We start from the raw sequence: 113,839 nt of genomic DNA, 5'->3' as shown, positions 1-113,839 counted from the left end.
CGAAGGAGCCATCGAGCTCGTTGAGGCAACGGCAGCTGTATTCCTAGACAGCGAAGGCGAAGGCACCTGCAACTGACAGATCCGCCTCGATCGCTCGCATATCGACGCCAGCGAGAGCGCTTCGATGTGCGAGGGACAGGACCGCGCTGCGGTTTCGGCCTGTGCTAAAATGGTCGAAACCGCGAAACGAGGAGCCCTCATGACCGAAGCAGAACGTCCGAATCCAGACGACGGCCGGCGGCCGGCTGCAGACGGCACCCCCGATCATCGAACCGAATCTTTTACAAGCGCAGGCGGCGCTGCAACTCCACCGCCGCCTCCCGTACCGTTTGCGCCGCCTCCGCTTCCGGGCGGAGATCCCGGAACGGCAGGGAGCGCGACTCCCGCTCCTGGGCAGCAGCAGGGCGCCTCCCACCAGCCAGCCGGAATGAGCGCTGCGCCGTCAGCGGGATCGTACCCTCCACCACCTGCCGGGTCCTTCCCGCCGCCTCCTGCCGGCCCGTACGCTCCGCCGTACGGGCAGCAGCCCTATCAGGCCTCCGAATGTGCGCAGCCTCCCTATCCTCCGCACATTCCGAACACCCCGCAGCCGTACCCTGCAGCCCAGCCGCCCCGTAAGAAAGCCTGGCCCTGGGTACTCGGCGGTTGCTTGCTCGCGTTCCTGCTCGGCATTGGCGGATGTGTCGGATGCGTTTCATGCGCCGTCCTCATGTCCGACAACGACACCGCACGCAGCGAGCGCAGCGCCGACGACTACGACCATCGTTACGGTTACGGATACGACGACGGTTACGACGACAGCTCTAGCGGCTCATCGTTCTACACGCTCGAATCCATCAAGGATATCGTCGGCGCGGGCGCGGGGACCGTCGAGGACAACGCCTGCACAGAAGGCGTGTACACGATTGGCACAGACATCGAGCCGGGGCTGTACTTCCTGGAGGGAAGCCAATCGGCCGAAAGCGAGTACTACGTATTCGACGAAGAGGGCTCCGACTCCTACAGTATCGACGACGCCGTCGTGTACTTCGGCAACTACCTCACCGAACTTGACCGTGGCGACGTCATAGCCTTTTTGCCCGGCGACGATTCGCTGCATATGTACCCCGTTGCGAAAGCCGCATTCTCTCCCGAAGCGCCCTACCGAAGCGGCCTGTATCGGGTGGGTACGGACATTCCCGCCGGCACGTACACGATCACCGTCCAAGAGGACGCCGCAGCGCACACCAGCAACGACAGTGGAGCGTTCGTCATGAAGGATCTCGACTTCGATGACGACTCCATCACCGATACGAAGTACGTTATCGCAGGCGGCTCGCAAACCGTGACCGTACAAGACGGCGACTATCTGGAGCTGTTCGCAGCCGTGGCAACACCCGCGGAGCCTGCGACTGCCTAGGCTTTTTCGCCACATCTTCCGACGCCTCGCCCGCCTGCGCGGATACCCCCTCGGCGGCTCACGCCGATCGGATGCAGCCTTGAGCTGTGCGATCGCAGCCGCGCATGTGATCCGTCGCCGAAGCAGCCGCCGTCCCCTTCCCGTCTCACAGAAAGGACACCCTATGCTTTCAGACCATCCCTCTCGCGAAGAGATCGAGGCCGTCTTCCGCAACGACCGATTCGCAACCGACGCAGCGGGCTGCCGTGTCGAAGAAGGATCGAAAGGACACGCCGTCTGCTCGATGAAGCTCGCCGACGTGCACCGCAACGCCATGCACAACGTGATGGGCGGCGCTATTTTCACGCTCGCCGATTTCGCACTGGCCATCGCCTGCAACCTCGGCGAGGAGCCCACCGTGTCGGTCGAGTCGAGCATCTCGTTTTTGTCGGCTACGAAGGGAACGGAGCTCATCGCCACGGCGACCTGCGACAAATCGGGACGCAACCTCGGGTTTTACACAATCCTCGTCGAAGATGACCTCGGCAAGCAGATAGCCCGCATGACCGCCACCTGCTATCGGTAGCCGCGCCGCAGAAGGCCCCGCTTCGGCTCAACCCCTTTCGGGCGCGAGCGCTCTTCGTATCGCAAGGTGCGTCCCGGGCAAAGCAGGTTCGGCTCGCAGCTTACGCATACCCGTAGGGTTTGCGCAGATATACGAGAAAGAACGTCGTCAGCACGAGCGCGCACGCCTCCGCCACGATAATGGCACTCCACACCCCATCGATGCCCCACACAATAGGCAGCAACATGACCGTAGACGTCTCGAACACGAGCGTGCGCATGAAGCTGATAAGCGCCGACACCTTGCCGTTATTGAGCGCCGTGAAGAACGCGGAGCCGTAGATGTTGAACCCGCATACCAGAAACGACACAGCATAGATGCGGAACCCGTGCAGCGTCATGGCGGCGAGCTCCGGGTCGTAGCCTACGAACACCCCTACGAGCGGCGCGGCCAAAAGCTGCGAGGCTGCGAACATCGCCAATCCCGTTCCGCCCACGAGCGTGAAGCTTTTGCGGAAAAGTCCCTTGAGCTCGCCTGTGTTCCGCGCACCGTAGTGGTAGCTCACGATGGGCCCTGTGCCCATGGCGAATCCGAAGAACACCGCCGTGAAGATGAAGTTCACGTACATGATCACGCCGTAGGCCGCCACGCCGTCCGCGCCGGCCAGGCTCATGAGCTGGAGGTTATACAGCGTGCTCACCACTGACGCCGCCACTTCGGTCATGAGCTCCGACGAGCCGTTCACGCACGTCTTGCCCAATGCCCGGAAGTCGACCTCCGGGCGAGCGAAGCGAAGACGGCTTGTCTTGCTACACGCGAAGAATGCCGTTGAAACCGCCGCGGCCAGAATCTGCCCCGTCGCCGTGGCCAGCGCCGCACCCGCGATGCCCCAGCCGAAAACGCCAATGAACAGGTAGTCCAGCACAATGTTCGTCACACCGGCTGCCACGACCACCGCAAGTCCCGCCTTCGGCTTTTCGGCCGCTATGAAAAAGCTCTGGAACACGTTCTGAACGATGAAAAACGGCAACGCGCCCAACAGCAGGAAGCCGTACATGAGGCCCTGATCCATAAGCGAGCCCTGCGCGCCAAGAGCGCCGAGCAGTGGCCCGAGCGCGAACGCACCGACGGCGCACAGCGCCACGCCCGTGACGACCGCTGCCACAGCGATGAAGCTGAACAGGCGGTTCGCACGCATGGCATCGCCCTCGCCCATCGTCTTGGCAACGAGGGCCGCGCCGCCGGTACCGAACATGAAGCCCACCGAGCCCAGCGCCATGGCCAGCGGGAACACGAGGTTCACAGCCGCGAGCGCCTCCTTGCCCGCGAAGTTGGACACGAACAGGCCGTCCACCACGCTGTAGATGGACGTGAATATCATCATGGCGATGGACGGCAGCGCGAAGCGCACGAGCCGCCCGTAGGTGAAGTGATCCGATAGCTTGATAGCCATGGCGCTCACCCCTTCTCCGGATAGGGCAGAGCTTCCACCTGAGCACGTAAAAGCTCCAGGTAGGCGCGAGAAAGTCGCAGTAGTGCCTCGCACTCTTCAGGCGACATGGCGGCGAAAGCGGCTTCCTCAGCCTCCACCACCGGGCGGATGCATGCCGCCACCAGTTCGCGGCCCGACCGCGTCAGATGAAGATGCGTTCCGCGGCCACGTTCGACCCGAAGCTCTACGATTCCCGCGCGCTCCAACTTGTGCACCGAGGTGTTCACCGTCTGCTTCGTCATGCCAGAAGCCGCACACACATCCTTCTGGAGACAGCCGTCGCCTAGATCGTCAAGGGCATACAGGATGTCGAAGGCGCTGTCGGACAGACCCATCCTTGCAGCCACGTGGTGGTACAGCTCGTCCCCGAGTCTGAACAGGTTGTTGAATTCGCGATTGGCGCGCGTCGTCCGTGCGTCCATGGCGTCGCTACCTCCGTCGCTTCGTTCCGTAAGTCCGATATCGTACCCGCGGTATTTAAGTCCGAAATCGGATTCGGGTCAACACAGTTCACAGAACGCCCATGGCAAGCGACGGCGAATATCGTCCTATGCCTCCTCCGCGCGCACGAAGAACGCGCGTGCGTTTCCGAAGAACGCCTTGTCGGCCGCCGCTCTGCCGAAGCGGCTCGCGATGAGCGCGTGCAGGGCTCCTGCTCGGTCGCAGGGATCGAGCCAACTGGGAACATCGCAGCCGTCGTAGTCGCTGCCGAGCGCGAGCGTATCCTCGCCTGCAACCTCCAGCACATGGTCCACGTGGCGCAGCACGTCGTCAGGCGTAGGATCGGCGTGCACGTCGGACAGGAATTCCCTGCAGAAGTTAAGACCGACGATCCCGCCTGCGTCGGCGAGCTCTCGCAGCTGCCAGTCGGTGAGGTTGCGCGGATGGCCGCATACAGCGCGCGCATTGGAATGCGACGCGGCAAAGGGACGCGTCGCGACCGCGCACACGTCCTTGAAGCCGGCATCGTTCACGTGCGACACGTCCACCGCGATGCCGCGCAGCTCCAGCTCGCGCATGCAAACTCGCCCGAAACCGGTAAGCCCGTCAGTCGTGTCGTTGCCGCTGCCCAGAGCGTTGCGCCCGTTCCATGTAAGCGTGACCATGCGCACGCCGGTTTCCGCAAGCACGTCGAGGCGCGCCTCGGCGTCCGCATCGTCCTCGAGAAACGACGCGCCTTCCACCGTGAGCATGCCCGCCGTCTTGCCCTCCGCGAACGCCGCCTCCATCCCTTCGACCGTGCGTACCTGCAAAAGGCGCTCGGCGCACCGATCCAGCTCGTCGGACCAAAAGCCTCGCACGCGCTCAAAGAAGGACCAAGCAGCATCGCCGCGCAGTTTGTCAGGCACAAACACCGCGAAGCATTGGCACCAATCGAACGGCGCTGTCCTCGCAAGCGAGATGTGGGCGTCATTGTCCGCGAGCGTGCGCATGCGCGCGGCCGGAACGTGCGCGTCGTGAGCGGCGAACCCGCCGGGAGCAGAGGCGTCGCCATGGAGCGCCAACCGATCGAGCGTGTCGGAGTGCAAGTCGAACACGCGCAGGCGCCCTTGCGCGGAACCCGCATCCGCGCAGTCGCCCAACGCCTCCCCCAGTCGCACCGCGTCTTCGACAGCGCAGTCATTGAAGGTCAAAAACGCTCCCATACACGTATCTCCTTTCGAAGCACATCGAGCGCGCGAGGTGTCGGCGATGCCGAGCGTCCTCGCCATGCGGCTGATCGCGCAGGTCACCTGACTCAGGCGCAGCGCGACGCCGAGCACCGCGCCAGAACCGTTGCCGAACCTGCCTTAGCGGCCTCGCTCATCCCGCCAATTCTTTCAGAAACTCTGACACAGGCCCGAGCAGGTTATCGCCCTCGTCCAGTTTGAAGTAGCGCAGCGGCAGCTGCAGCTTGCGCTTGTCCGCCAGGTAGCGGCCGCCCGCGCGGCGCAATCCCGTCATCCGGTCGCGCGAGACGTCGATGGGTTCCACCACCAAACGGCCCCCCGTCACCGACACGGTCTTGATATGATGCTCGTTCGCGAAAGCCTTGATACGGGCGCGCTCAAGCAGGTTCTTCGCAGCCTGCGGCATGTCGGGGCGCTTATCGGCTAAGTCGGCGGCCACGTCCTCCACCGCCTGCCCGGTGGCGGCCGAGGCGATCTTGCGGTACCAGAGCACCCGCTCGTCGGCGTCGGGCACGTAGTCCTCGGGCAGGTAGGTGTGCCCCGGCACGTTCACCGTGATGTCGGAGAGCGCGGGGGGCAGCTGGTCCATGGCCTTGAGGTCGCCCTCGCGCGTGGCATTCACGGCCTGGGCGAGCATCTGCGCGAACAGGTCAAAGCCCACGGCCGACATGTTGCCCGATTGCTCAGCACCCATGAGGCTGCCGGCTCCGCGTATCTCCAGGTCGCGCATGGCGATGCGCATGCCGCTGCCCAGGTCGGTGTGCTCGTCGAGCGCGGTGAGGCGCGCCTGGGCCTCCTCGGTCAGGCTCACGTGCTCGGGGAACATGAAGTAGGCGTAGGCCTGCGTCGACGAGCGGCCCACGCGGCCTTTCAGCTGGTACATCTGCGCCAGGCCGTAGCGCTGCGAGTCCTCGATGATGAGCGTGTTCGTGTGCGGATTGTCGATGCCGCTCTCGATGATGGTGGTGGCCACGAGCACGTCCAGCTCACCGGCGCTGAAGTCCTCCATCACGCGCTCCAGCTCCTCCTTCGACATCTGCCCGTGCGCCACGCCCACGCGCGCCTCGCCGGCGGCGGCCGCCACACGGCCCACGGCCTCCTCCATGGTGCGCACACGGTTGGACACGTAGTACACCTGCCCGCCGCGCGCCAGCTCGCGCCGGATGGCGGCGCTCACCAAGTCGGGGTCCCACTCGCCCACGTGCACCTCGACGGGGCGGCGCTCGTCGGGAGGTGTGAGGATGAGGCTCATGTCGCGCACGCCCGACAGGCTCATCTGCATGGTGCGCGGTATGGGCGTGGCCGAGAGCGTCAGAACGTCGATCGACTCGCGCAGGTTCTTCAGCTGCTCCTTGTGGCCCACGCCGAAGCGCTGCTCCTCGTCGATGATCACGAGCCCCAGGTCGTGCGGGTTCACGTCGCGCGAGAGAAGCCGGTGCGTGCCCACGAGAATGTCCACGTCGCCCTCTTGGAACCCGCGCAGCGCCTCGGCCTGCTGAGCGGGCGTGCGGAAGCGCGAGAGCACCTCCACGCGCACGCGATAAGGCTCGCAGCGCTCCTTGAAGTTCGTGAAGTGCTGCTGCGCGAGGATGGTGGTGGGACAGAGCACCATGACCTGCTTGGAGTCCTGCGTGGCCTTGAACGCGGCACGGATGGCCACCTCGGTCTTGCCGAAGCCCACATCGCCGCAGATCAAGCGATCCATGGGCTTGGCGGACTGCATGTCGGCCTTCACGTCGGCGATGGCGGACAGCTGGTCGGGCGTCTCCTGATAGGGGAACGCCTCCTCCATCTCGCGCTGGGCCGGCGTGTCGGGGCCGAAGCGGTAGCCCTGCACCGTCGCGCGGCGCGTATACACGTCCACCAGGTCGAACGCCAGCTTCTTCGTGGCGGCGCGCGCCTTCTTCATGGCACGCGACCAGTCGGCCGTGTTCAGCCGCGTGAGACGGGGGCTCGCGCCCTCCGGCCCCACGTAGCGCGTGACGCGGTCGAGCTGCTCCACCGGCACGTAGAGCTTGTCGCCCTCGGCGTACTCCAGCAGCAGGTAGTCGCGCGCCGTGCCGTCCACGTCGCGACGCACGAGCTCCTTGAAGTGCGCTACGCCATGCGCTGCATGCACCACGTAGTCGCCCGGTTTGTAGGGAAAGGTGATCTCCGTGATGTCGATACGGCGGGTCGGACGCGAGGGCGAGGCCGCCCCCTGCGTGTCCGACACGCTCACGAGCGCCAGCTTCGCCTTCGGGATGATCATGCCGAGCGGGATGTCCACGTCCACGACGTTCACCACCCCGCGGCGCAGGCGGCGCTTAGCAGCACCCGAGAGCTCGTCGACTTCGCCCTGCACGTCCAGCGTCTCCTGGATGGGCAGGCCCTGGTCCACGAAGGCCAGCTTCATGTCCTGGCGGGCGCGGAAGTTCGGAGCGCTGAACACCACCGTGTAGCCGCCGTCCACGAGCGTCCGCAAGCGGCCGTACAGCTTGTCGGGGTGTCCCGCCACCTCCACGCGCTTGACCGGCAGCTCGTCGTCGATCTGCCCGCCCACGCGCATGATGGACACGTACGTGGCCCGCTGGCCGTCGCCGAAGCTCACATTCGATGGCTCGACATACAGACCCGCCGCACCGATGCCCGAGCCCTTCGCTCGTCCGACGATGTCGTCATAGGCGTGCACCATATCGTCGAAGAGCGAGCGCGGCTCGATGAGCGCGGTAAGCGCTCCAGGACGCACGTAGTCCCCGAGCGTAGAGGTAGCATTGTACAGATACGGAAGGAGCGCGTCCGATCCCTCAAAGCGCAAGCCGCCTTCGAGCTTCTCCAGCATGTCACGTAAAGCCGGGTTTGTCTGAGCAGGTCGCTCGAGCTTGTCGCGAGCGCGGACAAGAGCGCTCTTGGTAGCCGCAAACTCAACGATCGGATACACGTCAACATGCGAAAGCGAAGAGATGGTCTGTCCGGTGGTGGGCACGATGCGGCGGATCTCGTCCAGCTCGTCGCCGAAGAAGTCGAGCCTCACCGGGTACACCAGGTTGCCGGGGAACACGTCCAGGGTGCCGCCGCGCACGGCGAACGTGCCGGGACCGTCCAGCTCTCCGGTGTTCTGGTAACCGCGCTCCTCCAGGGCCCGCGCCACGTCCCCGAACTCGGCTATGCCCGCCGCCTTCGAGCCCTCCATGTCCGCCAGCTCGCGGCCGGCCTCGAACGAAAGCGGCAGATGGACGTCCGACCCCACCGGCGGCAGCGCGCGCACGAGAGAGCGGGCGCTGGCCACCACCACGGCCTCGCGGCCGGACGCCAGGGCGTGCACGACCTCCATGCGCCGCGCTGCCTGGGCCGGATCGCTCGGCTTGCTGCCCCACGGGTAGTCGGCGCGCTCAGGGAAGCGCATGACGCGCTCGTCGCCCAGATACGCCGCCACCTGGCGCGCGAACGCGACGGCTGCGTCCTCACCCGCCACCACGACGAGCGTCGTCTGCGGCCGGTGTGCGAACCGCGCCGCCACGAGGAACGGGCGCGCCGACGAGGCCACGCCCAGCGTACCGTCCTCCCCCGCGTCCAGTCTACCCCAGAACGCGTCGAGGCAGCCCGATTTCTCCAGGGTGAACGTCAGTGAGTCGATGAGCATGGCGTGTCCTCTTCCATATGCGAGCAGCACGAAAAGCCGCGTGAAAGCGGCTTCGTGCGTATGGTTGCGCGGCGGGCCGCCCGCGGACGGCCGGGGAGCAGTATACCGCGCCGCGGACGGCCGCCGCAGGGCCGAAACCGCCTCGTGAAGGAGAAACCACAGGCGGCAAACCGATGTATCGAAAGAACGGGGGATCCGGCGCACGTTCCGGAGGTCCCTTCCGAATTCAAGGGCCCCCGTCACCGTTTCGACCGCTGTGAAGCGCTTCGGCGGCAAGAAAGGACTCGACGCAGTTCGCGACCTGCGCAAACGCACAGAGGACAACAGATCCGCCGTCGAACTGGGGGCTCCGAGCGCGCGAAAAGGCTTCACAGCGGTCGAAACGGTGACTTTCGGAACGCTTTTTCGGCGTTGCATCGAGACTGTGGAGGATTCGACGCCTCGGGCCCCGGGCCTCGCGCTGCGTTCAGGATGACATAGGCCCCGCCGCTACCGCACGCCGGACGCCGCCACGACCTTGTCCCACGGCTGGAAGTCCGGGTTGTCCCGCCGGCCACGGCTTCCGCGCGGCCGTCCCAGGAACACGACGCGGTCGGCGTCGCAACGCTCGATCGCCGCGTCGACCCGCGGCAGGATCAGCTCGTGCTTCAAATGCGTGTCGCCCACCACCAACGTCGCGCCCATGGACCTGCCTTTCCTCGCGACAACGTGCCGTCGCCTCCCAGTATAGCGGCAACGTGTCCGCGAAGTTCGCTATACTGGCCAGTGCCACCACCGCAATGACCGAAGGAGATCCTATGCCGCGTGAGACCATGGCCGCCAAGCGGGAGCGCGCGCTCGAGGTGGCGCGCCGCATGAACGAGCACTATCCGGCCGCCGAGTGCGCGCTCGTATACGGCGGAGACCCGTTCCGCCTGACCATCGCCGTGCTGCTGTCCGCGCAGACCACGGACAAGGGCGTAAACAAGGTCACTCCCAAGCTCTGGGAGCGCTACCCCACGCCGGCCGACCTCGCCTCCGCCGACGTGCGCGACGTGGAGGACATCATCCGCACCATAGGGTTCTACCATACGAAGGCGGCGAACGTCATCAAGGCCGCCCGCATGGTGGTGGCCGACTACGGCGGCGAGATCCCGCACGACATCGACGAGCTGCAGAAGCTGCCGGGCGTGGGCCGCAAGACGGCGAACGTGGTGCTGAACGAGGCGTTCGGCATCGTGGAGGGCATCGCGGTTGACACGCACGTGTTCCGCATCGCGCACCGGCTGAAGTTCGCCGGGCCCTCGGCCGATACGCCGGCCAAAACCGAGACAGCGCTGCTCAAGCTCTACCCGCGCGCGTGGTGGGGGCCCATCAACCACCAGTGGGTGCTGTTCGGCCGCGAGACGTGTATCGCGCGCAACCCGAAGTGCGGGACATGCTTCGTCTGCGACCTCTGCCCCAGCTGCGGCAAGGTGTAGGGTCCCCCGACTCCCCTTCGGCGAAAGGATCTTGCTTTGGACACCCTCACCATCGTCGGCGCGCGCGAGGGCAACCTGCGCGACGTCACGCTCGCCATCCCCAAGAACAAGATCACCGTGTTCGCGGGCGTGTCGGGGTCGGGCACGTCCACGCTGCTCGTGGACGTGCTGGCAACCGAGTGCCAGCGCCTACACTTGGAGGCCCTCTCGGGTCCCGATGGAGGCAATGCCGGCGGGCGCCTCATGTTCGCGGGAACCCCTGCCGCCCTTGCCGCCCACGGCGAGGGCGCCACGGCCGCCTGCCTGCGCCGGACGCTCGGGAGGTAGCGGAAGGTCGGCAGGGCTCGGCGCGCGGGAAAGCCCTTGACTTCGAGTGCGCTCCAAGGGGTATCGTAGGCGGAACGACACATCGCGAACCCAGGAGGCACCCATGAGCGTCACCACGACCCTCGAGCGCGAAATCTTCCCGCGCGGCGAGAAGAACTCCTTCGGCCAATACTTCGTCGGACAGAGCTACCTGCACATGCTCTCCACCGAGCAGGTGTCCATCGGCAACGTCACGTTCGAACCCGGCTGCCGCAACAACTGGCACGTCCACCATGCCGACGAGGGCGGCGGGCAGATACTGCTAGTCACGGGCGGGCGTGGCTGGTACCAGGAATGGGGGCGCTCGGCCCGCGCGCTCAAGGCAGGCGACGTGGTGAACATCCCCGCCAACGTGAAGCACTGGCACGGCGCCGCCGCCGACAGCTGGTTCGCGCACCTGGCTGTGGAGGTGCCTGCCGTGAACGGCTCGAACGAGTGGTGCGAACCGGTGGGCGATGAGGAGTACGCGGCGCTGTAGCGCGCGGAAGAACACGCCCGCGCAGGTGCGTTCGGCGGTATTATTGAAGCACGGAGAAACAAGCAAGGGGGAACTATGCGCTATCGGGAACTGGGCAGCACCGGCCTCGAGGTAAGCGAGATCGGCTTCGGCGCCGAGTGGATGGAGAAGAAGTCGACCGCCGAGGTGAAGGCCGTCGCGGACGCGTGCGTCGCCGCCGGCATCAACATCCTGGACTGCTGGATGGCCGAACCTGAGGTGCGCAGCAACTTGGGCGCGGCCATCGCGAACAACCGCAACCGTTGGATCATCCAGGGGCACATCGGCTCAACGTGGCAGAACGGCCAGTACACGCGCACGCGCGATTTGGCCTTCGCACGTCCCGCGTTCGAGGACCTGCTGGCACGCCTGAGCACCGATCACGTGGAGCTGGGCATGATCCACTACGTGGACGACCTGGAGGAATACGAGGGCATCATGGCAGGCGGTTTCATCGGGTACGTGCGCGCACTCAAAGCCACGGGCACGATCGGCCACATCGGGCTCTCCACCCACAACCCCCAGGTGGCGTTGCAGGCCGCGCTCTCCGGCGAGGTCGAGGCCATTATGTTCAGCGTGAACCCCGCCTTCGACCTGCTGCCCGCAACGGCCAGCCTGGACGACGCGTTCACGTTCGACTACTCCGACGAGCTGGCCGGCATGGACCCGGCGCGCGCCCGGCTCTACGCCGTCTGCGAGCGCGAGGGCGTGGGCCTCACCGTCATGAAAGGCTACGCAGGCGGGCGGCTGCTCGACGCCGACGCGTCACCGTTCGGTGTGGCGATGACGCCCGTGCAGTGCATCCACTACGCGCTCACCCGCCCCGCCGTGGCCAGCATCATGGCCGGCTTCGACACGCCCGCCCACGTGGCGGACGCGGTTGCCTACGAAAGCGCGACCGACGCCGAGCGCGACTACGCCAGCGTGCTGGCCGGCGCGCCGAGCCACGCCTACTATGGCCAGTGCACGTACTGCGGGCACTGCGCGCCGTGCCCCTCGGGCATCGACATCGCCCTGGTGAACAAGTTCTACGACCTGGCCGCGATGCAGGACGAGGTGCCCGCCGGCGTGCGCGCCCACTACGGGGCCCTGAACGCTGCGGCCGACGACTGCATCGCCTGCCGAGCCTGCGAGCCGCGCTGCCCCTTCGGCGTGCCCATAGCCGAGCGCATGGAGCAGGCCGCCGCCCTGTTCGCGTAGGAGCCGAGCCCCGAGCCGACTGGGGGCTCGGGGCTCGGTATGGCCGGCGCGCCCGCAACCGCGGTAACGCGAAAAACGGCTCCGCAGTCACACTTTTGGGCGCTGTGAAGCCTTTCGGGCGCCGTCGAAGCGCAGCAGGCGCTTCGACGTCACGAACCAGACGGCGTAATCCCAGGTCGCCTATTATCCTACGATGCGCGTCCGCCCCAAAACCCTTCACAGCGACCGTTTTTGTGCGTTCCGGGCCGTTTCCGGCGCAAAAACCCTCCCGCGCCGCCTCGCGCCTCGCCTCTCGCGTCCGCCGCGCCGCCTGCCGGCGCTACTCCCCCGACGCCCTTGGCCGCAAAGCGCTCGGCGGCCTCGTCGATGCAGGCGAGCGCGTTCAGAGCGCGCGGGTAGCCCACGTAGGGGATGCACTGCGACACGGCGCCCACCAAAAGCTCCTTGCCGTTGCCCAGCCTCAGGTTGCCCAGGGCGTGGCCCGTCAGCTGCGTCTCGCAGCCGCCCTGCGTGGCCAGCAGGCACAGCGTGACCAGCTCGCGCTCGGCCAGGGTCAGGCCGCCGCGCGTGTACCATAATTGCTACTTTTTCTAGTATTTATGAACGCCGCAAGGCCGACCCCTCCCCCGCGGCAGGCGGCAGACGCTTTTGACATTACTTTGACATCAAAGTATAATCTCCGAGCATCCGACGCATCGAAAGGAGGTCGGCTTGCGCGGAACCGTCAACCAACTGGCCCGGACGCTCGCCCTGGCGAACCGCTTCATTACCGAGCAGCTCGAGCAGCACGGCCTCGCGGGGATCGCGCCCTCGCACGGCGACATCTTTGTGCAGCTGTTCGCGCACGGCGAGCTGCCCATGAGCGAGCTGGCCCAGCGCATCGGCCGTGACCCGTCCACCGTTACCGCCCTCGTGAGAAAGCTCGCAGTCGGCGGCTACGTGTCCACAGCGAAGCTGCCCGAGGACAAGCGCGTGACGCTCGTGGCGCTCACCGAGCGCGGGCGACGGCTGCAGTCCGTGTTCGAGTCCATCTCGAACACGCTCGCCGACGTGCAGTGCCGCGGCCTGGGCGACGTAGAGCTGGAGGCGCTCGACCGCACGCTTCGCACGATGCAGGAAAACTTCGAAACCGCTCTGGAGGGAGAACACGCATGAACACCACCGCCCCCACCCGCCCTCGCCGCCTGCGCGCGGCCCTCGCCGCCTGCGCGCTCGTCGCGGCGACGCTCCTCGCCCTGACCGCCTGCTCGTCGAACGGCGGCGCAGAAAGCTCGAACGACGCCGCGCCCGCGGGCGACAACGACGACAAGACGCTGACCGTGGCCATGGAACTGGCCTATCCCCCGTTCGAGACGAAGGACGACGCAGGCAATCCCAGCGGCGTGTCCGTGGACTTCATGAAGGACTTCGGCGCGGCGTACGGCTACGACGTAGTCATCGAGAACACCGCGTTCGACGGCCTCATCCCCATGGTGCAGACCGGCAAGGCCGACTGCCTCATGTCGTCCATCACCATCACGGACGCCCGCAAGGAGTCCGTGGACTTCTCCGACCCCTACGCCATGGCGCAGCTGGCTATCCTGGCGAACGCCCAATCGGGCATCGGCAGCATCGACGATTTGAACCAGGCCGGCAGGAAGGTGGCCGTGAAGACCGGCTCCACCGGCGATGTGTTCGCCACGAAGAACCTTACCAATGCAGAAATTGTGCGCCTGGCTGACGAAAGCGCGTGCGTGACCGAGGTCGTGCAAGGCAAGGCCGACGGCTTTTTGTACGACCAGCTGACCATCTACCGCAATAATCAGAAGAATCCCGACACCACCGAGGCCGTGTTCATCCCGTTCCAAGATCCCGAATACTGGGGTATCGCCGTCGAAAAGGGTAACGACGAGCTTTTGAGTCAGTTGAACGAGTTCATCGCCCAGTCCAAGGTCGACGGTGAGTTCGACCGCCTGACCGAGAAGCACCTGGCCGCCGAGAAGGCCGCCTTCGACGAGCTGGGCTTCACGTGGTTCTTCGACTTCTAAGCCGTAGAGCCAGTCCGTTCACGACCGGGGCAAAGCGGCCCGCGGCGGCGCAATGCCGCGGACCTCGGCGCCTCCCTGCGATCCGACCGTTTGAGAAAGGCGCCCGTTGAAAGCACCCTCACCGCTCGCCCGCCCGTTCACGGCGGCGCCCCGCCAGGAAACGCCGCCGCTCAAGGCCGCGGCGAACTACCTTTTGGTCTGCGTCGCCGTGATCGCCGTGTTCTGGGTCTCGCTCGGCATGGCCGGCATCACGCTGAACTTCGACTTCGTGGAGCAGTACCGCGACCGCATCGGCAGCGGCTTCCTGCTCACGGTGGAGCTCTCGGCGGCCAGCCTCGTGGCCAGCATGGCCATCGGCGTGCCCGTGGCCCTGGGGCAGAGCGCGCGCGTGCTGCCCGTGCGCTACCTGTGCGACCTGTACGTGAAGCTCGTGCGCGGCACGCCGCTGCTCGTGCAGATCTACCTGTTCTACTACATCATCGGCACGGCGTGGGGCATCGACAACAAGGTGGTGGCGGGCGTCGTTATCCTGTCCGTGTTCGCCGGCGCCTACATCGCCGAGATCGTGCGCGGCAGTCTGCTGTCCATCGACGAAGGCCAGCTGGAGGCCGCCCGCGCCGTAGGCTTCACGCGCGCGCAGACCGTGCGCCACGTGGTGCTGCCTCAGCTGGTGGCGCGCACGCTGCCGGCACTCACCGGGCAGTTCGCCACCATCGTGAAGGACTCGTCGCTCCTGTCGGTTATCGCGGTCATCGAACTCACGCAGACCATCCGCGAGATCACGGCCACCAACTACAACTTCTTCGGCGGCTTCCTGCTGCTGGGCGGGCTGTACCTGTGCCTGACGCTGCCAATCATGTTCGTGAGCAAGCGCTTCGAGAAGAGGTTTAGCTATGCGCATGAGGCTTGAGCACCTGGAGAAGGGGTTCGACGGCGTGCCCGTGCTGCGCGGCATCGACTTCGATGACGACGTAACCACGCTCGCCGTCATCGGGCCGTCGGGTGGCGGGAAGTCCACGCTCCTGCGCATCGTGGGCGGGCTCATCGCGCCCACGGACGGCACAGTGGAGGTGGACGGCGAACGCGTGGACTACGACGAGCGCACGCTTCCGTCCTACCGCTCTCAGCTGGGCTTCGTGTTCCAGGCGAGCGGGCTGTTCCACCACTTGAGCGCGCTGGAGAACGTGGCGCTACCGCTTTCCGTGGTTCATGGCGTGCCCGAGGACCAGGCCCGCGAGCGCGCCGCCGACCTGCTCGCGCGCTTCGGGCTGGCGGCCGAGGAGGCCAAGCGCCCCACCCAGCTCTCGGGCGGACAGCAGCAGCGCGTTGCCATCGCACGCGCCGTGGCGGCGTCTCCCAAGATGCTGCTGCTCGACGAGCCCACGAGCGCCCTCGACCCCGAGTACACGAATGATGTGCTTGACCTCATCCGCGACCTCAAGGAGACCGGCACCCGCTTCATCGTGGTCACGCACGAGATGGGCTTCGCCCGCCGCGCCTGCGACAAGGTGGCGTTCCTGCACGGCGGGCGCCTGCTGGAATACGGCGAGAGCGCCCGTCTGTTCGACCATCCGGCCACGCCGGAGCTGCAGCGGTTCTTGGGCAAGCTGCTGGAATGGAGCATCCGATGATAGGCGTGCTGTACGAGTCGGACGAGTGGTCCGACCACAAGCTGGCGGCCGAGCTGGAGGCGTACGGGGCGCCCGCGCTTCTGCTGGACATGGAGGACGCGGCGAGCGTGCAGGCGGCGCTCGCCTGCGAGATGCTGGTCAGCCGCGTGTTCGCGAGCGCCCGGTTCCGCGGGCACACGGCCTCGCTCGAGCGCATGGCGCTCCTCGCGCGCACGGCCGAGGAGCGCGGCATCCCGCTGGTGAACCCGGCGCGCGCCCACTTCTTCGAGGTCGACAAGCGCCTTGCGACCGAGACGCTGGCCGCGGCCGGCCTCGTCACACCCGCCGTCTACGCCTGCGCGCTTCCAAAGGACATCGACCCCGCATCGCTCTCCTACCCCTGCGTGCTCAAGCCGAACTGCGGCGGCCGCACCACCTGCACCGCCATCGCGCGCAGCGCTGAAGAGGCCCAGTCGTTCCTGGCCGGGGCCCCCGTCATCGCGTTCATCGCCGAGGAGTACGTGGAGCCGGCGCGCGGCTTCCTCACGCGCATCGAGGTGGTGGACGGCGCGTGCGCGCTCGTGGTGAAGCGCTCCATGGCGGACAACGGCCTGTCGGCCTACCGCTTCGGCTCCACCTACGCCGCCTACCCCGACGTTCCCCGCGAAGTCACCGACGCCGCGGAGCGGGCCGCCGCCGTGCTGTCCATCGAGCTGGGCAGCTTCGACGTCATCGAGTGCGGCCGCGGCCCCTGCATCATCGACGCGAACTCCGTGTCGAACGTCTCCGAGGACTGCACCGAGCTTTTGGGGATGGACCTCATGCGCGCCCACGCCGAGGCCATCGCCCGCCGCTGGCACGCCCTGCCCACGAACTGACCTGCGAGAAAGGACCCGGCCCATGCTCACCATGAAGGAAGTCTTCGACCGTTTCGACGAGATCGGCTGCTGCAGCTTCGCCACGCCCGACGGGCACGGCGGCGTGGAGGCGCGCATCGCCCACTTCTTCGCCTACGACGACGAGGGGCTCTACCTGCGCACCATGGACGTGAAGCCGTTCTACCGCCAGCTTAAACAGAGCGGGCGGCTGGCCGTGAACGGAGAGCGCACGGAGGCCAAGGTCGTGTTCGACGAGAACAACCTGCCTCTGTTCAAGCCCGGCTACCAGATGCGCGTGGCCGGCGAGGTGCGCGAACTATCGATGGCCGAAGTCGAGGCCAAAGCCCCGCACGACCGCAACTTCAACGTGGCCGTGTACGACATCGCCAAGTACCCCGAGACGCGCGTGTTCGTGCTGCACCGCTTCCACGGCGAGCTGTACGACTACGACTACGCCATGGTCAACCGCGACCATAAGCTCCACCGCGAGCGCTTCGCGTTCGGCGGCGACGCGTACGAGGAGCCGGGCCTGCGGATCACGGACGACTGCATCGCCTGCGGCACCTGCCTCGCGGGCTGCTCGTTCAAGGCCATCGTGCCCGGCGAGCCCTATGCCATCCTGGGCGAGCGCTGCGACGAGTGCGGCAACTGCTACCACGCCTGCCCCGCCGGCGCGGTTGTGAGCAAGGGAGAGTAGGGGGAAGGACGGGCGGCGGCCTCGTGCGCACGCACTCGGACGGGCGGCAGAATAATCCTTGCACGGCGCCCGCAAACCAGTCGCCCCTTCCCGCCGCCACCGTTCGCCGATCGCACGCGGGCGCCATCGGCGTCAAACTTGGTACAATAGCCATGCTGATCTGCGCCGTCCTTCTGACGCGATGGAATCGCACAACCGTTTCCCCACCCAATCAGACCAGGAGGTCGCCATGGTTTCCCCCGGAGACATCGTCGTCTACCGCCATCACGTCTGCAAGGTGGCCGCCGTGCGCGAGGCGTACTTCGAGGGCCGGGACTACTTCGAGCTGCACGCGCTGTTCGAGAACTCCCTCAAGCTCTTCGTGGCCGTCCGCGAGGCCGAGCCGCCCACGCTGCGCCCCGCCATGTCGCGCAAGGAGGCACTCGCGCTCATCGACTCCATCGCCGACGCGCAGACCATCGACGAGGACGCCCTGAAGCCGGGTGCGAGCACGCCCACACTGCTGGAGCGGCGCCTGAAGGAGGAATACGACAAGCGCCTCAAGACGTTCTCGCCGCAGGACCTCGTGCCTATCATGAAGTCCGTCCACGAGCGCACCGTGCGCCGCTCCGGCGCCGGCCGCCAGATCACCGCCACGGACAAGAAGTACTTCGACCTAGCTGAGAACCTGCTGTGCGACGAGCTGTCCGTATCACTGGGCATCGAGCGCGATGACGTGCGCGACTTCCTCGTCGATCGCGTGAAGAAGGCCGAGGCTCGCCGTCGCTGACGCATCGCCAGGAACGAGGCCTGTTATACTGGCGGCATCGCGGCCGCAGGGGCCGCGCGCCCACCCAAAGGAGCCCGCATGATCGAGCTGCCCGAAGCCCACGTTCTCGCCCGGCAGATGTCCGACGCCTTCGCCGGCCGCACCATCGTCGCGGCCGAGGCGAACCACTCGCCCCACCGGTTCGCCTTCTATACGGGCGACCCCGCCACCTACGGGGCGCGCCTCATCGACCGCACCGTGAAGGGCGCGAAGGCCACCGGACCCTACGTAGAACTCGCGCTGGACGACGGCATAACGCTGCTTCTGCGCGAGGGCGTGAACGCACGCTACCTGACATCCGGCGACCCCGTTCCCGCGAAACATCAGTTGCTGCTCACCTTCGACGACGGCACACATCTCGCCTGCACCGCCTCCATGTACGGCATCTTCTCCCTCGTCGACACCGGTGTGGACGACGATGGGTACTACGTGGCGGCCCGCGACGCCGTGCCCGTGCTGTCGGACGCCTACGACGAGGCGCGCTTTCGCGAACTGGTCGCCAGCGTGCCGCCGTCTACCAGCGTGAAGGCGTTGCTCGCCACCGAGCAGCGCATCCCCGGCGTGGGCAACGGGGTGCTGCAGGACATCCTGCTGAACGCGCGGCTGAACCCCAAGGCGAAGGTCTCCTCTCTCGCGGGCGACGACCTCGCGCGCCTGTTCCGGGCCCTGAAGGACACGATTGCAGCCATGGCCGCGCAGGGCGGCCGCGATGTGGAGCGCGACCTGTACGGCCGACCCGGAGGCTACTGCTGCCTCCTGTCCGCGAAAACGTGGAAGGACGGCTGTCCTGTCTGCGGCGGCGAGGTGACGAGGAAGCCCTACCTGGGAGGCAACGTCTACTACTGCCCCATCTGCCAGCCGCTGGCCTGACCCCCGCCGACCCGCTTGCCCGCGGCCGCCGGCATCTGGTCGGATGCCCGTCAGGCCGGCGCCTGGACCCTCGCACTCTACGGAGCGTTCATTGCGCGCGCCGCCGCGCACAGGTATCGTGGGACGGCACGCGAAACCGAACCAGGAGGAGAACCATGGACGTCAGACGCACCGGCGAGCTCATCCGCAGCCTGCGGGAGGAACGCGGGCTCACGCAGCTCCAGCTGGCGCAGCTCGTGGGCGTGGGCGACAAGGCCGTGTCGAAGTGGGAGCGCGGGGGCGGCTGCCCCGACGTGTCGCTTTTGCCCGCGCTCGCCGAAGAGCTGGGCGCCACCGTCGAGGCGCTTTTGGCAGGCAGCCTCTCCCCCGACGAGCTCCAAGGAGGCACTATGAGGCGCACGGCATTCCGCGTTTGCCCTTCCTGCGGAAACATCATCACCACCACGGGGGACGCCGACGTCTCCTGCTGCGGCAGGAAGCTCGGGCCGCTGCCCGTGCAAGCCGCCGACGACGCGCACGCCATGCGGGTGGAGGACGCAGAGGGCGACTGGTACCTCACGTTCGACCATCCCATGGAGAAGGCCCACAGCCTGGGCTTCGCCGCCGTCGTGGGCTACGACCGCCTGGCCGTGGAGAAGCTGTACCCCGAGCAGGGCGGCGAGGCGCGCCTGCCGCACCTGCCCGGCGGCACGCTCTACACCTGGTGCACCGAGCACGGCCTCATGCGGCATCCCGCCGCGCGCCCCCGCCGCTAGGCGCATCCGGCTCGGCAAGCGGTCGGCAACGGGCCGGCCGAGCGCCCGTCAGGCCGGCGGCTGGCTGGCCGCGGCCGCCAGCTCGCGCACCCGGGCGACCACCGGCGCGATGGCGGCGCGGTCGGTGCCGTCGAAGCCGCCGCGCATGCCCGAGAGCATCTCGGCGGCGCGTGGGTCGGTGGCCGCCTGCTTCTCCTGCATCTTGAAGAACATCTTCATGGCCAGCTTGTTCGGCAGGCTCAGCCTCTCGTAGGCGAACCCGCCGCGCAGGTAGAACCGCTCCACGCCGTCGAGCTCCGGCGAGGGAAACTCCCGCGCCATCGCCTCGTCCACCATATCGGTCCACTCCGGCGGCGTCGCGCCCACGGCGAACGCGACGAAGGGGGTGCCCGGGTGCGCTGCCCGGGTGCGCGCGAGCCACTTCTTCCCCACCAGGCCGCCCGCATGGAACCAGCCGCCGAACACGACCACGTCGCACGCGCCTGCATCTATCGCGTCAGCCCGCTCCACCGGCACGGCCTCGCAGCCCAGCTCCTCGGCGATCCATTCCGCGTACCGGCGCGTGAACCCTGTCTGCGACGCGTACACCACGATGGCGCTCATCGCGCACCTCCTTCCGCCGCAGCGCCCGCAGGCGCCCCGATCGCATGTGCAGAGAAGAACCGTCCCAGGTGGTCGCGTATGAACGGCTCCGCGTCCTCCCAGGGAACGTCCGAGAGCAGCAGCAGGAACACCGGCCCGTAGAACTCGCGCGCGAGGGCACGCGCGTCGTCGAGCGCGAACTGCCCGACGGCCATCAGGTGCTCGAACACCGCGCGCTGGATGGCCAGGGGCTGCTCCACGAACACGAAGCGGAACGCCTCCGCAGCGTGAGCGTCGGCGTACCGGCTTGCGGCCAGCAGCCGGCGCAGCCGAACCATGTCTCCGTCCGCGAAGAAATGCCGGAACCCCGCCAGCACCCGCCGCTCCGTCTCCTCAAACGCACCGGCGTACCCGGTGGGGTCCTCGACCGGCGCGGTCATGACGCCCTGCTCCTCGAACACCGCGCGCGTGCGCTCAAGCTGCGCGGCCAGCACCGCGTCGAAGATGGCCTGCTTGCTCGGGAAATGGTTGTAGAGCGACGCATCCTTGATACCCACCGCCGCCGCGATGTCGCGCACGGAAACGGCATGGTACCCCTGCTCCGCGAACAACCCGAACGCCGCCTCGACGATTCGTGCTTTCGTGTTTCCCTCACGCATTCATCCCCCTATAAACTAGCGAATGCTCGCAATTATACTAGCGATCGCTAGTTTTGCAAGAAGTATCGAAACCGGCAGTCGCGCGCCCAAGGTTGGCATGGTCCATGAATTTCTCGATCGCAAAATAACCGTACGAATGTTTTACGTGAAACATTTTGCCGAAGAGAACGTCGAACAGAATCGAGTTGAAGATAGTCCCGCACGGAATGGACTGGAAGCGCTGCGCCTGCGAACACGGACGCACGCATGGTCGCCTTCCAGTCGACTGTGCAGCCAGCACAAGGCGAGTGCCCGGCGTCGACAGAAGGCACGGCTCCCGGCGTAGCCACAGAAGCGGGCTGGAGCACCGACGCTGCAAAGACGAGGGGATGTTTCTCAGCGCCGAACCCGCGGGAGCGAAGGGGATGTCCAGCGTCGAATCCGCGAGAACGCTAGGCCTTTGTCGCGGCCTCGAGCATTTGCTGGAGTACTTCTACGTGGCTGCGGCGCTTGTGGGTGGCGGTACCCAGGAGGCAGACGCTCCGGTACTCGCCGTAGCGGTCAAAGAAGTGCGGCACGGCATCGCGCTCGCGCATATCTTCTCGATAGGCATCAGCAAAGGCATCCCAACCGATGTTGCCGTGCAGATAGCGCTCGAGCATCGTTGGCGCCGGGGCGAACAGCTTGTCGTGCACGTAGTCGGCATGCAGAAGCCGAGGCACAAAGTAGGCCAGATCGTTCTTCTTCGTGAAGCCCGCGAGCTGATTCGTGTTCTTCAAGCGGGTGTCCAGCAAAAGATCGACACCCCACGATGCGAGATCTTCGAAGAACTGCTCAGCAGAGGTCTCATACGCACTAATGGTGTTGATTTGCATAGGGGCAGGCTCCTTCTCGGCGGCCGCGCGCGACTGCGGGCCGGAGGGTTTTCCCTACAGGATACCTGCGCCGCCCTCCGAAGGTCCTTGCATCACAGCACCGTGGCGAATCCGCAGGTGATTCGTCACGCAATCGCTACGCCTTGCAAGTCCCCATCGCAGCCGCTTCCGCACGTTGGCTTCTATATCTGCGACGGTGCGGAAATACCCTATCTTCGCCATTTTTGATCACTCCCATGCTGTTTCCCAGTACAATAGAAGGCGAAGCCGAAAGCATGGGAACAGACGCGAGGTGCGCTGCATGGACACGAAGGAAGCACTGCAATCGTTCGACCTCGACCCGCGGTTGCTCTACGATGCGATCGCCTTCAGCACCGACGACTACCTGTACATCATCGACATGAAAACAGACACGGCCGTCGTGTCTGAGAACATGCTACACGACTTCAACCTGCCCGACCGCGTGTTTAAGGGACTCATCCCCCGCTGGCGCCAACACGTGATCGAACGGGACCGCCCGAGCTTCGACGCCTCCATCGAAGCCATGCTCTCGGGCGTGACCGACGAGCACGACCTCGAATACCAGGTGCGTACGCGCACCGGCGAACTCGTATGGATCGTATGCCGTGGCCTTCTCATGCGCGACGACATGGGCGAGCCCGTATTGTTCTCGGGAGCCATCACGAACCTCGAACGCAAGGGCAAGGTGGATGCCATCACCGGCCTATTCATGCACGGCAAATGCCTTCAGGTGCTCGACCGCCTCCTCGCGTGCGAACGACCCTCTGGCGGAGTGCTGCTGCTGGGCCTTGACGACTTCTCACGTGTAAACTCCCTCAACGACCACGCGTTCGGAAACGGTGTACTGCGTCGCTTCGCACAATCGCTCCAGCGGCTCTTACCTGAAGGCGCCTCGGCTTTCCGCTTCGACGGAGATGAATTTGCCGTCGTGTTCGATAACGCCGACCGCAATGCCATGCAAGATCTCTATCGCACGATCCACACCTTCGCGAACCGGCAGCAAGACATTGACGGTGTTCCGTACTTCTGCACGGTTTCAGGAGGCATCGCTCTTGTCGGAGAGGATGGCGAAAGCGCGCTCGAACTTATCAAGCACGCAGAAAACGCACTTGAAGAAAGCAAGCACCGGGGAAAGAACACAGTCTCCTTCTACTCGCCGGCTATGTCGCAGGAGAAGCTGCGGCGACTAGAACTGAGCGATCGCCTCCAAACATCAGTGCTGGACGATATGCAAGGATTCTCGTTGCATTTTCAACCGCTCGTCGATGCTCAAACATTGCATGTGGCCGGCGCTGAAGCACTATTGCGTTGGAACGCGGAAGGTTTCGGCTCTGTAAGTCCTGCGGAGTTCATCCCCGTTCTGGAGTCGTATGGGCTCATCGGCGCTGTTGGTCGATGGGTTCTGAAGCAAGCCATGAACCAGTGCGCTGCTTGGGCACGCATGTTCCCGGATTTCGTCATGAATGTAAACATATCTACGTTGCAGCTGTTCGAAGCCGACTTCGTACCCTTTGTCGAACGGACGCTGGCCAGCTCAGGCGCAGAACCTCGCTGTATCGTGCTGGAAATGACGGAAAGCTGTTTCGTCACCGACCTCGACACGCTGCGTACGACGTTCGACCGCCTGCGCTCCCTCGGCGTGCGCCTGGCCATGGACGATTTCGGCACCGGATATTCTTCGCTCGGCCTGCTTTCGCAGTCGCCGGCCGACATCGTGAAAATCGATCGATTGTTTATCAAGGATATCCACGTCGAAGCGTTCAATCGCGCCTTCATCGACGCCGTCATCGACCTATGCCATAGCGTGGGCATCAAGGTCACGGTCGAGGGCGTAGAGGAGCGACTGGAACTCGACGCCGTACGCGCGATCGGAGCGGACGGCGTGCAGGGCTTTCTCGTATCGAGACCGGTACCCGCTGACGAGTTTGAGCGGAAATTCATGCAAATCCCGTAAACGGTCAGCATGCTGGAACAAAAGCTTGACCAGACATGCCCCAAAAGCGGTCGTTGAAATGCGGCGCAGGTCACCGTGTCGGGATACGAACCGTCATCAAGCGAGCGAACGGGTTCATCCGCAATCGGAGAGCAGCCGCATCCCTATGGAGAGCTCGGACGCGTGCGCGGATTAGTCTTCGGAAACAGCGCGTCGGGAAAGCGGCGAGCCCAGGCGCGCGAGCTCGCCTGCCGTGGTCTCCACCAAAAGCGGCAGTGCGGCAGCCACCTTCGGCGTGAGGCCTATTGTGGCGACCACCGGCGAAGGATTCTCTACCTGCATGCCCAAGCACAGGCCCTGAGCCTCGTAACCTAAAAGCGCGGCCGCATCGAACAGGTCGACGAGCTTCAGATCGTGCAGCGAAGCCGTGGCACCGGTGCGCCGCGCCATGGCATCGGGCTCGAAGCGAAACACGGTTCCCGGCTCCGCATCCGTACCGTCCACCGCGTCCACCGTGATGATGACGTCGAATTCGCGTACGCGCTCGATCATGTCGAGACTCAGGCATCCCAGGTCGAACAGTTCCACGTTCTCCGGAATCTCGTAGCGCTCGACAAGCTCCTCGTAGACAGCAGTGCCCAGCCCGTCGTCCAGCATGAGCTTGTTGCCCACGCAGAACACGCCGATGCGCCGGCAGCCTTCCTTCATGTCCGTTTCTCCCATAGCAATCACGACCCCAGCGTCGGTCGGACGACGAGATTGTAATATGTGGCCCCCGCAATCATCGCAAGACCGGCAATGACGCAGACGACGGCCCATACGCGCTGACGGCGCAGGTAGACTCGTCTGTCCACGCCGCGCGCTTCCGCACGATGAGCCGCCAAGGGCTGGGCGATAATCGAAAACGCGACGGTTCCCGCAGTCAGCGTGGCGAACACCACCAGGGCGACGACGATGGCGAGCGGCGTGCGCTCGGTCCACGCTGCGTAGAACATGTTGTCAGCGAACAGCCAAATGGGATAGAACAGAATGGTGACCCAGAAGCCGTGGGCGGGACCCCAAATGGGCGGCAAAAACAGCGCGCCCACATTGATGCGCGGCAGTCCTTTGAGGAACTCGTCCTCCTGCGCTATCTGCTCGTCGGTCAATTCAGCCACGATCCGCCGTCCTCCTTGCTCGGGTTTCCGTCCTGCATTATAGCGAAGCGCCGCACGCCGGCCGCCGAGGACGTCGCGGGCGGCGGGGGTTCGCGGTGGAAGCCCGGAGGCTGCGGGAACCCGGAAGAGCTTTCGCAGGAAGTATCGCGGGGCGATCTCCGTCGAGCAGCGGAGTGTGCGCCTGTCGATCAATTCGGCTACAAAGATGCTTTTCCCGCGAAATGTGCGCGCTGCTCTGGGATGATGGGAGCGGCCGCGAAACGGCCGGATCCGAGCGAGAAGATAGGAGCGTTCATGCGCTTTCTCGGCATCGCAGGCTCTCTGCGCAAAGGAAGCTACAACCGGCAGCTGGCCGAAGCGGCGCGAGCCGTCATGGCACAGCGCCATCTGGACGTCGAATTCGAGCTGCTCGAATGGGCCGACGTGCCGTTCATGAACCAGGATATCGAACATCCCGAACCTGCTCCTGTCGCCCGCGTCCGTGCCGCCGTGCGCAGCGCAGACGGCGTGTGGCTCTTCAGTCCCGAGTACAACCACGCTGTTCCCGGGCCGTTGAAGAACCTCATCGACTGGCTCTCGCGCCCCGCAGGCGAAGGCGAGCCGCAGGTGCTGGCCGGCAAGCCCGTCGCACTCGCAGGCGCGAGCATCGGAATGAGCGGCGCCGCGCATGCCCAGGATCAGCTCGTCGGCATCCTGAGCTTCCTCGATGCGAACGTGATGAACAAGCCGCGCCTCACCATCCCCCACGTGGGAACGCAGGCCCCGGAGGGCATGCTCGCTCTGGACGCCTCACTTCCCTACCTCGAAGCGCAAGCCGACGCCTTCGTCGCCTTCGTGGAACGCGAGGGGAACTAGCAAGCGAACCTCTCGATGAGCGAACGTAGCCCGCAGGTCGTTCGATCTCCGTCAGCCGAACGATAGTCGCAGCCTTCAAGTCATACAAAAAGCCTCTTGTTGGGGCTCTCGGCTTCCGTATCTTGTTCGAAAAACAGCAAAAGACTCGGAGATGACCCGGCCATCGCGAAGGCTGGGTACGCGTCACACGATACGCATACCCAGCCTGAAGCGACGAAGCAGGGATCTCCGAACCTCGCGGCATACAACAGATTCGGCGGCCGTGCGGCCGCCGAATCTCGAAACCAGATTGGTGCTTCCTAGTGCTTGAGGTCGTCCTCGCCCACGATGACGTGCTTGTCGGGGTCGTAGACCAAACCGCCGTGCTCCTTGCGGAACAGCATGAGCTTGGTCGGGGACAGGCCCTCGATATTGGCCAGGTACAGGTGGATGAACATGAAGCAGATGAAGACGTACATCATGAAGTAGTGGATGATGCGCATCGACATAAGGCCGCCCACCAGATCCGTGCCGGCGGCGAAGAACCCGATGTTCATCGTGGGGTTCCACAGGCACAAGCCGGTGTAGAACATAACGATGATGAGCACGGGGATCAGCAGGTAGCTGATCTTCTGCGGCACGCCCAGCTTGGCGCCCAGCGGGTGATCCTTCTTCAGGAACAGGTAGTATTTGATCCACGCACCCGCCTGGTGACGGTTGTCCTTCTGCGGAAGCCACGTCTTGAAATCGGTGACCTGCGAGCGGGTGCCACCGGTCGGAGACGACTTCACGAAGAAGGCCATGAGCACGCGGACGATGCAGTTGATGAACAGCACGAAGCCGCAGAACACATGCACGCCGCGGGCGATGCCCATAAACTCGGGCCAGAACGGGAAGTGGATGCTGAAGCCCGTGATGATGAGCAGAACCATGCACACGAGGTTGATCCAGTGCGTGATGACGAAGGGCAGCGGATGCGCTTCGCGGTAGTGTGCCAAGTGCGCCATATTACTTCACCCCCCAAGGGCTCGTGACAGTCTCGAAGCTCTTGCCCGTCGCCGGTTCGGTGATGTGCACCGCGCAGGCCGTGCACGGATCGAAGCTATGAACGGTGCGCAGAGCGTTGATAGGCTTCTCGATGTCTCCCACCGGCACGCCGATGAGCGCCTGCTCCATCGGGCCGTGCTCGCCTTCGGCGTTGATCGGCGCAATGTTCCAGGTGGTCGGGATGATGATCTGGTACCCATCGATCTTGCCGTCGATGACGTTCTCGGAGTGGTAGAGCGCACCGCGCGGAGCTTCCCAGAAGCCCGTGCCAGCGCCAGTGATGGTTTCGGGAGCGCGGAAGTACTCGCTGTCGCCGCCCTTCACAGCCTCGCACAGCTCGTCGACCCACTCAACCATGAGATTGGCGATATAGAGCGACTCGATCTGGCGGACGGCGGTGCGGCCGAGCGTCGACTGCGCGGCGCTGATCTGACCGGGTGCACCCAAGGCCTCGAGCAGCCCGTCCACTTGGTCCACGACGAACGGAACGTCGCGCAGGTACGCAGCCAAGATGCGGGAGAGCCCGCCAGCCTCGTAGGGCTTGCCGTCGTAGGCGGGAGCCTTGCACCACGTGTAGCGGTCGTCCACGTTGTACTCGGTGAACTCCGGCTCGGTGGTGAAGTAGGGGGAGGTGTAGGTGTCCTCGCCCTTGTACCAGGAGTGGCCCACGTACTCGGTGATGAGGCTTTCCTGCACGTCGGAGATGTTGAGGTTCTCGTCGATCACGCCCATGGGCAGATAGCGATTCTTCATCTGCTCGACGTAGTCGGTTGTCTGCTCCTGGCCCTCGAACACGCCCCAGGCAACGTAACGGCCGCAGCCCTTGCCCCACTCAAGCGCATCCTTGTAGTACGGCGCAATAGCAAGCGTGTCGGGGATCATCGTCGCCTCGACCCAGTCGCGCACTTCCTTGACAAGGTACTTGAGGTCATCAAGCTTCTGCTCGGTGGGCACGAAGGCCGTGCCGCCCGGGATAAGGGTCATGACGTGCGGCATCTTGCCACCCAGCAGCGCTGAGATCTCGGAGGCCTTCGCCTGCATGGTGAGCGCCTCAAGGTAATGCGCCGTGCAGATGAGGTCGAGCGCGGGCGGCAGCTGATAGCCGGTGCCGTCCTCGGCGTCGAACCAGTTGCCCGAGAAGATGGACAGCTGACCGTTGGCGGCGAAGTTCGACAGACGATCCTTGAGAGCGGCAAAGTCGCTATTCATGGACGTGCCGGCAGCTTGAGCCAGATCATAGGCATCAGCCGGATCGGCCTCGAGCGCGTTGATCGGGTTCACGTAGTCGAGCGCAGCCAGGTTGTAGAACCACAGGATGTGGCTGTGCAGGAACTGCGCGCCCTCGAGCAGGTTGCGGATGATGCGCGCGTTGTTGGAAATCTGGATGCCGTAGGCCTTCTCGGCCGCGATAGTGGAGGCGTGGGCATGCGAAACCGGGCACACGCCGCAGATGCGCTGCACGATCTGCGCAGCATCCTCGGGCGTGCGGTTCTCCACGACGAGCTCCATGCCGCGGAAGCAGCCGCCGGACACCCAGGCGTCGGAAACCTTACCGTTCTGGACTTCCATCTCCACGCGCAGGTGACCTTCGATACGGGTGATCGGGTCGATAACTGAACGGGTCATGTCGGCTTACCTCCCTTCCTTCTCGTCGTCTTTTTTCATAGCAGCATCGTACTGTCCGATGGACTGGTTCGGATGCTTCTCGTCCCACTTGCGCACCTTCTCGAAGTCGGCGCCGCCGTCCATGCGGCCGGACACCTTCATGCCGAAACCGTGTACGACGAGCGCGGCAGCCAGGATGCCGGTGATGCCGAGCGCGATGGTGCCGGGCTGGACCATCCAGTCGCCGATGCGCAGGTCGCGATGGCGTTTGTAGAACGGAGTGTTGACCTCGACCCAGTTCTGGCCCGGATCGTTCGGGTTGGCTTCGCAGCAACCGATGCAGGGGGAACCCGCCTGCACGCACCAGCTGCGGCGGTTGTTCCACAGCGTCACGCCGCAGTTCGACTTCGTCTGAGGGCCGCGGCAACCCAGCGGATAGAGGCAATAGCCCTTGGCCTCTTCCTCGGAGCCGAACTGATAGACGAACTCGCCGTTCTCGAAGTGACCGCGACGCTCGCAGTTGTCGTGGATCGTCTGGTCGAAGATGCCGGCCGGCTTGTTCTCGGCGTTGAGATCCGGAAGCTTCCCGAGCATGACAACATCCACGAGCACCGACACGAGCCACTCGGGGTTCGCCGGACAGCCGGGGATATTCACAACCGGCACGTCGATGCCGACCTTCTTCAGATACGCCTGCACGCCGAGTGCGCCCGACGTGTTGGGATGAGCGCCCATCCAGCCGCCGTTGACCGCGCACGAGCCGAGCGCAACCACCGCGGTGGCGTTTGCTGCCGCCTCTTCAAGATGCGCCGTGCCTGGCATGTCCGCAACGCGCAGCGCCTGGCCGTTCCACCCCTCGAGCACCGCACCCTCGTAGATCAGGATGTAATTTCCAGCCTCGATCGTCTGCGCTTTGGCCTCCTCCATCGAGTGGCCGGCCGCGGCCGACAGCGTCTCGGAGTAGTTGAGCGAGATCAGCTCAAGTACGACCGAAGCAGGATCCGGGGACTCGACCTGCGCGAACGACTCGGTGCAGCCCGTGCAGGACGCGCCCTCAATCCAGATGACCGGGTACAGGATGCCCTTCGTTGCGCCGATCACGGAGTTCTCGAGGGCCTGCGCCACGCGCGGTGCGGCAAGCTCTCCGAGCCCGGCCGCGACGGCGATGGCGCCGCAAAGCTTCATGAAGTCGCGGCGGGATACCCCGCGCGAGGACAGCAAATCCTGAAACTCCGAAACTTTGGCCTCTGTTTCCATGTGCACACCTCCTCAGGTGCCTTCTCGTCTTGCAATACTATGGTTGTATTTTCCCCGAGACCCGAGTCGCTTGGGGGGGATGCTGCGGCGGGCGCAACGTTTCAGCCGCAAATGGCATGAAAATGTTACAGAATTGTTTCGTCGTAACAAGACCATGCCCCACATCAGCGGTTTTGTACCAAGGCTCGTTGCTGAAGGTTGGTCGAACTGACGACATCGCAACGAAACCTACAGCTGCCGGAGAACGAAGCCCCTCGAAACCATACGTTCGTCCACCCCCTCTTTTCGTTGCGCGCAGACAAAAGACGGGTATCATGGTTACACGCACGCGAAGCCCAGCAGTCCTGCGCGTTCAAGGCGCCCAGCCGCTCGGCCCCGACGCTCGCACCAAACACGACGGAAGGAAGGGTCCCATGACCGCACCCGAACCCGTATTCGCCTACCTCGGCCCCGCCGGCACGTACACCGACGAAGCTGCACGCGCTTTTGCAGCGCGTCTCGGCATAGCCGAGCCGCACTTGCTTGAATGCGCTTCGTTCGACGAGGTGTTCGACGCCGTCGATCGCGGAAAGTGCGAGTTCGGCGTCGTGGCGAAGGAGAACTCGCTCGAAGGGTCAGTTACGGCAACGCTCGACAACTTTGCGTTCAAAACCCAGGCCGCCATTCTCGGTGAAGAAGTCGTCGATATCCACCACTGCCTCGTCCTCCATCCCGATGCGAAGCTCGAGGACGTGACTGCCGTCGCCTCGCATGCCCAAGGTCTTGCGCAATGCCGGCGCTTTTTGGCCGAGCGGCTGCCGGGACGCAGCACCATCACGACGTCGTCCACAGCCGAAAGCGCCCGCCGCGCAGCCGAAGATCCGAGTATCGCCGGCATTGCGAACGCGTTTGCAGCTGAACGGTACGGAGCACGCATCGAGCAACGCGACATCGAGGATCACTTCGGCAACCAGACGCTGTTCGCCCTTATCGGTCGCCAGGGTCATCCACCCGTATTCAGAGGCGAGCGCTACAAGACGTCGCTTGCACTATTCCTACAAGTAAACCGCGCGGGCACGCTGAACATGATCCTATCGGAGTTCGCCTACGCCGGCATCGACCTGTCCATGATCCAGTCGCGCCCGACCAAGCAAGCGCTCGGCAACTACATGTTCTTCATAGAGTTCGAGAAAGATGTGAACGATCTGGCCGTCCAGACGGCGCTCAACTGTTTGAGGCTGAAGCTGCGCGAAGTAAAGGTGCTCGGCAGCTACCCGATCGCCTGACCTGCGAGGGTCAGGGCTGGGGACGAGCTCGGTCGCTCGGCAGTCCTGCTCGCACGAAACACCCACAGGGCGTTTCGCCATACTGTCATCAACCGGCCGGGGGTCGATGTCTCATTCCTTAGAAGGCGATAACGCCCAGGTGCTCCATGAGGATTTTGAGGCCGATGATGATGAGGACGATTCCGCCGACAACGGTGGCAGGCTTCTCGTAGCGCGCGCCGAAGCGATGCCCCACAACCACGCCGACAAGTGACAGGATGAACGTCGTCAGACCGATGAGCCCCACAGACACGGCGATGTCCACCCGAAGGAATGCGAACGTGATGCCCACGGCAAGCGCATCGATGCTCGTGGCAATGGCGAGCATCGTGAGCTCGCGCAGGTCGAGCTTTCCATCGGCAGCGCACGCCAGACCTTCGTCGTCGGCCTCATGGAATGCATCCCAAAGCATCTTGCCTCCTATGAGAGCCAGTAGCACAAACGCAATCCAGTGATCGACCGGCGTGATATAGCGCTCGAACTGCGTGCCAAGCGCCCAACCGACAAGCGGCATGAGTGCTTGAAAGCCACCGAAGAACAGCGCGATGACCGTCGCCTGGCGCACGTTGAGCCGCTTCATGCACAGCCCCTTGCACACTGACACGGCGAATGCATCCATAGAAAGACCGACTGCGATCAAGAACAGCTCGACGAATCCCACGATAACCCCTTCTCGCTCTCATCCGAACTTCCAGCCGGTCCGCTCCTCGGAGCCTCGGGCAAAAAAATACCGACGCATACGCGTCGGTTGCGAGAATACGCGGTGCGACGGCTGCGCCACACCGCGAGTCTTGCCATACAAGGCCGGCCAGCTTTCTTTTCCGAAAGCAGCATGTTGACCGAACCGCGCCTCAAAGGCGCCGGCTACTCCCTCGCGGGACAGGAGCATTCTACCACAGCGGAAGGATCAGGGAAGAAACATGTCGCCTTCCCGGCGGAAGAAGCCCTCCGACATGAGATCGGCCACGATGGATTCGAACTCCTGAACGGTCGCGCCGGCGCGACCTCCGGCACGTTCGAACGCATCAAGCCGTCTTGCCAGCTCGTCTGCAGTGATGCCGGGCTCTGCCAACACGATGCGCACGAGCTCGGCGCGCTTCTGGCGTCGCGAGCCTTCGAACGCCGACTGCCGCGCATAATGCGCGCTGCGCCGGGAGGGATTCGCCACCAGGGTCTTCAAGTGCGCGCCGTAATCGAGCAGCGCATAATACCACCCGCGAGCATCGACATCGGGACACGTCAGTTCCACGAGAGGCGCAAGCTCGCGATCGGAGACTTTGTCGCGCTCAGGGAACAGCTCATGTAGGAACACCGTGCGCACGTTCGTCTCGATGTACACGGAGGGGCGATTGTAGGCGAACGCGACGATGCCTGCCGCCGTCGCCGGGCCGATGCCCGGCAGCCCCTCCAACTCTTCGGCGGTCTTGGGCAGCGCTCCCCCCGAGCACGCAGAGCACGCTTCGCAGGCGCGTTTGAGCGCAAGCGCACGCCGGTTGTAGCCCAGGCCCTGCCACTGGGTGAGCACCTCGGCCGTATCAGCTGCGGCTAGAGCGTCTATCGTGGGGAACAGCGCCATCCATCGCTCCCAGTGCTTGAGCACACGCTTCACCTGGGTCTGCTGCAGCATGACCTCGGACACAAGCACGGCGTAGGGATCGTCGACATTGCGCCAGGGAAGCTCGCGGTACAACCGCGCGCCCTCGGAGACCACAAGCTCGACGAACGCATCGCGGCTCAGGCCGCCGCAGGGCCACAAGTCGGAGTTGGAGCCTACGCGCACGGCTCGCATCGCTCCTCGTCGGCGAAGGACTGCGCACTGCGAGACATACGGGACGACATGCAATCCGCGTCGCATCCCCGAACCGTCGACGATCCAGACGACAGAACGCCTTCGACGACAGGATGCGAGCCACCCTGTTCGATCAGATCCTTGAGCGTGATGGAACCGAAGTATTCGTTCAACAGTCGGTCGGCTCCCTGCCATAGCTTGTTGTAGGCGCACTCCGGCCGCTTGTCGCAGTACTCGGGATCGAGGACGCACAGCGACACGCTTACCGGTCCCTGGATAGCCTCGAGAACCTCGAGCAGCGTCACCTCGGCCGGATCGCAGTTGAGGGCGAGTCCCCCGTGCGCTCCGCGAACCGTCTTGATGAGTCCGCCCTTCACCAGATCATGCTGGATGCTGCGCGCGAAAGCGTAGGGAATGTCCTCCTCTTCAGCAATATCGGACACGGACACGTAGGCATCACCGCTTTTGTAAGCCGCCCGGAGTATGCGACAAGCGTAATCGCAGCGCCTCGTGATATCCATCGATCAGCTCTCTCCCTTCAGAAGGTCCTCGAGATGTTCGAGCTCGCGCCTGAAATCGCTGACGACCGCGTCCTCGAGCGCCCGATACTCGTCGGAGTCGAGGGGCTGGTACGCCGCGAGCTTGTCGAACAGGTTGTCGGCCGTCACCGGCAGATAGCGTCGCGCGACGAGGCTCGCCTTGTAAGCCTCCTCGATGGCCTCGCGAGCAGCCATGTACATGTCGTAACGCGGCATCTGCGACGAGTACCGCACGAGGGCGTCGCGATCGATTCCGCGCAGCGACGGATGCTCGCGCGCGATCTCCATCCAGATATCGGCGCGCTCCGAAGCGGTCGGATAATCGATATCGATGACCGACAGCGGCTCGAGCAGATCGAAGAAGAACGGGTCGATCTCCCCTGCCTCAGATGCGGTCGCAAGCACGAACACATCAGGATTCTCGACCGCCGACCGAATGAGCGAAATAGCCTCGCGTGCCCCGCGAGACAGGCTTGCCATCAGAAGCCCGCCAAAATCGTCGCCCCCATACTCGGCAAGCGGAGACACCCACAGGTCGAGATCCTCGAGCATGAGCACGCCTGCGCCCTCGAAGGCGTTGCGGGCAGCATTGAGACGCGGCTGTCGGTCAGCCTGCGCCATGACGCACAGAACGGGCATGCCCTGGAGGTTCTCCTCCATATGCATGCGGATGGCCGGAAGCCCAAGCTCACCGAGCGTAGCTGCCATGAAACGATTCGCGTCCTCGCGCGCTGGCGACCTGAACAGCAGTGCGTCGCACGCAGGCATGCGATCAAGGCCGTGACGGTCATTCAGTAAGCACACGAGCTCCTGAAAGCCGGAATCCCGCTGCATGCCCACCCCAAAATCGCGCATGATGGAAACGACCTCGTTGTAACCAACGACGTCATCATAGGAAATGTCCTCCATGGATGACACGATCGTCTGCCCCTCAGAATCCTCGGCGCCGGGTGTCCGCGACGCCGGCTCAGCCGCACCGGTGGATTCGCCTAAAGTGGCTGCCGACGCTTCCGCGCGCTCTGGCGCTCCAGCAACGGCGCCTTCGGCGGCATCGGCCTTCACTGCGTCAGTGCCCTGCTCCATCGAGGCTCCGGAGCGGGGCGCGGTGGTGATGTGCTCCACTTTCATGAGCGGACCCACGCCCATGCCCAAGAAGTCCTGAGAGATCATGTCGGTCATATCCTCAAGATCCTCGCGCGTCAGCCCGTACTCCTCGAGCTTATCGAGTGCAAGATCTTGCAACTGCTCGGCATAGCGCGACGTCTCCTCAACCGTGAGGTAGGGCTCGAGGCGCTCGAAGACGTATTCGGCTATGGAGCGTTCCTTGAGTTTGCAGGCCAGAAGCCATGCCTGTTTCAGGCCGCCGAGCGCATCCTCCGAGGGGACGGGATCGTCATCATGCCGAGCTTGCTCGAAAGCCGCCAAGTACAAGTGCATACCGAGGACCGCATCGCCCGAGGCGCATGCCTTCGCCGCCCGGCGCAGGTACTCGGCCGAAGAGCTATATTCATCGTTCTGGCTGGGCGAGTTGTTCGCATCGTTCTCAAACATAACCCAACCTCCTTCGCATCGTGTCAGCGTGATCGTATATGCAAATTGCATATACTCGAGTCGCATTTTACCGGAGAAGCACAGTTCCGCACAGGGGGCCTCCCAAATACCACAAATCGTCAAGCCGCCGAAACCGCCCATCTCCTTCCCCGTCACCGCGAACCAACAGCCCTTGCATGCAAGCTCTGAGGGACTTCGCCACGCGAGTCTCCGGAAACGTGAAGGCTGCTTGAACAACCTTCGCCCTTCGGGGGGGGACGGGCAGTCTTGAGCAGTACGGGCGAGTCGCGCGTCGAGCGAGTTTCGCCCAAGCCGAAACGCTCCGCGAACGATTCATGCAGGCACGGGAGTACGAGCGGCTGACTCCGCCCGCTCTCGCCCGGCAGGTTCTACCAGTCGAGCACTTCCCAGGACTCCTCCCGCGCCGTGCGCGCGAGGGGCCGATCCGGATTCACCGCGCGCGGATGGACCGCCGCGGCCAGTACGGCACGATCGGAATGGTGGTCGCCGTAGGCGTAGGCAAGCTCCCAGTTCCCTGCCCCGTAGCGCTCATCGCCGAAGCGCTGCACAGCCGCAAGCTTCTCTTCGCCTTCGACGGGAAGCCCTTCCACGTCGCACGTATAGGTGCCGTCGGCTGCTGCGCGCATGCGCGTGGATATCTGGTGCTCGAAGGGATGATGCTCCATGGCGCGCAGGATGATGGGCTCGAAAGTCGCGGAGATGACCACCACGATATCGCCCGCTTCGGCGTGAGTGCGCATGGCCTGGTCGGCTTCGGGACGGAACAGCATGGATATGCGCTCGTCGTAGAAGTCTGCCAGAAACTTGTCCACCTCAGCGACCGGATGGCCCTCGAAGGCCGTGAACACAAGACCGCGCACCCAGCTCTCATTCTGGGGCAGACGCAGCTTATAGGCGGCAGCCCACAGCAGGATACGGAAGATAACGCGCTTTTTGAGCATCTTGCGACGCATAAGGTGCTGCACGAGCAGCACCGGGGAATTGCCCGCAATGCTCGTGCCGTCGAAATCGAACACCGCAAGGCGCGCAGAGCCCTCGCGCGAGGACTCTGCGGGTCCTGCAAAGGGCACCTGTTCGGGAGGTTGCTGGGCGATTTGGGGCATGCAACTCGCTTCTTCCCCGGGGACATGCGTCATCCCCGGGGATAAACGCGTCAGTCCTCGATCTCGTCGATAGTTTCAGCGAACTGTGAATTATACAGCTCTGCGTAAAAACCGCCAAGTTCGAGCAGCTGCTCGTGCGTACCTTGCTCCACGATGTCGCCATCGCGGATAACCAGGATAAGGTCCGCGTTCTTGATGGTGGACAGCCTATGCGCGATCACGAACGAGGTGCGCCCAGCCATAAGGTTGTCCATGGCCTTCTGGATGCGCTCCTCGGTGCGCGTGTCCACCGAGCTCGTGGCCTCGTCGAGGATGAGCATGCGCCGGTCGGCCAAGATGGCGCGCGCGATGGTGAGCAACTGGCGCTGACCCTGGCTGATGTTACTGGCGTCCTCATTGATCTCGGTGTCGTAGCCGTGGGGCAGCGTCTGGATGAAGTGGTGGACGTAGGCCGCCTTCGCCGCCGCCTCCACCTCCTCGTCGGTGGCGTCGAGCTTGCCGTAGCGGATGTTGTCGCGGATGCTGCCATGGAACAACCAGGTATCCTGCAATACCATGCCAAATACACTGCGCAAGTCATCGCGCGCGAAGTCGCGAATGTCAACGCCCCCAAGGCGGATGGAACCTCCCTGCACATCGTAGAACCGCATGAGCAGCTTGACCATGGTGGTCTTGCCGGCGCCCGTGGGGCCGACGAGCGCGACGGTCTGGCCTTCCGACACATGGGCGGAGAAATCTCTGATGACAGGTTTCTCTGGATCGTAGCCGAAGCGCACATGCTCGAAGTCGACCTTGCACTCGACTTCGGACGTACGAGCCGTCACCTGTTCCGGATCCTCCTCGGGCGCGTCGAGGAATTCGAAGATGCGCTCGGCGGCGGCAGCCATCTGCTGCAGCACGTTCGACACCTGCGTGAGTTGGGTGATGGGCTGCGTGAAGTTCTTCACGTACTGGATGAACGCCTGGATGTCGCCCACGGTGATGACGCCCTGCACGGCGAGGAAGCTGCCCGTGACGGCTACGGCCACGTACCCCAGGTTGCCCACGAAGTTCATGATGGGCTGCATGAGGCCGCTCACGAACTGGCTCTTCCACGCCGAGTTGTACAGGCGCGCGTTCGTCTCGTTGAAGTGGTCCACCGTGCCGTCCTCGCGGTTGAACGCCTTCACGATGGCGTGGCCCGAGAACGTCTCCTCCACGATGCCGTTGATCTCGCCGAGCGTATTCTGCTGCGTGACGAAGAACTTCTGCGATCGCTTCACCACCACCATGATGAGCACGATGGAGATGGGCAGGATGACCACTGTCACCAACGTCATGAGCGGGTTGATGGTGAGCATCATGATAAGCACGCCGATGATGGTGGTTACGGACGTGATGAGCTGCGTCACGCCTTGATTCAGGCTCTGCCCGAGCGTGTCCACGTCGTTGGTGATGCGCGAGAGCGTGTCACCCACGCTCGTGCGCTCGAAATACCCCATGGGCATGCGGTCGATCTTCTCCGCAATGGCGCGGCGCAGCTGATAGCTCGTGCGCTGCGACACCGAGCTCATGATCCAACCCTGCACGAACGAGCACGCCGCGGACAGCAGGTACAGACCCAGCGTGAACAAGAGGATCTGCGCGATCGCGTCGAAATCGATGCCGCCCGAACCGTCGATCTTCGCCACGATGCCGTTGAACAGCTCGGTCGTGGCCGTGGACAGCACCTTCGGACCGACGATGTTGAAGATGGTCGAGCCGATGGCGAACACGAGCACCACCACGATGGCCACCTTGAAGCGGCCCATGAAGGCGACGAGTTTGCCGAGCGTGCCTTTGAGGTCCTTCGGCTTCTCGCCCGGCATCATATGCCCGCCGGGGCCGTGACCGCCGCCGAATCCGCGTCGCGGGGCGTTGCCCGCGGGGTTCTTCTGTGCGCTCATGCCGCATCACCTCCGTTCAGCTCCGCTTCCGACAGCTGGGACATCGCGATCTCCCGGTACTCCTCGCAGGTCTTCATGAGCTCGTCGTGCACGCCCTGGCCGACGATGCGCCCATCGTCGAGCACGATGATCTTGTCGGCGTGCAGGACCGTCGAGATGCGCTGGGCCACGATGACTACCGTCTTGCCGCCTAGGCGCGCATGCAGCTCCTGGCGCAACGCCGCGTCGGTCTTGTAGTCGAGCGCCGAGAAGCTATCGTCGAACAGGTACGCGCGCGCCTCCGTGGCCAGCGCACGGGCGATGGCCAGGCGCTGGCGCTGGCCGCCCGACACGTTCGTGCCGCCCTGCGACACAGGCGAGGCAAGCCCTTCCTCCTTCGATGCCACGAGCTCGGAGGCTTGCGCGATGTCGATGGCCTCCTCCACGCGGCTTGCGGGCATCTCCTCGTCGGCGTAGGCCACGTTCGACTCGATGGTGCCGCTAAACAAGAACGCCTTCTGCGGCACGTAGCCCAGCTGCGCGCGCAGCGCCTCCTGGCTCACGTCGCGCACGTCCACCCCGTCGATGGTGATGGAGCCGCAGGTGACGTCGTAGAATCGTTCGATGAGCTTGACCACGGTCGACTTGCCCGATCCTGTCGAGCCGATGATGGCCGTGGTCGTGCCGGGCTCGGCCGTGAAGTCGAGGTGCTCGAGCACGCACTCGGCCGAATCGCTGTACTTGAAGCTCACGTCGTTGAACGCAATGGCCGCGCCGCCGGTGCTCGCGGAAAGCTCGGCGTCGCGCGCCTTCTCGGGCGCGGGATCGCAGATGGACGCCTTCGTCTCCAGCACCTCGTTCACGCGCTGGGCGGCCACGTCGGCGCGCGGCAACATGATGGAGATCATCCCGATCATGAGGAAGCTCATGATGATGACCATAGCGTAGGTGATGAACGCAATGAGGTCGCCGGTCTGGATGGTGCCGTTGTCGATGTAGGAGCCGCCCACCCACACGATGAGCACCGACACGCCGTTCATGATGAGCATCATCAGCGGCATCATGAACGTCATGACGCGGTTCGTGAACAGCTGCGTTTTCATGAGGCGCGTGGACGCCTCGTCGAAGCGCTGCTCCTCGAAGGGCTGGCGGTCGAACGCGCGGATGACGGGCAGACCCGTGAGCATCTCACGCGACACGAGGTTCACCCGGTCGATGAGCTTCTGCATGATCTTGAACTTGGGCATGGCCACTTTCATGAGCACGATGATGAGCACGCCGATGACCGCAACGGCCAAGACAATGATCCAGCTCATGGCCAGGTTCGTGCGCGACACCATGATGATGCCGCCGATGGCCAGGATAGGAGCGTACAGCACCATACGCAAAAGCATGACAGTGACCATCTGGATGAGCTGCACATCGTTCGTGCCGCGCGTGATGAGCGAAGCAGCGGAGAACGACTGCACCTCCGCGTCGGAGAACGACACGACGCGGCGGAAGAGCTTCGCGCGCAACGTCGCACCCACCTTTGCCGCCGTACGCGAGGCGATAAAGCCCACGATCACGGCCACCGCCATGCCGAGCGCCGCGAGCCCGAGCATGACGAGGCCCACGCGCAGAAGGTACCCCATCTGCATGTCGGAGAGGTTGTACCCCAGCTGCTCGTACTCAGCGCGTGCTGCGGCGATGGCCTGCTGGTCGACAATGGAGTCGCCCATATTGCCCATCTTGGACTTCGCCTCGTCGAGCATGTCGAGTATCTGCCGCTTCTCGATGGCGCCGGTCTGGTAGGCCTGCATCACCTGGTCGAGATCGAGGTCGGGGATCTGGCTTGCGTAGTGGATGGCCACAAGCGGCATGGCCACCATACGGTCGAGCTCCTCCTGCTCCTTCTTGCCCTGGTCGTTCAGCTTGTACGTACCGCTGTCCGTCTCGGTGTAGGCGTCGCGGAACGTCTGCTCGTCATCGGCCGGCAGCATCATGGCAATCTCGTCGTGGGTCTTCGCCGTCATCTCGTCGGTGGCGGCGTGCTCCACGCCGGACTGCTGGATGCCCACGTCGACGATGTCGGACGTGTAGTTCGGCAACGCAAGATCGGTGAACGCCTGCACGATGAGCAGGCACACGATGAGGACCACCGCGACCTTGCAGTTCTTCAGATAGCGGATTATGCGCACGGGGCGTCATCTCCTTCCGCATGGCTCCTGCATGCGACCTCGGGGGCCTGCTCGTGGAACTCGACCACCTTGCGCATGATGCGGACGAGGTGCTGCATGTCCTCGACGCCCACGTACTCCATGACCGCGTCCATGTGCTCGTCGCGCAGGCGCCGACCCTCTTCGGCGACGCGCTCCCCCTCTTCGGTCAAGCTCACCGTGACGGCGCGGTAGTCTCCACTCGCACGGCGGCGCTCGATGAGACCTTTCTCTTCGAGCGTCTTGAACGTCTGGGACAGCGCGCTCGGCGTCGTGTGCGTCATCTCGGCCACCCGCCCCGGTCTGACGTCCTCGCCCTCACACCTGAGCCCGGCGACCATCATGATCGTCCGCGCTTCGGAGGGCGTCACACCTTCGGGCAGAGGCGGCGCGAAGTTCCCGCGCCGCGAACGCTGCATGAGCTCGTACAGCTCGCGCTTCATTTCGGCGAACGAATCCGTCATCGCAACCTTCCTCGCTCTCGTTCTTGTATTAAATTTAGATTCTAAACTTTATCATTCCTTCGAAGTTTTGCATCAAAATGTTTCTTTTACCACAGAACCCGCATGTGGCCTTCGCAGCACAAGGCTGATCTCTCCCCGGCGGCCTACCGCACCAGCCGTCGCATCCGGCGCGGCCTCCGAGGCGGAAAACCACCGAATTCGGAAATTTGAAAGCGGGCCGCGAGGTTACCGTCCCCTTTCTTCCCGAATAATGCCGGGTCACGATAAAAACTATGGGTCGATACGCCTCCGTACGCACCCGAAGCTGGCTCATCGTTCCGAAATCGGTGTTTTTCTACCGTTCTAGAACCCGACCAGAACGAGGAGACGTCGATACGACGGCCCGCGACGATTCCGAACCTGCAATGCGGCCCCATGAGCCGACGCGTTCCGACCGCGTCTTCACGACGCGCCGCCCTAACTTTTTGAAATTAGGGGCTTGCGCCGATCGCTGACTACCGGTAATATAATCCGCGCTGCTAAAGCATGGGGTGTTAGCTCAGTTGGTTAGAGCGCCGGCCTGTCACGTCGGAGGTCGCGAGTTCGAGTCTCGTACATCCCGCCACTTACTTGCGAAACCCGCCGATTCGGCGGGTTTTTATTTGCCCGGCCGCACGAATCACCTGCGCGAACGGCCCTAAAGATCCGTGCCCGGCCGCACGAACAGCATCGGGGAGCTGCGCGCCTTGTGCCGGATTCTCGCCATGCACCGCATTCGACCTACCGGCGTATTCCGCTGCAGACTCCCTTTTGGCGCTTCCGCGCAGCCGCCCTTGAGAGGAAATTGGGTATTGCGCTCATCGGCAAGTCCCGGTAGAATAATCGCCGCTGCTAAAGCATGGGGTGTTAGCTCAGTTGGTTAGAGCGCCGGCCTGTCACGTCGGAGGTCGCGAGTTCGAGTCTCGTACATCCCGCCACTTCGCATTCGAGAACCTGCCCACCGGCGGGTTCTTTCGTTTCCGCCGCGGCGAAGGGCTCAGCGAACCGGCCGCTGCCCTATCCGAGTGATGGTGATTACGCGCAACGGGTTGTCGGGCCCGCAGGCATCCGTGTCAATAAGAGTCGGCTCGGCATTCTCCACGAACAGCGCGAGCGGGCGGTCCTCCTCGTCGCTGTTCGCCTGCGCACAGCAAGCCGCGAGCAGCACATCGGGACGCAAGCTGCCCGTCGGCTTCGACTCGAGCGAGAAGGCGAGTGTCGCGCCGGTAAGCTCCATGTCCCCTACTAGGAACTCCGCCACGCGCAACACCTTCTCCTTCTTCTTGCGAATCACCATGACGCCCTCGGGCACCGCCAGCTGGGCCGGCGCGCAGGAGAGGAGCGCACGGTACGCACTGACAGGGAACGCAGCGGAGGCCGCCAGCGCATGTGAGTCGATGTACTCGCACGACTTCACCATGAGATCGGGCACGCTCGCAGCCTGGAGCGCCTCGAGGGCGCGCTCGGGCGATACGTAGCGCGTCATCTGAAGGTCGAACAGCTCGCGCGTGCCGCCCACCCCCACGGGCAGCGCCGCGCCGAATGCGATCTTCATGTGGGGCGAGAAGCCCTGGCTCACCGCGAACGGCAGCCTCGCGCGACGAACGGCGCGCTCGAGGGCGCGCGCGAGCTCGAGGTGCGACAGCAGCGCGAGGCGCCCCTGCTTGCAGAACGTCACGCGCAGACGGAACAGGCTCGGATCAGGCATCGGGCGCCTCCTCGCAACGGCGGGCAGGGGCGAAGGCCCCGCCGCCTGCATTCGAGCCGCTCGCCTCGCGGGGCTGGGCCAGCTCGTTGTCCGCATCGAGCGCCTGGCAGACGCCACAGGCCGAGCAGGCGCCAAACGTGCAGTCGGACGTCGTGCGGCCGGCTTCCGCGCGCGAGCGCTCGCGCGCGAGGAAGCGCTCCGAGACGCCCGTGGACACGTGGGCCCACGGCATGACCCTCGTCGTGGGGTACGATGTCTGGGCGATGGCCTCCAGGTCGATACCCACCTCATCAGCAGCTGTGTGCCAGGCTTCTTCGTTAAAGCATTCCGACCACGCATCGAAACGTGCCCCGCGCCGCCAGGCGGCCTCCACCCACGCAGCCGCTTCACGGCCCGCACGGCTCATGACCGCCTCCACGAAACTGGTGGCTGGGTCGTGCCAGTGCACGTCGACCGCCTTGTACTTCACCGAGCGGCGCAGAAGCTGCACGCGCCGAAGCGCCTCTTCCGGCGTGATCTGGCCGTCCCACTGAAACGGTGTTTGCGCCTTTGGCACGAACAGGGCGCACGAAACGCTCAGGCGCAGGCCCCCCCGCTGGTCGGGCGGCGTGGCTGCCTTCATGCGGTCGTAGGCGCGCTGAGCAAGGCTCGCAATACCTTTGATATCGTCGTCGGTTTCGGTGGGTAGCCCTATCATGAAGTACAGTTTACAACGCCGCCACCCGGCTGCGAAGGCCGCATCCAAGGCATCAAACAGGTCATCCTCTGTGACGTTCTTGTTGATGACATCGCGCAGGCGCTGCGTCCCGGCTTCAGGCGCGAACGTGAGCCCGCCCTTTTTCTGCCCGGCAACCAATTCCGCCATATCCACACCGAAGGCGTCCAAACGCTGGGACGGCACCGAGATGCGCACGCCTTTACCATCGCAGGAGCGGTTCAAGCGCGTGAGGATATCGGCAATCTGGGAATGATCGGTCGACGAGAGCGACGTCAGACTCACTTCGTCGTAACCGGTGGCCGCGAGGCCCGCCACCACCGACTCCACCACGTTGTCAGCCGAACGCTCGCGCACGGGGCGGTACATCATGCCCGCCTGGCAAAAACGGCAACCGCGTGCGCAGCCGCGCAGTATTTCGACATTTAGGCGGTCGTGCACCACTTCCGTAAACGGGACGATGCACGGCTCCCAACCGGGACTTTCCGCAAACTTTGTGAACAGGCGCTTTTCGATGACAGTCGGAAGACCCTCCTCCACAGGCTCAATCCACGATCCGCCATCCTGCGCCTCGTCCTCGCTCCGCCAGCGGTAGAACGAGGGCACGTACCAACCCGGCATCCGCGCCAACGCCCGAAGGATGTCAGCCCGCAATGCGCCTTGGGACCTCATCCGCTTGATGAGCGCAAGGCCTTCCGGCAGGGCCTCTTCGCCCTCGCCGATGCTGAAGGCGTCGAAGAAGGGGGCGTAGGGCTCGGGGTTGTATGCGCAGGGCCCGCCCGCCACCACGAACGGATCGCCCTCGTCCCGCTTGGAAGCGTGCAGCGATATACCGGCCAGATCGAGCGTTTCCAGCACATTGGTGGCGGCCAGCTCGTGCGGCAACGTGATGCCCACGACGTCGAACTGCGCAACAGGAGCACAGCTCTCGATGGAAAAGAGCGGCAGCCTTTCGGCGCGCAGCGTGTCGCACAGAGCCGGCGCGGGCAGGAACGCGCGCTCGGCGGCCATGCCGTCCTGTGCGTTCACGACGTTGACAAGTATGCGCAGCGCCTGATTCGCCTGGCCAAGCTCGTAGGTATCGGGATACACCATGCAAAAATGGAAGTCTGCATCGGGTTTGTACACGCATCCGTACTCGTGGTTCAGATAGCGCGCAGGACGCTCTGCGTCAGCGAGCAAGGGCTCAAGACGCGGCCAAAGGTCAATCATGCTTACCGTCCTTGCTCGTCGCGACGCCGATCGTCCGAAGACGCTCAGCGCGCCTTGCCGGACGAGATCCGCTTCGCAGCCACGGACCGAGCGCTTGCCGCCGCCCCTGACGCACGCTCGCGTACGCCGGCAACAGCCCTCGCGCCGGTCGCGCGAGCCGTGGAGGCCGCGCGGCCCGCAGCGGCCCGCACCACCTTGTCGCGCGCTTCGGCCACCACCTGAGCGAGCGTGGACAGCGTCGCGCCGTCCTCGTAGTACTGGATGGCCGCACGGCCCATCGCAACGGTGCCCGCATAGCCGATAGCCGCCTTCACCGCCCAACCGAGGCCGGGCACGAACGCCACGATCTGGCGCGCAACCGCACGGCAGGCGAATGCTCCGCCCACAAGCGCAGCGAGCTCCTTCACGCGCTCCAGGTTGAGCTCTTCACCGTAGGCTGCAGCTACCATGAGCAGCATCTTCGCCTGGTTAAGCGTCATGACCGGCAAATCTGCGCCAGGGATGATGACGAGCAGGCCCACGCCCGCGTTCTGCAACGCGGTCGTATTCACCGCCTCAAGCGACAGGGGCTTGCGGGCAAAGGGGAACGCGAGCGCAAACGCGAGGCGTTTCTCCCTGCACGTCTCGATAACCCAGCCGCCCATGCGCTCGTCGAGCGATGCGACAGCCTCGTCGTCGAGGACGAACGGCTCCACCGGCCGCTCCGCGGCGTCGGCGCCGCGCCTGTCTGCAGGCAGCGCCGGAACCGGGGGCTTCGGCGCTGCCACATCCCCGCTCGGAATGGGATGGCCCTGTTGCGCAGCCAACTCGAAAACGATCGAAGGCAGCGTCGTGACCACCATGACAGGCACGCCTGCGGCGCGCAACTCCTCGGCATAGGCGCCAACCTTCTCGTTCAGACCGGCCACGATCACGGACATGTCGTCACCCTCGAAGGGAGCGAACGGCCTGCCGTCCAGGTAGGTGAGCGAGACGCGGGCGTGCGGGGAGGCGCTCGCGAACGCCTGGCGCACATGGGCCTGCAAATCGTTGGGAGCGCTATCGTCTAGGTACACACTCACCGACAGCGCGGTATGGCGCGCCTCGTCGATATCGAGCGCCTCGTCGATGACCGCCTTTATGTCAACGGGTAGCTGCATGACCGCCCCTTTTCTTACCGCTTGGATACGTTATGGGTCCACACCGAGCCGATCATGCCGAGCATGACGAAGTTCAACACCATGCCCGATGACCCGTAGCTCACGAACGGCAGAGGAATGCCCGTGATGGGCATGAGCCCGCAGTCCATGCCGATGTTCTCGAGGATCTGGAACAGCCACATCCCCACGACGCACATGACCACGACCGTGCCGAACAGGTCGCCAGCCGACCTCGCGATATTGAAGCATATCAAAACGAGCGCTGCGTACAGGGCGAGCAGCACCATTACACCGAAAAACCCGAGTTCCTCAGCCAGCACGCAGAAGATGAAGTCGGTCTGCGCCTCGGGCAGAAGACCAAGAGAGTGCTGCGTGCCTTGGAACAGCCCTTTGCCGAACAGGCCGCCCGAACCGATGGCGATCTGGGCCTGCTTAAGGTTGTAGCCGTCGCCCGTGGGATCGAGCTCGGGATCGAGGAACACGAGCAGGCGCGCTCGCTGGTAGTTCTTGAGCAGCTTGTACTCCACGGTGCCGTCGGCATTGCGCGTGGCCAGAACCTCGTCGAGAGCGAACACCGCAGCCACCGCCGCAATGCCTGCGACCAGGGTGATCAACAGGAACTTCGGCCGCGCGCCGCCCACCACGAGCGCCACCGCCGCGATGAACAGGTACACGAGGCCGGTGCCCAGGTCAGGCTGGGTCATGATGCACAGAAACGGCACAAGCATGATGCCGAGCGCCTTGCAGTACTCGCGCGGATCGTCAAGCCTGCCGCCGTAGCGCGCCACGATGCTCGCGTCGAGCAGGATGACGGTGACCTTGGCGAGTTCGCCCGGCTGCACCTGAATGCCCAGCTTGATCCACGATTGCGCGCCCATGCCCGCATCGGTTCCGAGGCCGGGGATGTGGGGCGAGAGTATGAGCACGACGTTGACGATGAGAAACAGCGTCGTGAAGTCGGACAGCTTCCGGTAGTCGAAGCGCCACACGAGCATCATGAGCACCGCGCCCACCGCCACGCCCGCTGCCTGGCGCGAGAAGCTGTAGTCCTCCTGCCCGCGCACGGCGGAGTAGACGATGACCAGTCCGTAAGCCACCACACAGGTGATCACGATTATGAAGGGAAGGTTCAGCCAGGGAAACCGCCGCTCGCGCGCGGGCTGCCGAACCGCGCCGTTCGACGTTTTCACCGAGCTGATCTCGGGCAGCTGTGACATCGTCGTTCCTCCTTTCCTGGCTTCTTCACGGTTTCGATCGTTCGGTTAATCGGTGCGTCCGCCCGACCCGCCCGACGCGTGCACGTCGGATTTGCCTGTGGAACCAGCGATCTCCCCCACCTCGGTCAGGCTTCCCTCGTCATAAGCCAGCGCAGCAGCCAGGATCTCGGCTCCGAGCGGCGCAGCCACCGCCGAGCCACCGCCGCCGTGTTCGACGAGGCACGCCACAACGTACCGAGGATCATCGTAGGGAGCATAGCAGGCAAACCAAGCGGTGTCCTCGTCGTCGGTGTGTTCAGCGGTACCGGTCTTACAAGCAGCTTGGACTCCGTACCGATCGAAAAGCGCGGCGATGCCCGCGTTCTCCGTCGCAACGCCGCGCAGCGCGTCGCGCACGGTGGCCAAGTTCTCGGCGGGCACGTCGGGCACGTCGAGAACTTCCGGCTCGAAGGAGGCCGCGACATCGCCTGCGGCGTTATGAACTTCTTTGAGCAGGTGCGGCTTCATGATATTGCCCGTGGCAACAGCTCCGTACGCCACGGCAAGCTGCAGAGGCGTGGCTAGCACGTAGCCCTGGCCGATGATCATGTTCGTCATGTCGCCGCCCTGCCACCGCGCCTCCTCGGGCTGATTGCGAAACCATTCGGCTTTCCAATCGGGTGTCGGCACGCGACCCGACGATTCACCGAACAGGTCGATGCCCGTCGTCTCTCCGAACCGGTACTTTTTGAGATAGTCCTGCAGTGCGGTATCGGCGATCGACCCGCCCTGCGACTCGCCATGCTCCCAGAACTGCTTTGCGATATCGTAGAACACCACGTCGCAGGAGTTCACGATACCGCCGCGCAGATCGAGCGTGCCGTGGCCGGAGTGGTTCCAGCATCTCTGCGGGATGCCCGTGTCCCAGCCATCCCACGAGCCGGTGCAGTTCCACGTGGTCCCCCCGTTCGCAAATCCATAAGCCAACGCCGCAAGGCTTGTGAACGCCTTGAACGTGGACGCGGGCGGATATAGACCACCGATGGCACGGTTGAGCAGCGGGTTGTACGCCTCATCGCTCGAATACAGCTCCCAGGCCTCGGTGGTGATACCGCCGATGAACTTTTCAGGCGCAAAGGTGGGATAGCTCGCCATCGCCACGATGCCCCCATCGCGCACGTCCATAACCACAGCCGACGCGCTCACGCCCTTGCCGGTGCCGATAACGCCGTTCACCGGGGCGACGAGGTTTGCAAGCGCTCGGTCGCACACGTACTGCACCGGAGCCTTGATGGTAAGATAGAGATCCGACCCCTTCGTGGGCTGCGTCTCGCTCACGACCTCCACCACGTTGCCGCTTGCGTCGGCCACCACCTTGCGCTGGCCATGGTCGCCCGACAAAAGCCTATCGTAGAACTGCTCGATGCCAGTTTTTCCCACGTCGTCGCCCAGCTCGATGTCACGACCCTCGGGCACGGCCGCCAGCTCTTCTTCAGATACTGCTCCCGTATAGCCGAGCACGTGCGCCGCAAGACCGCCATAGGGGTACTCGCGCACCGTGCGCGTCTGGACGGTCACGTTTTTGAAGGCATCGGAGTGTTCGGCGATAAAAGCGACATCGCGCAGACGTACATCGCCCGCCACCACGCGCTGGCTCTGCGCGCCCGTCGAGGTATCCTGAATGCGCTGGCGCACCACGTTGTACGGCAGCCCGAGCACGGTGGATAGCCGCTGGAGCACATCGTGATCGTCGGCGACCTCGCTGTCTGCAAGCACGGTGAGCGACGAACGGTTCTTCACGAGAGCCACCCCGGCTGCGTCGTATATCAACCCGCGCGGAGCAGGCGTCGAGACGGTGGCATACTGGTTCTCCTCGGATTCGCTCACATAGGACTCAGAGGAGAGCACCTGCATGCTCCACAGCTTCGCGGTGAGCGATCCGAAGACGGCTGCGGCCAGAACTCCCATCGCAACGAACCGCGATCTGAGGTTGTCGGCGGGGTTGGCAACCGGTCTTTGGGCAGCTGCCGAGGAGCGCGGAGCGCCTCCGCCAACCCGACCGCCCGCGTCGCCCAGCGAAGAGGATACGCCAACGGAGCTGATTGGCCGAACGTTCTTCTTGACACTGAGATTCGCGGACTTGCTGCGGTTGCGCAAAAAGAGCACCGCGACCACCACGATGGCGGCCACGACAAGCGTAACGAGCGCTGCGATGAAGGCAATGAGCATCGACGAGCTCCTATCGCAGTCGAGGCGTGTGCATCTCGCGTTCCTGGGCCCCTGCGGCAAGCAGGCGCGCGAAGAGCGGGTACAGCACCAGGCCCACGACGCAATCGTAGAGCGAGCACGGCAGAGCCCGGTAGAGGAACGCATCGATCGGGTTCACCGCAAGGCCGAGCGCCATGAGAAGCGCGCCGTAGAGCATCTCGACGGCGAACGTAGCGGCCACCAGGATGGTAAGCGGCATGAACACCGTGTCGTTGTCGAGCACCGCGAACGCACGTGAAGCGGCAAACGACGCAAGCACAAACAGAAAGGCCATGCCTCCCACGGGCCCCGTTCCCAGCAGATCGCACACGAGCCCCAACACGAACGGCAACACCGGTCCCGCTTCGAGCGGCCGCACGATGGCGACGACGAGCACATAGGCCAGGAGCACATTCGGCTGGGCCGAGAAAAGAGCGATCGAGGGCGCCACGACCACCTGAAGCACCACGGCAACGACAGCGCTCACCGCGACGATGATGTTCTCGCGCGTCACGTTCACTGCCCATCGCCTCCTTGGTCGCCATCGGAAGCGCCAGCATCCGAGCCGACGCTGAACACTACGAGCACCTCTTCGAGCGCCTCCACGGCGCCGGTAGGAGAAACCACCACGCGCCGCGTGGCATCGCCCTGGCGAGCGTCCACCTTCACCACCGTGCCGATGACGAGACCCCGTTTGTAGCTTCCTCCGAGTCCCGACGTGACGACGATGTCGCCGACCTGCACCTCGGCGTCGGCGTCGAGGTTTTCAAGGTACAGCAGCCCTTCAAGCGAGCCGCGCACCACACCCTCCGCACGCGTCGACTGCAGCAATGCGGCCGCGCCGCTTTGCGGGTCGGTGAGCAGTCGTACGGTGGACGTGTGCTCGGTCGTAGCCACAATCTGTCCGACAACTCCCGAAGGCCCCATAACGGTCAAGCCGCTGTCCACCCCGTCAGCCGAGCCCTTGTCGATAGCGACAGTCTGATCCCATGCCGTCGCGGATCGACCGATAACACGCGCGCCCGTCCCCTCGATGTCGTAGGCGTCTTTCATGTCGAGCAGCCCCTGCAAGCGCTGGGCTTCCTGACGGTACTCCTCGGCCTGGGCAAGCTGTTCCACCAGCTCGGCGTTCGCATCGCGCAAACCGGAAAGCGTGTCGTCGTTGGCAGTGAGATCCTCAACGCCCTCGCCGACCGAGGCCGCTCCCGATCCGACGGCCGCGCCGGCGCGCGACAGGGGCGCAAAGGCGCCGGACACAGCACTCTGCACGCCGTGGAGCGGACCGGTCTCCCCTTCGCGAGCATAGGTCGTCAAAAGAGCAAGCGAGACGATCAGGAAGGCGACAAGAAGCACCCGGCGGACTAACGCCGAACCTCTCTGTTGGAATTGAAGAGCCATGGAACGCCGGGCCGGCCTTACTTCGACCGCATGAGCGTCTGTTTGAGAGCCGTCGGCGTCTCGAGGACCTTCAGACAGCCCATGACGACGTTCGTGAGAGCGGTCTCGCTCACCCACACCGGAATCTCCAGCTTGTCGGTGAGGTAGCGATCAAGGCCGGACAGAAGGCCGCCGCCGCCCGTGAGCAAAATACCGTTCTGGATGATGTCGGATGCGAGGTCCGGATTTGTCTTCTTGAACGTCTCTTTGATGTGCAGGACCATCTCCTCGCACGGATCCACGAGCGCAGCGCGCACATCCTCGGACTGGATAGTCACCTCGCGCGGCTGCTCGGTGATAACGTCCTGGCCCGAGATGATCATGTCGCGCTCGCGTCCATCCTCGAACGGCAGGATGGAGCCTATCTTGATCTTGATGACCTCGGCCGTGCGCTCGCCGATCTTGATGCCCAGAAGGTCACGCAGGTGCATGGCGATGGCCTCATCCATCCGATTGCCGGCAAGGCGCAGCGACGAGGAGGTGACGATGCCGCCGAGGGAGATGACGGCCACCTCCGTGGTACCTCCGCCGATGTCCACCACCATCGAGCCCGTCGGCTCGGTGACGGGCAGATCGGCGCCCATGGCCGCGGCCATAGGCTCCTCGATGAGGTAAGCTTGGCGCGCGCCGGCCTGAACGGCGGCCTCGAACACCGCGCGCTTCTCCACCGACGTGGCGCCGCATGGGATGCAGATGACGATGCGCGGCTTGGCCTGCCACGGGTATTTGCGCGGCGCAGCCTTGTTGATGAAAGCCGAGATCATGGCCTCGGTCACATCGTAATCCGCGACGACGCCGTCATGCAGCGGATGCTCCGCCGAAAACGCCTCGGGCGTATGGTTGATCATGTTCTTGGCCTCATGGCCCACGGCGAGCACCCGGTGAGTGCTCTTCTCGATGGCCACGACCGAAGGCTCGTTCACCACGATGCCCTCGCCCGGAATGGCGACCAGTGTATTTGCAGTTCCGAGGTCGATGGCCATGTCCGTGGACATCTGGCCGGTCAACCCCGAGAACGCGTCCAAAAACGACATACAGGCAAACCCCTTGGAATCTCGATTCACGTAGATTCAGATTCTATCACAGGGGGTTTTCGGCAGGGGAAAATCCACAAGCGGCACACCCCCCTTCGGCCGCATGGCTCCCGTGAACCCTACGGCTCAGTGCACGCTGCAGCTGAGGCACGGGTCGTAAGCGCGCACGAGCTTCTCGATGCTGCGCCGAACCTCGTCTTGCCCCGATCCGTCGGCAACCAGGCGCTCGGCGAGCAAGCGCATGTCGGCCTCGAGGTTGGCGACGTTCTGGGCAGTGGGCGTGATCATGGATGCATGGACGACGCGCCCCCGCTCGTCGAGCTCCAGATCGTGAAAGACCGCTCCGCGCGGGGCCTCGGTGAATCCCACTGCGCGCCCAGCCCTGGCTTCGAACGGCACCGGCTTGCTCTCCCCGTCGAACCCGTCAGGCTCGGCCAGACGCCGACACAGCTCGGCACAACGCTCAAGCGCGTCGACAAGTTCGATGGCTTGGGCGACATTGTTCATGAACGGATTCGGCTCAGGCGGACGCAACCCCGCCTTTGCAGCGGCTACCTTGGCGTTTCGGCTCAAATGGCTCCAAGAGGCATTGATGCGCGCGAGGGCGCCCACGAAGTAGGGCGCGCCCGTTTCACGCACACGCGCGCACAGCGCCGCCGAATGCGGCACCGCATACTCCTCGACGCGTTCCTGAACCTCGTCGGCGCAGAACTCGATGCCCGCTTTGAGGAAACGCGCGGTATCCGAGCCCTGCACCGGGTAGCAGCCTTCCTCGACCATGGCCAGCATGTCGCCTTCGGTGGCGATATCGGGCACAGGGAAGGAACGGAACAGGTCGACTGTCTCGACCGCGAACTCCACGGACGCCTCCAGCTTGTCGGCGAGCTCGCAGTACTCCTCTGCCGAGATCTCATGGGTAAAGCCGCCCACTACCGCGGTGATGGGATGGATGCTGCGGCCCCCCACCTTTGTGCACAGCTCGTTGCCGAGAGCCTTCAGCCCGAGCGCCTTCTGGAGAAGCTCGGGGTTCGTCTCGGCAAGCGGAAAGACGCTCTTCGTCCCGACGAAATCCGGCGTCGCAAACACGAACAGGTGCGATGCATGGTTTTGGAGATACGATCCGTATACCAAAAGCTCGCGCAACGCCTTGGTGCGATCGGTCGTGCGGATACCGAAGATCCTCTCGATCGCCTTGAGGTCGGTCACGACGTGGCTCGCCGAGCAGATGCCGCAGATGCGCGAGGCGATATAGGGAATCTCCTCGAAGCGGCGGCCTAGCACCATGCTCTCAAACAGGCGCGCCGGCTCGACGACGTTCATCTCGACGGTCTGCACGACCCCGTCCTCGATGACCACGTGCACATTGCCATGGCCCTCGATACGCGCGATATGGTCGATATGAATGGCGGTCTTGGTCATGAGCGCTTTCCTTACTGCTCGGCGGCAAGAGCGAAATCGGTTCGGTTGAACATCTCAAGCGCCTGGTCGAAATCGGCGACAGGCACACCGTAGCGCTCGCATGCCTCGCGGGCGCTGGGCAGGTTCGCGTCGGGCGACAACCCTCTGCACCCATTGCAGGGCCGGCCCAGCTTTACGCACTTCGCACCGCAGCCAGCCGTGGTCACCAGACCAAGGCACAATCGACCCTTCCCGAAAAAGCAAGCGGTCTCGTTGCGCTTGCAATCACCGCACATGGTGCGCGTGGAGACCGTCTTGTTCGACCCGTACAGTACGCGCTGCAGGACGTCGATGAAGTCGACGGTATCCACCGGGCACGAGCGCACCTCGTAGTCCACATCCACGACCGAACCCACCGAGCGGGGGGCTATCATATCTCCGCAAGCCGTCGGAACCCGATCGTATACGTGAGACGGCCGCTCAAGAAAATGGTCCGCTGCCATACCGGGAATACCGGCTGTCGTGGCGCAGGCGCCGATGGCTATAAGGACGTCCGCGCGCTCGCGCAGCGCGCGGACCGTGGCTTCGGATTCCTCGGTGGTCACAGCGCCCTCGACGATAGCGACGTCAAACTCGTCAGGCATGGGATCGCTCGATGCGAGCTGCCAGTAGCTCAGATCGATCTGGCCGAGCACGTCGAGCAGGTGCTCCTCGCCGTTCGTGATCTGCAACTGACAACCAAAGCAGCTGGCCAGCCCCACGACGACGACGCGTGGTGCCGTGAGCTTGTCGGTGAAACCCGGGGTGGCATATCCGCTCATATCACATCGACTCCTGGATGTTCTTGGCTTCCCAGTAGTTGAACACCGGCCCGTCGATACAGGCGTATTGGTGCCCGATTTGGCAATGGCCGCACTTGCCCATGCCGCACTTCATATGACGTTCGAAGCTCATGTAGATGTGATCGTAGCTGATATTCTTCTTGCGCATCTCTTCGATCACGAACCGATACATCACCGGAGGACCGCACACGGCGCCGAACGTGTTCGACGCGTCGATATCGAGGTGCTCGAAAGGCTTCGTGACCAGACCCACTTCCCCATCCCAGGTATCGTCGGGATGGTCGACGGTCAGATACAGGTCGAAGTCCTTGCGATGGCGCCACATCTCGAATTGGCTGCGGAACATCACCTCCGCGGGCGTTTTCGAACCGTAGATGATGGTGACCTTGCCGAATTCGGAGCGCTCGTCATGGATGTTGTTGATGAGCGAGCGCAACGGCGCGATGCCGAGGCCTCCGGCCACGAGTAGGATGTCATGGCCCTTCATATCCTCGAACGGGAACCCGCGCCCGAACGGCCCGCGCAAACCCACGATGTCACCGCACTGCATGCGGTGCAGCGCCTGGGTAAAGGCACCGGCACGACGCACGGTAAGCTCGATGAAGCCACGCTTCGACGGCGAGCTAGAGATGGAGATGGGCGCCTCGCCCACGCCGAACAGGGAAACCTCGACGAATTGGCCGGGTTCATGGTGGAACGCATCGCGGATGCGCTCGTCGGTCAGGCGAAACTCGAAGAGCTTCTCGGTTTCCGTGATGTCGGTTATGGATGTGATGCGCGCCGGCCACGGCCGATACGGATTCGCAGCCATCATGTCGGAACCGGACAGCGGAGCGGGCTCATCGAAGAACGGCCGCACCTGAACGGTGGACGCTGCACAGCTATTGGGCATCCTCGGCCCCCTTCCTCACGAAGAACTTGAGCACCTCGATGGGGTTGATACCGGCCTTGCACGCCTTGACGCAGCGACCGCAGCCCACGCACAGCATACGATCATGATTCGCAAGAAAGCCGTTGAGCTTGTGGTACATGCGATGCCGCACGCGCCGCGCGGCGGTCGGACGGAAGTTGTGGCCGCCCGCCACGAGGGCGAACTGCGGCGACGTGCAGGCGTCCCATATGCGCTCGCGCCTGCCGGTCTTGCCGTCGGGATCAAACGTGTCGCGGATGTCGAAGCAGAAGCAGGTGGGGCACACCGCCGAGCAGGCCGTGCACGACAGGCAGCCGCCGCCCAGTTCTTCCCAGAACGGATCATCGTGAAAGGCGTCCATGAGCATGGCGACGTCCTGGATGTCGGGAATGGCGTGATCGAATGACTGCTGACGCGTACGTGTGACATGGCGAAACGCGATGCGCTCCTCGTCGGTGGCTTCCCGCGGCTTGCAGGAAGCCTCGAGGATGTTAGCCGCTTCGACGCTGCCAATGCTCACCAGGTACTTGTCCCCGATGTCCTGGAGAAACAGATCGTAGCCGAAGCGCGCCTCGTCAGCGTCCCACAGATGGCAAAAACAGGTGCTTTGCGGCATGCAGCTCAGGCCCACCACAAGCGTGGCATCGCGCCGAGCCGTATAGTAGGGATCGGGATAGCGACCGTCGCGGAACACGAGATCGAGCCGATTGATGGCGTTGATGTCGCAGGCGTGCGCGCCGAAGATGACGCGCGGTGTGATCTGCGCAGCGAAGTCCGTCACGCCGTTCGCGCGCGCATCGAAGGCAAGCAGCGTCTCGTCGGGCGGCAAGAGGTACTTCTTAGGGGATGAGATGGTGGTCTCGTAGCTCAGTTCGATCTCGTCGGGCGACCCGATAGCATCGAACACATAGCTCCCGTCGCGTTTGACCGGCGCGACCACTTCGTAGTCCTTCATAAACGCCGACACAAGCGACGGCAGTTCCTCGGAATCGATGACGCGGTACAGCATGCTCTCGTCCGTTCTCGTCTAAGTGAGCGCCTTGGCGGATCCGATAATCGTCCTGCGAATCTATTGCGCGATCGGCATGAAGCTACTCGTGTCGACTATCGCCTCGTTCACGATGGCGCTTCGCGCCTGTCGAGCATCGCGGCGCCGCGCCAAGCGATCGGGCTCGCCCTGTATCCCTTGCATCGACGATGCAAGGGATACAGGCAATGAACGCCGGCACGAAAGCCTTCCCGTGCGTCAAATCGGTGCGTCCACCGGATGGCTGGCGCGCCTTCTTACGCGAAGAAAATACCGATTTCACGTTCGGCGGACTCGGGAGAGTCGGATCCATGGATGACATTTTCATCCATGATAAGACCGAAGTCACCGCGAATCGTGCCGGGGGCAGCTTCCGCCGGATTAGTGGCGCCCATGAGCGAGCGGCACTTTGCCACCGCGCCTTCACCGGAAACGACCATCTTCACCACAGGTCCGCTCGTGATGTACGAGATGAGGCCTTCATAAAACGGCTTGCCCTCATGCTCGGCGTAGTTGGCTTTCGCCTGCTCGTCGGTGACCATCCCAAGCTCCATACGCTCGATCCTGAGGCCCGCCCGCTCGAAGCGATTGACGATTTCGCCGATGTGGCCGTTCTTCACACCGTCAGGCTTGATCATGGTGTAGGTCTTCTGCACTGCCATGGTGATTCCCTCTTTCTCGTTTGGAAACATTGCATTGGTGAACCAAGCCGCCTCACTCAGGACGGCAAAACGGCACAAAGCCGTTTTCGTCAGTTTTGACTCGGGAAGTACAGCTCGACGTTCGATACCTTCCAACCTGCGAGGTCGCGAACGAGGGAGACCTCGTACTGGACCTCGCCGCCCTCGGGCGTGGTGGCGGTTACGTACACGGTCGAAGCGCTCATAGAACGATTCATACCGTCGATGGCGACGTCAGAATCCTGCGAGATAAGACCCGTCATAGACTCGATCTGATCAGCCGGCACCTCCGAGGAGAACACCGACGATGCCGCTTGCGGGTCGGCAAACAGCTCCTCCACGACGGTCTCCTGAGACGGATAGCCCCAACCTTGCGTGTACAGGAACACCGCGGCGCCGAAAGCGAGCAGCAGCAGCACGATGATAACGACGACGATCTTGAGTCCGACGTTGCGGCGCTTGCGGTCCTGCTTCGCGAGGCCTCGCGACCATTGCTCAAGCTCCTCGTCGCTGGCATTGAAGAACCGATCCTCGCTCTCGGAGACGCCATAGGGACTCTGCTGAGCATATGGGTCGGCATAGTAGTAAGAATCCTGGGCGCCAGCGTAGGGATCCTGATCGACGTAGACGGCCGTTCCGTCCGCGGCAACATCGAGCCCTGACATGTCTGCCGAGGCGGCAGCCGGTATAGGCTGGATGACCTGTGTAATCTCGGATGTTCCCTGAGCCACCGCCGCGATGGCGCGCTGGTAGTCGACGCTTGCCGAATCGGATAGGAAATACGTTTTGTCGGTAATCGATTCTTCGAAGGCATTGACCGCCTTCTGCATCTGGCCGCAGGCGACATAGGCTTGGCCGAGGTTCGCATAGAGCTTGTTGCGCGTATCCGGCTGCATATCGAACTGCAGAGCGCTTTCGTACGATGCCACGGCATCAGCAGGACGGTCGAGCGCCATGAAGCACACGCCCAGATTCAAAAGGGCTTTCGTAGGATCGGGATTGGCCTCGTCGAGCGCAGCCTCGCGGAACGCAACACCCGCCTCGGCGGACTTGCCGAGTTTGAGCAATGCATTGCCCATACCGGTATAGGCCTTGTAGCGCGCGTCGTACTTCGCATCAGATACCGCGATCTCGAAATGCTTGACCGCATCTTCGTAGTCGTGGAGCGACGCATAGGCCATACCAAGGTTGTAGTTCACCGCCCCGCACGCATCGTAGGCCGCGTCGGCCGTTGCCTGCGTGTAAGCATGGATGGCTTCGTTCGGGTTCTTGAGCTTGATCAGGCAGTTGCCGATTTGGTGGTAGAGCAGCCCCAGCTCGCCCGGAGCGAGAGGATGGCCGGCGTCCTGCAGGCAGCGCGTGTACGCCGCCAGAGCGCCTTCGTAGTCCTTGCGCGCGTAGCTCGCACGGGCTTGCTGGAATACCTCGTTGTTCATCTGCTTCCTTCGTTTCTTGGAAAACGGGGCGAACGCGCTAGTCGACAGCGTTCTCGATCTCGATCGTCTCGATCACATCACCCACACGCAGCTGGCCGATGACGTCCTTGCCCTCGACCGTCTGTCCGAACACCGTATAGCCCGAGTCGAGCGTATGCTGCGGACCGAGGCACAAATAGAACTGCGAGCCGGCAGAATTGGGATCCTGTGAACGTGCCATGGCGAGAGCGCCGTCGAGGTGTTTGTTGTTGGGGTTGGTGGAGTACTCCTCCTTGATGGAGTAGCCCGGACCGCCCGTGCCGAGGCCCGCGAAGGGGTTGCCAGCCTTCTTCACGACCTCATCCGAGGTCAGATCGCGGGTGTTCGGGCAGCCGCCCTGGATGACGAAGCCGGGGACGTGGCGGTGGAACTTCAGGCCGTCGTAGAAGCCCTTGCGGGCGAGCTCGACGAAGTTGCCCACGTGAATCGGGGCATCCTTGCCGGCCAACTGCACGCGGATATCGCCCTTCGAGGTCTTGATGACGGCGATCTCATCGCCCGTCGGCAGGTATTCCGGAGTGTACTGCGCCATGTCGGCTCCTTCTCGCATCTTCTCATTCAAGCTCGCCTTGCATCGGATGCTGCCCCGCGGGAACGCGTTCCGGGCACTTCGCGAGCGGTTTTCACCATATACGAAGGAAGATTCTAGCAGGTGATGGCTTTATGGAGGGAAAAACCTTATAACATTCACGGCGGCCATAGGGCGGTCCTTCGGTCGCATCGTTTTCTGCAACCCTCCTGTCAAAAACAGGTTCGCGCCGATCTGAAAACCGGCACCTCCTCCGCACTCCACCGCGCGCAGGAGCCTGGAATGTGCGATGATGGTCAGACTGCAACCGCGGCATACGCGAGCGTATGCAAAGGGACCAAGCGGCATACGGGCCACACCCATCTCCGGCCGCACGGAGAATTCGCTCGAAGCCCGCGCTGCAAACCGCAACGCAACATCGAACGAGGAGGCATGCATGAAAGTCTGCATTCTAGGAGCAGGATCGCTTGGAAGTGCCATCGGAGGAGCGCTTGCGCTCGATGGCAACGAGGTGCATCTAATCGGACGCAAGGCGCACATGGACGCCGTGAATGAGACGGGCCTGGTTCTTGTGGAGCCGAATGGCGAGCGTACAGCGCCCGTGCTCGGTCATGAGAGCGCCGCCGGCATGGGAGAAGCGGATCTTGTCATCGTGCTGTGCAAATCGTTCGACACGGAACAGACCATACGCGACAACATGAGCCTCATAGGCGACGAGACTGTTGTCATGTCGCTGCAAAACGGACTCGGCGCAGAAGACGCGCTCTGCGCCATCGTCGGATCGGAGCACGTCATCGGCGGCAAGACCTACATCGGCGGCATGCTGCTTGAACCTGGGCGCGTCCAAGCCACGCTGCCCGGCAAGGACACCTTCATCGGAGAACTCGACGGCAGCATCACCGAACGCGTCCGGCGCATCGGCGCTGCTTTCGAAAGCGCGGGGATGCATTGCATCGTCTCCGACAACATCATGGGAGTCATCTGGGACAAGCTGCTTGTCAACGTGGCGACGGGCGCGGTATGCGGCATCACGCGCCTTCCCTACGGCGCGATGTACCAGGAAGAGAACCTCGTCGCCACGGCCAAGGCCGCAGTGCAAGAGGGCATGGCCGTGGCCAATGCCGCGGGCATCACGCTCACCTACGAAGATCCGATGGACGTACTGGAACTCGCGCGGGCGGGTCTTCCTTATGACTTCAAGCCCTCCATCTTGCAGAGTCTGGAAAAGCACCGCCCCACCGAGATCGGGGTCATCAACGGAGCCGTGGTCGCACAGGGCGCGCGTTACGGCGTTCCCACTCCTGTCAACGAGACCCTTGTTGCCTGCGTAACCGGCATCGAGCGCTTCATCCGGGAATACGTGCTTGCTTAAAACGGGAAGTCGTCGCGAACATAGGGCGGCGCTTCAAACGTGCGCGCAAAGTTGATGAACGCCTGAGCGGCAGGATCGCGGAACGTCTTCTCCCGATACGTCAAAGATACCGGGTAGAATTCCCGTGCGCCCTCCACGGCGAGCGGCAGCACGGCCATGTCAGGGTTCGGCAGCAGATTCGATGTCAGCATCGTCAGGGCGACAACGGGCTCGCGCACGACCAGCGCCCCGAGAATGATCTCATCCTCGTAGTTGCGTATGAGATTCATCTCGTCGAGCGGGGCGCCGGTTCTTCTCAGGAAGGCATCGAGCGTGTCGCCGCAGGCAATCCCCGATCGATACGTGACGATGTCGCATCCCGCCAGATCGTCGTAAGACACCTTGTCGAGCGCAGCAAGCGCGTGTCCCCGTCCGACAGCCACAACGAGACGCTGGTAGAACAGCGTCTCGCATGCGACGCGAGGCCTTTCGACGGGGCCGGCTATCACAAGATCGCATCCCCCTTCGTCAAGCAGCTTATTGAGCGTTTCAGTCTCCCCTTGCGCGATGCGAAAATCGACGAATGGTCCATACTCCTCGCGATAGGCTTTCATTGCCGCAGGCAGATAATCCGATCGCACAGTGGCGATAGCACCCACGCTGACCGTCCCCGAGAACCGCCCATGGCGCCGCTTCACCTCCGCGATGCCGCCCTCGATATCCATGAGGCCGTTGTCGACCGACCGCTTGAAGAGCCGCCCGTCCTCGGTGAGCGCGACCGTGCGTCCCTCGCGGGAGAATAGCGGGCAGCCCAGTTCCTTTTCGAGGGCAGAAATGGAATGCGACAGGGCGGACTGCGAGATGCAGAGGTCCTCGGCAGCGCGCGTGTAGTGTTGGATCTCGGCAAGATGCTGAAAATAGTACAGTTGCGCAAGATTCATTGCGACCCTTTCGATGCCCTCGCGGACTTGCGATTAACAACCATCCAGTATAGGGCGTCAGGCTTCAAAGCGCCCTCCCCAACACCGCCCTTTCGCCCGGTGCTCTTCCGAGCGATGCGTTGCATGAAACCGGCGCATTCCCGTCAAAACAATGCACAGGCAAAAGCGCCCTGCGATAGCGTATGCTGGAACAGCGCCGCCTACACGCGCATTTCGCGCGTCGGGTCGCAACGAACGTACCGTAAAGCAGAGGAGGAACGACGATGGGCACGAGCATCATACCGTTGGAAGTTGGCAACACGTGCAGCTTCACCAAGACAGTCAGCGAATCAGACGTCTACCAGTTCGGCGGCATCACCGGCGACTTCAGCCAGATGCATTTCAACGAGGCGTTCATGAAGAGCACGCGCTACGGCACCCGTATCGTCCACGGCGTGCTCGCCTTCGCACTCGGCAGCACCGCCTCGACCCTTATCCAACAGAAGTACGAGTCGCCTATTCCCAGCGCATCGTACGGCTACGATCATGTGCGCTTCGTGAACCCCGTCTACTTCGGTGACACGCTCACGGCCACCTACACCGTCACGCGCGTCGACGAAGCCGAGATGAAGACGTATGCGGACGTTGTTATCACCAACCAAGACGGCACGGTCGTCTGCGTGGCTACCCATATCCTCAAGTTCCTCGTCGATTAGCAGAACCGCTTCTCGCTGCGGGTGCATCCCCGCCCGCAGCGAGAGCTCGGGACAAGGGATGCGCCCCCTGCCCCGAACAGGCGAAAACCGCCCGTCTCCCGAATGTCAGCGTGTTCGAGCAGGCGCGTTTAGACCCGTTCGAACACGCTTACGACCTCGACGTGTGTCTCGTCATCTCGGAAATTCCCGTCCGCATCAAACGAGTCGGGCGTCACCGCCGTATACCCATCCGCCTCGCCGGGAACCTCCTCCCAGAAGAAGCGCACCGGGCACTTGAACGTGACGCTCTGCACCACGCGCTCCTTGCGCGGGTTCCTACCCGCCAGGATGCGGACCTCGCTCACCGCCTCGTGCACGATGTCGAAGCGCGTCTGCTCATCCGCTTCCTCCAGAAGCTCGGGAATGCGGTCAAGCTCGTCCAGCAGCCTGCGCTCGCCAACCCTGCGCTTGTCGGCAGCGGCTATTTTAGCCCGCGTCTCCTCCAGCGCCTCCTGGAAACCGGCATCGCGGTCGTACAGGTCATCCAGCCGCCTCTGCAGGTCGCTGAACTTGCGCTCATAGCTTCGGTCGGCGGGGTCAAGCGCGTCAATCTGGTTCATGAGCATGCGCATGCGCTTGTCGTTAGCCGCCTGCTCGCGCCCGATGCGCTCGGCGTCCTCTCGCAGCTGCTCCACGTCGGTCTCGTCGTTGATGCGGCGGCGCAGCGCCTCCACGAACGCATCCGAACGCGACGCCAGCTTCACCATCTCTATGACCTCGGCATCCACGTACTCCTGCGGGTACTGGCGGCTGAAGGTGCACGACGCCCCACGCGCCTTCGACGTGTGCGGGCAGTAGTACGCGTAGGTGGTCTTTCCCCGCGTACCGTCCTTCTTGACCTTTCCCCGGTTCGGGTGCGAGGACATCTTGTGCCCGCACTCCGGGCACACGAGCAGCCCGTTCAGCATGTTCACGTGCCCGTCGTCGTGCCTCTTGGCGTTCGGCTTCCGGGTGCCCACGATTGCCTGGGCGGCCGCCCAGGTCGCCTCGTCGATGATTGCCTCGTGCCTGCCGTCGTAGACCTCGTATCCGTCGCTCTTCACCACGTGCGTCTCGCCGCGCGTGCCTTCGATGACCTCGGTGCGCCTGCGCCCGTAGGCAATCTTGCCGATGTACACGGGATTGACGACCATCCGCGCTATCGTGGTGTTCCCGAAGGTCTCCATGGTCGCGTTGCCGCGAGCGGCCTTCGTGACGCCGTGCCTGTTCAGCCACGACGCTATCGCCATGGCCCCCTTGTTCTCGTAGGCGTACATCTGGAAGATTTTGCGGACGACCTTCGCCTCGTCCTCATCGACCACAAGCTCCTTGAACTTGCCGCCCCGGTCCACGAGCCGATAACCGTACGGGGCCTGCCCGCCGTTCCAGTAGCCCTTGCGGGCCTTCTCCTCGCGTCCGCTCATGGTCTGGGTGCGGATGTTGTCGCGCTCCATCTCGGCGAACACGGCGGCGATGGAAAGCATCGCCTTGCCCATCGTCGTGGCGGAGTCGATGCCGTCCTTGACGCAGCACAGCTCCACGCCGTAGTCCTGGAGCATCTGGAGCGAGTTCCACGTGTCGGCGGCGTTGCGTCCGAAGCGCGACAGCTTGAACACGAGCACGTACGTCGGGCGCCTGCCCGGCTGCTCCTTGATGATGTCATCGAGCATCTGCCGGAACTGCGGCCTCCCGCGCACGTTCTTGCCGGAGAAGCCCGCGTCCACGTACTCCCCGAGCACGCGCATGCCGTGCATCTCGGCGTATCGGGTCAGCTCGAATCGCTGGGCGTCTATCGACTCGCCCTTCTCGACCTGGAGCTTGGTCGATACGCGGATGTAAAGAACGCAGGAGAGGGGACGGGTAGCATCTGGGTTCTTGGGATTTTTTCGTGCCATATGCCCGCCCTCCCTATTCATCAAGCTCGTCCAAGACTCTAACGTCATACACCGCCATATCCTGAAGGACCTCTGCCTCGTTGCGCGCGTCGGTGTAGTCGATGACGTCTGCCACATCGAGCTTCGCTTCCAGCAGATACCTCGCGTGTCTTTTGTCGTACTCGTACATGAAGAACTCGGCCACCTCTCGCTTGATAGTCCACGAGAGAGACCCTGCCGAATCTTCAGGGTCCTCTTCCGCTGCGCGATATACCGTAATCACGTCGGCGTCGGCATACTCGGGCGGCAGCGCCTCAGCGCCTCGTCTCGGCAAATCGGTTATCCTGGCACACACCGAGAGCAGGCCGTCGCCGTGATGCTCGTAGCAGGCCACCAGCAGCCTTCGGTATATATCGTCCGGCGCGTCCTCACATAGTCCGTCAGGTCTAAAGACAGCGGGCATCAGCTCGTATATCCCGCTCACGCGTAGGATGAACTCCTCCCAATTGCCCTCCTCGGCCAGCTTCGCCACGGTCGGGTACCAGACGAGCATCTGGCGTATTCTGCGCTTTTCCTGGTATTCAGCGTATACCGCCGGGTTCACAATCCCTGGCATGGGAGGCATGGGAATATATCGCTCCATTGCTTCGTGCAGCTCGTCCTCTGTCATATCAAGAACCGCGTTGAACAGCTTCTGGACCTCTTCGTTAGTGGTCATGTGCCGGTCGGTGTCCAGCCCATGCGCTTCCAGAAACTTGATGTCGCGCTCGCTGAAACCGAGTTCATCGAACTCCCTCATCAGCATCACCTCCTAATTAAATGCGTAATTGAACAAATAAAAAAACACTATAATAGCCCGCCGCCCGAGAGGACGACGGGCTGTTGTGACTATACGAACATCTGCTGGAGCAGACCCTTCTTCAGCTCCTGCCACTTCGCAAGCTCGTTCTTTGCCTTGATGATGACATCATTAAGGGACGAGAGACAATCATCAATCTTGCGCTGCTCATCTTTATTCGGCAATAGCAATGGCATCTCCATGATATGCTTCTTGTCACCACGAGGCATCTTTGAACCTTTTGCCGCAGACATGACGTAGCGGACAAAAGCATCCGACGCGATTAGCCAATACAAATACCCCGGCTCTACACTTGTCGGATGAAATACGAGGACATCGGTGCTACAAGTTCCTTTGCGGTCTGCCAGCCAAGCCTTCTTGAGGTACGGACGAATATTTGACATCAATGTGTCGCCAGGATGATACAAGGTCCCAGAGCCATCGGCGTTAGAATTATCGAAGGTCACACCTCCGAAATCCTTCAGCATGTTCTCAGTTCCAACGAAGTTTGCCCCTTCACTGCGCTGTCTTTCGTACATGCATATATCGCCCAGTGTCTTTTCCTCCCAATCCGGGAAGTCCGACCCGTCGTCAGCCTTGAACCTGACCTCCTGGCTGAACAGCTTCTGCATCACGCCCTTCTTGCGCTTCTCCCATGCGGCGACCTCCGCCTCCTGCGCGGCAATGATGTCGTCAACGGCAGAAAGCAGGTCGGCAATCTTGCGCTGCTCAGGGAGGGAAGGGCGCTTGACTTTTATTTTTGAAAGTTGAGGTGCCGTCAACTGCGGAACACCAGTTGATTCAATGAAAATTCTCGCATAGTTTATCTGCTCAGCAAAGAAATCAACGTCATCATCCATGCTTGGCTGGCAAACAAGCAAACGGACAATAGGCACATACATACAATGTCGTGCCACGGCATGTCCCACATCACCACGTCCCGTTACAGTAAATGTGTTACCGTCAATTTTGTAATTTGACAGTCAACCAGTATAGGGATTATCTCGCTTCCTCGAGCTGCGGAAACTCGCGTCGGCCATGAACAAATGGCGGAGCACCCTTTCCACTTTGGGCCACTTCTCGTCGTCGCGCTTGACCCTGAAGAGGTAGGCGTACCAGTTGAGGTACGACTGGAGGTACTTGAGGTCCATGCCCACGTAGCCGCGCAGGTAGCGCCTCACCCACGAGCAGAGGTTGTTGACCATGGCCATGTGCTCAAGGTACTCCGGGTCCCTGGTGTCGGCCTTGCAGGGCCGGTCGATGCCCCGCACCGCCTCGACCAGCGACCTGTGGGACTTCTCCATGTCGTGGAAGATCTCCGAGCCCTCGGCGATGTGCGGGAGCAGGGCCTCCTTTATGCGCTTCGCGGACGGCTTGCCGTGCCCGCACCTGACGGCGACAACGTTCTTGCGCGCGTCGATCGCCACGGCGATGCAGATCTTGTTCTTGCTGAGGCCCTTCTTCGGCCTCCACCCGGGGTCACCCTTGAGGTCGGAGTCAGTGACGTACATCTCGTCGATCCACACCTTGCCCCCCAGCACGATCCGGTCCTGGTAGCCGTCCACGGTGGCCATGACCCGGTGGCGCCACTCCCAGGCCGTCTGGTGGGAGATGCCGCAGAGCTCGGCGCAGGCGTCGAGCTGCACGTTGAAGCACATGAGGCGTATGAAGACCACCCACCTCCAGAGCGCCCTCTTCGCGTTCTCGAAGACGGTCCCAGTGAGCGAGTTGAACTTCCGGCCGCACCGGCCGCACGACCAGGCGCGGTGGCCCGCGGGCGTGGAGCCGTCGGAGGCGCAGCCCTCGTACGAGCACGACGGGCACCTCGGCCTCGGCCTCCACTTCCGCGCCGCCTCGTCGTAGGTCCCGGCGCCGACGAGCTCGCGGCACCTCCTGGTCTCGACGGCATCCACCAGAAGGGCGAAGTCCGCGTCGGAAAGCGCGTCGACCCCGCCCGAGAAGGGGTTCGGGCTCTTCATTTGGCGTTGTCCCATCCGCGCAGGCGCCCATCCGGCCGGGACGTCGCCAAACATAGGGCCAGATGGGCACCCGCGCAAATCTACGTTTGGCAGCGTGATTGTACCACCCTGCCGCGGCGGCTAGATGAGCACGCCCTCATCCCTACACTGGTTGACTGTCGGACTTTTGTAATAATTGGCATATCCATATAGCCCGTCATTAACCAATGCGTTGGCATAAACTGGATAAGGATAATCTTTGGACTGCTTTGCTGCACAGTTGTTCTTATCAATATCCCCACCTGCGGAAATATAAAACAACTCCCCAAGTGCCTTATCTTCCCAATCCGGGAAGTCAGACCCGTCATCAGCCTTGAATCTCAGTTTCGGTACTCCCATGTCTACACCTCCTTCAGAACTAAATGGATGTACATTTCCAATACTGCCAGCAGGAACAAATCTTCCATCGTGTCTATGGTTTCCCCCGCATATCCTCCCGGTGCTCCATACTCTTTATCCGAATCGTCATCCCCGCTGCCGTATATTGCAACGTACTGCGCAAGGACCGTCGCAAACTGACACGCTTCGTTTTCCGGCGCCCCCTTGAACCCGTACTTGCGCTCAAGGGCAGAAATGGGGTGCTCGGGACCGTCGCCCCGGAACGATTCGCTTAATACGTCCGTGATGCAGCTTTCATAAGACGAGATGCCGTCAAAGTTCGCGGCGAGCGGACCGGTCATATATGAAGGACGATAATTGATTCGCTCGACGGGAATCTTCTCTCCGCCGTAGTATTCGAGGCTGCGCAGCACGTACTTGCCTCCGTCATAGAACGGAGACTCATCTCCAGGAAAACGCGTGCGCAAGACTTCCTCCACCGCTTCAATGCACCGTCCGAAGAGCCCCTTCTCCTCCTTGACGCGCAAATCCAGTCCGCAGTATTCGAGAACACGGTTCTGTGTTTCGAGCGTCATGCAGCAAAACTCGCGGTACATCTCGCGCGAATAGTAATACAGGTCGTTATGCATTGCCGCCATCGCGCACAAAGGAATCAGGCCGCGGTCGGCGTAATGCTTCGATATGAAGGAAACCGCCTGCGACTTCACCCCCTCAGCGTGGCGTCGCTCGTCGCGCTCGTCCTGACGCCGCTCGAATCTCTCCATGCGTCCGCTTTGCCACAGCTGCAGGCCCGCAATCACAACGGTCACGATGAGGGAAATCGAGGCGCAAATTATGCTTATCCAATCTGAACAGGTCAATTACGCCCCTCCTCTCAAAGCCCCAGCTGGCGCAGCATCGACTCCGCCTTGTCGATAGCGGCCTTCTTCTCGGCTCCGATACGCTCCAAATCCGCCCGCACGGCCTCAAGGTCCACCGGCTTCTCTTCCTCGAACGTATCGACGTAGCGGGGGATGTTGAGGTTCCAGCCGTTCGCCTCAATCTCGGCCATGTTGGCCACGTGGGCGAACTTGTCCACGTCCTCGCGCTTCATGTAGGCGTCGACAATCTTCTGGATGTGCTCGTCCTCCAGCGTGTTCTGGTTCTTGCCCGGCTTGAACTCCTTGCTCGCGTCGATGAACAGCACGTTGCCGCTGTTGCCGTTGCGCTTCGTCTTCAGCACCAGCAGGCACACCGGGATAGGCGTGCCGTGGAACAGGTTCGGGGCGAGGCCGATGACCGCATCGAGCCTGTTCAGGTCCTTCACGATGTACTTGCGGATGACCTCCTCGGCACCGCCGCGGAACAGCACGCCGTGGGGCAGCAGCACCGCGACGCGCCCGTCATCGTCGTCCATGTGGTAAATCATGTGCTCCACGAACGCGTAGTCGGCATGGGACTTCGGCGGCAGCTTGCCCGCGCCCGAATACCTCGGGTCGTCCAGCAGCGCCGGGTTCGCGTCGTACTTCAGCGAGTAGGGCGGGTTGCACACCTGAACGGTCATCTTCACGTCGCTGTACTTGTCCTCGCGCAGCGTGTCGCCCTTGTAGATGTCGAAGTTCTGGTAATCAACGCCGTGCATCAGCATGTTCATGCGGGCGAGGTTGTACGTGGTGGCGTTGTTCTCTTGCCCGTAGAAGTGACCGACGCGCCCGGTCGTGAGGTGCTTCTGCACCTCCAGAAGCATGGACGCCGAGCCGCAGGTGCAGTCGCCCACCGTCTTCGCCTCGTCCAGACCGACGGTCGCCAGCGTCGCCACCAGCTTCGACGGCCCCGTGGGCGTGAAGAACTCGCCGCTCTTCTTGCCCGCGTCCGATGCGAACAGGCCGATGAGAATCATGTACGCCGTGCCCAGCACGTCGAACTGCGAATCCGACAGGCTGAAGTCAATCTCGCTGATTTTCACGATGACCTTCGCGATGAGCGCTGTCCTCTCGGCAACGGTATCGCCCAAATCCGGGTCCTGCAGCTTCATGTCATTGAACAGCCCGCTGAACGCAGCCTCGGACGCCTGCCCCATGGTGGAACCTGTCAGCTCGTTCACCGCGCGCTCGTAGTCCTCGACGCTGAATCTGTCCGCATCGTCCTTCGGGCGAACAATTTTGCGCACAAGCTCCCGGAACAAATTCTCGGGCTTAATGATGTAGCCCAGATGCTCGATAGACCACTGCTCGACAACCGGGCGGTAGTCCGCATCGGAGAACGCCTGCTCGTAGGTCAGCCCGTCCTCCTTCAGAATCTCCTGCATGTACTCCTCGGTGCGCTCCGACAGGTAGCTGTAGAAAATCGTCCCCAGAATGTAGTTCCTGAACTTCGTGGAATCCATGTTCCCGCGCAGGTCGTTCGCGATGGCCCAGAGCTTCTGGGAAAGCTCGCTCGCCTGCGCCTGGTATTTCGCAGAGTCAATCATGTCTTACTCTCCTTCTGCCTTGTAGCGGCTATATGTGTTCACGACGAACTCCTTGATGGCGCCCGTCATCTTCGTAATCTTCAGAAGCCCCATGTGATACGCGGCCAGCCTCCTGCGGATTGCCTCCTCGGAAATGCTCCCGCCGAAGGTGTACTCCGAGAAGACCTCCAGCACGTCCTTCGCATCAAGCCCGTTGTCATAAGCGAAGGACTCAATCTCGGCCTGCAGGCTCTCGCGCTCGAACTGCTCGTATGCCTGCTGGATGTCCGCGTCCTCCGGCAAATCGTAGAAGCGCGTGCGGATGAACGCCTCCATGATGTCCTTCTTCGCGCGGAGCGCATCGTTGTCCGAGCGCTCAATCTCGCGCATCACCAGGTCGATGTCCCGCGCCCGCTCCTCATCGGACTTCTCGGCGTCGTGCGCCGACTTCAGCAGGCTCAGGATGTACATCACGTTGATGCGGTCGGTTCGCACCAGCTCCACGTCAAAATCGACGTCGACGGGCACGGGAACCTTCGGGTCCCTCTTCTTCGCCTCGTCGTGGTAGTAGAGGTACCAGCTCTTGTAGCCCTCGTACTCCTCATCGTCCAGCACGACGGACAGGTCGGCCCAGTCGAACTTGCCGAAGGTCTTCAGCGTCGCCAGCGTACCGGACAGCGAGCGGAACGCCACGACGAACTGACGGATGTCGCCCTCGCTCTGGAGCTGCCCCGCATCGTCGACGGTCTGCGCCGCCTTGCGCAGCACGGGCACCTGGTTCACCCACTTGTTCACGTAATACTCGTAGCTCTCCAGCAGGTACTCGTTCGGGTCCCCGTCGCCGGAGAACAGCCGCAGCGCATCGTCCTGCGCGCGCTTGATGTCGCGGTACGACACAACCTGGCCGAACTGCTTCGTCACCTTGTCGACGCGGTTCGTGCGGCTGTACGCCTGCACCAACGTGTGCCAGATAAGGTTCTTGTCCAGATACAGCGTGTTCAGAGGCTTGGCGTCGAACCCGGTGAGCATCATATTGACCACCAGCAGGATGTCCACCTGCGGAAGGTCCTTCTGCTTCATGCGCCGCGTGATGTCCTTGCGGTACGCATCGAAGGAGTCCGGCGCGAAGGACGTGCCGAACATCGCGTTGTAGTCGTCCATGCAGCGGCCTAGAAGCTCTTGGGAGTGCTCGTCGCCGCCTTCGTCCATGTCCTCGTTGGCCTGGTACGTGAAGATTGCGGCCACGCGGTAGCGCTCGCCCTCCGGCCTCGCCTCGTTCAGTGCCTTGAACGCGTCGTAATACTTCCCGAGCGTTTTGATGGAATCGACCGCGAACAGCGCCGTGTAGATGTCCTTTCCCTGCGGGTGGACATGTTGCTCGTGATGCTCGAAGATGTCCTCCGCGATGACGCGGATGCGCTCGTCGTCATGATACAGGGCGTCCAAATCGAGGTTGTGGCGACGACAGTAATCCGGGTCGCCCAGGCGCTCGGGGTCGATGCCGTTCGCGGCGACCTGCTTCGCAAAAATCGTCCGCTGATACTCGACGGAGAACCGCAGGACGTTGCCGTCCGCGATAGCGTCCTTAATCATGTAGCGGTGCAGGCAGGCGTCCAGCTTCGAGCCCGCGTAGAACACGTCGGCGGTCGTCCTGCCGTCCTTGCCCTTGTTCGCCTCGAAGATGGGCGTGCCGGTGAAGCCGATGTAGTTCGCGTTGCGGAAATGCCGCTGGATGTCGCCGTGCATCTTGCCGAACTGGCTGCGGTGGCACTCGTCGATGATGAACACGACCTTCTTGTCGCGGTACGAATCCATCAACGCCTCGTAGCGCTTGCTCTTGACCGCGTTCGCCATCTTCTGGATGGTCGTCACAATGAACTTGCGGTCCGCCTGCTTCAGCTGCTTCACCAGCACGGCGGTCGAGTCCGAGCCGTCAACGCAGTCCTTCTCGAACGAGTTGTACTCGTCCACGGTCTGGTCGTCGAGGTCCTTGCGGTCAATCAGGAAGATGACCTTGTCGACCCTCGGCTCATCGCGCAGAAGCTGCGCCAGCTTGAAGGACGTGAGCGTCTTGCCCGAACCAGTGCATGCGAAGACGTACCCGTTCTGGTTCGACTCCAGCACGCGCCGCTTCGCCGCCTTCACGGCGAAAATCTGATACGGCCTCATGACCATCAGCACCGGCTCGGTTGTCTTGATGACCATGTACTTGTCCAGCATCTCGGTGATAGTCGAGCGCCGCAGGAACTCGGCTGTGAACTCGTCCAGCTTGTTGATGCGCTTGTTGTTCTCGTCCGTCCAGAAGAACACCAGGCTCTTCAGAATCGGATTGTAGACGCCGCCGTCCATCTCGTTCTCGTTGCAGAAATACTTGGTCTGCACCGAGTTCGACACGATGAACAGCTGCAAATAGCGGAACAACCCCTTGAACGAGAACTTGCGGTAGCGGTTAATCTGGTTTATCGCCTCGTTTATCTCCACGCCGGGGCGCTTCAGCTCAATCTGGACCAGCGGAAGGCCGTTGATGAGAATCGTCACATCGTAACGGTTCTTGTACGAAACGTCGTCCTTGTGGTCCTTGTCCATCGTGACCTGGTGCGTCACCTGGTAGATGTTGCGGTCGGTATCGGAGCTGAAGAAATCCAGATACACGGTCCGACCGTTATCCAGCGTCAGGACGTACTTGTCGCGCAGAATCTTCGCGGACTCGTAGACGCTGTGGTTGTCCACATGAATCATCACGCGGCCGAACTCTGCGTCCGAGAAGGCGGCTTCCCCCTTCGCCTCAACCAGCTTGGGCGCATTGAACGCCGCGAGCTGCTTGCGGAAATTCGCCACAACGTCGTCGTAGTTCGACATATCGACGAACTCATAGCCAATGCTCTCAAGCCTGTCTATGAACAGGTTCTCGACATCGTATTCTGATATATGAGCCATAGGCCGCCACCTCCCTTACTTGTCTTCTCTGTGTTCCGCGACCCACTCGTGGATAATCGCGGCAATCGTCGTCTCGCGCTCCGCTGCCATCATCTTCAGCGCCTTCTTGTCGCTCACCGTGAGCGACAGCGAGAGCGTGGTGCGCTTCTCGTCCTCGACGGGCGCAGAATCCGCCGAAACCGTTGTCTGCTTCGCAGCCGCCGGTTCGGAAACCGTCTGCTCTATCTTCTTCTGCTCGGCCTCGCGGTCGGCAGCATACTTCTCGAACATGTTCGCCATAGCTCGACCTCCTTTAATCATTTACGCATTTGTACAATTATACACCTTGTGTCTCGATTTGTCCATACGGAACACGGCTCTGACCTGCGGTTATTCCCTCGGGAATCCCGCAGCCTCGCGCACCGTGTCCACCAGGGCGCGCGTCGCCCTCGCGGCCTTGCCCCTGCGGTCGAACTCGACCACGGACACGCCTGCAGCGCCCGCCTGCACGAACGCCTCGGACTGGGGCAGCGTGACCACCGTCTGGTCGCCCGCAAGCCCCTCGAACCACTCCATGAAGTCGCGGGACGCCTTGAAGCGGTTCCACCCGTTCATCACGTAGACAATCTTCGCCCGGCTGTGCTTGAACACCGCCTTGCGCATGCGCATCAGCGGCTCGATGTCCCTCGACGTGGTGCGGGTGGGGATGACCACCACGTCCGCCTCCCTCAGCCATTCCGACAGCGCCTCCTGGAGCGCCCCCGGCGTGTCCACCACGGCGACCTGCGCGCCGTCCGCCTCGCGGGTGCGGTGCAGGGTGCCGCCCTGGGCGTCCAGGTCGTAGAAGCTCACGGGGATGCCGGAGCGCTCGAAGGAGAATGCTATCTCGTCGGCGACCAGGGACTTGCCCACGCCGCCCTTCTGGTTGCATACCAGAATCGTCTTCATATCGCTCACCTCGCTATACATTTAATCAATTACGCATTTCCATATTTAATTATAAGCCCGCGAAAAGCGCAGTTCAACTGCCACTTTCTGGGCTTCAGCTGGGCTTTTCGTGGTCTCGAAACGGGCTTTCCCGCGTCGCCCGGAACGGCCCGTTTCCCGCATCGCCTCGTAAACGAGCGGATGCCGAAAACCGCCGCCTTCCGCCCCTTGCGCGTACACCCGTCAAAAGCCCTTCTGCAGGTCTCTTCGCGTGCCGTTAGCGGGCCAGCACCCCTTGAAGGATGCCTTCGGCATCGGGTGCCCACGTGAAGAGAAAGGAGGTCCGCACATGAACGAAGGCTGGAAGAGGTTCCACGGCACGGACGAGGAGGTCATGTGGCGCATCCAGGTGCTGAAGCGCACCTCGCGCCTCTGCGCGGCCAAGGCCAAGGAGCTGGAGCGCATGGCGAAGGCGGACGGCGACATGCCCGCCATGGACCACGCGTCGCTCATGGACGTGCTGAAGCGCATCGACAACGTGATGGAGTGGCGGTTCGTGAACGCCCTGGGCGAGGTGGTGCTGGACGCAGACATCCTCGCCGAGAGCATCGACTGCGAGACCCTGCGCTCCATGCGGCAGTGCGTCGTGAACGCCATCGTGGACATCGAGGAGGCAGAGGAGGGGCGCGATGAGTGACTACGGCATCAAAACCTACGCCGACCTGGCCGAGACCTGCCGCGGCATGGTGCTCGCCAACGAGATAGCCAGCCGCCCGCTGGAGCCTGTGAGCGGGGATTGGGCACCCTGGGACGAGATATTCCAGTGGTACATCGTCCAGGACCCGAGCTTCCTCATGGAGCACACCGACGAGCCGGTGTTCTACGACGCGGAGCTGGGGCTGTACGTCTGGGGCGTGACAACTTACGGCACAAGCTGGACAATCCTGCCCGCGCCGGAAATCCACTGACCCACAGGAAAGGGAGACAGCTTACGCTGCCTCCCTTATCTTTTTCGGCTACTCGTACTGCTTGTCCGCATCGGCCCCGTACTTCACGCGGTCACCGGCGCGCCTTACCGCCTTGTCCTCGCGTTCCTGCAGGCGCACGCGCTTTGCCTGCTCCTCGCGCTCGTCCTCGTGGGCAAGGGCCTTCTCGGCTGACTTCAGGCGCTTCTCGGCGTCCCACATGTTCCTGCGGGACTCGTACAGACGCCTCTCCGCAGCTTCGCGCTCCCGGCGGCGCTGCTCCTCCATGGCCTGCTGAAGCAGCATGCGCAGCATCATGGCCGTCATGTCCGCCATCATGCGGGACACGGGGTCCTTGGCGTCGCGCCCGGCCTTGGCGAACACCCACGCACCGGCCAGCAGGTTCGGGCACGGGTGGTTGAGCGCGTCGCGCGCCTCCTTGGAATCGTGGAACTCGCGCCTCGCCGCGTCCACCTCGCCGCGCAGCTTCGCCAGCTGTTCCTCGGGGTGGCGCTCCGCCTCCATGAGCTGCTCGTAGCGCTCGCCCATGAACGGCTCGCCGCTCTCGCGGCAGCGGTCGATGTGCGCCCTCTGGAGGTCGCCCGCCATCTGCGCCACGTCGGACTCCTCGACCGCGTACACGTCGAATGAAGGCTCTGCCGGGGAATCCGGCTGCGGTTCCGCCGCGACGGTTGCCACGGGAACAGGTGCCGGCGCGTCTTCCTTCTGGGCCTCCGCCTGCCTCTGCTTCTCCTCGAAGTAGGCCTCGACGCCTTCCTTGGTCAGGTCGTCGGCGAGGTTGGAGGCGCGGCGCTTGCGGGAGCGGCGCTTGGGTCCCCACTCATCGACCGCCTTGTACGACCATCCGGCGGTGACCTCCCCGGTCTTCTTGTCGGTCTTGACCGTCTCCTTCAGCGTGACGCCCTCAAGTTCGAGGTTGCGCTTGAACTCGTCCACCGTGTCGGAACGGTCGCGGGCGTACGCCACCTTATCCCCGAGGCGGCGGTCGAAAGAGTCATAGCCGAATGTGTCGCGGCGCTGCGCCCATGTGGACATCTCCTTGTCCGCCCCGAGCACCTGGAATCCGTTCTCGCGGCTCAGCCTGTCGTTCACCGCCTGCACGCGCGGGGCGTACAGACTGGTGCCCTCCTTGTTGATGACTTGGCCCGAACGGGCATCGTGGTTCGCGATGGTCGCGTGGGCATGCACGCATCCGCCCTCGCCGTCCACGTGCATCGTGACCCAGCACATGGAGTCCGGCGCCAGCTCGTGGCACAGCGTGTACGCATATTCCATGCCCTGCTGGATGTCATCCTGCCTGCTCGGGTCCAGCTCGTCGGTCGCCCACGAGATGCGCACCTCGTAGCCCTCGTTGACCGCGTTCGGGTGGCGGTGCTTCTGCCCCTCGCAATAGACAATGAAGTCCTCCCTTGAGGCGGCGTCACCCATCTGCGCGGCGATGCGGTCCGTGCCGTTTTCCAGATGCTCGCGCCTGCGCTTTCCCTCACCGAACTCGGTGTACGACATGCGCCCGCGCACGTTCGGAAGCGACTGCACATGCGTCGTTGACATCAGACATCACCTCCTGTCTCCGCGTACGCCTGCAAATCCAAACGCAGCCCCTCGACTTCCGCCCGGAGCTTGTCCACTGAATCGCGGAACTCGCGGAACGCTTCCGCCTCGTCCTTCGTCCTCATCTCCTCGCGCACCGCGTCGTACATGCTCATACCGCTCATGCGCTGGTTGCGCGCACGTGCAATCTGGTTCACGTTGACGCCGATGCGGTTCAGCTCAATTCGGACACGGTCCAGCGCCGGGACGTCCAGAACCACCTCGCGACTCTGCGACGCGTGACGATTTCCGTACAGCGCGCCGCGCAGAAAATTGGAGCGGGAGCGCGTCCCGCGCCTCTCATCCAGCAGGGAAAGCTCCGCGTCGCTCATGCGCACCTGGACCACCTTGTCGCGGCGGTCTTTTTCATGCTTCTGGCGCGTCGCCTTCCCGCTTCTTTTCTCATACATATCCGCCATGCGGAACACCTCCTTTGCTGCTATCCGAAACGCCCGCCTGCGGCGGACAATCCAAACTGCCGTTTTCGGCTAATTTCGCAACGCCCGAGCGCAAAGGGGGAAAGAGCAAGCATTGACTTCGTACGTACAAATTGCGAAATTCGCAATTTGTCCTACTTCGTCAGCTTGCGAGGGGGCGGCTGCGCCGTCCCCTTCGAACCCCCGCCTTTTGTCCACCGAGATGGGCTTGCCCATGTCGGACACGGGAACGACTTCCCCTGTCCGACATGGAACCCGAATCCCTCGGTGGAACCCGGCACGGCTACCCCTGGTAGCCCGAGCCGGAAAGGCCGCCGTGCGCTTCCGACGACTCTCCAGCTTCTGCGGTCTGGGCATGCGTGGAATCCGCAGCGCCAGCGGCGTGCGCATCCTGCGTTCCGTGTCCGGTGCTCGGCTTCAGTCCCTTGACGAAATCAAGGACCTCTTCCGCCGAACCCATGTACTTCACTTCCGGGAAAACCGTCACGAGCGCGTCGGCGTATGCCTTCGTCCTCGCGGCCTGCGCTTCGCGGCGCACCTTCTTCGCCTTCGCCTCCAGCGCACGTGCTTTCTCGGTCGCGTCATCAAACCTCTTCGTTGCCATATCGGATACCTCCTTTGTCGATAAATAATTACTGCTCCACAACCGAAGTCGGCTGTGCATCTACAAACATCCGAGTACCGTCAATAGAACCATCAAGCGAGTAACTATCGCCCAATGAACCCATATCGGACCCGTGGCTATAAAACACAACCCACTCATCCATATCCGCATCATCCTCATACGGATGACCGTCAAGCGTATAAGTGAACGAAGTGTCCCCCTTCAGCGGATAGCTCACAATGTCACCGTATGTAATCGCGGATACGACCTGCCTGGTCAAATCGGCCAACTCTTCTTCGCTCAAATTGAAAGCTGCATCATTCGAGCAGAACGCGTCGTAACTAAGACCACGAGCTTCAAGAACAGAGCGCAACTCATCATCACGAATACGCCATCCGAGCGTGCCTTCATGGGTTTTATCGACGATAGACATTCCGACAGCGCCGCGCGTATTAGATTCATCAGCATCACGCGCACCGCAGGCAATGCTCAAAATCCCATAATGAGCATCCGACCTTATGTGGACGAAATACTCTCCGCTAATGAACAAATCCGTACGCTTGTAATCAATCGTCCCAGCCTCATGCGAGGTCGCCACATAATGTGCGTTGCCGCTCTGCTGAGCATCCAGGCGAGTGTTCATCGAGTCACGATACTCGATTGCACTATCGACAAGCTCAAGCCCATAACGTGCAATCGGCGGACCGAGAATCACCAGCGCGGCGACAATCACCGCGATGCCCGCAATCTTGCCAAGCACGTTCGGAATATCGACATTGCGCTTCGGCTTACCGTGCTTCGGCGGCTCGCCGCCCTCGGGCGGCGGGGCAGAAGCAAGCTGCCTCGCCATGTAGTCGCTGTATACCTGCTGCTCCTCCGGCGTGAGCGTTCCGTGCCTCGCCTTCAGGTGGAGCCGTGCCACCTCATTCGGTGTCAAATCTTCCATCTCTTACTCCTCCTTGTCCTCTGAATCTGTTTCGTTGCTACCGCCCGAGCCGAGAGGCACCGTACGCACGAGACCCCTCACGCGGGCGGGCAGGTCGGGCATGCAGACACGGCCCTGGTCGGAACCGCGGTACGCCTTGTTCATCCACTCGGTCACCTCGTACTCGGCAATCAGCGGCTCGGGCTGCGCCCTCATCTCGTCGGGCACGAACACCGGGTTGTCGGTGTACGACCACTCATGCCACTCCGGCAGGAGGCGCTTGATGTCAGCGATGAGCGCCTTGCGGCTCTCGGGCCTGCCGGACGGGATGTTCCTCTGGAACCAGTGGCGGTACAGGTCGTGGACGAACTGCCACGAGAGGATGTCCCAGGATGCCTCCGGCAGCACGTCGCCCAGGAACTGGCGAACGGGGTCGTTGACCTCCCGGAACTCGTCCAAGAGCGCGGTGCATGCCTGCGGCTCGTCCAGCTCGTAGTAGTCGGTCTCCGCCAGCAGGTGGTACAGCACGTACTCCAGCACCTCCTTGCGCTTCAGGTAGTCGTCCTTGATGTACTTGCGCTCGTTGCCCTCGAAGCGCTTCTCGAACGGCACGACCAGCAGGCGGCGGTACATGGACTCCGACCTGTCGCGGAGCCTCGGCAGCTCGTTGACGCACTGGACCATGAACCCCTTGAAAAGGACCGTGCGCGGCTCCTTGAACTTGCGGTTCAGCTGGAACGGGTCCCCCGTGATGATGGACTTGAGCGCCGCCGCGTCGTCCACGAATGTGCCCGTGTCGTTCTCGTCCGTGATTACGGCGGAAATGCGCATCAGCGGCTCCAGCATGAACGGGGAAGAGAAGTCCTTCAGCGAGATGGACTCCCAGGAACCGCGCCCCAGCAGGTTGCGCATGAGGGAGCACAGCGTGCCCTTGCCGTTGTTGCCGGACGTGGAGTAGAACCACGCGCTCTTGTTCCAGCTGACGCCGGGGCGGATGACCGCTCCGACAATCTGCCACAGCAGCCGTACGATGCTCTCGTCGTCGGACAGCTCGCCCATCCAGGACACGACGTCCCAGTCGGTGCCGTCCTCGTCGTTATGTATCACGGGGTTCGGGGCGTTCTCAACGAAGTCCACGCGCACCTTGCCGGTGAACACGAACTCCGGGTCAAAGCCGAGGAGCATCTTGCTCCCATAATCGTATACGCCGTTGTTCACAGCGATAAGGTCACGGTCATGACAACGCTCGACGTGCGGGCACACGGAACGGAGAACCGCAATCGTCTCGTAGACGCCGCGAATCGTAATCGCGCTGTCGTAGCTGCGGATGAGCCGCGTCAGACCGTCCTCGGAGACGTCGTAGGTGCCCTCGTTGTCGCCGGACGTCTGGTAGACGCCGATGTCGAAGTTGCCGTCGTCGCCCGCATCCTTCCAGAGGATGCCCACCGCGTGATGCAGCTCGCGCACAATCAGCGCAATCTGGTACGGGTCCAGGTGCTTGCGCAGGCGCAGGCGGGCGTCTCCCGTCTTCTGGTCGGGATAGGCGTCCTTCAGCGACGCTCCGACTGGCGCGGACGGGTCGCGGGGACCCCGGTTGTACGCCTCGATGGCGTTGTTGGTCGCCTGCAGAAGCTCCCGCTCGACCTGTTCGGGAGCGGAGCATATGTCCACGTCGATGTCCGCCAGATAATCCTCTGTGACCGTTCTAATCAGCTCGTTCTCGGTCATGTCTTGACCTGCGTAAACGGACGTGCTATCATAATTACAGGTAGAGGCCGTCCCGGAAGCTGTGCAGGCATCGGGGCGGTTTTCTTTTTTGCCCATATTCACACCTCCTTAATTCGTTAGCTCAATGCGCCTCACGTTGGCGCTCTTCCACGCCTCAAGGTCATCCACCTTGTAACGGACCGCATTGCCGACCTTGTAGTAACTCGGGCCTTTGCCTTGACAACGCCAGACGCGGAGCGTCCCGGCGCTCAGGCCGAGCAATTCCGCCGCTTCGTACGTCGTCATGTAACGGGGTTTCGACCCCTTCGTCTTCTTCTGTTCTTTAGCCATATCAGCCACCTCCATGTTCAGAATCCGTTTCACGAGAACAAAAAAGCTCCCGTGGAAACCAAAGAAGGACATAGGCAGAACATGCCTTGTCTATCTCGGTTTCCACGGGAGCTTCGTGTTCGTTATTTCGCCCGTGACGCACGGCCTATTTGACCGAGCGCTCGGCTCCTATTCCCGGTAGCAACCCCGCATCAAAGACGGGACGGGTGCTGAGCCATTTATCTATGCAACTGGTATTATACAGCGTTAACTCGATTAACGCAATACCCGATATTCCGTCTCCGCAGGTCAGAGGCTTGTTTCCACTCGTATACGAGCGGAAATCGCCCGAAAAAAATATTGCGCGCGCCCATGTTCCACTACTGCGTTCGAAAAGTGGAACAAGTGGAACATCCGCCTCTACTCCCCGATAAACACGGGGAACATTGCGTTCCACTCTCGGATTGGAAAGTGGAACGAGCCACCAAGAAGCTGAAAGCAGAAGAAGGGCCGTACACGGCAGGAGAGGGAACCTCTGACACACTTTGACACACTTCGAAGTGTGTCAGAGATTTCCCGCATTCATCGGCTTCCCCGAGCGATTGCCCGTTTTTCTGACACACTTCCATTTTTTATAGTGTGTCGGTACTTTCGTAGGATTTATCGGCTTCCTCGGACGCTTGACACACTAAACACACTATTTTTCCAACCTACGCGTACAGAGAAATTTTTTCCCTATTCCGACAGTCAACCAGTGTAGGGATGAGGGCGTGCTCATCTAGCCGCCGCGGCAGGGTGGTACAATCACGCTGCCAAACGTAGATTTGCGCGGGTGCCCATCTGGCCCTATGTTTGGCGACGTCCCGGCCGGATGGGCGCCTGCGCGGATGGGACAACGCCAAATGAAGAGCCCGAACCCCTTCTCGGGCGGGGTCGACGCGCTTTCCGACGCGGACTTCGCCCTTCTGGTGGATGCCGTCGAGACCAGGAGGTGCCGCGAGCTCGTCGGCGCCGGGACCTACGACGAGGCGGCGCGGAAGTGGAGGCCGAGGCCGAGGTGCCCGTCGTGCTCGTACGAGGGCTGCGCCTCCGACGGCTCCACGCCCGCGGGCCACCGCGCCTGGTCGTGCGGCCGGTGCGGCCGGAAGTTCAACTCGCTCACTGGGACCGTCTTCGAGAACGCGAAGAGGGCGCTCTGGAGGTGGGTGGTCTTCATACGCCTCATGTGCTTCAACGTGCAGCTCGACGCCTGCGCCGAGCTCTGCGGCATCTCCCACCAGACGGCCTGGGAGTGGCGCCACCGGGTCATGGCCACCGTGGACGGCTACCAGGACCGGATCGTGCTGGGGGGCAAGGTGTGGATCGACGAGATGTACGTCACTGACTCCGACCTCAAGGGTGACCCCGGGTGGAGGCCGAAGAAGGGCCTCAGCAAGAACAAGATCTGCATCGCCGTGGCGATCGACGCGCGCAAGAACGTTGTCGCCGTCAGGTGCGGGCACGGCAAGCCGTCCGCGAAGCGCATAAAGGAGGCCCTGCTCCCGCACATCGCCGAGGGCTCGGAGATCTTCCACGACATGGAGAAGTCCCACAGGTCGCTGGTCGAGGCGGTGCGGGGCATCGACCGGCCCTGCAAGGCCGACACCAGGGACCCGGAGTACCTTGAGCACATGGCCATGGTCAACAACCTCTGCTCGTGGGTGAGGCGCTACCTGCGCGGCTACGTGGGCATGGACCTCAAGTACCTCCAGTCGTACCTCAACTGGTACGCCTACCTCTTCAGGGTCAAGCGCGACGACGAGAAGTGGCCCAAAGTGGAAAGGGTGCTCCGCCATTTGTTCATGGCCGACGCGAGTTTCCGCAGCTCGAGGAAGCGAGATAATCCCTATACTGGTTGACTGTCAAATTCCCTATATATATCTATATACTTATTTTTTTCTCTCGCGCGCATTAGTTCAAAAAAAGGTGTGTCAAGTGTGTCAGATGGTTGTACTCCCCGATGAACACGGGAAAAGTACCGACACACTAAATTTTTCGCAAGTGTGTCAGAAATCGGCCACCTTCCCGTACTCCCCGATAAACTGGGGAAAGTTCTGACACACTATTTTTTCGCGATAGTGTGTCAGAACCCGAAATCGGACATGCCCGCCCCCTGCTGTACCCAGACCCAAGACCCGAACCAGCCGCCCGCAGGGCGGCCAATCCCAGCATCGAGCGAGAGCGAGATGCGCACCTGCATCCGCCTTTGCTTCTCTGACGCTCTCAAAGGCGTTTTAAGGCGCAAAAAAGCCCGTTAGGGTAACGGAGTACCCCAACGGGCTTAAATCGTCTTAAAACGCAAAATACAGCGTCCTATCCCTCCGAGGAATCATCCTCAATCATCCCGAAGTGTCGGAACGCGTCCAGAATCGCCTCGCGCTTCTCGGGCGGACACTTCGGCTGCTGCTTGCCGCCCGAGCGGTCGCACTCCATCTCCAGTCCGCACTCGGCCTTCATTTGCGCGATGTTCAGGGTACTCACGGTCAGGCCGTGCGTCTCCTTCACATACTTTCGGATGTTCTCGTACGTCGGTTGCGCCTTGGCCTCATCCAGTCCCATGTCCTTCGGGCTGACGGTCACGGGGATGAAAGTCTTCGTTGCGGATTTCCGAGATAGAACCGCAACCGTCTCGACGTGGTAGGTCTGAGGGAACAGATCAACCGGTTGAGCGCGTACCAAGCGGTACCCTTCCCCCTCGAAACGCGCCGCATCGCGTGCCCACGTGGACGGATTGCAGCTCACGTATGCGACGCGCGCAGGTGCGACGGCAGCAATGCTCTCCACGACGCCGTCGGCGAGTCCCGACCGCGGCGGATCGACGACGAGCGCGTCGATATCGCCGATGTCGGGCAGCTCGCGTGCAGCATCTCCCCCCACGACGTCGATGTCCACACCGTTCGCATCGGCATTGCGTCGCAGATCGCGGACCGATGTGCCGGCCGCTTCGACGGCAACGACATCCGCTCCCGCCAAGGCAAGCGGCACACTAAAGGTTCCGCCGCCCGCGTACAGGTCTGCCACGAGTAAACCATCGAGACCCTCCGGACCCTCTGGGCCCATCGTGCCTCCCAGCCCTTCGACGACCTCGATCACCAGCCTCTCAGCCTGGGCGGTGTTCACCTGGAAAAACGATGGCGCAGAAGTCTCGAAGCGCATGTCCAAAAGCTCTTCGCCCCAGCGCCCCCTCCCTTCAAGCGTTTCTACGCCCTTGATCTTGCGCGCCTTGCCCGGATCGGCCAGCACGCGCACGACGCTCGTCGCTTTGAGCGCACTCATGACGGTCTTCGCCACGTGCGCCCGCGGAAACGCGCCCGGCTTCGTCCAGAGCGCGACCTCGAGCTCGCGAGTTCTCAGGCTGTGGCGCACGCCGATGCGGTAGATCCCCAAATCCTGCGAACCTTCAGCAAACCCGACCGCACCGCGCAAGGATGCGGGCGCCTTGGCGATGGCATCATGAGCGAGCGGGCAGGACGCCGCCGCGACGATATCGTGCGTTCCCTCGTGGAAGAAGCCGAGCAAAAACCTGCCGCGAGGGTCGCGCCCGGCAGCAAGCTCGAGCTTGTTGCGGTATCCCCACGCGCGCTTGCTCGGCACGCACGGCTGCACAAGTTTTTCGGCGCGATCCTCATCGATACGACCAATGCGCGTGAGCGCAGCGCATACATTTCCGCGCTTGGCCGCAAGCTGCGCGTCGTAGGACAGATGAGCCCATGAGGCGCCGAAGGACGCAGCGTCGTCCATCCGCGCAGGCACACGATCAGATGAGGGCTTTACAAGCGAGACGATGCGCGCGCGCGCGAACGCCGGTTTCTCCTCGACGACTTCGACGACCGCCACATCGCCAGGAGCGCCCCCTTCTACGAACACCGTTTTGCCGTCGGCGAGCTTCCCCACAGCCTGAGCCCCGTAGCCCATGCGATCTATCGTAACCGTTTCCATGATATGCGCCTAAATCTTGAATTTGTTTTCCGTCCGAGCCATGATAGCGTATAATCTTCCGACATGCCCTCGTAGCTCAGGGGATAGAGCGTCTGCCTCCGGAGCAGAAAGCCGCAGGTTCGAATCCTGTCGAGGGCACCAGTTCGAAGTAGGTCGGATCGCCGTTGCGGCGATCCGTTCTCTTTTCCAGGCCTTCCGAGGCGCCCCTCTGCCCGGCGCCTCGGCGACGCACCGTCTATTCGATATCGCCCAGTATCTCTCCGGGCTCGTCGCCGGCATCCAAGAAGATCTTGCGCGTGACGAAGTTCCACACCATGACGATGGCCGTAACGACGATCTTCGTAAGACGGTAGTCGACGCCCAGCACGTCGGTGCCCGCCCACAAGCACACGTTGTTGATGCCCAATCCTATGACCGACAGCACTATGAACACCATGAACTCGCGTCGTCGGCTCATGCCCTCCTTGTGCGCGAACACGTAGCGCATCGATGCGACATAGTTGAACACCACGGACACCGTGAACGATATGGTCGCACTAACCAGGTACGGGATGCCGAAAACCTCGGTTAGAAAGATCAGCAAGCCGTAGTCGATAGCGAAAGCGACCACACCGACGACGCCGAATTTCATGATCTGGGCGAACAGCCTTTTCACGCCGCGCATCTCCTTGCCACCGCGCCCCGCAGGCAGCTCGACCGCCCGTGCGAGGCTCCCTGAGCCGCCCTCCTACTTGGAACCTGGGCGGGGGCGGCTCTATGGCGCGACGAGCCCGAGGCTAGCCGCGCCGATCCAGAAACCCGTCTATTGTGGCATAAACCAGACGAATATCAAGGGGTTTGCTCAGGTGACCGTCCATCCCGCACGCACGGCTGCGCTCCTCGTCCTCCGCGAACGCGTTCGCGGTCATCGCGAGTATGGGAACGGTTTTCGCATCGGCGCGATCGAGACCGCGGATGGCGCGCGTCGCTTCATAACCGTCCATCTCGGGCATCTGGACATCCATGAGCACGATGTCATAATGACCGGGTTCGGAATCGGCGAAAGCCCGAAGGGCCTCGAGACCGGTCGTCGCACCGTCCACCTGGGCTCCGACCATGGACAGAAGCTCAACGGCTATCTCGAGGTTCAGATCGTTGTCCTCTGCCACGAGGATGCGCCTGCCCGTGAAATCATAGGCAAGGGAGTCGTCGGTTGCAACGGGTCCTTCGAACACGGCCTCCTCCTCACCCTCGTCGACCGGGCATTCTATCGGTACGTCGAAAGGGATGTCCACGGTAAAGGTCGATCCCTGGCCAACCACGCTTGAAACACGGATCCGGCCGCCCATCATTTCGACGAAGCGCTTCACAATGGCCAGACCCAGTCCCGTGCCGCCGTGCTTGCGCGCGGTATCGGGGTCGCCCTGCTCGAACGACAAGAAGATAGTCTCGAAATGCTCGGGTCTGATACCGCACCCCGTGTCGCTAACTTCGAAGCGCATCCACACCTCGCAGGTCTCGGATCCCGCTTCGTCGCCAACCGTGGTCCTAGGCACGTTGGAACGCTCCAGTCGCTCGACGCTCAACGTGACGGATCCGCCCTTCGGGGTGAACTTAAACGCATTGCCCACCAGGTTGTAGAGGATCTGGTTCAGATGCAGCGCGTCTCCCAGAAGACAATCGGGCAGCGCGCCCTTCTCGACGGTCTCGTAGCGGATGCCCAGCTCAGACGCCTGCGCACCGAACACGGCAGAGAACGCGCCGACGAAGGTGCGCACGTCGAAGCCATCCCGCTTGATCTCCACCTTGCCGCTCTCGATCTTGCTCATGTCGAGGACGTCGTTGATGAGCGCCATGAGATGGCTGGAGGCCACCGTTACCTTCTCGAGGCAGGAGCGGACTTTCTCCCGGTCGTCGATGTTCTCGAGCGCGATGGCCGTCATGCCCATGATACCGTTCATAGGAGTTCTGATCTCGTGCGACATACGCGAAAGAAACTCGCTTTTCGCCAGGCTTGCATGCTCGGCGCGCTCGCACGCAGCCTCCGCGCGGCTCTTCTCCTCGGCAAGCAGCTTCGTATTGCGCTGCACAAGCCGATAGTACAGCACGAAGAACACCACGGCGACGAGCAAGAGTACGCCGCCCACGATGAACGCGTTGCGCGCCAACGTCCCCGAAAGCCCCGCGATGTCTCCGTCCACCACGCCGTAGGGCATAGCCGTGCACAAGAACCACGAACCGTCAAGCATCGGCCTGAAATAGAGGAACTCCGACTCGCCGCCGCACGTGAACGGAACGAGTGCGGATTCACCGGCCTCGAGGCGAGATCGGACTTCGTCGACAGAGCGCCCGTCGTCGAGCACGGCTGCTGCATCGAGCTTCTCGAGTATGTTGCCGCCCGAGCTGCCCTCGTCGTAACTGCCGGCCAAGCAGTTGCCCGAACGGTCGACCATAATCGAACGGGAGCCGCCAATTAAGCCCAGATCAAGCTGATCCGACATCTCATCCAGATCGTAGCCCGCCACCACCGCGACGAACGACACCGATCCGCACGCCACGGGCTCGATCGGATCGACGAGCGCGATCTTGCCGTCGTAGATCGCGATATCACGCCCCTGCGCATCGCGATACACCACGTCAGGCGACTGGTTCTCTGAGGCATCCTTTTCAAGGTAAGCAGTCGTGCCTCGCGCGGTATAGTACCGGCCATCGTCGCCGAGGAGCGCAAGATAGGCGTACTCGTCGTTGCGCTCTTGAGCCTCCAGCAGCCGCTCCACCTCCTCGATGGTGCGCGGCGCATCGAAGACAAGAGAGGTTCCGACGGTTTCCACCTGGCAGAACTTGTTCTCGACGCCGGTATTGAAATGAGCGATCACCTGATCGCTCAACTCCTGCAGATACACTTGACTCACCGATTCGATGGCTGCGCCCGTCGCCGATCGGGACGAAACCGCCGTATAGGCGAGCGTTGAGAGAAGGATAAGGACGAGCAGCGATGCGACGAGCGCGGCGCGTCTGCGCTCGCGCGAGTGTTTCAGTAGATTCATGGGGGAACTTCACCATCCTGGACATCGAAGCCTTCGACATTTTAGCATGCCGCTAACATGTCCCAGCTTACCGGCCCTCAACGCCTTCGCTACCGCGTTTCATCTGGAAAATGACAGGGCGTCTGGCACAAAGCCAGGCTTTCGGATACGATGTTTGTCATCGAAGAAGAGGAGCTTTCCGTGGAACAAGCAGCCGCAGCATCGAGCACGCCGACCGTGGCGGTGCTCGTCCCCTGTTACAACGAGGCCCTGACGATCGCGAAAGTCGTGGACGATTTTCGTCGGGTCCTGCCTGAAGCAACGGTGTACGTCTACGACAACAACTCATCCGATGACACCGCCGCCATCGCTCGTGCGCACGGAGCGGTCGTGCGCACGGAGCGCCGCCAGGGCAAGGGCAACGTCGTACGGCAGATGATGCGCGACATCGACGCCGACTACTACGTCATGGTGGACGGCGACGACACCTACCCCGCCGAAGCCGCACCGGCACTTCTCGCCCCGCTCATGGCTGACGAAGCAGATATGACGGTGGGCGACCGTCTTTCCAACGGTACATACGGCAAGGAGAACGATCGTGCGTTCCATGGGTTCGGCAACAACCTCGTGCGCTTTCTCATCAAGCTCATCTACGGATTCGAGTTCTCAGACGTCATGACCGGCTACCGCGCCTATAACGCCGTGTTCGCCAAGACCATGCCAGTGCTCTCGCCCGGCTTCGAAATAGAAACGGAACTGTCCATTCATGCGGTGGACAAGCGCTGGCGCATCCAGGAGATCCCGATCGACTATCGCGATCGGCCGGAAGGCTCGGAAAGCAAGCTCGATACGTTCTCGGACGGCATGAAGGTGCTGCTCATGATTTTGTCCCTGTTCAAAGACTATCGTCCGCTTGCGCTGTTCAGCTGGATGTCGCTGGTCTTCTTCCTGCTGGGGCTTGTCGCAGGCGTACCCGTTATCGTGGAGTTCCTGCAGACCGGCCTTGTGCCGAAACTGCCCTCTGCACTGCTGGCGGTCGCACTTGTGGTGGTGGGAATGCTGTCCTTCACGAGCGGTCTCATCTTGGACACCGTGGTCAAAGGCGCGCGCAAGCAGTACGAACTGGACGTGACGAGAGCCTACGAGCGCTACGGGCGCACGATCTGAGCATTCGCCGAACCCGAACGACGCATCTATGCAGACGGGGCGCGTTGCAGTGGGATCGTTGCATCCTCCATGTCGGTTTGCGCCCCGCCTTATTGGTATATTACCAAAACGATCATCGAATTATCAGTCGTGTCTTTGCGCGAATTGTTTGTAAAAATATAAGTTTTTACCTCTGTGAATGCGGTTCGAATAACGGCTTCGTGAGCGAACGTAATCTATAGGTTACATCGTAACGCGCGTGCTGCGCGGATGCAATCCTCAAGCTTGCCCACGTCATCCGCATGGAACCGATAGCGCGCTTCCTGCAGGCCGCCCTCGCCGTTATCGTGCTCCACACGCTCAAAGCGCAGATCAACCGAGGAGAATCCCTGCGAGAGCAGCGCGTAGGCGTAGCACTGCGCCTGGAGGAGGTGCTTTCCTTTTATCTGCGCAGGGGTTTCGTCTTCACCGCCCCCCGTCTTGTAATCTACAACGAGCGCCGATGAATCGTCGGGACGGGTGCAGAGCAGATCGATCTCGCCTTCCATGAGAGCCTCGTCCACGCGCACGAAGAACGGCGCTTCGGCGCGGCGATGCGGCCACGAAAGAACCTCGGCGAACGTGCGACTGGCAAACCAGCGAGCACAGGCTCGTTCAAGGCGGCTGCATTGGTCGGAGGATAGCCCGAAAGCGCGGCTAAGCGCAACGATGCGCGCAGCACCGGGCAGGCGCCCCGTCTCGACCGCGAACTGGGCGGCGCGGTGGAAGGCATTGCCCAGCGCAACAGCGCGATCGCCCTCCGGCTTTCGATCCTGCATGCCGCACGCGTCGTCAGGAGAGGGGGTCGCGCGGTGAGCACCATCGGAAACGAGAGGGCCAGACGCGGGATCGGGCGCGATGGACGAGTACGAAAACACATGCTCCCGCCCGGCACGCCCCGGCTCGCAAGCGGGCGCGGGCATAGGAAGCGCCGGAACGGTGAAGCGCGTTGACTCCGCGGGTGCAGTCTGCGCAGCAGAGCCGTCATCGACGCCTTCCTCTCCCTCTGGCTCTACTCGAACGCGCTCGAAACGAGCCGGCTCAGTGCCGCCGAAGTCGACGTCGCAGACACCCTCGGGGAAGTCCCCGTCGCCAAAAAGCGCGCCGCGAACGTCATCGACAAGCTCGGGATAGGCACCGCCTTGCGCCGGCTCCTTCGCATCCATGACCACCACGAGCGCTTCGCTCGCACGCGTGAGCCCCACGTAGAGCTTACGGCGCGCCTCGGCCAGCTCCTCGCGCGCCGCCCGTTCTTTGAGCGCCTCACGGTAGGCGGCCGTCGAGCAAGAAGCGGCGGCATCGCCTTCGACGAAGCGCGCGGCTGCAGCCGCATCATGCGCGTCCATTTCCTTCCGCGCCTTGCAGGCTTCTTCGTACTTCTTCGCCGCCTTGGCCAGACCCGGCAACGCCTCAAGCGAGCGGCCGGGCCCGAGCGAAGCACGGGCGAGCGATCCGCACGTCTCCACCACAAGCCTGCTCCCTCGCCCCGTCCCCGCGAATTCCGCCAAACCGACGATAGGGAACTCAAGACCCTTCGAAGCATGAACGGTCATGATCTTCACCACGCTGCCGTCCGCGCCGGAAAGCGCTCCCGGCGCTTCTTTGGCGGCTTCCAGTTCGCGTGCGAACGCCTGCGCCGCAGAGGCGAAGCCGAGGTGACGCTCACGCTCCATCGACTCCACCATGCGCACGGCCTTGAGCACGTTCGCCGCAGTAGCAAGCCCGCAGGCCCCCTCGCCCTCAAGCCGCGCCATCCATCCCGACCGCACAATCGCGTTCATCGCCACCTTCGACGCAGGGAGCGTGCGCGCCTCTCGGCGGGCGTCGGTTATAAGGCGTACGGCATGCGCAAGGCGCGGCGGCAACTCGTTCGTTTTCTCGGCAAGGCGCGCAAACCCACGGTCGAGATCGCGACGGCGGGCGCGACCCGATTCCGGATCCTCCTCCGTCGAGAGCTCCAGAAAATCGTCGGCTGACAGACGCACCATGTCGCTCGTGAGCACCTCGAAGAGCGCGGCAGTGTTCGCCGGATTAGCCACAGCCTGCAGAAGGCGCCCAACCACGCGCACCTCCGGCACCGACGAGAACAGCGAACCGCCCGCGATCACGCACTCGAACCCTTCGGAGCGCAGCGCATCGGCGTACAGGTCCGCCCGCGTCATAGCACCCAGAAGCACCACCATGTCGCCCGGTGCGTGACCGTCCGCCCTCAGCGCAGCGAAGCGTCGAGCCAGCTCGCGTGCTGATGCGCGCTTGGCGTCGTCGGTATGTACGCCCGTGTTCTTGCCGGAGGGCAGCGAGGCCAGCACGACGTCGATGCGCGGAACGCTCCCCTGCCAGCTGCTCGGCCGCTCCTCATGCGGGTCGAGCGACATGAACGCCTTGCCGAACACATGGGGCTGCTCGAACACGCGGTCCACGAACGACAGCACGTCGCGATGGCTGCGGAAGTTCTTCGAGAGCTCCACGTAGCGAGCGCCCGCTTCGGGCTCGCGCATGGCGCGCTTGTGCTCGTCGTACACGTTCACGTCCGCGCCGCGAAAGCGGTAGATGGATTGTTGCGCGTCGCCCACGGTACACAGATGCGCACAGTCCTCCCCCGCCAAGCGGGTAATCATATCGATCTGCAGCTGACTCGTATCCTGGAACTCGTCCACCATCACCAATTTGAAACGGCGTTCGTAACGGCGCGCGATGTCCGGGCGCGCTTCGAACGCCTCGAACGTCTTGATCAGCAAATCGTCGTTGTCCAGCTTGCATAGCGCGCGTTTGGCGTCTTCGTAGCTCCGCGCAACGCGCCGCGCAAGCTCCATGAGCTCCTCGGCCGCCGGCAAGGCGAGCGCGAGAGCCGTCTGCTGGGCCGCATGCCCATGCATCCCCTGGCAGGCCCTCACGCCGGCCTTGACCTCGGCTCCGCCGAACGTCGCAGGCAAGAACGCGCAGCGGTCAAGCGTCCGGGCGAAGGCTCTCCAATCGGCCGGACTCGCTTCCCGCCCCTCCGCGCCGCCATGCTCGTCAATGAACGCTGCGAGCGCGCAGACGGCTTCACCTGCAGCAAGCGCCGCTTTCTGAGATGCGGCGCTCGGCTTCGCCTGGGCGATGGCCGCAGTCGCGTCCTCGTAAGCAAGCAGGAGTTTGCGCGCGAGCGCGGACGGGCGCTCGGGCGCAGGGCCGAAGTCGACCGCATCAAGACCGCCGCGCAAGTTTGCGGCCTTGGACAAAAGCTCGTTGAGCATGCCGGCCACCGACGAAGCGCGAGGGCCTGTCGAACGTGCCGCGAACTCGGCGAAAAGCGCCTCGCCGAACCCGCGCGGGGCAAGGTCGTCGTCCTGGCCAAGCGCCTCATCGATAGCAGCCGCCACAAGATCGGCCCGCTCCGCCTCGCCAAGGATGCCGAACGCCGGATCGATTCCAAGGTCGAGCGCATGCGCGCGCAAGATGCGCGCGCACATGCCGTGGATTGTGGATATCCACGCGCCATCAACCTTAAGAGCCTCCTCGGCGAGCCGTCCGCCTTCGGCGCGCAACGCGCGCTTCACACGGGCCTTGATCTCGGCAGCTGCTTTCTCCGTGAACGTGATGGCCAAGACCTCGTCAATGCTCGAGACTGCGGGGCCGCTCTCGGCCGTAAGCGCGTAGGCGATGCGCTGGGTGAGCGTGAAGGTTTTCCCCGACCCGGCGCCAGCCGACACAAGCAACGGGCGATCCACGCATGAAACGATGTCGCGCTGTTCGGGCGTACAGGCGTTCAGATTCATCGCTACTCGCTCCTTTTCTCGCAGGCGAGCACCGGGCAGTAACCGCACGGATTGCCGCCGCGCGGTTCAGGAGCGATATGCCCCTCCAGAAGACTGCGCGCCGCCAAGGCCACGCGCTCCTCCACAAGATCGATGAGACCGCCAAAGCTCTCGGCACCCAAGGCGTCGGCCGCAGGCCCCGGCACGCCGCAAGCCTCGATGGAAATTCCAGGCACGGCATGCTCCCCGAGCGCCGTTCGGTCAACAGCTCCGGCGACCTTGGGCTTTGCGTAGGACACGTACAGCGCGCCAACGACATCGAGCCCCAACAGTCGCCGCGCCACCTGAGCGTACATGAGCGCCTGCACCTTGTTCGGTAAAACGGCGCCCGCTGCCTGCACAGCCGGCGAAGACGAGGAGAGGGCGTAGTCGGACGAGAGCGAGCCCTTGTAGTCGATGACGACAGCCTGACCGCAACCGTTCACATCGATGCGATCGATGCTGCCGCGCAGAAGACAGTCGGCATACTCGAAGGGTTCGTATGCGCCGAAGTCGAACTCGAAATGCGCCGGCTCGAAGCCTGGCAGCAAGAGCGGCTCGCGTTCGATGAACGCGGCGAGTTTACGGCGCAAATCGTCCAGCTCGGCCTCTTCGAGCTTGGTGCGGGCGATGAGCGGATTGTCCTTGGGCCTGAGTGAACGCTGAGCTGCCAGGCGCTCGTCAAAAACCTCGCCGAACACCGCGCGCGCCCGCTCGAGGTTGTCCGGGCCCACCTTCGCGAAGCCCTCTTCGCCGAAGCGCTCAAAGACGCGTTTGAGCACCGCATGCGAGAAGCTGCCTTTCTCCTTCGGGCCGAATGCAGCGTCGGGCTCGGACGTACGCAGGCGCCTGAGCGCAAACCATTTGTAAGGGCATTCAAGATACGATTCGACCGCCGAGGGCGACAGCGTAGGTGCTGCATCGGCAGCCGCATTCGGCGGCGGCAGCACGATGCGCGCTCTGCTTGCCGCATCCACTGCACCCGATACGGGTACGTCCCAGGTGAGCGATTCGCCGTGCGCAGGGGCAAGAACGAGATTCGCATGGAGCGTCTCCTCGCCGGCGGTTTGAGCGAACGAGGCGAGCGGTTCGGGCAGCCCCGTCGCACGGTCGACGCGCGCATCCGCATCCATCTCGCCGCCGGCCGAACGGTAGCAGTCGAGCAGCTCTTCGAGCATGACCGCCGGGTAGGCCTCGTCGGCATCGGAAGTGTTCAGCGCACGCTCGCACACCACGCATGCGCGCGGCGCCGACAGCGCGCGGAAAAACCGCCGACGGCTCTCAGCGAGCGCATCGACAGGACAGCGGAGGCCGAGCTTTTCCATGAGTAGCGTAGCGCCGTCTTCGGCTGCACGCACCGGATACGAGCTAGCCTCGAGGTCGCACACGACCAGGGTCGAGCACGAACACGCCGGAAGCTCGGCAGCATCGTCGAGCGTCATGAAGCGCACTGCAGGAGCCCCCTCGCATCCCCCCTCTGCGCTGGTGCACGCATGCGCAGGAACCGATGCGCGCTCCAGGTGCGAAAGCGCTTCGAGCGGAGCCACGCCCGCGCCGGCGCTTGCCGCCGCGAACCTGCGCGCAGCTCCCATGGCCGCCAGCTGCTCGGAGCGGAACGCCGGATCGCGGCCATCGAGGCGGGCGGCCGACCGCTCGAAAGCGGCCACAGCGGCCTCAAAGTCGTCGATGTCCAATGCCGCAAATGCGTCCGCAGCTGCCTCGCTCGCCGCCGTTAGGTCTCGTCGGATGGTCGCGGCGTCCGCCAACCGATCGCCCCGCCACGTTGCATCGAGATCGCTCGCCGAACGCAGCGACAAGCCAGAGAACGGGCTGAGGGCAAAGTCCGCCGCCCGCGATGCAGCATGCGCATTGTCAGAACCGACCGCAAGCAATGCGAGGAAAGCGCGGCCGAACGCGGTGTCGGCAAACGCTCGGCGGGCGGCAACGGCCGATGTCATCCCGCGCACGAGCAGAGCAGGCGCAATCTCGTCGAAGAGCGCGCGCGGGTCGCGCGCCGCAACAACCACGGACAGCGGGGATCGGCCTTCCTCGAGTGCCTCCTCACGCTCGCGCGCGACGGCGACCTCGAGCGCGCCCAGCACGAGCGCAGGTGCCGCATAGCGGCCCGCAGGCAGCAAGAAGCGAACGGCGCCGGTCGGTTCGACGGGCGCTCCGGGCGCATACAGCCTTTCGAGCAGAGACCGGAGTTCGGAAGCGCGAGGCGCCGATCGCGGGGGGAAGCGGCAGGCGTCATCGAAGCGCTCCGCGGGCGTGCGGTCAGACAGCGTCTCGACCAGCTGCTCAATCGCACACGGCACCCCATCGAACCCGAGCATGAGCAAGAACGGCACGTCCTCCATGAGCTCCGGCAGCGATGCGGCTGCTTGCGCGGCCTCGGCCATCCCTCGTTCAGCAAGCAACGTAGCGTAGCGGCCGAGGGCGTTGAGCATGGCGCTCTCGGCTTCGCTCAATCCGGAAGGAGTATCGTCTGCGCGGACGGTGGCGAGCAGCTGCGGCAGCGCATCGCGGGCGAGCGTCGATGCAAGCTCAACGGTACCAGGAGAAGGAACGATCGCGCCGCCGCCCGAGGCCTCCTCGTACAGCGCGCGCTGTACGAGCAGATTTCGCTCGGCGGACGTCACCAGGCGACGCCCGTCGCCAAGAAGCTCCCAACGGTCGGCAATCCACGTATCGGGCGTTTCCACACGCACCCCGAGCCCGCAGGGCCCGCCAGCGAGCGCTTCGCGAACGCGCAAGACAGCAGCAGACGAGGGGACCAGAAGCACTGGCGATCCGCCCGCAGCAAGACTCTCGGCGAGCACTTCCTGTGCGGCATCAAGCGCCGCATCCGCGTTGTCGAATATGCGCTGTCCTATGGGCATGGCGCCATTGTACCCGGCCTCGGCATGCCCGGCCGGCCAAGGCGAACGGCAGAACGGAAAAACCACTTGCAAAGGCGCAGACGCTTTGCAATAATAGACGGGCTGCTTTTCACGGAGAAGCGCACCCGTCCCCATAGTCTAGAGGTTAGGACGCGGCCCTTTCAAGGCTGAGACACGAGTTCGATTCTCGTTGGGGGCACCAACATGCTAAGGCCAGGAGCTGGAAGAGCTCCTGGCTTTTCTTTTCGAACCCCGTTTGCCCGCATCGAAGCCCAGCGCATGCGAACCCCGAGAAATCCCGGATGCATGGAATACGCACGGCTCTTTCTGAACGGGCTCCCTTTACGGTATGATACCGCTTATGGATATTGACGCATCTGCCTTGCCGCAGCACCCACACAGCGCACGTGCCGACTCCGACGGCATTTCATCCGCCCCCGAGGGCGGCTCGCCACGCAGCAGCGAAGATTCTCCGACGTCCCCAGACGGGCACCCCGAGTCCGTCGAGCCCGGTGTGCTGCTTGGCGCGGACGCTCCCAGCCCTCTCATCATCGTCATGCACGCCTCGGTGGGATCGGGGCATCGCAGCGCGGCGAATGCCGTCGCGCAGGCGTTCGAGCTGTTGCGCGACGGAAGCGACGAGACGCTCGACAGCTCTCTAGCAGCGACGGGAATCAACAGAGCAGCCGCATCCGACCCAGCGTGCGCATCAGCCCTGTCGTCGCATGCGCCCGAAAACGAGGCGCGCGAGACGATGGGAAGCGCATGCACGCCGCACGACTTCGACGTTGAGGTCATCGATGTGCTCGACTTCGGTCGCATTGTGTTCGATGGGAACAAGGCAGCTTCCCTGTTCACCGGTGCAACCCGTCCCATCTACGACCTCACCTGGCGCTTCTCTCTCACCGGCCGCCTTTTATGGGGCGGCGGGACCGCGTGGAACCGCATCATGTACCCCGCCTTCACCGACTATGTGCGCGAAAAGCGACCTGCAGCGATCGTATGCACCCACATCACGGCCGCCAACGTGGCCACGGCGGCGCGCATGCTCACCGGGCAGCGCTTCCCCATCGTCTGCGTGCCCACCGACTACGAAACGGAGGGGCTCTGGCCCCATCGTTCGGCAGATCTGTTCTGCGTCGCAAACGAATCCATGGCGGAAACGCTGCGCCCGCGGCGTGTTCCCGAGGAGCGCATCCTCATCACCGGCATCCCCACCCGAGACGATTTCAGGCGCAGCTACAACAAGCGAGCCACGCGCGAGAAAATGAACCTGCCGCAGAACAAGCGCGTCGTGCTCGCACTGGCGGGGGCCTACCTGCCAAGGCCCTACGTGCATTTCCGCGAGGCGATCGACAGAACCCTTCCCTACCTCCACAGCCTCGATGATTCCACGCACGTGGTCATCGTGGCCGGCAGCGATGCCGAATATGCACGTCACCTGCGCCAAGCATGCGCAGAGCTGGGTGTTGGAAACGCTACCGTGCTCGACTATGTGGACGAGATGGCTGCGCTTATGGCAGCAAGCGACCTGGTCATATGCAAATCGGGAGGCCTCACCGTGACGGAGTGCCTCTGCGCGCAAGTGCCGATGATCCTTTTGGGGAAAGCCTATGGCCAAGAGAAGGTCAATGTGCGCATGCTCACATCGGTGGGCGCCGCGATGCACGTGACCACGGCGCGCGAGCTGGTGGATGCTCTGCGCCATATCGCCGCAAATCCCGAGAGCGTCCATGCCATGCTCGTCAACGGAAGCTTTCTGCGCCGCCCCGACGCAGCCCTCGATATCGCGCGCGCCACGCTATGCCTAGCCCGCACGCCCATGGCCGACGATGCTCACTACAGGAAGCACTTCCTGCAGTTCTATTGGGGCCGCAAGCCCGCCCATATACGCTGACGCGAGCACAGGGCGGACCGAGCTGCCAGTTCTGCTCATTCTGCGAGAAGTCCGGAGAACCCCGACCACGAAGCCTATAATGAACGTCCGGCGCTCCTCCGAAGTCGGTTCGGAGCGCCTTCGATCTTCCGATACACGGCGGCGGATCGAACCCGCCCTGCAATCTGCGGCCAAACGCCGCACCCGAACAGAAACCAGAGAATACTAACATGAAACAATTCAGCGAACTCGGCCTGTCCGACGAGGCCCTGCAAGCCGTCGCACGTTTGGGCTACGAAGCGCCCACACCCGTCCAGGAACAGGCCATCCCCCTTGCGCTCGAAGGACGCGATCTCATCGCCGCCGCAAAGACGGGCACCGGCAAGACCGCCGCCTTCTCGCTGCCTTCGCTCGATCGGCTCGACCATGCCAAAGGCGGCCAGGGACCCCTTATGCTCGTGGTCACACCCACGCGCGAACTCGCCCAGCAGATCGGCGAGGTATGCACGACCATCGCCGCATCCACACACCACCGCATCCTCACCGTAGTCGGCGGGCTGTCCTACGAACCGCAAATCAAGAAGCTCAAGCACGGCGTGGACATCCTCATCGCCACGCCGGGACGCCTCGTTGACCTCATGGAACAAAAAGCGGTGAGATTGGGGGACGTGGAGGTGCTCGTCCTCGACGAGGCCGACCGCATGCTCGATATGGGGTTCTGGCCGGCTATGAGAAAGATTATCGGCGCCACCCCCGACTCGCGCCAGACGCTCTTGTTCTCGGCCACCATCGACTCATCCATCAAGAACAGCGTCGGGCGGCTCCTACACGATCCGGCCTTCGTGGAGATCGCACACAAAGGCGAAACGGCAGACACCGTAGAGCAGCATATCGTTCGCGTCCCGCAGACGCTCAAGCCCGACCTTCTCAAGGCGCTGCTCGCCGAGAAGGGCGCCGAACGCGTTATCGTGTTCGCACGCACGCGAAGCCGCGCCGACTCCACCTGCCGCCGCCTCAAACGTGCGGGGTACTCTGCAGAGGCCATCCATTCTGATCGCAGCCAGAACCAGCGTCGCCGCGCACTCGATAACTTCGCAAGCGGCCAAACCGGCATCCTGGTGGCTACCGACGTGCTCGCACGAGGTATTGACGTCGAAGAGGTGGACTATGTCGTGAACTACGATCTGCCCACCCAGCCGGAGGACTACATCCACCGTATCGGCCGTACGGGACGCGCCGGCGCAGCAGGGTTCGCCGTCTCGTTCGTGAGCCCGGAGACCGAGGATGCGCTGCGGGATATCGAAAAGCTTATCAAGCGGCCCATCCCCGAAATGGACGTCGCCTCCTTCGACCTCGAACAGGCCGCATCCGAGCAGGCAGCGCGCCAAGCGCGCTCCGAGGCGCGACGCGACCCCGAAATAAAGCAGGCGGCGAAGGAACTGGCTGCTCGCGAGCGTAAAAAGGCGAAAGCGCGCGAAGCTGCGACGGAACAGCCTGCAGCCAAGGGCGGAGCCGCGCCGAAGCGGAAGGCGCCGAAGAAGCCTGCCGGAGCGAAGGGCGCGCAGCCGAACCGGCCGCGTCCCGCCCAGCAGGCGCGCAAACAAGGGTCGAGCGGAGCCGCCCCGCGCGCCACCTCCAAGCCGCACGGCGGCTCCGATCTGCGCCCCGGACGAGCGCACCGCGCCGCCCTCGCTCAGCAGCGCTCCAAGGGCAAGCGACGCTAGGAAGCCCGGCGAAACGACACGCCGCCGGGCTCGTCCAAAGAGCCCGGCGGCGTGCATGAGATCGATGTCCGCGCACGCCGTTAGAAGCGGCTTACGCGGACCCGCAGAACGAAGGACTCTCACGAACAGGCGAAATGCCTGCTTTGCAGGCGAAATCTTATGTTAGTCGCAAGAACCAGCACGCGCACGTCAATCCCATGCACTCGCGTCCGAACTAAGCCGCGGATCCCCCAAGCTCGAATGCCGAGCCGCCTACCCCAAAGGGTTCTTGTTCTGGTTCGCAGCAACCCGCATGAAGCGCTTGGCAAGCACATACAAACCCGCCAGCACCACGAACGCGCTGCCGGCCAGCATCCACTCGCCCTGCAGCAACTCGGCGATCAGGAAGAATAGAGCGGCCGACGCGGCGAACAACAACGCCACGGCGGCAATGGCCACCCCCGCCGTCACGGCGAGGCGAGTGCCGCGGCCCTCCTCTTGCGTATCCTCGACGTACTCGACCATGACGGTTCTACCCTTCTCTTGCACGGACGCCCGCGACCGCGGTGTGCGGTTACTCCGCCGTCCCGACGCATACAACATAAAACGTGTTCCAAGACTTCAGAATACGCTTTTCGTAGCAACGACGTCCACACCAGTCCCGCATACGTCGCCGAGCAGCCGCTGTCCGGCATGCACGGGCGCTTCCAGCCGAAGCCCTGCGATCGCGCGCAACCCATCGCGGACGAGAACCTTGGGAACAGCGCCGGCCGTCTTCACGCTGACAGGTTCAAGACAGCCCGCCACGGGCAAGACCGCCGTGATCGTCCGCTCTGGGCGGACAGCCTCGTTCGCTGCATATTTCGCGCCCCGTTTGCAGGAATGACCGGCGATGTCGGCCACCCCGCCTTGCTCGTCGAACGATACCTCGACTTCGCACCCAAGCGGGCAGCAGATGCAGGTAAACGATGCAATGTCGGTTGCGATCTGCATTATGCGCCTCCTTCCCGCGGAGGCGCAGCCCGCGGAACGCGTGCATTCGATTCCATTTCGCCGCTCTCCACCCGCACGCGAACGGAGGCGCTTCCGGCCGCGTCGGACGCACTCAGGCCGATCTGCACCATTTCGGCCGGCACGGCAACCATCGTCTTCGCACGCTTGATCGTTCGGCACCGGCCCACCTGGTCGATGGCTTCCACGACAAATCGGGGCTCGCGCACCGCTTGGGCAACGCGCAGCGACAGCGCAAGAGACTCGCCCTGGCCGGAAGCGACATCGATCTCCTGCGGCACGACGTAGCGGACGCCGGCGCCAGCTTCGACGGGCACGGTCGCGCTCCGCTGCGCATCCTTTTCGCCAAGCGCGAACGCGGCGGCGAAGCTGCCGGCACGCTCTCCCTCGGCCGAAGCGTGGTCCACCAAATCGTGCACGTGCAATGCGTTGCCGCAAGCGAATACCCCGGGTACATCGGTGGAGAGCCGGCTGTCCACACGCGCACCGCCCGTCACGCCGTCGAGCGTCACGCCCGCCGTCTTCGCTACCTCGTTCTCAGGCAGAAGCCCTATGGACACGAGCAGCGTATCGCACGCGACGCGCTCTTCCGTGCCGGGCACAGGCTGCAGCGTTTCGGGATCCACCTGCGCGATGCATACGGCCGAGAGCCGACCTTCGCCTTCCAAGCGCACGACCGTGCGGTTGAGATACAGCGGGATGTCGAAGTCTTCGAGGCACTGCACGACATTGCGGCGCAAGCCTGACGGACGAGACATAAGCTCGTAAACGCCTACGACTTCGGCGCCCTGCGACACCATCCTGCGTGCCATGATGAGGCCGATATCCCCCGATCCAAGCACGACAGCCCGCCGCCCGGGCAGGCAGCCCTGCAGGTTCATGAAATTCTGCGCACTGCCTGCTGAAAATACGCCGGAGGGACGGGAACCGGCCACGTTCAAAGCGCCGAGGCCTCGCTCGCGCGATCCTGTCGCCAATACCGCCGCACGCGCCGCGATTGCACGCGCACCGCAGCCATCGACCACATGGACGAGCAGCGGATCGGAGAGATCGCATCGCGAGACATCGAGCGCTGTGACCGTTGCGTCCCGTAGCACCTCGACGTCGGAGGCCGCAAGCGCATCCGCTTCACGACTCGCGTACTCGGGACCAGTGAGTTCAACACCGAAGCGATGGAGGCCGAAACCGTCGTGCACGCATTGTTTGAGGATGCCGCCGAGACGTGTCTCGCGGTCGATGAGCACCGTGCGCGCGCCGTGCTCCGCTGCAGCACGCGCTGCGGCGATCCCCGCGGCCCCACCGCCAACGACCGCAACGTCGAAGGGCGCGTTGCATGGAGCATTGCGGGCGGAACGGTCGAGGTACGCTCGCGCCTCGACGCGCGCGAGCCGGGGATAATCGAAACGAGACGACGCGACCATTGGCGAACCAGGCAGACGCTTGTCGATACGCTCGGGAGTCGTGTCCAGCTCGCGCGCGACGATTTTCACTATCTCCGGCGAACAGAAACCTGCATGGCAGCGGCCCATCATGGCGCGGGTGCGCCACTTGAGCGCATCGAGCGAATGTACCGGCAGCGGACCGTGAAGCGCTTCGACGATCTCAGCCTCCGTCACCTCGCAGCAGCGGCACACAATCCGCCCCCATCGCGCATCGTGTGCGATACGCGATGCGCGCTCAGACTCGCCGATCTCCGAGAACGGAACAATCCGCGTCATGCAGGGGTCGAACGCTCGGTTCTCCTGCGCATTGAGCCTCTCCGCGATAGCGGACGCGACGAAACGCGCTACCGCCGGCGTCGACGAGAGCCCCGGTGAATCGAAGCAGGCGATGTTGAAGAAGCCGGGGGCATCGCCGGGTTCGCCAATGACGAAGTCGCTTCCGTCGGCATTGGCCGCTCGCAACCCCGCGAAGTTCGCGATTATGCCGGAACCGCCCGCTCCGGGCCAAGTTGCGCGCGCCCGCTCGAGGACATCATGAAGGCCGTCGATGCTGGTGGACAGATCGTCTTTGCTTACCTGCTCCACGGCATTGGGCCCCACAAGGAGATTCCCGTGCACGGTCGGCGTCACGAGCACCCCCTTGCCAGCCACAGATGGCGCCTGGAACATCGTATGCTCGAACATGCCGCCGAAGTCGACGTCGTAGAGGCAGTACTCTCCGCGCCGCGGGACAACATGCAGCTTCTGCTCGCTCACGGCGTTGTTGAGCTCGTCGGCGAAGACGCCCGCCGCATTTACCACGGCCCGCGCCGCGTAGCGCACGCCCGCCGATGTTTCCAGAAGATAGCGCAACGGTCTGCGCCGGCCACCCAGCGGGCCCTGCGGATCCCCGTCCTCGTCGAGGGCGGCAGCGGCGGCCGCATCCAGATGCTGGATTAGCACGACCCGCTCGTTGAAACGGAACGTCGCCCCATGCAGAGACGCCTGCTCGGCCGCACGCAGCGCAACCTCGTACGGATCGCATATCGCTCCCGTTTCGGCCGCCAATGCACCGCTCACCCCCGGTCCCGTCGCAGGCTCGAGACAGCGAACACCGGCTTCGTCCAGCAGGCGAACGCCGCGAATGCCGTTCGCCTGAGCCCGATCAACGAGTCGCCGCACACCGGCAAGCTCGCTTTCAGAGAAAGCGAGGACCATCGAGCCATTCCTGCGATATGAGAATCCCAGCTCGTCAGCCCACCGGGGAAACAATTCGGATCCCTGCGCGTTGAACCGAGCTTTCAGCGACCCGGGAAGCGGATCGTAGCCAGCGTGCACGATCGCCGAGTTTGCGCGCGTTGCCCCGCAAGCAAGATCGTTGCCCGCTTCGAGCACTGTTACAGAAAGCCGCCATCGGGCAAGCTCCCGCGCCGTCGCCGAACCGGCAACGCCCGCACCGACCACGACCACATCTGCTCGCAAAGGAAGTTCGATATCCATGGAGACAGCTTACTATACGCAAGCGGTAAGCGAAAGGCCTGTCATGCAAACCGCGAATCCCGCTGAAATTCGATCGGACGCATGCAATCCTCGTGCCTCCGCACGACAACGCGATTTCGACTCAGGTACCTCGCGCACCCGTACGACCACTCAGCCACGCAACGGAAGCGCTGCATGCCGGAACGCAGCGAATCCGTGCTTTGTCGTTCGGCTCGTCTTTTATCCCCGCTGGGCGAAAGAGCGTCCATGAACATCGTAGAACAAGGTAAGGTGTGAGTCGATGAACGAAGGAAGGGAGTGCTATGAGAATTGCGGTGGCCAGCGACGGTCTGGATGTATCGCTGCATGGCAACCGATGCGAGAGCTATATGTGCTACACAGTGGAGCGCGGCATCATCAGAGAATGCCAGAACACTCCCAATCCCTGCTTATCCCCTGAACTCACCGCCGAGTTGTTCAAACAGATAGGCGTCAGCGTCTTTATCGTGCATGTGCTTGACCCATCGTTTCGCGAGGCATTTGAATCCGCCGGCATCGAAGTGGTTACCGGCTCATCCGGACCGACCAACCGCGCCGTGGAGAGGTTCCTTGCCACCCTCTTTCTGGGCGCTGATATGCTTGACGACGATCTGTCCCCCAACGACGATCTCGACCTTGCTGAAGCATGACGTTACATTAGGCTGCGCTTCCTGCATATACGAAAGACCCCGCTTTTGCGGGGTCATTCGTATATGAGGCTGCCGGTTGTTCGCGCCGCTTACAAGAAACTTCCTCGCACCGACTACCAGTCCTTTTCGCAGCGGAGCGCACCACAGGCGAGCAAAAGCGCGCGAAAAGCAGGCCGAGGATCGGTGCAAGGAGGCTTCGAACGCTACCGGCCTCTTCGTGAGCGATAGAGGCTCAAACCTTACAGCGCTTTCTTAGCCACATCCACGACGGCGGCAAACGCCTCGGGATCGTTGATGGCCATATCGGAGAGCACCTTGCGATCAAGCTGCACGCCGGCCTTCTTAAGGCCGTTCATGAATACGGAGTAGCTCAGACCGTTGAGGCGAGCGGCCGCATTGATGCGAGTGATCCACAGGCGGCGGATCTCGCGCTTCTTGTTGCGGCGGTCACGGTACATGTACTGCAGCGAATGCTGCACCTGCTCCTTCGCGGCACGATAGGAACGGGACTTCGCGCCATAGTAACCTTTTGCGCGCTTGAGGACGGTACGACGCTTCTTGTGGGCGCTGACTGCGCGCTTGACACGGGCCATTTCTGATCTCTCCTATCGATTAGCGAAGACCGAGGTTGCGGGCGACGACCTTCTGGTCGGCCTTGGCCACTTCGGTCTCATGGCGGAAATTGCGCTTGCGCTTCTGGCTCTTCTTGGTCATGATGTGGCTTTTGAAAGCCTTCGAGCGCATGATCTTGCCGGAGCCGGTCACGCGGAAGCGCTTGGCGGTTCCGCGATGGGTCTTCATCTTAGGCATCGTCTGTGTTCCCTTCTTCTTTCTTCTCGTTCTCTTTTTTCTTCTTTGCTAAGACCGCCGCAGGCAGCGGGGCGATAAGCATGTGCATGTTGCGACCTTCCATCTTCGGCTGGCTTTCGATAACCGCCGTTTCCTTCAGGTCGTCAGCAAGGCGCTCCAGAATGGTGAGACCCTGCTCGGGATGCGCCATCTCGCGGCCGCGGAACATAATGGTGATCTTTACCTTGTTGCCCGCGTCGAGAAAGCGCATGACGTGCTTCTTCTTGGTCGTGTAGTCCCCCACGTCGATTTTCGGACGGAACTTCATCTCCTTGGTCTCGACCTTGCTCTGGTTCTTGCGAGCCTGCTTGGCTTTGATGGCCTGGTCGTACTTGAACTTGCCGTAGTCCATGATGCGGCATACGGGAGGATCGGCCATGGGCGCGATCTCCACAAGATCAAGCCCCTGGCTGTCCGCCACCCGCTGGGCTTCCGCCGTAATGTAGATGCCCATCTGCTCGCCGTCGAAGCCGATCAAACGACATTCCCGAACCGTAATTTCTTCATTGAGCCGTGGCTCCTGAGCAGCTATCGCGCTCACCTCCCAATCCTTCGCGCCTTGGCGCTTCATGTGAAAAGCCCGCCACTCCGAGAAGCGACGGGCTCACATTCGCATGTCCGGACCGCAGGCGATCCAAGCATTCGAGCGACCCATCAGCAGCCGAAGCGCCGAACCAGGTGGAGGGTCTCCCCTCGCTTGAGTAAACAACTTGCTTATTGTAGCATGGCGTGACGCAGATGCAAGAAAAAACTTGCGCGCAGCTCGAGCGCGCACGCGAATGCTTCAGACATCATTGCTCGGACGTGAGCTTGCAAGCTCGCCATCCCAAACATCGTTCCTCTAGCGGGGAACAGCGCTTGAAGGGCGCATCAGCCCTCCATACCAGAAGATTGCGCTTCCTCAGCAACGCTTTGCTCATGAGAGCCTTTTCTTTCCTTCCGACCAATACCTCTTCTCATTGTCATCCTCAACCTCTCCCACGATCTGACAAAGGCAAATGAGCAGACAATGCATACAGTGAATACGGCCAGCCAAAAAACGAACGTCATCGCCCCGCTTACATCAAAACCGCCTGCTTGAGAGCATACTTGGAATACGGAGAAGATCACGACATTGCTTACGACAAGGTATTGAAGGCTCTTTGATCCAACTGCCTCGATCATCTTTATCAACTTCCAACGCTTCACGTTTCGGCACATCAACCAATAGGCATAGACGAACAGATACCCTCCCATCACCCAAAGCGCTGACGGAGGAAACCGGGTCGGCATACCTCCAGTCCTCCACACATACGCAAGCAGCATCATTGACCCAACGGCTGCAAAAACCAACACGATCCGGTTCAGGGACGTTTTCTTTTTTGATAGATATGCGCCGACAACAAAGTAGCTAAAATAGGAAATGATCGGAAAACAAAAGAAAGCGTTTCCTCCGAAAAATACACCGAGCACAGGCAAAAAATGCGTATCGAATTGCAAATTGCACGATAGCAAACTCAAGACTACAACGATGGCGCATATCACGCCATTCAGCTTTTCAGCAAAAGGCTTCATCACAAAAAGCAGCGGAAAGATGAATGCAAAGCTCAATAAAAACTCCGAATATCCGGGGATATTCTGCAAGGTCAGAATTTCAATGATGCTAGTTGCCGACCACCTCTCAGCGACAAGAATAGTAAAGGCGATTCCAGAAACATAAAACGCGATTATTGTTCGCACGAATCCTTTCAGGAGCTTTTTCGCAAGAAGGGAATACGAAATACGCTTGAACAAATAAGCTATTGAACAGGTGCAGCCGAATACGAACATGAATCCTGAAAAAGTGATCAAGTTAATGTACGCACTAAAACTCTCAGATACGGTTCCACCCTAGGGAAAGAACTGGACAATGTGAGCCGCTACCATCCCTCCAACTAAGACGCCTTTGAAAAGATCGAGCGATGTATCGTGCGAATTGGCCTGTAAAGCAGAAGTATTCTTCAATGTCGGCTGTAAGTCTTGCGACATGACACCTACCACCTTTTTTTGAAAACAGTTCATATGATTGTATAACAAATAATTTGAAGACGACCTTGAGGCATATCGAGGTTGCTTCGAAGGGAGATTTGGAGATTCGCAGGTCTCGTTACAGTTCGCGCCGCCTGCCGTTTTTTGCCGCAACACAAGACGGTGGAGGAAATTCCCTTGCCGCATAGCACGACTGGGTTTGCTATACTTTTGCACCGGATAGCTTATCGCCGTTGCGCTCGCCCTCCCGAATGGAAGGACGCACTTGAACCGTTTCGCCCGTCTGCTCATGCTCGTCAGCGCCTGGGCTGCTTGCATTCTCGGCTGCATCGGCGTGTTCGTGCCGGTGCTGCCGACCACCCCACTGCTGCTGCTCGCGACGTTTCTGTTCGCGAAGTCCTCGCCGCGCTGCCATGCTTGGATCGTGTCGACGCGGGTGTACCGCACGTACGTCGCCGCGTTCAAGGAAGCCGGCGGCATCCCGATCGGCACGAAGGCGCGCATCCTGGCCGTGTCGTTCACTGTTATGGGATTGTCCGCATGGTTCGTGCAGAATCCTATCGTGTGGTTCGTGCTGGGAACTGTGTCGGTGTTTCTGCTCTACCTCATGCTCGTGCGCATCCCCACCATCTCGCCCGAGCGCGTGCAGCTAGTCCGTCGCGCCAAAGAGGAAGGCTAGGGAGCACCGCACGAGAGAGAGCGCTCACATGATGGACGTCTCACGGAAATGTTGGAAAGTTCTCGCCGTTTTGCGAGCCTTACGGCATCAATATGCCACCGCTTCGTCATGGCTTCGAGAAAATGCCGGATCAGCGCTTTTCAACGTTGTTTTATAGCTGATCGGGGATAGCGAAAACGGCTCGAACTTGCAGCAATCCGCATGAGACGCTGTATGCGAGCCCTCGACACAATGAAGCGCGCGCCCGGCAATGCCGAGCGCGCGCTTCCACCAGCATCGGACCGCGACGTTAGTTCTTATCCTCGTAGAGTTCGATGACGGCGCCGTCCTTCTCGACAAAGGCGAGGCGCACGCCGGGGCCGGCGTCCATGGGCCCGCAGATGATGCGGTCGGCATCGTCGGCGTACCGGTCGAGGTCGTCCACCGCGTAGGCCACGTGCCAACGGCGGTGCAGCTCCTCGGGGAAGGGCGTGCCCTCCTCGAATTTGAGGTACTCCACCTTGTAATCGTAGTCGTCGACGTTCGACACCCAGAACTTCATGGCCTCGTTGTAAGTCATGTTCGGCTTCTTCTCCGTGATGGGGATGCCAATGTGCATATAGTTTGCGGTCATGCCGATCTCCTCTCGTCTCCAGGTTGGCGTAGTAAGTCAGCGAGGCTGGCCGTGGTGCCCGTTCCGTCGGCCGTCAGGCCGACGGAACCATACTGAACATGTCCATGGCGGCTTCCGCGTCGGCCTGCATGGCGGCGGTCGCCGCGTTGGCCAGCGCGTGGAAGTACTTCGGATGCTCTTGGGCGATGAGCGCCTCGACGGCGCGCACGCCCGCGTTGCTCATGTAGCTGAAGTAGTTGATCTTGCGGATGCCGGCGCGGATGGCCGCCCGCGTGTCCTCGCACGTAAGACCGCTGCCGCCGTGCATGACGAGCGGCACGCCGCAGCGGATGCGCAGCTCCTCGATCAGCTTGAAATCGAGGTTCGGCGCCGCCTTGTAGAAGCCGTGCACCGTGCCCACGCTGGCCGCGAGCGCGTCGATGCCCGTGTCGGCCACGAAGCGCGCGGCTTCGTCGGGATCGGTGTACACGTTCTCCCGGTCGTCGTCGGCGTTCTCGAGCCCCTCGTGGCCCGTGGTGAAGCCGATCTCGGCCTCCACGTCGGCGCCGTACTCGTGGGCCAGCTCCACCGCCGCGCGCGTCAGCGCCACGTTCTCCTCGTAGGGCAGCTGCGAACCGTCGATCATGACGGCCGAGAACCCCAGCTCGAGGGCGCGGCGCACGTAGCCCACGTCCTCGCCGTGGTCGAGCATCACGCACACGGGCACGCGTGAGGCCTCGGCGCGCGCCACCATGATGGGGCCGATCACGTCGATGGACGTCTCCTCTTCGTGCAGCTGCGCATGTTGGATGATGACCGGCTCGTCGCGCTCCTCGGCCGCGCCGATGGCGGCGAGCAACAGCTCGAGGTTCGGCGTGTCGAAGGCGGCGGCCGCGCAACCGTTCTCTTCCGCCCAGGCGAGGACGGTTTTCATTGAAACGAGCATGGCGCCACCCTACTTCTTGAGGTACGGCGTGGTGCACGGCGCGTTCCACAGGCGCAGCAGCTCGTCGTCCATGCGCGCCATGAACATCTGGAACCCAGCCTGCTCCTGCACAGTCAGCATCTCGCCCACGAAATTCGCCACCACTTCGATGTCCTGCTTCGCCAGCTCCTTGACCGCGGCGCGGTACACGATGAGCTGCTCCATGAGCGTGGTAGCGCCCGAGCCGTTGACGATGAGCATGACCTTCTCGCCCGGCTCGATGCCGATGTCCTTCACGAGCGCGTTCACCATGATGGCGGCCGTCTCGTCGGCGGACTTCATGGGCTGGCGGCCGCCGCCCTCCTCGCCGTGCTGTCCCATGCCGATTTCCATCTCGTCGTCGCCGAGCTCGGCCAGCAGCGTGCCCGTCTGCGGATGGGTGGCGCCGCGCACGGCCACGGCCAGCGTCGCCATGTTGTCGGCGAAGCGCTGCGCGATGGCCGCCACCTCCTCGAGGCTTCTGCCCTCGGCGGCCGCGGCGCCGGCGATCTTGTACGTGGGGATGCAGCCCACGAGGCCGCGGCGGTCGTCGGCGTTTTCGCGCGGAGCGTTCGACACGTCCTCCTGCGTGACCACCTTGACCACGTTGAGGCCCTGCTTCTTGCACTGCTTCATGGTCATGTTGCCCGTCAGCATGTCGCCGGCGTGGTTGAGCACGATGTAGAGCACGCCCTTGCCCTTGTCGGCCAGCTTGATGGCGTCGACGCAGGCCTGCGGGCCGGGCGCGGCGAAGATGTCGCCCACCACGTCGATGTCCACCATGCCCTCGCCCACGAAGCCCTCGATGGCCGGCTCGTGGCCGCTGCCGCCTTGCGTCACGATGGTCACGCGGTCGGCACGGCTGAGCTTCTTGTTGATGACCATGTTGTCCTCGCCGAGCTCGAGGATGTCGGGGTTCGCCAGGGCCAGGCCCTCGAGCAGCTCCGTCGTGAGGTTGTCGGGGTCGTTGATGAACTTCTTCATCTGCATGGTGCTCCTCCTCAGTCGTTTGACAGCCGGAAAAGAAAGGCCCGCCGCACGCTGCGGCAGGCCGGGTTCCCCTCTAGTGCGCGGCGCCCTGCGCCAGCCCCCGCAAGAACAGCGAGGTGGACACGGCGCCCGCGTCGGGCGTGCCGATGGTCTGATCGCCGTAGCTGCGCGCGCGGCCGAACTTCGACGCGAAGCCCTCGGAGGCCCGCGCTCCCACCTCGGCCGCCTCGGCCGCTGCGGCGAACACGGCCGCCGCATCGTCGTCCGCGGCGGGGCACGTCTGCGCGGCTTCCACGGCGGGGATCAGGGCGTCCATCATGGTCTTGTCGCCCACCTGCGCGTTCGTGATATCCTGCATCTCGGCCAGGCAGCCGGCGAACATGCGGCGCGCGGCGTCGGCGGAAAGCTCGTTCTCGTCGTCGCCGAGCCGGGCGCCCAAGCCGCCGACGAGCGTGCCGTACAGCGGGCCCGCGGAGCCGCCGCGCACGGCCATCACGTCCATGCCTAGATCGTCGAGGAAGTCTTTGACGGAGGCGTCGTCCCACTGCTCGACGCGCTCGTTCACGAGCTTGGCAATCTTCGTGATGGTGATGCCGTGATCGCCGTCGCCGAACTTCGAGTCGATGTCGCTTAAGCGCTCGGCATGCTCCAGCATGAGCCGCGCGCCTTCGCGCAGCATGGCCTTGCACGTGCCCCGATCGATCATGGCATCCCCTTCCTGTCGGTAATCGTCGAGGTCAACTCTACCCGCAACGTTCGGTAAGGTCAATGGGAGAACCGATGCCGCCGCGCTCGGGGAGGCGCGGGAAAGCCATGCGAATCGACGTCGCTCGGCTGCAGGAGCGGCTGTGGTGCCCGTTATCGGGGGAATTGAAGACGGCGCACCTCGATTCACAAGCCCTCCGTCCTGTTGAGAACCGGACATCGCAGACAGCTGCGATGTCGGCATTCTGTCGGATGCCATAGAGATAAAAAGGTTCGTGCCTTGCGGTAACGGATGCTCCTGCCGCCTTATCCGCGCCTTCACGGGTTGTCTGCGCGAATGCCCTTGTCCAGATAGTACCCATCGGACGAGAAGCGCCTACGATAGGTGAGGTAGACAGCCGCAACGATGGCGATAGTGTTGGCGGCCGAAAGCATGAGCATGACCACGATCTGGTACTTCGCCGCAGCCACCGGGTCAGCCCCCGCAAGCAGCTGTCCGGTCATCATGCCGGGAAAGGTCACGATGCCCGCTGCCGACATGTTCGCCAGAATCGGCGTCATGCCCGCCCCGATGGCTGCCTTGAGCGAAGGGGCGGCCGCTTCGCTCGGCGTCGCCCCCAGCGCCACAAGCGAGAACATCTCGGAGGCGCGGGCATCCATATCCGCGAACAGCCGGTCGATGGCCACGGCTACGGCCGCCATAGCGTTTCCCATGATCATGCCGATGATAGGCACGAGCTGGCGAGCGCTGTACCATGGCTCGGCATGCACGATGCCCTCCACCACGATGAACCCGACGGCGAAAGACGATACGAAGAGCGACACGAACACGGCGCCCGAGAGTCCGGGGACGCGGTTCTTCACGCGCGCGGTAGCGATCTGCGTGGCGGCGATGACCATGGCTGCCAGCACGAGCAGCACAAGCCACCATGTCTGGAATTCGAACAAGTACGTAAGCAGGAAGCCCGCAGCCAAAAGCTGCACGAAGCAACGCACCGACGACACGACGATGCGCCGTGTCTGCCCCAGCTCCAGCTTCCACGATACAAGACCTGCTACCAACATGAGCGCGCTCGCCGCGAACAGCTCGATGTAGCCGATGTCCACCACGCTTTCGGTCACAGGATCGCCCCGTCCTCAGCCGCGGACGCAAAGGAGAGCACGCCGTCCGAGAGCGCAAACGTGCCGGACGCGAAGCCATCCGAGGCGCGGTGGCGGATGCGCAGGCAGGTCGTGCGCGCATTCATGAAGCTATGCACGAGGCGGCCCACCGCGAGCGCGGAGTCGTCGTCAAGCGCAGCATCCACCTCGTCGAGCAAAAGCACGTGCGGCCGCGTAGCGAAGGCGCGCAGGAGGGCGACACGCGCGGCCTGGCCGCCCGAAAGCCGCGATACGTCGCGCGCGAGCCCCACCTCGGAGAGATCCGCCGCCTCCAGCAGGCACGCGAGCTCGTCATCAGAGGGAGAGCTCATTTCGGCATTCACCTTGAGCTTCCATGGGAGCACCAGATTATCGCGCACCGTGCCCGCCACAAGCGACGCCTGCTGCGGCACGAGGCACACCTCGCGACGCCATGCAGCCGGTTGAAAGCCCGAGGAGGGATGCCCATCGAGGTACAGCTCACCCGTATCGCGCTCCATCATGAGCGCGCATGCGCGCAGAAGCGTCGACTTCCCCACTCCTGAAGGCCCCACCAGATCGTAGACGGACCCGGCCTCGAGCGCGAACGACTCATCGTGCAAAAGCGTCACGGCTTCGCCGCCGCAACGGTAGGACAAGGTGATATGCTCAGCATGGAACAGGCTCATGCGTACATGGTAGCACCGGTCGAGGCAACGTGCTCTCGACCGAGCGCTGAAGCCTATGCGTTGATGTAGACGTAAATTGTGCGGATCGTGTCGGCAAGATTGCCGGAGGCATTGGCCGTGGTGTAGTCGTAGAGCAATACCGACGACCATTCGTGCACAGCTCCGTCGATGTCGGCAGTGCCATTGAACGAGCATGACTCTTTCACCAATGTCGTGCCATCGGAGGCATACGTGGAGTACCCGGAGCGATCCTCGGGAAGCTCGACTGTGTTTTCAGACACGGCGATGCCGGCTTCCTGCAACGTCTTTTCGATGATGCGATCATTTTCTACCGCGTCAACGAAGCTGAGAGATCCGTAGCCGAGCGATGCCGTGGCGGCCGAGTAACCTGCTTGCACGATCGCGCCATCCTCTCCCAGGCCGAGGTAAACCGTCGGCGTTCCCGAACGCGTGTCGGATGGCTCGCCTGATAGCGCCACCGTCACACTCGTCTTGATGGGATTGCCCTCCTCGTTGACCTCGCGTGTGCTCGTGACCGTGGCGCCGCGCTGCAGAGCCGCAACCGCCTCCTCCTGCGTCCTGCCCAGCAGTGCGACCAGATCGGGTACGTCGGTCGTTTTCGTTGTGGCGGTGTCCGCGTCAGACGTGCCGTCTTTCGCCAGCGCATCGACATCCTGAACGCTCTTCTGCTCCTGCGCCTGCTGCGCTGCGACAAGTTGGCTCTGATTGAACCATTGCCAGGCAAAAAAGCCGAGCGCGCCCAAAAGCAGGACCAACAATACGATTACAGCAATGAGTATCCTGCGCATACGGCGGGACTTACGCTGATAAGGCGGCACGTTGTCCTTGCGCTGCCTGCCGTGCTTGCCAGCAGGCTCATCCGGCACCACTGGCTCGGAGCCATCGAACACCACGGCGGGAGGATCCTGCGGCTCGAGACTGTCAAGCGCATCGGGGTATTCATCGTCGCTGTCGCCGCGGTAGCTGAACCCGCCCGCATGCGAACCGTCGCTGTCGGACACAGGCGCGAATGCCTCGGTCAGACCGATACGCTCATCGGCATCGCTCGCGCCGGAAAGATCGGCGGGGGTTTCATCAGATGCATGTTTGATGTGCTTGGCCATCGTTGTACCTTCCTGACATGGGCGGTGCTAGCGCATGAGCGCGATATACACGACGATTGCAACCACAGCGAGGCCCGCAAGAATAATGATGATCTTCTGCATGAGCGACATGGGCGCCAGCTCGAGGTCGTCGGCGGTCGTCTTATGAGAGCTCGCATCAGACCCGACAAACTCGGTTTTGCGCACGGGGCGATCCGAAGACGAGTCGTGTTCCTTCGGCGCATCCGCGGCAACCGTCCGTTTCGTCTGCTCCTCGGCAGCCGGAACGTCAGAAGACGTGTCGCCTCCTGCCATATCGCCGCCGATCGCTTCGCCGCAGCGCGCATCATCGTCCTCCGTTGCCGGCAGCGTCGATTCGGCGCGCGCGCCCGCATGGATGACAACATCGTCGTCTTCGTCGCTCGTCACGGTTATACGGGAGAACCTGGTTCGATCAAGACTCACGGGATCGTCCTTTCGCATCATCAGCGATTATACGGGACTGCACTGGTGCAGGCGCCTTCGTCCAGATAATATCCATTGCAGAATGCAGGCATCCTGCCTGGGCGCTCATCTGCACTCGACCGGCGCCTGCCCCGTTCAGCCGCGCCTCTCAACGACGTTGGACCCATTCGAGCAGAGGAGCCCCCGGCATCCCGAGAGCTCCTCGCGGTATCGAAGTCGAGCGCCGATTTTTTCGGAGGCATCCGATCAGAGCTCAGTGCCTCTTGTTCCACCACCATGCGCCGATCAGCAGCGCGCAGAACACGACATCGGCGAAAAGAGCGGTGCTGCCAGCGGCCATGATCGTCGCCTTTCTCGTTCGGGGCGGAATCTGCGCACAGTATAGGCGCGCGCAAGCCGAATGACAACCCGAGCGGCTCCTCGTCTCAGAACCGTATCGGGCCGGTTCCCGTTCGAAGGGATGAGCAGCAAGCCTCTTCGGACTACTTCTTCAGGTCGTCCAGACTCGCCGATTTGCCCGGATACAGTCCCAGCGGCTCGAAGTGGATGGCGCCGGCCGACACGAGCGTGGTGCCGTTCTCGGCGTTGTAGTCCTCCAGGTACGTGATGTGTTGGAAGTAGTTCGCGTCCAACTCGCCGTCGTCGAGCGCGACGTTCGGTTGGATGTAGTCAGAGTACTCGACGACTTCGAGCGTATAGCCATGCTCGGCAAGGATATCCTTCGCCTGGGCGAGAATCTCAGCGTGCGGAGCCGGAGACGCGCCCACCTTGATGACCGTGTCGCCGTCCGTCGCGTCCGGAATCTCGACGTCCGACGCGCTTCCCACTGGCACAACCGAACCACCGTAGGTAGCGTCGATGAAGTCGCGCACCTCAGTGCTCTGCAGCGCGGCAATGAGAGCCTTGATCTTGGCGCTATCCTCGTCGCCGTCGCGCACGGCCACCACGTTGGCGTACTTGTCGGCCGCTTCGGAGTCGGTGGCCTCTTTGGCGAGCGCCGTCGAAGTGTCGATGCCTGCGCCGATGGCATAGTTGCCGTTAACCACGCCCATGTTCACATCGGAGAGCGTGCGCGGCACAGATGCCGCTTCGGTCTCGACGATGTCGATGTTGTAGGGATTCTCCTCGATGTCGTTCTTCGTGGCCGACAGTCCCGTGCCGTCCTTCAGCGTGATGAGCCCCTGATCCTGAAGGAGCAGCAGGGCACGTGCTTCATTCGTAGGATCCGACGGGACGGCGATCTGCTTGGCAGCCGATCCCGACGAGCCGCAGCCCGCCAGCGCAACCGCCACCGCACTTGCGACCGCCGCAGCAGCGACCGCCCTGATCAGTTTCGATGCCTTCATATTGTTCCCTTCCCTTTTTCTCTTCGTCTCTTGTCTCGCATCAAAGCGCTATGAGTCGCGTTCCCTCGTTTCAGCGAGCAGCAGCCTCCCGCTCCCGTCGCGCGGCGCATGCTCTCGCT

General features: G+C 62.9%; 103 protein-coding genes, 4 tRNA genes and 1 pseudogene (1 of these 108 only partly in view). 33 read left to right on the top strand and 75 right to left on the bottom strand.

Going from position 1 to position 113,839, the window contains the following annotated elements; all coding sequences use genetic code 11:
* From ABGT83_RS05465 to ABGT83_RS05455, 3 genes are all read left to right on the top strand, one after another.
* Positions 1–76, top strand: partial view of a 4Fe-4S binding protein gene (locus tag ABGT83_RS05465; RefSeq protein WP_346686362.1) — the 3' portion only. Its footprint begins 1,061 nt before the window's first position; the window shows 76 of its 1,137 coding nt (coding positions 1,062–1,137); its start codon lies off the left edge, out of view; the stop codon is at positions 74–76.
* 633 nt (positions 77–709) lie between these two features.
* Positions 710–1,399 (top strand): hypothetical protein, encoded by a 690-nt coding sequence (locus tag ABGT83_RS05460; protein WP_346686360.1) that lies wholly within the window; start codon positions 710–712, stop codon positions 1,397–1,399.
* Positions 1,400–1,562: 163 nt separating this feature from the next.
* Complete coding sequence (locus tag ABGT83_RS05455) at positions 1,563–1,964, top strand: PaaI family thioesterase (protein ID WP_346686358.1); 402 nt, start codon at positions 1,563–1,565, stop codon at positions 1,962–1,964.
* Between the two features lie 100 nt (positions 1,965–2,064).
* On the opposite strand, the gene ABGT83_RS05450 is transcribed toward ABGT83_RS05455, so the two are convergent.
* The 5 genes from ABGT83_RS05450 to ABGT83_RS05430 form a co-directional block, all read right to left on the bottom strand.
* Positions 2,065–3,396, bottom strand: coding sequence for an MATE family efflux transporter (locus ABGT83_RS05450; RefSeq protein WP_346686356.1), 1,332 nt, complete (start codon positions 3,394–3,396; stop codon positions 2,065–2,067).
* A gap of 5 nt (positions 3,397–3,401) precedes the next feature.
* Positions 3,402–3,857: a MarR family winged helix-turn-helix transcriptional regulator gene (locus ABGT83_RS05445; RefSeq protein ID WP_103264319.1), complete on the bottom strand. Its 456-nt coding sequence runs from the start codon at positions 3,855–3,857 to the stop codon at positions 3,402–3,404.
* A 126-nt stretch (positions 3,858–3,983) separates the two neighbouring features.
* Positions 3,984–5,081 (bottom strand): dipeptidase, encoded by a 1,098-nt coding sequence (locus tag ABGT83_RS05440; RefSeq protein ID WP_346686354.1) that lies wholly within the window; start codon positions 5,079–5,081, stop codon positions 3,984–3,986.
* Between the two features lie 157 nt (positions 5,082–5,238).
* The gene (gene mfd / locus ABGT83_RS05435) at positions 5,239–8,727 is read right to left on the bottom strand and encodes a transcription-repair coupling factor (RefSeq protein ID WP_346686353.1); all 3,489 of its coding nucleotides are present in this window, start codon (positions 8,725–8,727) and stop codon (positions 5,239–5,241) included.
* Between the two features lie 489 nt (positions 8,728–9,216).
* A complete protein-coding gene (locus ABGT83_RS05430) occupies positions 9,217–9,411 on the bottom strand; it encodes a hypothetical protein (protein WP_346686352.1) in 195 nt (64 codons plus the stop codon).
* A 113-nt stretch (positions 9,412–9,524) separates the two neighbouring features.
* Here ABGT83_RS05430 and nth point away from each other — a divergent pair, with 113 nt between their 5' ends.
* The 4 genes from nth to ABGT83_RS05410 all read left to right on the top strand — a co-directional run bounded on the left by nth (position 9,525) and on the right by ABGT83_RS05410 (position 12,249).
* Positions 9,525–10,187: an endonuclease III gene (gene nth / locus ABGT83_RS05425; RefSeq protein ID WP_346686350.1), complete on the top strand. Its 663-nt coding sequence runs from the start codon at positions 9,525–9,527 to the stop codon at positions 10,185–10,187.
* 36 nt (positions 10,188–10,223) lie between these two features.
* Positions 10,224–10,514, top strand: a complete 291-nt coding sequence (locus ABGT83_RS05420; protein WP_346686348.1) for a hypothetical protein — start codon at positions 10,224–10,226, stop codon at positions 10,512–10,514.
* A 103-nt stretch (positions 10,515–10,617) separates the two neighbouring features.
* Positions 10,618–11,031, top strand: coding sequence for a cupin domain-containing protein (locus ABGT83_RS05415; protein ID WP_103264313.1), 414 nt, complete (start codon positions 10,618–10,620; stop codon positions 11,029–11,031).
* 75 nt (positions 11,032–11,106) lie between these two features.
* Entirely contained in the window at positions 11,107–12,249 is a 1,143-nt protein-coding gene (locus ABGT83_RS05410; protein WP_346686346.1) for an aldo/keto reductase, read from the top strand.
* Between the two features lie 188 nt (positions 12,250–12,437).
* Here the strand turns inward: ABGT83_RS05410 and ABGT83_RS05405 are convergent.
* Positions 12,438–12,812: pseudogene (locus ABGT83_RS05405) on the bottom strand (carboxymuconolactone decarboxylase family protein); the annotation flags it as partial.
* Positions 12,813–12,960: 148 nt separating this feature from the next.
* Here ABGT83_RS05405 and ABGT83_RS05400 point away from each other — a divergent pair.
* The 9 genes from ABGT83_RS05400 (at position 12,961) to ABGT83_RS05360 (ending at position 19,894) form a co-directional block, all read left to right on the top strand.
* The gene (locus ABGT83_RS05400) at positions 12,961–13,404 is read left to right on the top strand and encodes a MarR family winged helix-turn-helix transcriptional regulator (protein ID WP_103264310.1); all 444 of its coding nucleotides are present in this window, start codon (positions 12,961–12,963) and stop codon (positions 13,402–13,404) included.
* A complete protein-coding gene (locus ABGT83_RS05395) occupies positions 13,401–14,276 on the top strand; it encodes a transporter substrate-binding domain-containing protein (protein WP_103264309.1) in 876 nt (291 codons plus the stop codon). The genes ABGT83_RS05400 and ABGT83_RS05395 overlap by 4 nt, the downstream gene beginning before the upstream one ends.
* 106 nt (positions 14,277–14,382) lie before the next feature.
* Entirely contained in the window at positions 14,383–15,186 is an 804-nt protein-coding gene (locus ABGT83_RS05390) for an amino acid ABC transporter permease (RefSeq protein WP_204600449.1), read from the top strand.
* On the top strand, positions 15,170–15,907 hold the full coding sequence (locus ABGT83_RS05385) for an amino acid ABC transporter ATP-binding protein (RefSeq protein WP_346686344.1): 738 nt from the start codon (positions 15,170–15,172) through the stop codon (positions 15,905–15,907). Before ABGT83_RS05390 ends, ABGT83_RS05385 begins: the two co-directional genes overlap by 17 nt.
* Entirely contained in the window at positions 15,904–16,764 is an 861-nt protein-coding gene (locus ABGT83_RS05380) for an ATP-grasp domain-containing protein (RefSeq protein ID WP_346686342.1), read from the top strand. Before ABGT83_RS05385 ends, ABGT83_RS05380 begins: the two co-directional genes overlap by 4 nt.
* A gap of 22 nt (positions 16,765–16,786) precedes the next feature.
* On the top strand, positions 16,787–17,461 hold the full coding sequence (locus ABGT83_RS05375) for a 4Fe-4S dicluster domain-containing protein (RefSeq protein WP_346686340.1): 675 nt from the start codon (positions 16,787–16,789) through the stop codon (positions 17,459–17,461).
* Between the two features lie 229 nt (positions 17,462–17,690).
* Positions 17,691–18,230 carry a CarD family transcriptional regulator gene (locus ABGT83_RS05370; protein WP_346686339.1) on the top strand — a complete coding sequence of 180 codons (540 nt, stop codon included), beginning with the start codon at positions 17,691–17,693 and terminating at the stop codon, positions 18,228–18,230.
* A gap of 78 nt (positions 18,231–18,308) precedes the next feature.
* Entirely contained in the window at positions 18,309–19,139 is an 831-nt protein-coding gene (locus tag ABGT83_RS05365) for a DNA-formamidopyrimidine glycosylase family protein (protein ID WP_346686338.1), read from the top strand.
* 155 nt (positions 19,140–19,294) lie between these two features.
* The gene (locus tag ABGT83_RS05360) at positions 19,295–19,894 is read left to right on the top strand and encodes a helix-turn-helix domain-containing protein (RefSeq protein ID WP_346686337.1); all 600 of its coding nucleotides are present in this window, start codon (positions 19,295–19,297) and stop codon (positions 19,892–19,894) included.
* A 48-nt stretch (positions 19,895–19,942) separates the two neighbouring features.
* Here ABGT83_RS05360 and ABGT83_RS05355 read toward each other — a convergent pair whose 3' ends face one another.
* The 3 genes from ABGT83_RS05355 to ABGT83_RS05345 form a co-directional block, all read right to left on the bottom strand.
* On the bottom strand, positions 19,943–20,497 hold the full coding sequence (locus tag ABGT83_RS05355) for a flavodoxin domain-containing protein (RefSeq protein WP_103264302.1): 555 nt from the start codon (positions 20,495–20,497) through the stop codon (positions 19,943–19,945).
* On the bottom strand, positions 20,494–21,135 hold the full coding sequence (locus ABGT83_RS05350; protein WP_346686336.1) for a TetR/AcrR family transcriptional regulator: 642 nt from the start codon (positions 21,133–21,135) through the stop codon (positions 20,494–20,496). The genes ABGT83_RS05355 and ABGT83_RS05350 overlap by 4 nt, the downstream gene beginning before the upstream one ends.
* A 431-nt stretch (positions 21,136–21,566) precedes the next feature.
* Positions 21,567–21,989 carry a DUF488 domain-containing protein gene (locus tag ABGT83_RS05345; RefSeq protein ID WP_346686334.1) on the bottom strand — a complete coding sequence of 141 codons (423 nt, stop codon included), beginning with the start codon at positions 21,987–21,989 and terminating at the stop codon, positions 21,567–21,569.
* Between the two features lie 301 nt (positions 21,990–22,290).
* Between ABGT83_RS05345 and ABGT83_RS05340 the strand changes: the two genes are divergently transcribed.
* On the top strand, positions 22,291–23,964 hold the full coding sequence (locus tag ABGT83_RS05340) for a putative bifunctional diguanylate cyclase/phosphodiesterase (RefSeq protein WP_346686332.1): 1,674 nt from the start codon (positions 22,291–22,293) through the stop codon (positions 23,962–23,964).
* A 171-nt stretch (positions 23,965–24,135) separates the two neighbouring features.
* On the opposite strand, the gene ABGT83_RS05335 is transcribed toward ABGT83_RS05340, so the two are convergent.
* The gene (locus ABGT83_RS05335; protein WP_103264297.1) at positions 24,136–24,651 is read right to left on the bottom strand and encodes a hydrogenase maturation protease; all 516 of its coding nucleotides are present in this window, start codon (positions 24,649–24,651) and stop codon (positions 24,136–24,138) included.
* A 20-nt stretch (positions 24,652–24,671) separates the two neighbouring features.
* Positions 24,672–25,100, bottom strand: coding sequence for a viscotoxin-A3 (locus tag ABGT83_RS05330; RefSeq protein WP_346686329.1), 429 nt, complete (start codon positions 25,098–25,100; stop codon positions 24,672–24,674).
* 294 nt (positions 25,101–25,394) lie between these two features.
* Between ABGT83_RS05330 and ABGT83_RS05325 the strand changes: the two genes are divergently transcribed.
* Entirely contained in the window at positions 25,395–25,955 is a 561-nt protein-coding gene (locus tag ABGT83_RS05325; RefSeq protein ID WP_346686328.1) for an NADPH-dependent FMN reductase, read from the top strand.
* A 299-nt stretch (positions 25,956–26,254) separates the two neighbouring features.
* Here the strand turns inward: ABGT83_RS05325 and ABGT83_RS05320 are convergent, their stop codons facing one another.
* Genes ABGT83_RS05320 through ABGT83_RS05310 form a run of 3 tightly spaced genes read right to left on the bottom strand, consistent with a single transcriptional unit; the run spans position 26,255 to position 29,843 of the window.
* On the bottom strand, positions 26,255–26,941 hold the full coding sequence (locus ABGT83_RS05320; RefSeq protein ID WP_103264295.1) for a cytochrome b/b6 domain-containing protein: 687 nt from the start codon (positions 26,939–26,941) through the stop codon (positions 26,255–26,257).
* Position 26,942: 1 nt separating this feature from the next.
* Positions 26,943–28,607: a nickel-dependent hydrogenase large subunit gene (locus ABGT83_RS05315; RefSeq protein WP_346686326.1), complete on the bottom strand. Its 1,665-nt coding sequence runs from the start codon at positions 28,605–28,607 to the stop codon at positions 26,943–26,945.
* A 6-nt stretch (positions 28,608–28,613) separates the two neighbouring features.
* Positions 28,614–29,843: a hydrogenase small subunit gene (locus tag ABGT83_RS05310; protein WP_346686324.1), complete on the bottom strand. Its 1,230-nt coding sequence runs from the start codon at positions 29,841–29,843 to the stop codon at positions 28,614–28,616.
* 413 nt (positions 29,844–30,256) lie between these two features.
* Between ABGT83_RS05310 and pheA the strand changes: the two genes are divergently transcribed.
* Positions 30,257–31,108: a prephenate dehydratase gene (pheA, locus tag ABGT83_RS05305; protein WP_103264292.1), complete on the top strand. Its 852-nt coding sequence runs from the start codon at positions 30,257–30,259 to the stop codon at positions 31,106–31,108.
* 118 nt (positions 31,109–31,226) lie between these two features.
* Here the strand turns inward: pheA and ABGT83_RS05300 are convergent, their stop codons facing one another.
* The 8 genes from ABGT83_RS05300 to ABGT83_RS05265 all read right to left on the bottom strand — a co-directional run bounded on the left by ABGT83_RS05300 (position 31,227) and on the right by ABGT83_RS05265 (position 40,716).
* Positions 31,227–31,808, bottom strand: a complete 582-nt coding sequence (locus tag ABGT83_RS05300; protein WP_103264291.1) for a manganese efflux pump MntP family protein — start codon at positions 31,806–31,808, stop codon at positions 31,227–31,229.
* A 246-nt stretch (positions 31,809–32,054) separates the two neighbouring features.
* Positions 32,055–32,936, bottom strand: a complete 882-nt coding sequence (locus ABGT83_RS05295) for an adenine glycosylase (protein WP_418762983.1) — start codon at positions 32,934–32,936, stop codon at positions 32,055–32,057.
* On the bottom strand, positions 32,918–33,457 hold the full coding sequence (locus ABGT83_RS05290) for an RrF2 family transcriptional regulator (protein WP_346686321.1): 540 nt from the start codon (positions 33,455–33,457) through the stop codon (positions 32,918–32,920). The genes ABGT83_RS05295 and ABGT83_RS05290 overlap by 19 nt, the downstream gene beginning before the upstream one ends.
* Positions 33,458–33,460: 3 nt before the next feature.
* Entirely contained in the window at positions 33,461–35,026 is a 1,566-nt protein-coding gene (locus ABGT83_RS05285) for a ribonucleotide reductase subunit alpha (RefSeq protein WP_346686319.1), read from the bottom strand.
* 389 nt (positions 35,027–35,415) lie between these two features.
* On the bottom strand, positions 35,416–36,150 hold the full coding sequence (locus ABGT83_RS05280; RefSeq protein ID WP_103264288.1) for an HAD family hydrolase: 735 nt from the start codon (positions 36,148–36,150) through the stop codon (positions 35,416–35,418).
* A gap of 50 nt (positions 36,151–36,200) precedes the next feature.
* Positions 36,201–38,075 carry an ABC transporter ATP-binding protein gene (locus tag ABGT83_RS05275; protein ID WP_346686317.1) on the bottom strand — a complete coding sequence of 625 codons (1,875 nt, stop codon included), beginning with the start codon at positions 38,073–38,075 and terminating at the stop codon, positions 36,201–36,203.
* Positions 38,072–40,234: an ABC transporter ATP-binding protein gene (locus tag ABGT83_RS05270; RefSeq protein WP_103264286.1), complete on the bottom strand. Its 2,163-nt coding sequence runs from the start codon at positions 40,232–40,234 to the stop codon at positions 38,072–38,074. Before ABGT83_RS05270 ends, ABGT83_RS05275 begins: the two co-directional genes overlap by 4 nt.
* Positions 40,225–40,716 (bottom strand): MarR family winged helix-turn-helix transcriptional regulator, encoded by a 492-nt coding sequence (locus ABGT83_RS05265; RefSeq protein ID WP_346686316.1) that lies wholly within the window; start codon positions 40,714–40,716, stop codon positions 40,225–40,227. Before ABGT83_RS05265 ends, ABGT83_RS05270 begins: the two co-directional genes overlap by 10 nt.
* A 527-nt stretch (positions 40,717–41,243) precedes the next feature.
* On the opposite strand from ABGT83_RS05265, the gene ABGT83_RS05260 reads away from it, so the two are divergent.
* A tRNA-Asp gene (locus ABGT83_RS05260) sits at positions 41,244–41,320 on the top strand.
* A gap of 275 nt (positions 41,321–41,595) precedes the next feature.
* A tRNA-Asp gene (locus ABGT83_RS05255) sits at positions 41,596–41,672 on the top strand.
* A 59-nt stretch (positions 41,673–41,731) separates the two neighbouring features.
* On the opposite strand, the gene ABGT83_RS05250 is transcribed toward ABGT83_RS05255, so the two are convergent.
* The 15 genes from ABGT83_RS05250 to ABGT83_RS05180 all read right to left on the bottom strand — a co-directional run bounded on the left by ABGT83_RS05250 (position 41,732) and on the right by ABGT83_RS05180 (position 58,286).
* Positions 41,732–42,442: a TIGR03936 family radical SAM-associated protein gene (locus ABGT83_RS05250; RefSeq protein ID WP_346686314.1), complete on the bottom strand. Its 711-nt coding sequence runs from the start codon at positions 42,440–42,442 to the stop codon at positions 41,732–41,734.
* Positions 42,435–44,369, bottom strand: a complete 1,935-nt coding sequence (locus ABGT83_RS05245; RefSeq protein WP_346686312.1) for a TIGR03960 family B12-binding radical SAM protein — start codon at positions 44,367–44,369, stop codon at positions 42,435–42,437. The genes ABGT83_RS05250 and ABGT83_RS05245 overlap by 8 nt, the downstream gene beginning before the upstream one ends.
* A gap of 44 nt (positions 44,370–44,413) precedes the next feature.
* A complete protein-coding gene (locus tag ABGT83_RS05240; RefSeq protein WP_346686311.1) occupies positions 44,414–45,508 on the bottom strand; it encodes a YcjF family protein in 1,095 nt (364 codons plus the stop codon).
* A 14-nt stretch (positions 45,509–45,522) separates the two neighbouring features.
* Positions 45,523–46,725, bottom strand: coding sequence for a rod shape-determining protein RodA (gene rodA, locus ABGT83_RS05235; protein ID WP_346686309.1), 1,203 nt, complete (start codon positions 46,723–46,725; stop codon positions 45,523–45,525).
* 45 nt (positions 46,726–46,770) lie between these two features.
* The gene (mrdA, locus tag ABGT83_RS05230; RefSeq protein WP_346686308.1) at positions 46,771–48,933 is read right to left on the bottom strand and encodes a penicillin-binding protein 2; all 2,163 of its coding nucleotides are present in this window, start codon (positions 48,931–48,933) and stop codon (positions 46,771–46,773) included.
* Between the two features lie 10 nt (positions 48,934–48,943).
* Positions 48,944–49,471, bottom strand: a complete 528-nt coding sequence (gene mreD / locus ABGT83_RS05225; RefSeq protein ID WP_346686306.1) for a rod shape-determining protein MreD — start codon at positions 49,469–49,471, stop codon at positions 48,944–48,946.
* Positions 49,468–50,349: a rod shape-determining protein MreC gene (mreC, locus tag ABGT83_RS05220; protein WP_103264278.1), complete on the bottom strand. Its 882-nt coding sequence runs from the start codon at positions 50,347–50,349 to the stop codon at positions 49,468–49,470. Before mreC ends, mreD begins: the two co-directional genes overlap by 4 nt.
* 17 nt (positions 50,350–50,366) lie before the next feature.
* Complete coding sequence (locus ABGT83_RS05215; RefSeq protein ID WP_103264277.1) at positions 50,367–51,422, bottom strand: rod shape-determining protein; 1,056 nt, start codon at positions 51,420–51,422, stop codon at positions 50,367–50,369.
* A gap of 126 nt (positions 51,423–51,548) precedes the next feature.
* Positions 51,549–52,841, bottom strand: a complete 1,293-nt coding sequence (locus ABGT83_RS05210) for a Ni/Fe hydrogenase subunit alpha (protein WP_346686303.1) — start codon at positions 52,839–52,841, stop codon at positions 51,549–51,551.
* Positions 52,842–52,852: 11 nt separating this feature from the next.
* Positions 52,853–53,641: an NADH:ubiquinone oxidoreductase gene (locus tag ABGT83_RS05205; protein ID WP_346686302.1), complete on the bottom strand. Its 789-nt coding sequence runs from the start codon at positions 53,639–53,641 to the stop codon at positions 52,853–52,855.
* 1 nt (position 53,642) lies between these two features.
* Complete coding sequence (locus ABGT83_RS05200) at positions 53,643–54,554, bottom strand: FAD/NAD(P)-binding protein (protein ID WP_103264274.1); 912 nt, start codon at positions 54,552–54,554, stop codon at positions 53,643–53,645.
* On the bottom strand, positions 54,544–55,581 hold the full coding sequence (locus ABGT83_RS05195; RefSeq protein ID WP_346686301.1) for a 4Fe-4S dicluster domain-containing protein: 1,038 nt from the start codon (positions 55,579–55,581) through the stop codon (positions 54,544–54,546). The genes ABGT83_RS05200 and ABGT83_RS05195 overlap by 11 nt, the downstream gene beginning before the upstream one ends.
* A 275-nt stretch (positions 55,582–55,856) precedes the next feature.
* On the bottom strand, positions 55,857–56,261 hold the full coding sequence (ndk, locus tag ABGT83_RS05190) for a nucleoside-diphosphate kinase (RefSeq protein ID WP_346686299.1): 405 nt from the start codon (positions 56,259–56,261) through the stop codon (positions 55,857–55,859).
* Between the two features lie 89 nt (positions 56,262–56,350).
* Positions 56,351–57,715: a tetratricopeptide repeat protein gene (locus ABGT83_RS05185; RefSeq protein WP_346686297.1), complete on the bottom strand. Its 1,365-nt coding sequence runs from the start codon at positions 57,713–57,715 to the stop codon at positions 56,351–56,353.
* 37 nt (positions 57,716–57,752) lie between these two features.
* Positions 57,753–58,286, bottom strand: coding sequence for a peptidylprolyl isomerase (locus ABGT83_RS05180; RefSeq protein WP_103264270.1), 534 nt, complete (start codon positions 58,284–58,286; stop codon positions 57,753–57,755).
* A gap of 433 nt (positions 58,287–58,719) precedes the next feature.
* Here ABGT83_RS05180 and ABGT83_RS05175 point away from each other — a divergent pair, with 433 nt between their 5' ends.
* A complete protein-coding gene (locus ABGT83_RS05175) occupies positions 58,720–59,655 on the top strand; it encodes a ketopantoate reductase family protein (RefSeq protein ID WP_103264460.1) in 936 nt (311 codons plus the stop codon).
* On the opposite strand, the gene ABGT83_RS05170 is transcribed toward ABGT83_RS05175, so the two are convergent.
* The gene (locus ABGT83_RS05170) at positions 59,652–60,575 is read right to left on the bottom strand and encodes a LysR family transcriptional regulator (protein WP_103264269.1); all 924 of its coding nucleotides are present in this window, start codon (positions 60,573–60,575) and stop codon (positions 59,652–59,654) included. The genes ABGT83_RS05175 and ABGT83_RS05170 overlap by 4 nt on opposite strands.
* A 263-nt stretch (positions 60,576–60,838) precedes the next feature.
* On the opposite strand from ABGT83_RS05170, the gene ABGT83_RS05165 reads away from it, so the two are divergent.
* On the top strand, positions 60,839–61,270 hold the full coding sequence (locus ABGT83_RS05165; protein WP_103264268.1) for a MaoC/PaaZ C-terminal domain-containing protein: 432 nt from the start codon (positions 60,839–60,841) through the stop codon (positions 61,268–61,270).
* A gap of 128 nt (positions 61,271–61,398) precedes the next feature.
* Here the strand turns inward: ABGT83_RS05165 and ABGT83_RS05160 are convergent, their stop codons facing one another.
* The 10 genes from ABGT83_RS05160 to ABGT83_RS05115 form a co-directional block, all read right to left on the bottom strand.
* Positions 61,399–63,183 carry a recombinase family protein gene (locus ABGT83_RS05160; RefSeq protein WP_346686293.1) on the bottom strand — a complete coding sequence of 595 codons (1,785 nt, stop codon included), beginning with the start codon at positions 63,181–63,183 and terminating at the stop codon, positions 61,399–61,401.
* A gap of 13 nt (positions 63,184–63,196) precedes the next feature.
* Positions 63,197–63,961 carry a hypothetical protein gene (locus tag ABGT83_RS05155; RefSeq protein WP_013979614.1) on the bottom strand — a complete coding sequence of 255 codons (765 nt, stop codon included), beginning with the start codon at positions 63,959–63,961 and terminating at the stop codon, positions 63,197–63,199.
* Positions 63,962–64,050: 89 nt separating this feature from the next.
* On the bottom strand, positions 64,051–64,968 hold the full coding sequence (locus tag ABGT83_RS05150) for a restriction endonuclease subunit S (RefSeq protein WP_346686703.1): 918 nt from the start codon (positions 64,966–64,968) through the stop codon (positions 64,051–64,053).
* A 15-nt stretch (positions 64,969–64,983) separates the two neighbouring features.
* Positions 64,984–65,979: an IS1595 family transposase gene (locus ABGT83_RS05145; RefSeq protein ID WP_346685558.1), complete on the bottom strand. Its 996-nt coding sequence runs from the start codon at positions 65,977–65,979 to the stop codon at positions 64,984–64,986.
* 120 nt (positions 65,980–66,099) lie between these two features.
* Positions 66,100–66,357, bottom strand: a complete 258-nt coding sequence (locus ABGT83_RS05140; RefSeq protein WP_346686291.1) for a hypothetical protein — start codon at positions 66,355–66,357, stop codon at positions 66,100–66,102.
* 2 nt (positions 66,358–66,359) lie between these two features.
* Positions 66,360–67,064, bottom strand: a complete 705-nt coding sequence (locus tag ABGT83_RS05135; RefSeq protein ID WP_346686289.1) for a hypothetical protein — start codon at positions 67,062–67,064, stop codon at positions 66,360–66,362.
* Between the two features lie 167 nt (positions 67,065–67,231).
* The gene (locus ABGT83_RS05130) at positions 67,232–68,806 is read right to left on the bottom strand and encodes a type I restriction-modification system subunit M (protein WP_346686287.1); all 1,575 of its coding nucleotides are present in this window, start codon (positions 68,804–68,806) and stop codon (positions 67,232–67,234) included.
* A gap of 3 nt (positions 68,807–68,809) precedes the next feature.
* Entirely contained in the window at positions 68,810–71,722 is a 2,913-nt protein-coding gene (locus ABGT83_RS05125; RefSeq protein WP_346686285.1) for a type I restriction endonuclease subunit R, read from the bottom strand.
* Positions 71,723–71,737: 15 nt separating this feature from the next.
* A complete protein-coding gene (locus tag ABGT83_RS05120) occupies positions 71,738–72,001 on the bottom strand; it encodes a hypothetical protein (protein ID WP_346686283.1) in 264 nt (87 codons plus the stop codon).
* A gap of 90 nt (positions 72,002–72,091) precedes the next feature.
* Complete coding sequence (locus ABGT83_RS05115) at positions 72,092–72,649, bottom strand: ParA family protein (protein WP_346686281.1); 558 nt, start codon at positions 72,647–72,649, stop codon at positions 72,092–72,094.
* 328 nt (positions 72,650–72,977) lie between these two features.
* On the opposite strand from ABGT83_RS05115, the gene ABGT83_RS05110 reads away from it, so the two are divergent.
* Both ABGT83_RS05110 and ABGT83_RS05105 read left to right on the top strand, forming a co-directional pair.
* Positions 72,978–73,325 carry a cAMP-binding protein gene (locus ABGT83_RS05110; protein ID WP_009609069.1) on the top strand — a complete coding sequence of 116 codons (348 nt, stop codon included), beginning with the start codon at positions 72,978–72,980 and terminating at the stop codon, positions 73,323–73,325.
* Positions 73,318–73,596 carry a hypothetical protein gene (locus ABGT83_RS05105; protein ID WP_283713905.1) on the top strand — a complete coding sequence of 93 codons (279 nt, stop codon included), beginning with the start codon at positions 73,318–73,320 and terminating at the stop codon, positions 73,594–73,596. The genes ABGT83_RS05110 and ABGT83_RS05105 overlap by 8 nt, the downstream gene beginning before the upstream one ends.
* 48 nt (positions 73,597–73,644) lie before the next feature.
* Here the strand turns inward: ABGT83_RS05105 and ABGT83_RS05100 are convergent, their stop codons facing one another.
* The 6 genes from ABGT83_RS05100 to ABGT83_RS05075 all read right to left on the bottom strand — a co-directional run bounded on the left by ABGT83_RS05100 (position 73,645) and on the right by ABGT83_RS05075 (position 79,228).
* Entirely contained in the window at positions 73,645–75,165 is a 1,521-nt protein-coding gene (locus ABGT83_RS05100) for a relaxase (RefSeq protein WP_346686280.1), read from the bottom strand.
* Positions 75,165–75,623, bottom strand: coding sequence for a plasmid mobilization relaxosome protein MobC (mobC, locus tag ABGT83_RS05095; protein WP_204587397.1), 459 nt, complete (start codon positions 75,621–75,623; stop codon positions 75,165–75,167). The genes ABGT83_RS05100 and mobC overlap by 1 nt, the downstream gene beginning before the upstream one ends.
* Before the next feature lie 301 nt (positions 75,624–75,924).
* Entirely contained in the window at positions 75,925–76,245 is a 321-nt protein-coding gene (locus ABGT83_RS05090; RefSeq protein WP_346686278.1) for a hypothetical protein, read from the bottom strand.
* A gap of 28 nt (positions 76,246–76,273) precedes the next feature.
* Positions 76,274–77,191: a hypothetical protein gene (locus ABGT83_RS05085; protein WP_346686277.1), complete on the bottom strand. Its 918-nt coding sequence runs from the start codon at positions 77,189–77,191 to the stop codon at positions 76,274–76,276.
* A 3-nt stretch (positions 77,192–77,194) separates the two neighbouring features.
* Positions 77,195–78,994, bottom strand: a complete 1,800-nt coding sequence (locus tag ABGT83_RS05080) for a DNA primase family protein (protein ID WP_346686275.1) — start codon at positions 78,992–78,994, stop codon at positions 77,195–77,197.
* 12 nt (positions 78,995–79,006) lie between these two features.
* Complete coding sequence (locus tag ABGT83_RS05075; protein WP_202977516.1) at positions 79,007–79,228, bottom strand: helix-turn-helix transcriptional regulator; 222 nt, start codon at positions 79,226–79,228, stop codon at positions 79,007–79,009.
* Between the two features lie 881 nt (positions 79,229–80,109).
* On the opposite strand from ABGT83_RS05075, the gene ABGT83_RS05070 reads away from it, so the two are divergent.
* On the top strand, positions 80,110–81,105 hold the full coding sequence (locus ABGT83_RS05070) for an IS1595 family transposase (protein ID WP_346685558.1): 996 nt from the start codon (positions 80,110–80,112) through the stop codon (positions 81,103–81,105).
* A 454-nt stretch (positions 81,106–81,559) separates the two neighbouring features.
* Here the strand turns inward: ABGT83_RS05070 and rlmD are convergent, their stop codons facing one another.
* A complete protein-coding gene (gene rlmD, locus ABGT83_RS05065) occupies positions 81,560–83,185 on the bottom strand; it encodes a 23S rRNA (uracil(1939)-C(5))-methyltransferase RlmD (protein WP_346686273.1) in 1,626 nt (541 codons plus the stop codon).
* Positions 83,186–83,250: 65 nt separating this feature from the next.
* Here rlmD and ABGT83_RS05060 point away from each other — a divergent pair.
* Positions 83,251–83,326 (top strand) — tRNA-Arg (locus ABGT83_RS05060).
* 94 nt (positions 83,327–83,420) lie between these two features.
* Here ABGT83_RS05060 and ABGT83_RS05055 read toward each other — a convergent pair.
* Positions 83,421–83,849, bottom strand: a complete 429-nt coding sequence (locus tag ABGT83_RS05055; protein ID WP_239926268.1) for a GtrA family protein — start codon at positions 83,847–83,849, stop codon at positions 83,421–83,423.
* 112 nt (positions 83,850–83,961) lie between these two features.
* Positions 83,962–86,211, bottom strand: coding sequence for an ATP-binding protein (locus ABGT83_RS05050; RefSeq protein WP_346686271.1), 2,250 nt, complete (start codon positions 86,209–86,211; stop codon positions 83,962–83,964).
* 180 nt (positions 86,212–86,391) lie between these two features.
* On the opposite strand from ABGT83_RS05050, the gene ABGT83_RS05045 reads away from it, so the two are divergent.
* On the top strand, positions 86,392–87,357 hold the full coding sequence (locus tag ABGT83_RS05045; RefSeq protein ID WP_239926633.1) for a glycosyltransferase family 2 protein: 966 nt from the start codon (positions 86,392–86,394) through the stop codon (positions 87,355–87,357).
* A gap of 215 nt (positions 87,358–87,572) precedes the next feature.
* On the opposite strand, the gene ABGT83_RS05040 is transcribed toward ABGT83_RS05045, so the two are convergent.
* Positions 87,573–91,133 carry a UvrD-helicase domain-containing protein gene (locus tag ABGT83_RS05040; RefSeq protein WP_346686269.1) on the bottom strand — a complete coding sequence of 1,187 codons (3,561 nt, stop codon included), beginning with the start codon at positions 91,131–91,133 and terminating at the stop codon, positions 87,573–87,575.
* 2 nt (positions 91,134–91,135) lie between these two features.
* On the bottom strand, positions 91,136–94,033 hold the full coding sequence (locus ABGT83_RS05035; protein WP_346686267.1) for a PD-(D/E)XK nuclease family protein: 2,898 nt from the start codon (positions 94,031–94,033) through the stop codon (positions 91,136–91,138).
* Positions 94,034–94,160: 127 nt separating this feature from the next.
* Between ABGT83_RS05035 and ABGT83_RS05030 the strand changes: the two genes are divergently transcribed.
* From ABGT83_RS05030 to ABGT83_RS05020, 3 genes are all read left to right on the top strand, one after another.
* Positions 94,161–94,235, top strand: a tRNA-Glu gene (locus ABGT83_RS05030).
* Positions 94,236–94,394: 159 nt separating this feature from the next.
* Positions 94,395–95,930, top strand: coding sequence for a glycosyltransferase (locus tag ABGT83_RS05025; RefSeq protein ID WP_346686265.1), 1,536 nt, complete (start codon positions 94,395–94,397; stop codon positions 95,928–95,930).
* A gap of 209 nt (positions 95,931–96,139) precedes the next feature.
* The gene (locus tag ABGT83_RS05020; RefSeq protein ID WP_103265725.1) at positions 96,140–97,633 is read left to right on the top strand and encodes a DEAD/DEAH box helicase; all 1,494 of its coding nucleotides are present in this window, start codon (positions 96,140–96,142) and stop codon (positions 97,631–97,633) included.
* A 252-nt stretch (positions 97,634–97,885) separates the two neighbouring features.
* On the opposite strand, the gene ABGT83_RS05015 is transcribed toward ABGT83_RS05020, so the two are convergent.
* The 3 genes from ABGT83_RS05015 to ABGT83_RS05005 form a co-directional block, all read right to left on the bottom strand.
* Positions 97,886–98,137: a hypothetical protein gene (locus ABGT83_RS05015; RefSeq protein WP_103265724.1), complete on the bottom strand. Its 252-nt coding sequence runs from the start codon at positions 98,135–98,137 to the stop codon at positions 97,886–97,888.
* A 96-nt stretch (positions 98,138–98,233) separates the two neighbouring features.
* Positions 98,234–98,605, bottom strand: a complete 372-nt coding sequence (locus ABGT83_RS05010) for a DUF1667 domain-containing protein (protein ID WP_346686263.1) — start codon at positions 98,603–98,605, stop codon at positions 98,234–98,236.
* Positions 98,605–101,544: an FAD-dependent oxidoreductase gene (locus ABGT83_RS05005; protein ID WP_346686262.1), complete on the bottom strand. Its 2,940-nt coding sequence runs from the start codon at positions 101,542–101,544 to the stop codon at positions 98,605–98,607. Before ABGT83_RS05005 ends, ABGT83_RS05010 begins: the two co-directional genes overlap by 1 nt.
* Positions 101,545–101,846: 302 nt before the next feature.
* Here ABGT83_RS05005 and ABGT83_RS05000 point away from each other — a divergent pair, with 302 nt between their 5' ends.
* Positions 101,847–102,212: a NifB/NifX family molybdenum-iron cluster-binding protein gene (locus ABGT83_RS05000; protein ID WP_103265721.1), complete on the top strand. Its 366-nt coding sequence runs from the start codon at positions 101,847–101,849 to the stop codon at positions 102,210–102,212.
* 239 nt (positions 102,213–102,451) lie between these two features.
* Here ABGT83_RS05000 and rplT read toward each other — a convergent pair whose 3' ends face one another.
* The 4 genes from rplT to ABGT83_RS04980 form a co-directional block, all read right to left on the bottom strand.
* A complete protein-coding gene (rplT, locus tag ABGT83_RS04995; RefSeq protein WP_103265720.1) occupies positions 102,452–102,805 on the bottom strand; it encodes a 50S ribosomal protein L20 in 354 nt (117 codons plus the stop codon).
* A gap of 19 nt (positions 102,806–102,824) precedes the next feature.
* Positions 102,825–103,022, bottom strand: a complete 198-nt coding sequence (gene rpmI, locus ABGT83_RS04990) for a 50S ribosomal protein L35 (protein ID WP_103265719.1) — start codon at positions 103,020–103,022, stop codon at positions 102,825–102,827.
* Positions 103,015–103,632, bottom strand: a complete 618-nt coding sequence (gene infC, locus ABGT83_RS04985; RefSeq protein WP_346686259.1) for a translation initiation factor IF-3 — start codon at positions 103,630–103,632, stop codon at positions 103,015–103,017. The genes rpmI and infC overlap by 8 nt, the downstream gene beginning before the upstream one ends.
* Positions 103,633–103,931: 299 nt before the next feature.
* Positions 103,932–104,870, bottom strand: coding sequence for a hypothetical protein (locus tag ABGT83_RS04980; protein WP_346686257.1), 939 nt, complete (start codon positions 104,868–104,870; stop codon positions 103,932–103,934).
* A gap of 463 nt (positions 104,871–105,333) precedes the next feature.
* On the opposite strand from ABGT83_RS04980, the gene ABGT83_RS04975 reads away from it, so the two are divergent.
* Positions 105,334–105,747, top strand: coding sequence for a YbaN family protein (locus ABGT83_RS04975; protein ID WP_239926629.1), 414 nt, complete (start codon positions 105,334–105,336; stop codon positions 105,745–105,747).
* A gap of 289 nt (positions 105,748–106,036) precedes the next feature.
* Here the strand turns inward: ABGT83_RS04975 and ABGT83_RS04970 are convergent, their stop codons facing one another.
* The 9 genes from ABGT83_RS04970 to ABGT83_RS04930 form a co-directional block, all read right to left on the bottom strand.
* Complete coding sequence (locus ABGT83_RS04970; RefSeq protein WP_346686255.1) at positions 106,037–106,360, bottom strand: VOC family protein; 324 nt, start codon at positions 106,358–106,360, stop codon at positions 106,037–106,039.
* Between the two features lie 73 nt (positions 106,361–106,433).
* The gene (locus ABGT83_RS04965; RefSeq protein WP_346686254.1) at positions 106,434–107,285 is read right to left on the bottom strand and encodes a class II fructose-bisphosphate aldolase; all 852 of its coding nucleotides are present in this window, start codon (positions 107,283–107,285) and stop codon (positions 106,434–106,436) included.
* 9 nt (positions 107,286–107,294) lie between these two features.
* A complete protein-coding gene (locus ABGT83_RS04960) occupies positions 107,295–108,293 on the bottom strand; it encodes a dihydroxyacetone kinase subunit DhaK (protein ID WP_346686253.1) in 999 nt (332 codons plus the stop codon).
* A 73-nt stretch (positions 108,294–108,366) separates the two neighbouring features.
* Positions 108,367–108,999 (bottom strand): DAK2 domain-containing protein, encoded by a 633-nt coding sequence (locus tag ABGT83_RS04955; RefSeq protein WP_103265713.1) that lies wholly within the window; start codon positions 108,997–108,999, stop codon positions 108,367–108,369.
* A 317-nt stretch (positions 109,000–109,316) separates the two neighbouring features.
* Complete coding sequence (locus ABGT83_RS04950) at positions 109,317–110,120, bottom strand: ABC transporter permease (protein ID WP_346686252.1); 804 nt, start codon at positions 110,118–110,120, stop codon at positions 109,317–109,319.
* Positions 110,117–110,806, bottom strand: coding sequence for an ABC transporter ATP-binding protein (locus ABGT83_RS04945; protein WP_346686250.1), 690 nt, complete (start codon positions 110,804–110,806; stop codon positions 110,117–110,119). The genes ABGT83_RS04950 and ABGT83_RS04945 overlap by 4 nt, the downstream gene beginning before the upstream one ends.
* 53 nt (positions 110,807–110,859) lie before the next feature.
* Positions 110,860–111,930 (bottom strand): histone-lysine N-methyltransferase, encoded by a 1,071-nt coding sequence (locus ABGT83_RS04940; RefSeq protein WP_346686249.1) that lies wholly within the window; start codon positions 111,928–111,930, stop codon positions 110,860–110,862.
* Between the two features lie 27 nt (positions 111,931–111,957).
* Positions 111,958–112,374: a hypothetical protein gene (locus ABGT83_RS04935; RefSeq protein ID WP_346686248.1), complete on the bottom strand. Its 417-nt coding sequence runs from the start codon at positions 112,372–112,374 to the stop codon at positions 111,958–111,960.
* A gap of 482 nt (positions 112,375–112,856) precedes the next feature.
* Positions 112,857–113,720, bottom strand: a complete 864-nt coding sequence (locus ABGT83_RS04930) for a MetQ/NlpA family ABC transporter substrate-binding protein (RefSeq protein WP_103265709.1) — start codon at positions 113,718–113,720, stop codon at positions 112,857–112,859.
* Between the last annotated feature and the right edge of the window lie 119 nt (positions 113,721–113,839).

This window comes from Enteroscipio rubneri (assembly GCF_963929405.1).
Taxonomy (GTDB): domain Bacteria; phylum Actinomycetota; class Coriobacteriia; order Coriobacteriales; family Eggerthellaceae; genus Enteroscipio; species Enteroscipio rubneri.
This window is presented reverse-complemented; position numbering and strand designations above follow the sequence as displayed.

What these genes read in the sequence shown, in the direction of transcription:
- ABGT83_RS04960 (WP_346686253.1), bottom strand. Translation starts at nt 108,293, where the DNA reads ATGCAGATGAAGAAGTTCATCAACGACCCCGACAACCTCACGACGGAG.
- ABGT83_RS05100 (WP_346686280.1), bottom strand. Translation starts at nt 75,165, where the DNA reads ATGTCAACGACGCATGTGCAGTCGCTTCCGAACGTGCGCGGGCGCATG.
- ABGT83_RS05310 (WP_346686324.1), bottom strand. Translation starts at nt 29,843, where the DNA reads ATGGAAACAGAGGCCAAAGTTTCGGAGTTTCAGGATTTGCTGTCCTCG.
- ABGT83_RS05200 (WP_103264274.1), bottom strand. Translation starts at nt 54,554, where the DNA reads ATGCCCAATAGCTGTGCAGCGTCCACCGTTCAGGTGCGGCCGTTCTTC.
- ABGT83_RS05105 (WP_283713905.1), top strand. Translation starts at nt 73,318, where the DNA reads ATGAGTGACTACGGCATCAAAACCTACGCCGACCTGGCCGAGACCTGC.
- ABGT83_RS05430 (WP_346686352.1), bottom strand. Translation starts at nt 9,411, where the DNA reads ATGGGCGCGACGTTGGTGGTGGGCGACACGCATTTGAAGCACGAGCTG.
- ABGT83_RS05000 (WP_103265721.1), top strand. Translation starts at nt 101,847, where the DNA reads ATGAGAATTGCGGTGGCCAGCGACGGTCTGGATGTATCGCTGCATGGC.
- ABGT83_RS05130 (WP_346686287.1), bottom strand. Translation starts at nt 68,806, where the DNA reads ATGATTGACTCTGCGAAATACCAGGCGCAGGCGAGCGAGCTTTCCCAG.
- ABGT83_RS05155 (WP_013979614.1), bottom strand. Translation starts at nt 63,961, where the DNA reads ATGAGGGAGTTCGATGAACTCGGTTTCAGCGAGCGCGACATCAAGTTT.
- ABGT83_RS05055 (WP_239926268.1), bottom strand. Translation starts at nt 83,849, where the DNA reads ATGCGCGGCGTGAAAAGGCTGTTCGCCCAGATCATGAAATTCGGCGTC.
- ABGT83_RS05280 (WP_103264288.1), bottom strand. Translation starts at nt 36,150, where the DNA reads ATGCCCCAAATCGCCCAGCAACCTCCCGAACAGGTGCCCTTTGCAGGA.
- ABGT83_RS05325 (WP_346686328.1), top strand. Translation starts at nt 25,395, where the DNA reads ATGCGCTTTCTCGGCATCGCAGGCTCTCTGCGCAAAGGAAGCTACAAC.
- ABGT83_RS05205 (WP_346686302.1), bottom strand. Translation starts at nt 53,641, where the DNA reads ATGAGCGGATATGCCACCCCGGGTTTCACCGACAAGCTCACGGCACCA.
- ABGT83_RS05085 (WP_346686277.1), bottom strand. Translation starts at nt 77,191, where the DNA reads ATGGAAGATTTGACACCGAATGAGGTGGCACGGCTCCACCTGAAGGCG.
- ABGT83_RS05460 (WP_346686360.1), top strand. Translation starts at nt 710, where the DNA reads ATGTCCGACAACGACACCGCACGCAGCGAGCGCAGCGCCGACGACTAC.
- ABGT83_RS05050 (WP_346686271.1), bottom strand. Translation starts at nt 86,211, where the DNA reads ATGAATCTACTGAAACACTCGCGCGAGCGCAGACGCGCCGCGCTCGTC.
- ABGT83_RS05275 (WP_346686317.1), bottom strand. Translation starts at nt 38,075, where the DNA reads ATGAGCGCACAGAAGAACCCCGCGGGCAACGCCCCGCGACGCGGATTC.
- ABGT83_RS05450 (WP_346686356.1), bottom strand. Translation starts at nt 3,396, where the DNA reads ATGGCTATCAAGCTATCGGATCACTTCACCTACGGGCGGCTCGTGCGC.
- ABGT83_RS04930 (WP_103265709.1), bottom strand. Translation starts at nt 113,720, where the DNA reads ATGAAGGCATCGAAACTGATCAGGGCGGTCGCTGCTGCGGCGGTCGCA.
- ABGT83_RS05340 (WP_346686332.1), top strand. Translation starts at nt 22,291, where the DNA reads ATGGACACGAAGGAAGCACTGCAATCGTTCGACCTCGACCCGCGGTTG.
- ABGT83_RS05140 (WP_346686291.1), bottom strand. Translation starts at nt 66,357, where the DNA reads ATGGGAGTACCGAAACTGAGATTCAAGGCTGATGACGGGTCTGACTTC.
- mreC (WP_103264278.1), bottom strand. Translation starts at nt 50,349, where the DNA reads ATGGCTCTTCAATTCCAACAGAGAGGTTCGGCGTTAGTCCGCCGGGTG.
- rlmD (WP_346686273.1), bottom strand. Translation starts at nt 83,185, where the DNA reads ATGGAAACGGTTACGATAGATCGCATGGGCTACGGGGCTCAGGCTGTG.
- ABGT83_RS05375 (WP_346686340.1), top strand. Translation starts at nt 16,787, where the DNA reads ATGCTCACCATGAAGGAAGTCTTCGACCGTTTCGACGAGATCGGCTGC.
- ABGT83_RS05245 (WP_346686312.1), bottom strand. Translation starts at nt 44,369, where the DNA reads ATGATTGACCTTTGGCCGCGTCTTGAGCCCTTGCTCGCTGACGCAGAG.
- rpmI (WP_103265719.1), bottom strand. Translation starts at nt 103,022, where the DNA reads ATGCCTAAGATGAAGACCCATCGCGGAACCGCCAAGCGCTTCCGCGTG.
- infC (WP_346686259.1), bottom strand. Translation starts at nt 103,632, where the DNA reads ATGAAGCGCCAAGGCGCGAAGGATTGGGAGGTGAGCGCGATAGCTGCT.
- ABGT83_RS05145 (WP_346685558.1), bottom strand. Translation starts at nt 65,979, where the DNA reads ATGAAGAGCCCGAACCCCTTCTCGGGCGGGGTCGACGCGCTTTCCGAC.
- ABGT83_RS04980 (WP_346686257.1), bottom strand. Translation starts at nt 104,870, where the DNA reads ATGTTCGTATTCGGCTGCACCTGTTCAATAGCTTATTTGTTCAAGCGT.
- ABGT83_RS05015 (WP_103265724.1), bottom strand. Translation starts at nt 98,137, where the DNA reads ATGGTCGAGTACGTCGAGGATACGCAAGAGGAGGGCCGCGGCACTCGC.
- ABGT83_RS04945 (WP_346686250.1), bottom strand. Translation starts at nt 110,806, where the DNA reads ATGAGCCTGTTCCATGCTGAGCATATCACCTTGTCCTACCGTTGCGGC.
- mobC (WP_204587397.1), bottom strand. Translation starts at nt 75,623, where the DNA reads ATGGCGGATATGTATGAGAAAAGAAGCGGGAAGGCGACGCGCCAGAAG.
- ABGT83_RS05035 (WP_346686267.1), bottom strand. Translation starts at nt 94,033, where the DNA reads ATGCCCATAGGACAGCGCATATTCGACAACGCGGATGCGGCGCTTGAT.
- ABGT83_RS04955 (WP_103265713.1), bottom strand. Translation starts at nt 108,999, where the DNA reads ATGATCGATCGGGGCACGTGCAAGGCCATGCTGCGCGAAGGCGCGCGG.
- ABGT83_RS05165 (WP_103264268.1), top strand. Translation starts at nt 60,839, where the DNA reads ATGGGCACGAGCATCATACCGTTGGAAGTTGGCAACACGTGCAGCTTC.
- pheA (WP_103264292.1), top strand. Translation starts at nt 30,257, where the DNA reads ATGACCGCACCCGAACCCGTATTCGCCTACCTCGGCCCCGCCGGCACG.
- ABGT83_RS05350 (WP_346686336.1), bottom strand. Translation starts at nt 21,135, where the DNA reads ATGCGTGAGGGAAACACGAAAGCACGAATCGTCGAGGCGGCGTTCGGG.
- ABGT83_RS05005 (WP_346686262.1), bottom strand. Translation starts at nt 101,544, where the DNA reads ATGGATATCGAACTTCCTTTGCGAGCAGATGTGGTCGTGGTCGGTGCG.
- ABGT83_RS04940 (WP_346686249.1), bottom strand. Translation starts at nt 111,930, where the DNA reads ATGGCCAAGCACATCAAACATGCATCTGATGAAACCCCCGCCGATCTT.
- ABGT83_RS05415 (WP_103264313.1), top strand. Translation starts at nt 10,618, where the DNA reads ATGAGCGTCACCACGACCCTCGAGCGCGAAATCTTCCCGCGCGGCGAG.
- ABGT83_RS05290 (WP_346686321.1), bottom strand. Translation starts at nt 33,457, where the DNA reads ATGGATATCACGAGGCGCTGCGATTACGCTTGTCGCATACTCCGGGCG.
- ABGT83_RS05010 (WP_346686263.1), bottom strand. Translation starts at nt 98,605, where the DNA reads ATGCAGATCGCAACCGACATTGCATCGTTTACCTGCATCTGCTGCCCG.
- ABGT83_RS05285 (WP_346686319.1), bottom strand. Translation starts at nt 35,026, where the DNA reads ATGTTTGAGAACGATGCGAACAACTCGCCCAGCCAGAACGATGAATAT.
- ABGT83_RS05215 (WP_103264277.1), bottom strand. Translation starts at nt 51,422, where the DNA reads ATGTCGTTTTTGGACGCGTTCTCGGGGTTGACCGGCCAGATGTCCACG.
- ABGT83_RS05365 (WP_346686338.1), top strand. Translation starts at nt 18,309, where the DNA reads ATGATCGAGCTGCCCGAAGCCCACGTTCTCGCCCGGCAGATGTCCGAC.
- ABGT83_RS05195 (WP_346686301.1), bottom strand. Translation starts at nt 55,581, where the DNA reads ATGCTGTACCGCGTCATCGATTCCGAGGAACTGCCGTCGCTTGTGTCG.
- ABGT83_RS05360 (WP_346686337.1), top strand. Translation starts at nt 19,295, where the DNA reads ATGGACGTCAGACGCACCGGCGAGCTCATCCGCAGCCTGCGGGAGGAA.
- ABGT83_RS05395 (WP_103264309.1), top strand. Translation starts at nt 13,401, where the DNA reads ATGAACACCACCGCCCCCACCCGCCCTCGCCGCCTGCGCGCGGCCCTC.
- ABGT83_RS05345 (WP_346686334.1), bottom strand. Translation starts at nt 21,989, where the DNA reads ATGCAAATCAACACCATTAGTGCGTATGAGACCTCTGCTGAGCAGTTC.
- ABGT83_RS05380 (WP_346686342.1), top strand. Translation starts at nt 15,904, where the DNA reads ATGATAGGCGTGCTGTACGAGTCGGACGAGTGGTCCGACCACAAGCTG.
- mrdA (WP_346686308.1), bottom strand. Translation starts at nt 48,933, where the DNA reads ATGCTCATTGCCTTCATCGCAGCGCTCGTTACGCTTGTCGTGGCCGCC.
- ABGT83_RS05170 (WP_103264269.1), bottom strand. Translation starts at nt 60,575, where the DNA reads ATGAATCTTGCGCAACTGTACTATTTTCAGCATCTTGCCGAGATCCAA.
- ABGT83_RS05075 (WP_202977516.1), bottom strand. Translation starts at nt 79,228, where the DNA reads ATGGCTAAAGAACAGAAGAAGACGAAGGGGTCGAAACCCCGTTACATG.
- ABGT83_RS05175 (WP_103264460.1), top strand. Translation starts at nt 58,720, where the DNA reads ATGAAAGTCTGCATTCTAGGAGCAGGATCGCTTGGAAGTGCCATCGGA.
- ABGT83_RS05240 (WP_346686311.1), bottom strand. Translation starts at nt 45,508, where the DNA reads ATGCAGCTACCCGTTGACATAAAGGCGGTCATCGACGAGGCGCTCGAT.
- ABGT83_RS05455 (WP_346686358.1), top strand. Translation starts at nt 1,563, where the DNA reads ATGCTTTCAGACCATCCCTCTCGCGAAGAGATCGAGGCCGTCTTCCGC.
- ABGT83_RS05070 (WP_346685558.1), top strand. Translation starts at nt 80,110, where the DNA reads ATGAAGAGCCCGAACCCCTTCTCGGGCGGGGTCGACGCGCTTTCCGAC.
- ABGT83_RS05160 (WP_346686293.1), bottom strand. Translation starts at nt 63,183, where the DNA reads ATGGCACGAAAAAATCCCAAGAACCCAGATGCTACCCGTCCCCTCTCC.
- mfd (WP_346686353.1), bottom strand. Translation starts at nt 8,727, where the DNA reads ATGCTCATCGACTCACTGACGTTCACCCTGGAGAAATCGGGCTGCCTC.
- ABGT83_RS05440 (WP_346686354.1), bottom strand. Translation starts at nt 5,081, where the DNA reads ATGGGAGCGTTTTTGACCTTCAATGACTGCGCTGTCGAAGACGCGGTG.
- ABGT83_RS05040 (WP_346686269.1), bottom strand. Translation starts at nt 91,133, where the DNA reads ATGAATCTGAACGCCTGTACGCCCGAACAGCGCGACATCGTTTCATGC.
- ABGT83_RS05265 (WP_346686316.1), bottom strand. Translation starts at nt 40,716, where the DNA reads ATGACGGATTCGTTCGCCGAAATGAAGCGCGAGCTGTACGAGCTCATG.
- ABGT83_RS05125 (WP_346686285.1), bottom strand. Translation starts at nt 71,722, where the DNA reads ATGGCTCATATATCAGAATACGATGTCGAGAACCTGTTCATAGACAGG.
- ABGT83_RS05185 (WP_346686297.1), bottom strand. Translation starts at nt 57,715, where the DNA reads ATGAACAACGAGGTATTCCAGCAAGCCCGTGCGAGCTACGCGCGCAAG.
- ABGT83_RS05120 (WP_346686283.1), bottom strand. Translation starts at nt 72,001, where the DNA reads ATGGCGAACATGTTCGAGAAGTATGCTGCCGACCGCGAGGCCGAGCAG.
- ABGT83_RS05370 (WP_346686339.1), top strand. Translation starts at nt 17,691, where the DNA reads ATGGTTTCCCCCGGAGACATCGTCGTCTACCGCCATCACGTCTGCAAG.
- ABGT83_RS05090 (WP_346686278.1), bottom strand. Translation starts at nt 76,245, where the DNA reads ATGGCAACGAAGAGGTTTGATGACGCGACCGAGAAAGCACGTGCGCTG.
- ABGT83_RS05250 (WP_346686314.1), bottom strand. Translation starts at nt 42,442, where the DNA reads ATGCCTGATCCGAGCCTGTTCCGTCTGCGCGTGACGTTCTGCAAGCAG.
- ABGT83_RS05315 (WP_346686326.1), bottom strand. Translation starts at nt 28,607, where the DNA reads ATGACCCGTTCAGTTATCGACCCGATCACCCGTATCGAAGGTCACCTG.
- ABGT83_RS05115 (WP_346686281.1), bottom strand. Translation starts at nt 72,649, where the DNA reads ATGAAGACGATTCTGGTATGCAACCAGAAGGGCGGCGTGGGCAAGTCC.
- rplT (WP_103265720.1), bottom strand. Translation starts at nt 102,805, where the DNA reads ATGGCCCGTGTCAAGCGCGCAGTCAGCGCCCACAAGAAGCGTCGTACC.
- nth (WP_346686350.1), top strand. Translation starts at nt 9,525, where the DNA reads ATGCCGCGTGAGACCATGGCCGCCAAGCGGGAGCGCGCGCTCGAGGTG.
- ABGT83_RS05180 (WP_103264270.1), bottom strand. Translation starts at nt 58,286, where the DNA reads ATGGCGCAGTACACTCCGGAATACCTGCCGACGGGCGATGAGATCGCC.
- ndk (WP_346686299.1), bottom strand. Translation starts at nt 56,261, where the DNA reads ATGGCAGTGCAGAAGACCTACACCATGATCAAGCCTGACGGTGTGAAG.
- ABGT83_RS05025 (WP_346686265.1), top strand. Translation starts at nt 94,395, where the DNA reads ATGGATATTGACGCATCTGCCTTGCCGCAGCACCCACACAGCGCACGT.
- ABGT83_RS05295 (WP_418762983.1), bottom strand. Translation starts at nt 32,936, where the DNA reads ATGCGAGCCGTGCGCGTAGGCTCCAACTCCGACTTGTGGCCCTGCGGC.
- ABGT83_RS05335 (WP_103264297.1), bottom strand. Translation starts at nt 24,651, where the DNA reads ATGAAGGAAGGCTGCCGGCGCATCGGCGTGTTCTGCGTGGGCAACAAG.
- ABGT83_RS05410 (WP_346686346.1), top strand. Translation starts at nt 11,107, where the DNA reads ATGCGCTATCGGGAACTGGGCAGCACCGGCCTCGAGGTAAGCGAGATC.
- ABGT83_RS05080 (WP_346686275.1), bottom strand. Translation starts at nt 78,994, where the DNA reads ATGGGCAAAAAAGAAAACCGCCCCGATGCCTGCACAGCTTCCGGGACG.
- ABGT83_RS04965 (WP_346686254.1), bottom strand. Translation starts at nt 107,285, where the DNA reads ATGCTCGTTTCAATGAAAACCGTCCTCGCCTGGGCGGAAGAGAACGGT.
- ABGT83_RS05385 (WP_346686344.1), top strand. Translation starts at nt 15,170, where the DNA reads ATGCGCATGAGGCTTGAGCACCTGGAGAAGGGGTTCGACGGCGTGCCC.
- ABGT83_RS05320 (WP_103264295.1), bottom strand. Translation starts at nt 26,941, where the DNA reads ATGGCGCACTTGGCACACTACCGCGAAGCGCATCCGCTGCCCTTCGTC.
- ABGT83_RS05445 (WP_103264319.1), bottom strand. Translation starts at nt 3,857, where the DNA reads ATGGACGCACGGACGACGCGCGCCAATCGCGAATTCAACAACCTGTTC.
- ABGT83_RS05020 (WP_103265725.1), top strand. Translation starts at nt 96,140, where the DNA reads ATGAAACAATTCAGCGAACTCGGCCTGTCCGACGAGGCCCTGCAAGCC.
- ABGT83_RS05210 (WP_346686303.1), bottom strand. Translation starts at nt 52,841, where the DNA reads ATGACCAAGACCGCCATTCATATCGACCATATCGCGCGTATCGAGGGC.
- ABGT83_RS04970 (WP_346686255.1), bottom strand. Translation starts at nt 106,360, where the DNA reads ATGACCGCAAACTATATGCACATTGGCATCCCCATCACGGAGAAGAAG.
- ABGT83_RS05355 (WP_103264302.1), bottom strand. Translation starts at nt 20,497, where the DNA reads ATGAGCGCCATCGTGGTGTACGCGTCGCAGACAGGGTTCACGCGCCGG.
- ABGT83_RS05110 (WP_009609069.1), top strand. Translation starts at nt 72,978, where the DNA reads ATGAACGAAGGCTGGAAGAGGTTCCACGGCACGGACGAGGAGGTCATG.
- rodA (WP_346686309.1), bottom strand. Translation starts at nt 46,725, where the DNA reads ATGTCACAGCTGCCCGAGATCAGCTCGGTGAAAACGTCGAACGGCGCG.